Origin of the sequence: Desulfovibrio sp., assembly GCF_034006445.1 — a bacterium.
Taxonomy (GTDB): Bacteria; Desulfobacterota; Desulfovibrionia; order Desulfovibrionales; family Desulfovibrionaceae; genus Desulfovibrio.
In genome coordinates, this window is record NZ_JAVESS010000006.1 from 1 (window position 1) to 115343 (window position 115343).

Here is a 115343-nt window from a genome sequence, read left to right on the forward strand (position 1 = left end):
GCAGCGCCCAGCGCATCCGCGACCTTCAGAGTCTTTTGCATCTTTTACAGCACAACGGCCCCCGTCAGTGCGTCGACTGCGGCGACGACATCCCGCTTGAGCGCCTGATGGCGGCTCCGGGCACCACTCGTTGCCTTTACTGCCAGCAGCAGATGGAAAGTATGGCCTATCCCCTGACGGGGCAGCGTGAAAGCGCGCCAGCGGTCTGGTCCGCGTCGTGGGGGGCGTCGGGGCCAGCATCGGGATCAGCGTCGGGGCCTTTGTCGGGATTTGACGCAGGCGCCACGCCCGAAGCCCGGTTCTGCTGAACACGGCAAACAATCAGGAGATCCATATGCAAGGAACCACAGACCTCCTACCCCTGGCATCGGGGCTGGAACCTTCGGGCAGAGGCGGCCCCGGCCGTTCACCCCTGCGGCGTCTGGCCGACGACCTGAACCGTCAGATGCGGGCCTTTGGTCGCAGCCTGGCGGGTTTGACCCCTCTGGAACGGGCCGCGCTGCGTCTGCCTGTCTGCGATGCCCCGCACAGCTGGGCCGCCGCCAGCCTGACGCAACTGGATATCGATGTGTGCTGCTCCGGGGAGGATCTGGCCCGCATACCTGCCGAAGGGCCGGTCATTTTTTATTCCAACCATCCCACAGGCGCTCTGGACGGGCTTATGATGGCCGCGCTGTGCGGCAGGGCCCGCCCTGATCTGAAAATACTTGCCAGCTCCAAGCTGTTGCAACTGCCCCATTTGACGCCGCTGGCGCCCATGTTGCTGCCTCTGGATCTTTCGGGCGAGGACAGGACAGTCAACGGCGCGTCCCTGCGCGTTGCCGTGAGGCATTTGCGCCGGGGCGGAGCGCTGGGGATTTTTCCCGCTGGCAAGGTGGCCCGCTGGCGCGCCGGAGCGGGACTGGAAGAACAGCCCTGGACGGAGCTTTTGAGCCGTCTTGGCGAATGGCGGCAAAAAGAGGGCAGCGGGGCGGAACCGTCCTGCGTCCAATACGTTCCCCTGCACGTGCAGACCAGCGCCGATCCCTTCTTTCTCTCCGCCGCCTGCCTGCACGAAGGTCTTGCCACGGCCCTGCTGCCGCGCGTTCTCTGGCGGCAGCGCGGAAGCCGCGCAACGCTGCGGGTGGGCGAAGCCCTGAAAGAGCAGAGCCTGACCGGCCTTGATCACGTGCAGCGCACCCATTGCTTGCGCATGTACCGTGAGGCGCTGGTTCCCGCACGCAAAAGCGCCATTGCTCAAAAAATCGCAGGCGAAAAGCGGCAGACGCCGCTGGCCGAAAGCGCGGATCAGCAGGACTTCATGGCGGCTCTGGCGGCTTTGCCCGAAAGCAGCGTTCTGGCCAGGGAAGGCAGGTACAGCGTGTACGCGTTGCACGGCAGTGAGTGCCCCCTCCTGCTGGACGAGGTGACGCGCCGCCGCGAGGAAAGCTTTCGGGCTTTGGGCGAGGGCACGGGCAAGGCCAGGGACACTGACCGCTATGACCCCCAGTATGAGCACCTCTTGCTGGTGGATGAGGAGGCCCAGTGCCTGGCCGGTTCGTACAGGGCGCGCCTCGTGCGGCCCGACGATGCCGCCAGCTGCGGACGCAACGGCCTCTACACGGCCTCGCTCTTCCGATACGACCCGGAATTTTTCCGCCAGTGCGGCAAGGCGCTTGAACTTGGCAGGGCCTTTGTCTGCCTTGAATATCAGAAGGAATACGCGCCGCTGATGCTGCTCTGGAAGGGCATTGCCCAACTGGCTTTGCAAAGGGGAGCGCGCACGCTTTTTGGCCCGGCCAGCATAGGGCTGAATTACCGCCCCCAGTCCGTAGACCTTTTGTGGCGGCACTTGCGGCTGCGCCACTGGCATGCGCCCCTGGCGGGCCTGGTGCGGGGGCGCAAACCCCGCCATCTGCGCAGTGAACTGCCCTTTGCCCGCCAGATGGAGTATAATGGCGTCAACACCATGGTACGCCAGATGGAAGGCGGACGCGGCCTGCCCATTCTCTTCAAGCACTATTTGCAGTTGGGAGGGCGCATAGCGGCCTTTCACGAGGACAGGGCCTTCGGAACCCTGGACGCGCTTCTGGTTGTGGACCTGCTTAACGCGCCGGAAAAACAGTTGCGCCGCTTTCTTGGCGAAGACGGAATGGCCGCCTTGCGCGGCGGCGCGTGTTGCATATAGGTGGCGGTTCAAGAGGCGCTGCATTCCCGCGCCCTCGCCGCCGGGCAAGGCTTGTTACGGAGTTTCAGGCCGCAGGTCGCCGTAAACGTTTTTGCGAGGGCTATGGCGCGCCCGGTGCGGTGCGCGATCGCGCAAAAACACGGCACATGCGCCGCAGACGGGAGCAGATGAATTTTTTTAAAGTGAATTTGCTCTAAGGACACACTGATTAAAGAGCTTCTCGGAAACGCGCAGTTATTTCGTTTGGCAAGGCGCGATCTTTTTTCAAGCAGGAGTGGACTCTTCCGTCCTCGACTGTTTTAAAAAAGTAAAGCAAGTCCGCCAAACGGAATAAATCAGCGTTTCCCTAAAAATTTCAGATCTCCAGACCCTCCTCTCATCCCCAGGTAAAGCCACAGGCCGCCCCGACATTGTGTCAGGACGGCCTGTGGTGATTTGAGTTTCTGCGCAACGCCGGGCGTCTGCTTGCGCAACGCCGGCATGTTCTCAGGGTGAAAGCGCGCTAGAGCAGATAACGAATGAAATGAGTTAACTGTTCTGCAAGGATTTTCTCGAAAATCATTGCCACGAAATGCGAGAAGGCAGGCTTTTGCCTGCCGTAAACGAGCATTTCAAGTGTTAAATGCTCTAGTGGGTATGTTCGTGCTCCAGGTCCTGCGTTTTGAGATAGGGCACATAGGTGGGGTCAGTGCCCATGATATGCTGCACAAGCCAGTCTTTGAGGAAGGTGAGCAGGTCCATGCTCACGGTGGCTGTGCCGGATTTGAGTTGATCCTCAACTTCGTCCAGCTTGGCCACGAATTTTCTGTGGATTTTTATATGTTCGGCTGCGCCCAGATAGGCAGTGGGCGTGAACAGTTTTTCTTCGTCCGCAAAGTGCGTGGCCGTATAGTCGCGCAGCTTGCGCAGGATTACCTGCATCTCTTCTGCCGTGCGGTTATGGGCCATGGCCGTGTACAGTTCGTTGATATAGTCCACCAGCAGCCTGTGCTGTTTGTCGATCATGGGCACGTGCAGGTCAAGCTTGGGCGTCCACTGTACGAACTTGTCGGAGGTCGCCTGCTCGTAGTCGCCGGAAACCAGAGCATTGACAATCATGTCCAGCTCTTCCATGCCGCTCTGAACGCCGAGCAGGGCGGCTGTGAAGGTTTCCATATTTTGGGCGGTCTGTTCGGCCACGTGGTGGATTTCACCCAGCGCGCTGGTGGTGTCGGCGCTGTGCTGCGACTGCTCTTGCGCGCTCCTGGCCACGATCAGAAGATGCTCGGCCGTATCGTTGATGGACTGGAGGATGTCGCGCATGACATTGCCCGCGCGCGAAGCCTGTTCGGCCCCGTCCACGCTGAGCTGGGCGGCCTTGTCCACGGTAAGCACGTTGCGCCGCGTCTCTTCCTGGATGGCGTGCACGGCATCTTCCACTTCCTTGGTGGCTCCCATGGTTTTTTCGGCCAGTTTGCGCACTTCATCGGCCACCACGGCAAACCCGCGCCCGGCGTCGCCCGCGCGGGCGGCCTCAATGGCGGCGTTGAGGGCCAGCAGGTTGGTCTGGTCGGCGACTTCGTTGATGACCGACATGACCTGCCCGATGTTGCTGGCCTTTGTGCCAAGGTCGGCCATGGCCTGCTTGAGATGCACAATGGTGTCCTTGAGCTTTTCAATGGAGGACAATGCGCCCTCCACTTCACGTTCGCCTGTGGCGGCGCTGGCGCTGGAGCTTTGCGCGTTTTCTGAAAGTTCGTGTACCCTGAGTGAGGATTCCTGGGCGGTTTGCGCAACCTTTGACATGGAGCCGCTGGTCTCGGTGAGGTGGTCGCGCTGCACCTGAACGCCCTTGCTGACATCGTTCACAAGGCTTGCCAGTTCGCGCACTTCCGAAGACAGGTTGTTGCATACTGTGTGCGCCTTGTGCAGCACCATGGCGCCACGGTCAGACTTGCTGCGCAGGTCCTTTTTTTCTTCTTCCACATCATTGAGCTTTGCGTGCAGCCTTTCCACTTCGGCCCGCAGTTCGCCGATGACAGCGGCGTCTTCAGCCAGGCTGTTTTCAGCGTCGCGCAAATGGGTCAAACAGTATTCGGCCCGCTGCACATCGTCACCTTGACGTGCGGGATTATCTTCAGCAAAAAGAGCATCACCACGTTGACGCAGTTTTTGAGATCTGGCCCTGTGGGCCAGCCAAAGGGCTGCATCAGCCAGCGCACAGAGAGCCGCCACGGCCAGAAGAGCCCATTGCGCGACCTTGTTGCCACTGACAATGGCCGTGCCGATGAGGGAGCACAGGATGATGATTTGCAGCAAGAGTCCCATTGTTACCTGCCTTGGTTTACTTGCTTATCGGAACCTTTATAATTACGCTTAACGCAGGAAAAGTAAATAAAACCAATTATTACAAAAGGGGTTGATATCATGCAGTTTCTTGATTGTCTGGGGCTTGCTTGTCCGCAGCCTGTCATCCTTTGCCGTGCAGCTGTGGATAAAGGGGTGGAACACCTGGAAGTGCTGGTTGACAATGAGCCCGCACTGGAAAACGTGCAGCGTTTTCTTCAGGGCAGAGGGTATACGGTGAGCGCATCCCAGGAAGGGCCGCAGCAGTGGCGCGTCGCCGCTGCCGTGGATGCCGGGGCTGCCGCCAATGCCGTGGCCAGCGTGTCGGCCGCGCCTGAAGCGCGGGACGGGCAAGAGCAGGATTTGCGCACGCTTGTGCTCATCACCACTGAAACCCTGGGCCGCGGCGACGAAACCCTGGGCACAAAGCTTATGGAGAACTTTCTGGCCACGCTGCCGGAGCTGGGTTCACGGCTGTGGCGGCTGGTGCTTGTCAACGGCGGCGTCAAGCTGACGGCCCGTCCTGGCCCGGCGCTGGATTCGCTGCAAAAGCTCGCGCAGCAGGGAGTATCCGTCCTTGTGTGCGGGGCCTGCCTTGGGCACTACGGCCTTCTGGAAGCCAAGGCCGTGGGCGAGACGTCCAACATGCTGGACATTGTGACAAGCATGGATCTGGCGGACAAGATCATCCGTCCCTGAGGCACGCGCGGCACGGGCGTGAACCGTGTTGACAAAGAAAAACGGCATGAAGAAACTTCATGCCGTTTTTCTTTGGGCGACAGTGCGCCTGCGGTTATGCTTTCATGTCGCTGACAAGGCTGGTCAGGCCGTGGGCCTGGGCGGCCAGGTCGGACACGGCTTTGGAGGCTTCTTCCATTGCCTGCGCCGTCTGGAGCGACATGGTGTTGATCTGGATGATGGTATGGTTGATCTCTTCGCTGGCTGCGGACTGCTGTTCGCTGGCCGCGGCAATGGCGTTGACCTGGTCGGCGGTGGCGTCCACCGTGGATACGATGACCTCAAGGGCCGTGCCCGACTGGTTGGCGAACTCGGCGGCGCGGTCAACTTCCTGCACGGCCCTGTCCACAGACTCCATGCTGGTGGCGGTGCTGTGCTGGATGGCGCTTATGACCGCCCCCACGTCCTGCGTCGAGGCCATGGTTTTTTCAGCCAGTTTACGCACTTCGTCAGCCACCACGGCGAATCCCCGTCCGGCTTCGCCCGCCCTGGCGGCCTCGATGGCGGCATTGAGGGCCAGCAGGTTTGTCTGATCCGCAATGTCTGAAATGACGCCCATGATGCGGCTTATGTCCTGCGCGTGCGAGCCCAGCTGGGCCATGTCTTCCTTGAGGCGCAGGGAGGACTGGTGCACATGGTTGATGCTGTCCAGCGAGCGGCTCACAATGGCCGCGCCATCCTGGGCCTTTTGCCGTGTTTCGGCCGAGGCGGTGGACGCCTGCGCGGCGTTGCGGGCCACTTCCTGCACCGTGGCGTTCATCTCGTTCATGGCAGTGGCAGCTTCCGTCAACCGTTGCGAGGTTTCGGCGGTTCCACGGTCAGACTGCTCGATCTGCGCTGAAAGCTGGGTTGAAGCCGTGCTCACCACCTGGGCGACCTCTTCAAGCCTTTCGGCGGCCTGAAGCATGGCCTGGGTTTTCTGCCTGGCCTCTGCGCTGGCGGCTTCGGCCTTTTCCATAGCCTCCATGGCCTTTCTGGACTGTTCCTGGGCATTGGCGGATTCAAGTCTGGCGTTTTCAATATGCTGCTTCAAGGCGTCGACCATGACCACGAGCGAGGCGAACACGCCTGTCTTGGCCTTGCCGTCGTCCACATTGTAGTCGCCGTCAGCAACGCGCCTGGCGAGGATATTCAGTTCGCCGGGGTCCTTGCCCAACTGCCTGTTGACAGAGCGCGTGAGGAAAAAGATCAGTAAAACACTGATAACAATGCCGGCCAGGGCCAGAAGAATTGTCGTAGTCCGCGAAGTTTCGACAATGTTGAAGGCATTGTGGCTTGCGTCGCTGCTGCCCTTGACGTTCAGGATCACGATTTCGTCAAACAGGCCCATGAGCTTTCTGAAAAGGGGGCGGTACTCGTTGTCGTAAATGGCAAGGGCCTGTCCATGGTCGCTCTTGTCCACCATATCGACGATTCTGCCGCGAATACCGGATATGGTATTCAGGGAAGTAATGATCTCTTCAAAAAGTTGCCTGTCTCTGGCGTCGGCAGCGGTGCCGTGAGTGGCAAGCAGGGCTTTGTATTTGTCGCCATTTTCTCGCAGACCCTTCAGGGTCAGGGTAATGCGATCCTTGTAATACGCAATTTCGTCGGGCTGCTCGTGCAGCATCATGGTCAAAAGATCGGCGCGCACGGCGTAGAGTTGCTGGTTCATGCCCTGAATGGCGATGACAGAAGGCAACCATGATTTATCCACTTCTTCAATAGTATTATTGATGTCAGACAGGTTTTTCATGGAGACCCCGGAAAGGGCGAGCATGATGAGAATGACCCCACAGAAGGACAGGATCATTTTACTGCTGAGTTTCATTGATGTATCCACCTTTACATATTTTCATATATTTTGTGATAGTCCGGCTTTGCTGCAAAAATGTTGGTATCTGTAGGCAGCAATGAATAGAAGCTCAGAATAATATTACATGAAACTTGCTTTGCACAAACAACAATTGCATAGCATTATTCTATATAATATAGAATAATGATGACTGCGCTATGCGGTTTTTGCAGTTGTGCAAGCAAAAGTTTCAAGTATTCAGTGCTGTTAGTTATCAATACCAACTAAGGGCAAAAAAAGGCCAGACGATATATCGCTCCGCCAGATAATTCGAAAGGGCCAGCGTTTGCTGTCCACTCCTGAAGGCGGATACGTGTGACGCCCCTTATGGGTGTGCTGTACCCTTTGCGGCTTCCTGTTTACTCAATTAATCACCTTTTGCATAGTGTAAAGATATGTTTATATATGACACTTGAATTATTGATAAAAATTAAATGTGAAAAAAATAACTTGGAATTGTCAGCCAGGGCAGGTAGATTGAATACGCAACCAACTGAAATTCCGTGGCTCACGCCAAAGGAGTGTATAATGAAAGGTTTAGCGATGCTTCGGCTGAACGCCGTTGGCTGGATTGAGAAAGACGCCCCCAGGTGCGGCCCCCTGGACGCGCTGGTTCAGCCCCTGGCGGTGGCACCCTGTACGTCTGACGTGCATACTGTATGGGAGGGGGCCCTGGGCGACAGGCGGGATCTCATCCTTGGGCATGAAGCCGTGGGCGAGGTCGTGGAAGTGGGCTCTCTGGTCCGCGATTTCAAGCCCGGCGACAGGGTCATTGTGCCCGCCATCACGCCTGACTGGAACTCGCTGGAAGCCCAGGGCGGCTACTCCATGCACTCCGGCGGCATGCTGGCAGGGTGGAAGTTTTCCAATTTCAAGGACGGCGTGTTTGCAGAGATTTTTCACGTCAATGATGCGGATGGCAACCTCGCCCTTTTGCCTTCAGACATGGATCCCGCCGAGGCAGTCATGTTGAGCGACATGGTGCCCACGGGTCTGCACGGCGCTGAACTGGCGGACGTGCAGTACGGGGATTCCGTGCTGGTCGTGGGCGTAGGCCCCGTGGGGCTCATGGCTGTGGCGGGGGCGGCCCTGCGCGGTGCGGGCAGGATATACGCGGTGGGTTCGCGGGCCGTCTGCGTTGCGGCCGCCAGAAAATACGGGGCCACAGAAATCATTGATTACCGGCAGGGAGATTTGGGGGCGCAAGTGGCAAGTCTCACGCGCGGCCAGGGCGTGGACAAGGCCATTATAGCGGGCGGCGATGTGGATACCTTTGCCGACGTGATCAAGGCGCTCAAGCCTGGCGGCCGTATCGGCAACGTCAACTATCTGGGTTCGGGGGATTCGGTGAGGATTCCGCGCGCGGCGTGGGGCTGCGGCATGGGGCACAAGACCATTGCCGGGGGGCTCATGCCCGGCGGGCGTTTGCGCATGCAAAAGCTGGCCAGCATGCTCGCGGTGGGTCGTCTTGACGTCGCGCCGCTGATTACGCACCGCTTCCACGGTTTTGACAAGATGGAAGAGGCCCTGATGCTCATGAAGGACAAGCCGCGCGACCTTATCAAGCCTGTGGTCACCCTGTAGGCAATTTCATGCTGCGGCTGCCCTGAGGACTATGCGGTTGCTTTGCCATTCGTGGCGGGCGTCTGTTCACGCATCGCCAGAGCAATTTCAAGCAACAGCCGTAAGGCTTCTTCGTCGCCTGACGGCTGCCGACAGGATCGCTAGTGAAACCGCTCTAAAACTATAAAAGTTTTAGGGGGAGGGGGTGTGGGGGAGGGACCCTTTTACAAAAGGGTCCCTCCCCCACAAAGTATCTCAACATTCACCAATCCCTGCCGCCAGCCTCTGGCCGACATTCCTGGCCCCTGCTCACGCGGGGTTCTGGTGCAGCCAGCAGGCCGTGTTATGCTGCTGGCGCACGGTAATGGTCGGAGGCATTTTTTCACGGCAAAGGGGCATGGCCTGGTCGCAGCGGGGGTGAAAGGGGCAGCCCCCCGGCATTGAGCGCAGTGAAGGCACACTGCCCGGAATGGTCGGCAGGCGGTGGAGTTCTCTGGAGCGGGCATTGGGCGCGGCGCGGAGCAGGCCCTGCGTGTAGGGATGCAGCGGATGCGCGAAAAGATTGCGGGCCGGGGCGTATTCCACCAGTCGCCCGGCGTACATGACGCCAATGGTGTCGGCCATTTGCTCGGCAACGCCCAGATCATGGGTGATCAGCAGCACGGCCATGCCGCGCTCCTGGCTGCGGGCGCGCATGAGGCGCAGAATCTGCCCCTGGATGGTCGCGTCCAGCGCCGTGGTGGGTTCGTCGGCAAGCAGCAGGTCGGGTCGGCAGGCCAGGGCCATGGCAATCATGACCCTTTGCCGCATGCCGCCCGAAAGCTGGTGCGGGTAGTCGTCATAGCGGCTTTCCGGCGAGGGAATGCCCACCTCGGCCAGCAGGGATATGGCCTCCTCGCGTGCCTGGGCGCGGTGCATCCCCATGTGCAGGCGCAGGGGTTCCGCCACCTGTTCGCCAACCTTGAGCACGGGGTTCAGCGAGGTCATGGGCTCCTGAAAGACCATACCGGCCCGCCGCCCACGGATGTTTCGCAGATCGCGGGGGGGCAGGCGCAAGACGTCCTGCCCGTCCAGCACGATGCTGCCGTCCAGACGGGCGTTGTCAGGCGTGAGGCGCAAGATGGCCCTGGCGGTGAGGCTTTTGCCGCAGCCGGATTCGCCCACAAGGCAGGTGGTGTGCCCGTGGGGCAGGCTGAAGCTCACATTTCTCACGGCGGGCAGGGGGCCGTCGTCCGTCTGAAAGGTGATGGAAAGGTCGTCCAGGCGGAGCAGGGGCGCGCCTGCCTCTGCGTGGGGCTGGCCCTGCTGCAGGTTTGGCTGCTGACCCTGCTGCGGGTTTGGCGGCTGGGCTTGTGGCGTATGAAATGGCATGGCTTCTGTACTCACGGTGTTACATCAAAAGGGTGGCAAACTGCCGGGCCCGCTACGCGCCCATGAAGTCCTGCCATTTTGCCAGCAGGGCGCGCAGGGCGTTGCCGCGATGGCTGCGGGCGTTTTTTTCATCCCTGGTGAGTTCGGCAGCGGTTTTGCCGACCACGGCGTCAAAAAAAACAGGGTCATAGCCAAAGCCGTTCTCGCCGCGCGGCGCGGTAAGCAGGCGGCCGTCCCAAACGCCGCGCACCACCATTTCCGCGCCGTCGGGGCGCACGCAGGCCATGCTGCTCACAAAGCGGCACCCCCTTTTTTCTTCCGGCACATTTGCCAGTTCGTGCAGCAGCTTGCGGATGTTGCGCACGTCGCGGCTTTCGCCGGGCAGGCTTTCCCAATCGTCCGAGTAGCGGGCCGAATAGACGCCCGGCCTGCCGTCAAGGGCGTCCACTTCCAGCCCCGAATCGTCGGCAATGCTGATAAGCCCCGTCAGGCGCGCCACTTCGCGGGCCTTGATGCAGGAGTTTTCTTCAAAGGTGGTGCCTGTTTCGTCAATCTCGCCAATGGTGGGAAAGAACTCCAGGCCAAGAACGTCAACGCCGAACTGCGCCAGGGGATCGGCCAGTTCGCGCACCTTGCCCGCATTATGGGTGGCCAGCACGATTTGTACGGGTTTATTGCTCATGGGTACGTTCCTTGGCGGTCAGGGCCGCTGTTGCAGGGTGTCTGTCTTGTGGCGCTGGGGCATGACCACCGTGGCCACAATGATGCCGGTAATGACCAGCGCGCCGCCCACCATCTGCGCGGGTGTCACTGTTTCGTCGAGAATGAGCTTGGCGGCTATGCCCGCAAAAACGGGCAGGCTGTAATAGACCATGCCCGCGCGCACCGGGCCGATGTGGTCAATGGCCATAGTCCACAGCCAGAACGACAGGGCCGAGCAGCCGATGCCCGTATACAGCATGCTGATGACCAGCGGCGTGGACAGGTGGGGCGTGGGCAGCATGACCGCCTCGATGGCCGTGAACGGCAGTGAATACAGCAGCCCCAGGGCAAAGGTGGCAAGACTGAAGCCGATGGGCGAAATGTCGGTGCTGCGCTGCCGGATGAACAGGGAGTAGAGGCCAAAGCACAGCACGCCGCCGAGGGACCAGAGGTCGCCCTCGTTAAAGCGCAGGTGGGCCAGCCTGCCCCAGTCGCCACGGCTGACCAGAATGCCCACGCCCACCAGCACCACCAGCACGCCCGCCATGCGGCGCGGCGAGATGGGTTCGGCGTAAAGAATGCGCGAGAGCAGGAGAATGACTATGGGAGCCGTGGGAACCAGCAAAGCCATATTGATGCTTTCCGTGGTCTGCCCGGCCTTGTAGATGAGGGTGTTGAGCAGCGTCACGCCAAGAATGCCCAGCAGGGAAAGACCGCGCCAGTTTTTCTTGATGGCGGGCCAGTCCGTGTGCCAGTGCCTTTTGGCAAAAGGCAGCAAAACGAGCAGGGCGATGAACCAGCGCCAGAAATTGCATTGCCAGGGGGGGATGAGTCCGGCAACGGCTCTGGCCACCACAAAATTGCCAGACCAGATGACAACAGCGAGAAGTGCGCAGGAATAGCCCGTTACTGTTTTTTGCATGAATCTGTCCATGGCCGGGCCAGAAGCCCCGGTAGAGATGGCGGAGGCAGTGATGCACCACAGCAGGTCAGTATAGTGCATGTGCGGGGCAAAGGCAAAGGGCCGCGGGCTTTGCCCATCAGCAGACGGCCCTTTGTCATGCGGTGTGGAGATAAAAAAATTTATAATTATTACCGGTTGTTATAGAGCTTGTCCTTTACGGCACTTTCCTTTTACGCAACAAGGGAGTATCATTAAAACTTAAACTTCATTAGTGAGGAAATGAGCATGAAACTCATAGACATATTTGATGTTCCTGCCCCTGAAACGCGCATTCCCGTGCCCTATGTCATCGCCGAAGCCGGGGTGAACCACGAGGGCAGCATGGAAATCGCCCGCAGGCTGATTGACGAGGCCGCAGAGGGCGGCGCGCAGGCCATCAAGTTTCAGACGTACAAGGCGGGCACCCTGGCCTCCAAGGATTCCCCGGCCTATTGGGACACCAACAAGGAACCCACCAGCAGTCAGTACGAGCTCTTCAAAAAGCACGATTCCTTCTGGAAGAACGAGTTTGAAGCCCTGAAGAAGCACTGCGACGCGGTGGGCATAGCCTTCATGTCCACGCCCTTTGACGTTGAATCTGCCCATTTTCTCAATGATCTTATGGATGTGTTCAAAATTTCCTCTTCAGACATCACCAACAAGCCCTTTATCCGCACCCTGTGCGACTTTGGCAAGCCCATCCTGCTTTCCACCGGCGCGGCGCACCTGCATGAAATTGCGGAGGCAGTGGAGTGGATTGAAGAAAAGGGCAACAAGCTGGCCCTGCTGCACTGCGTGCTCAACTACCCCACGGCGGACGAAAACGCGGCCCTGGGCATGATTCCGGCGCTCAAGCGGCATTTCCCGCAGCACGCCATAGGGTATTCCGACCACACGCTGCCCAAGGACATGCATATTCTTGAAACCGCCACCCTGCTTGGCGCGCGCGTGCTGGAGAAGCATTTTACCCATGACAAGACCCTGCCCGGCAACGACCACTATCATGCCATGGACAAGCACGACCTGCGGCACTTTTTTGAGCGCCTTGCGGGAACGCTCACCAGCGTGGGTGAAATGAGCCTGCGCGCCCTGCCGGAAGAAGAACCCGCCCGTCGCCACGCCCGTCGCTCGCTGGTCACGGCCCGCGTCGTGCCTGCCGGCACGGTCATCAGCGCCGCCGACCTTACCTGGAAGCGTCCTGCCCACGGCATTTCGCCGCGCAACTATGACGAAGTCATCGGCATGCGCGCGCGTCGTGATCTGGATGAAGACACTGTGTTGCACTGGTCTGATCTGGACAATGGCGACAGGGCCTGATCATGAGTCAGGAAAGCCGCATACTTGTTCTCGGGCGCATGCCCCGTGGAGTGGAACCGGAGACGCACCGGCCCGCCGGGGTGTGGTGTTTTGTGGAGCAGGAGGAGTTTTTTCCCGCCTGGGACAAGCGTTTCACTTTTCCGCCGGAGCCGCTGACGGACGTGCATGCCGTTGAGCATGCCTGCAAGTGCGCTCAGGCCCTGTGCGCGGACAGCATCGTTCCGCTGGCTGCGGAGCTCTGCTCCCACAGTGAAGACCTGCCCGCCGCCTACTGGGAAACCCTGCTGGCTCCCTGGGCCATTAACATGGCCTCGCAGATCGTCGAGCGCTGGGGCCGCGTCAAGGCCATGGCCGAGGCCTGGGGCGGGGAAGCCATGCACGTTCCCCTGCTGCCACCGGACAGCCATTTCGTCTTCTGGACGGAGCCGGATTTCACGCTGCACGGCGCCCTTGGTCATTCCTTCAACCACTGGCTGTTTTCGCGTCTTTTTGAAGCGTATTTTCACGACGGCTGGCCCGAAAAATGGACATACGAATACCTGCCGCCCGTGCGGCGTGAGTACGGAGCGGAGGAGCGCCCCAGCGGCAAGGCCCGCTTGCTCCATATGGCCCGCAAGGCCATGCTGCGCCTGCCTTTCCCCAGGCTCAAGGGACTAAGCTGGAAGCAGAGCCTGCGCTTTTCGCTGTCGCTGCTGCACAGGAGCCGGGGGCAGGATCAGTCCCAGCCTTTGTCTTCTTACGGCAAGGCTGCCACTGGCATGGACGCGGGTCTGCCGGAATGCCTCGATCTTATGGCCCTGTATCGTGCGGGTATGCCCGAATCGCTGCGTGCGCTGCGTCATCCAGGAAGCCTGAGCGCCAGTCTGCTTGGGCCCCGGTTGCGCGTGCCCAGCGTGCTGGCGTATGAAGATGCCGAGTACCGGCAAAAGCTGGCCGTCTGGCGCGGGCGCGGGCACAGGCTCATGTATGTGCAGCACGGCGGCAATTACGGTCAGGTGCGCTGCGCCTGCGACACGGCCATGGTGGAATATGCGCAGCATGCCTTTGCCACCTGGGGCTGGAGCGAACACGGCAGCAGCCGGGGAAATTTCATTCCCGAGCCTTATCCGCAGCTGGCGCGCCTCAAAAAGCGCTGGCACGGGCAGGACGGGTATACGCTCTTGCTGGTGGGCACGGAAATGCCGGGCTACGGTTACAGGCTGGATGCCCATCCGACCCCCCTGCAACTGGTGGAATACCGGCGCGACAAGCTGCGCTTCTTTGAGGCTTTGGGGCGGACATTGCAAAGCTGCTCGCAGTACCGGCCCTATTTCACGCTGCCGGGCTCCCTGCGCGACGCGGACTGGCTGCTGGAGCGCATCCCCCAGGTGCGGTTGTCCACCGGGCCTTTGCAGCCCCAACTGCTTTCCTGCCGTCTGCTGGTTGTTGACCACAACTGTACAACAACCCTTGAGGCCCTGGTGGCCAATGTGCCCACCATTCTGTACTGGAGGCGAGATGTCTGGCCCGTGACTCCGCAAAGTGACGCCCTGCTGGACGTGCTGACCCGTGCGGGCATACTGTTTGCCACGCCGGAAGAAGCCGCCGCCAAGGCTGCGGAAGTTTGGGAAGACCCGCGCGCATGGTGGAGCCGCACAGCCGTGCAGGACGCCCGCCGCGCTTTTTGCGCCCTTCAGGCCTTGACGGTCAAGGGCAACGAGAACCATTACTGGATCCAAACGCTGAAGAGTCTGTAACACATGCAAATTCGTGTATCTGCCCTGGTTTTACTGGTGGCCCTGAGTTTTTCGTTTCTGTTGTTGCCGCAGGGCGCGGCCCGCGCCGATGACGGTGAAAGCCTGCGCCTGGTGCAGGCCGCATTGAATAAGAGCGATTTTGACGAGGCCGTAAAGCTGCTCAAACCCCTTGTGGACAGCGGCAATGCCGAAGCCCTCTACGTCATGGGCCGTCTTATTCTGGACGGCAAAGGCGTGAAGAAAAACCGCACCCGCGCGGCGGAATTCTTTCGTCTGGCGGCGGAAAAGGGCGACCTGAGCGCCATGAACTCATGGGCCACGGCCCTTGTTTCCGGCGATGGCGTGCCGCGCAATTATCGCGAGGCTGCCCGCTGGTTCCGCAAGGCGGCCGACCAGGGCCTTGCCATGGCCCAGTACAATCTCGGTTATCTCTACGCCTACGGGCGTGGCGTCAACAAGGACGAAAGCGCCGCCATCGACTGGTACAGCCGCGCCGCCAACCAGGGCCTGGCTTCTGCCCAGTACTCCCTTGGCTGGACGTACCTGAACGGCAGTGGTGAAAACCAGAGCGACACCAAGGCCGCGCACTGGTTTGAAAAAGCCGCCGAGCAGGATCACGCCAAGGCCCAGAACAACCTTGCCTTTATGTACGCCGAGGGGCGGGGCTATGCGCAGGATCCGGCAAAGGCCCTGCAATGGTATACCCGTTCGGCTGAACAGGGGTACGCTGAAGCGCAGTATAATCTTGGCTTTATGTACGAGCAGGGCCGTGGCGTGCCGCAGGACTATACCAAGGCCGTGGACTGGTACCGCAAGGCTGCCGAACAGAACGAACCCGCTGCCCAGTACAGCCTTGGCCTCATGTATGATCAGGGCACGGGCGTGCCGCGCAATCTGAGCGAGGCGAACCGCTGGTATAATCTGGCAGCCAAGAATGGCGATCCTGATGCCAAGGCTGTTTTGCGTGCGCAGAATAATAAGCCCCAGCCTGTTCGTAAGGCTCCCGTGCCGAGCAAACCAGTGAAAAAAGAAAAAAAGCCGCAATAAACACGCAGCAATACAGTTTTAGGTTGTCTGTTTGCATGAGGGAAGCCCGCATTGGGAAATGCGGGCTTCCTTGCGTGTGTGTGGGGAGCCTGCGCGGCGGGCGGGAATTCTTCGCAGGCGGCGTTCCAAGGCTAAAAAGCAGGGCTTGTCCTTCGAGAGATAGTTTGTATGCCCTGCGGGCATGGCGGCTTTACTTTTCTGTTGTTTGGGCCGCCTCTGGCGGGCGACGTGGTAATGAGGTTTGCGGCGCTGGCGCTACGGGGAGAAAAAGGCAGGGGCTGTCCTTTGAGAGGCGGTTGTTGTGCCCTGCGGGCACGGTGGCTTTTTATTCGTTTAGCTTGGGCCGCCTCCGGCGGGGGCAGATGGGGGCCTGTTAGGGGCTGCCGCCCCTCCGAGGCCCCCTCTGCACTCCCCCCGGACGACCCCGCTGGGCTTGTCGTATATCCCCACTCCCACGGGTTAGCCCCTAAGGGTTTTCCATCTTTCACCATTCTGCGAGGGCTGCGCGGCTTCTGCTGCGGGAGCTTCCTCGCTGCGCTCGGCGATCTCCCTCCGCGCCGCGCAATGCCAGCGTCGGCTCTCGCCCTGAATGAAAGAGGGAGGGCGTCCGGCTGACTGTGTGGGAGCTGCGGAAGCTGCATATCACTGCTGGAACAAGGTGCGTAATGGCAGCGGCACTTGCGTAGCGAGATCATCAAAAAGAAGAAAGCAGGGTTTCTCCTTCGAGAAGTAGACTCTGTGCCCTGCGGGCACGGGGGCTTATCTTTTATGCTGTTTTGGCCGCCTCCGGCGGGCGACGTGGTAATGAGGTTTGCGGCGCTGGCGCTACGGGGAGAAAAAGGCAGGGGCTGTCCTTTGAGAAGCGGTTGTTGTGCTCTGCGGGCACGGGGGCTTATCTTTTATGTTGTTTGGGCCGCCTCCGGCGGGCGACGTGGTAATGAGGTTTGCGGCGCTGGCGCTACGGGGAGAAAAAGGCAGGGGCTGTCCTTTGAGAGGCGGTTTTTGTGGCCTGCGGACACGGTGGCTTTTTATTCGTTTAGCTTGGGCCGCCTCCGGCGGGGGCAGATGGGGGCCTGTTAGGGGCTGCCGCCCCTCCGAGGCCCCTCTGCACTCCCCCCGGACGACCCCGCTGGGCTTGTCGTATACCTCCACTCCCACGGGTTAGCCCCTAAGGGCTTTCCATCTTTCACCATTCCACGAGGGCTGCGCGGCTTTTGCTTCGGGAGCTTCCTCGCTGCGCTCGGCGATCTCCCTCCGCGCCGCGCAATGCCATCCGCTCCTTCGCGCTGAATCAGACGTCGACTATACACAAACCTCGCTTACGTGTCGGCTTCGGTTCTTTATGACGCTGCCCCCGGCAACAGCCACTCCCTGCCTGAGAAACAGCGCTGCCTTGATACGTTGCCTACACGACAAAATTGGGGGGAGATGCGCGCCCTGTCGACTTCTTTGGACACAACAGAAATACCACATCGAAGACCAAAGTCCTTCGCCGCAACGTGCCTTTTTCCAGCAGACTGCCGCCATCCCAGAGACTCCCACACAGCCAAAGAGACGCCTCACCGATCTCTCGCCCAGGGCAAAACCGTACGTTGGCATTGCGCGGCGCGGAGGGAGATCGCCGAGCGAAGCGAGGAAGCTCCCGCAGCAGAAGCCGCGCAGCCCTCGTGGAATGGCGGAAACGGGAAAACCCCAGGGGGGTGCTTCGGGGGGGATGCAAGGGGGGCCGAGAAGGGGGCGCAGCCCCATAACCGGCCCCGCCTTGCCCCCGCCGGAGGCGGCCCAAACAACATAAAAAGAAAAGCCGCTGTGCCCGCAGGGCACAGAAGCCAACTCTCGAAGGACAAGCCCTGCTTTTATTCTCCCCGGAGCGCCAGCCACGAAAACCTCAACTCCGGGCCGCGCGCCGCGCAGGCGGCCCAAATGGAAGAAAGTGAAAGCCGCCTTGCCCGCAGGGCACAGAGCATTCCAACTTGCCATTTGGCGTGAAGAACACGAAAAAAACAGGCCCGCCCATACTTACGTACGGACGGGCCTGATCAATAATTATGTAACCGACGACTTATTTTTTGCCGCCCTTTTTGCCTGCTTTTTTGCCAGCCTTGGGAGCGGATTTTTTGGCCGCAGGAGCCGCAGGCTTTTTGTCAGCAGGAACCACAGGCTTTTGGGCCGCAGGGGCTTCGGCCTTGGGCGCGCTTTCGGCAGGGGCTGATTCCTGGGTTTCACCCTTTGAAACTTCCTTGGCATCGGCCTTGGCTTCAGAAGCAACAGGCTGTTCGGCCGGAGCTTCAGGAGCGGCTTCCACAACGGGTTCCGCAGCTTCGGCTGCAGTTTCAACCTTGGGCGCTTCAGGCGCAGCCGCTTCAACCACAGGGGCCGCTTCCGTCATAGCAACGTCAGCCTTGGGCGTTTCAGGCGCAACCGCAGGGGCCGCTTCAACCTTTGGAGTTTCAGGGGCGACCACAGCCACAGCAGCATCAGCCTTGGTATTTTCAGGAGCAACCGCCGGGGCCACTTCAACCTTGGGTGCTTCAGGCGCAGCCGTTCCAGCCGCAGGCGCATCAGCGCCAGCCTCGCTGCCGGAGGCAGACTCCACTGCCTTCTTTTCCGGCTTGGGCACTTCCACTACAGTGCCGTCGGCCAGCACCAGCGAAAGGGCGTGGGCAGGGCAGGCTTCCATGCAGGCGGTGATGCGCTTGCCGTTTTCCATACGCCAGGCGCGGCACATATCGCAACGCACGGCCACTTCGCGGCGGGCCCGCTGGGCCAGGGTTTCGCCGTCCTCACCGTCCACCGACGGCATGCCGATGGTTTCCATCGTTATGGTGCCGTAGGGGCAGGCGGCCATACACATCTTGCAGGCCACGCAGTACTGGACGCGCATGATGATGCGCCCTTTTTCGTCCTGCTGGAGCGCCCCTGTAGGGCACACGTTCACGCAGGGCGCGTGGGGGCACTGGTGGCAGCGCACCGTTGTCTTGAAGCCGTCTGCCTTTACCACCTGCACGCGCGACACCAGTTCGTCGCGGTGCTTCATGGCTTCCTTGAAGCTCATGCCGTGGTGAGCAGCGATACATGCCACTTCACAGCGGCGACAGGCGCGGCATTTGTCGGGTACGACCTGGATATGTTCAGTCATGGTCCGTTTCCTCGGGTGCAACGTGCAGGGCCATCAGGGTAAGTCCGTGGCCCCCGTTGAAGTGGATGTTTTCGCCGCCGCAACTGGGGCAGACGAAATGCCGTTGCGTCAGGCTGAATTCATGGCTGCACTCGGTACAGCGACAGGGCAGGGGCGCTGTCTGCAACAGCAGTTGTGCGCCCTCGGCCGGGGTGCCTTCCGCAAAGAGTTCAAAGCAGGCCTCAAGGGTTTGCGCTTCCACACAGGCGATGAGCCCAAGCTGGCATTCCACCTTGCTGATGCGCTCCACCCGGTTTTCCGGGTGGGCCGCATTGTGCTCGTCCAGGGCTTTCAGACAGATGTCCAGCAGCCCCTGAACCAGACTCGCCTCATGCATGTGCTACACCCTTTGCCACTTCAGCCCTGACGCGCAACAACCGCCCAGAGCACATCATTTTGGCAATGCTCTAGCGTTCCGTGCAGGATACGCAGGGGTCAATGCTGTTGGTGATCAGGGCAACGTCGGACACGTTGCAGTCACGCATCATCACGCCCAGGGCCTCCCAGTTCATGTAGGAAGGCACGCGCCACTTGAGCCGTGCGGGCATATCCGTTCCATTGGTGCGGATGTAGTAGAACACCTCGCCGCGCGGCGCTTCGGAGCGGGCGCAGGCCTCGGCCGTGCGGATTTGCCGCATGGGGGCCGTCACCTCGCCATCGGGCACGCGCGCGATGCACTGACGGATAATGCCGAAGGATTCGAATATCTCGTGCAGGCGCACCATGGTACGGGCGTGAATGCAGCATCCCTGTTCCACAACGGTTTTGAAGTCCACATCAGGATAGGCCGCATAGGGCGAATCCTTGCGCACATCAAGATGCAGACCCGAACCGCGCGCCACCGGGCCAACCACGCCGAGGCGGATGGCGTCTTCATTCGGCAGCAGGCCAAGGCCACGGGTACGGGCCAGAACCATGCTGTTGGAGTCATAAATCTCGCGGATTTCGTCCACCTGGGGTTCGACCTTGTCCAGCATGTTGCGCATGTAGTCCAGGAGCTCGGCATTCACATTGTACTTGACGCCGCCAATGCAGTTGGCGGCCAGGTTCATGCGGTTGCCGTAGACTGTTTCCTTCAGGTCCTGCATCATTTCTCGCACTTCCATGACGTGCATGAACAGCGACTTGAAGCCGATGATGTGGGCCTGGATGGCGGTGTTGAACAGATGCGAGGAAATACGCTTGATTTCCTCCGCCAGCACGCGCAGGTAACGCGCGCGGGCGGGAATGGTGATGCCCAGCACGTTTTCCACAGCCATGCTGTAGGTGAAGGAATGGCTGTTGGAGCACAGCGAACATACGCGCTCGGTGAGCGTGACGTTCTTGATCAGGTTGCGCTGGGTGGCCATGGCCTCCATGCCACGGTGCACATGGCCCGAGGTCAGTTCCACATGGCGTACTATTTCGCCGTCCACAGTCAGATTGAAGTATACCGGTTCCTCAAGGGCCACATGCACAGGGCCGAGGGGCATGGTAAAGGTTTTGGTCATGACCGCTTCTCCTTGTCCCCGAGGATGCGTTCCCACAGGTCGGTGGTGCAGGCCCCGTTCATCATGATGGAAAGAGGCACGGCTTCGTTGAGAATGCCTGCGTCCAGCTCCTCATCAAGGAAGAGGCGGCGCGGGTTGGGGTGCCCCATGACCTGGATGCCGTAAAGCTCCATCATTTCTCTTTCATGCCAGTCCGCGTTGGCGAACAGCGGCGTGATGGAGGGCACTGTGGGCCATTCTCCATTGAGGGTGACAGTCATGTTGTAAATAACACCCTGAATCTCAAAGTGATAACAGACTTCCTGCATGGGTTCGCTGAGCTGGCGACGGTTGTAGGCCGTGACCATGGCCAGGCGGGCGTCGGCCTGGCGGAGGATTTCCGCGCCCTGTGTGAGCATGCGCGGCGTTCCCAGGCGGAACCAGTGATAGGCGTTGCCGAAGCTGTCGGTGCTGTGATGTATGGCATCGTCCTCAGCGGCACAAAGAGCGGTAAGGCCCTCAATGACGGCGGCGTTGCCGGGAATGGTCTCTTGCATATGTTCTCCGCGGCAAGGCCGCTAGTCTTTTGTGGGCACTGCCGAAGTGACGGTTGCCGCCGGGGTGTCGTCAGTGGCCGTAGGCAGCACGCAGGCGTTGCGCTTGGCGTCTTCAATCTGCCGACACTTGGGGCACAGCTTGCGGGTCAGCTCGGGATCAATTTCGGTGTTCCAGGCATAGAGCTTGTCAGCCAGAACCTTGGGTATGGGCCGCATAAGCGCGCCGCAGGCAACGCAGGGTTCATACTTGATGGTGTGCTGCTCAAGCCTGTTGTATTTTTCGGCCTGTGTATGGGCCGTATGCCAGTCGGTGCTGATGCTCATGGCCCCGGTGGGGCAGTAGTGGCGGCATGAGGCGCACAGACAGCACGAATTTTGCCAGATGGTGATGGTAAAGCCCGACCCGTCGGGCTGCTGCCCGATGTGGATGGCCCCCGCCGCGCAGGAGTGGCGGCAGATGCCGCAGCCCATGCACAGTTCCGGGTCCACCACGGCCCTGCCGCGCAGGCGATCGGGCGTAAAGGTTTCACCCAGGGGGAAGGGGTCGGTGCTGGGGCCTTCAAGCAGGTTGCGGAATAAGACTTTAAGAAAGCCCGCCATACTATTCCTCCACGCCCAGTTTTTTCAGCCAGATGGACCGGGCCAGCACCACGCCTTCAAGAATGGCCTGGGGCCGGGGCGGGCAGCCGGGCACGTTCACGTCCACGGGCAAATAGCGGTCGATGGGGCCTTCAATGGAATATCCCTCGCGAAAGACCCCGCCTGATATGGGGCAGATGCCCACGGCCACCGTCACCTTGGGTTCGGGAATCTCGTCCCACACCCGCAGCACGCGGTCGCGCACCCTGGTGGTAAGCGGGCCGGTGATCAGCACGATATCGGCGTGCCGGGGGCTGCCGCAGTAGCGACACCCCAGGCGTTCAACGTCGTAACGCGGAATACAGGCCGTGGTGGCCAGTTCCACGTCGCAGCCATTGCAGGAACCGGCGTTGATGCGGAACAGCCACGGCGAACGCACGGAAAGTTTTTTGAGCATATTATCCAGCGACACGGCGGCCTCCTTACATCACCCAGACCAGTATCAGACTGCACAGCGCAAGCGCGGCGGGCACAGTCACATAAAAGCGAAACGCCTGGTCAATACGGAAACGCCCTGTGGCCGACTTGACCAGGGTAAGCGAAACCAGCATGAGCGCGAGGCACTTGCACAAGAACCACACCAGATTGACCGGCCACCATTCAGATATGGTGCCGGGGAAGAAAAGCGCAACCCCCAGCCCCAGAACCACGAAGGTCTTGAGGGCCGACGTGATCTGAAAAAGGGCCAGCAGCGGGCCGCCGTATTCAAGTAGCGGGCCTTCGACGATTTCGGTTTCCGCCTCGGGAATATCAAAGGGCACAACGCCCATGGTGCCGGGCAGAAAGATGAGGTAGGCCAGAAAGGCCGGGATCATCGACGGGTTGAAGCCAAAGGAGCCTGTCTGCTGCTGCAGGGCCACGATCTTGAAGAGCGAGAATTCCGCTCCCCATGCGCCGCCAGCCAGGGTTTTGCCCGTGAGTATGGCCACGGCCAGCAAAATCATGAGCAGGGGCATTTCGTAGGCGAACATGAGCACCATTTCGCGCGAAAAACCCACAGCGCCGTAGGGCGAACTGGAGGCCGACCCGCCCAGCATGATGGCCATGGCCGGGATGGGCAGAAGGTAAAAGATCACCAGCAGGTCGCCCATATTGAACAGGCCGTTGTACACACCGGCGATGGGTATGAAGGCCGCGCACACGGCCATGCCCGTAAAGCCGAAGACAGGAGCCAGCAGAAAGGCCGGGCGGCAGGCCGTCCTTGGGATCAGGGTCTCCTTGGTCAGGAGCTTGGCAATGTCCAGCCAGGGCTGCACCAGCGGCGGCCCCACGCGGCGTTGCAGGCGGGCTTCCACACGGCGGTCAAGTCCTTTGAAGAACATGGCCACCATCAGGGCAAAGGCCCCGCCGGGGAAGACGCACATGTGCAGTATGGCAAGCAGGGTATCGCTCATGAGCGGTTCTCCTTGGGCGTGTCGTCGCCGCCGAGCAGGCGCGAGAGACCACCGTAAATGCTGGAAGGCGTCATGCGGCTGGTGGCCGTTTCAGGCGGCAGGCCGCAGGTATGCACATCGATTTCACGCAGGTGGGTAAAGCGCTTCACAAACCAGTAGCCGCCGGTGAAGGCCAGGGCCATCATCACGAACATGCCCGTGGCGTTCCAGGCTCCAGTGCCCGAAAGCACGCCCGAAAGACCCACATTCAGCGGCATGAGTCCGTATTCCAGCAGCACCGAATTGATGGGGCCCAGCGCAAGACCGGGGAAGATGCCCGTCAGCACGCAGCCTGCGGCCAGAATGCCCATGGGGACGCGCATGATGCGGGGCACTTCCTTGATATCGTCAAGGTCCTGTGCGGGCTGGCCCAAAAAGGCCGCGTGCAGGAATTTGGCGATATAGGCCATGGTCAGCACGCTGCCGATGAGCGAGAGCAGGGCCAGGAAGGGCTGCCCGGCTTCCATGAGGGCATGGTAGATGAGCCACTTGGACGAGAAGCCGCTGGTGGGCGGCACGCCTATGACCGAAAGCCCGGCAATGGCGAACATGGCCAGGGTAAAGGGCATTTTGCGTCCGATGCCGCCAAGGTCGTTGAGGCTTTCCCTGTGGCTGGCGAACATGATGGCGCCGCACACGAGGAAGAGCAGATCCTTGAAGAAGACGTGGTTGATGACGTGCAGCATGCCGCCCGCGTATCCGAGCGCGCCGCCCGCCGCCACGGCCAGCACCATGTAGCCGAGTTGGCTCACCGTCGAGTAGATGAAGATAAGCTTGAGGCCGTTGCTGCGCAGGGCCTGAATGGCGGCCATGATGATGGTGACGCCGCCTATCCACATGACGGTCACGCTGATGGAGCTCTGTTCAAATCCGCCCAGTATGCCCGCCACGGCGAATCCGCCGCCCAGCAGCATAAAGAGCTTGATAAGGCCGAGAATGGCGCTCTTCAGCAGCACGGAGGAGATGTAGCCGGACACGGGCGTGGGGGCCAGGGCCGGGTGCATCTGCCAGTCAATGCGGAAGGGCAGTTGCGCGGCCTTCATCACAAAGCCCGCTGCCAGCAGGGCCATGCCGAACCAGGCGGCCCCGGCGGACAGGTTGGGCACCATGCCGGCCAGCAGCAGCGAGGTAAAGGGCGTGAAGGGGCCGATGACGCACAGGCCCACAAAGATGAAGCCCGCGCCAAAGACGTTGAAGATAAAGTACTTGAAGGCTTCTCGCAGCGATGCCTTGTCGCCTTCGTGCGCGATGGCCAGGTAGAGCGTCCACGAGCTCATGATTTCCCAGAACAGGAAGAAGCTCAGCAGATACTGGCTGGACGCCATGCCCACAAGACCGCCGCACATGGCGGTAAAGGCGCAGTAGAAACGCCACTGCGTGTGGCTGTGTTCCATATAGCCCAGAGCGTAGCTCATGTTCACCGCGCCCAGCAGGGGGACGATGAGGGCAAAGCAGAAAGAAAGCGTGTCGAGGCCGCGTCCGAACAGGACAACCAGCAGGGCCGTTGCGAGCAGCACGCCCACGCTGACCTTGCCCGCCATGACGCGGTTCTTGTGGAAGAGGGCGGGCAGCAGAGCGCCGAACACGGGCACGACCACGTAGATGGGCCAGTTCACGTGCATGGCCAGCATAACGCCTGCGTCCTGCGGGTTGGGCGCAAAGGCCAGCGAAGCCACAGGGGCCACAAGCTGCATGGCGAGCTGCGGCGCAAGGCCGAGCAGAACGCAGAGGGCAGCCAGCACGCCCATGCCCACGCGCATGGTGACAGGAGCTTCCGTGACCGTGGGCAGATAGTCGGGGCGCTCTTCAAAGATCAGGGTTTTGAGTATGCGGGTGTAGTAGACAAGACCCACCAGGGAGCCAGCGAGAATGAGCGCGGCCAGCCAGATTTGTCCGGCTTCGGTGGCGGCCTGTATCATCAGGAATTTGCTGTAAAAAGCGCCAAAGGGCGGCAGACCCATAATGCTCACAAGCCCCACGCCCATGCAGGCCACGGTAAAGGGCATCTGGCGGCCGAGGCCGCGCAGATCGCTGAGCTTGCGGCTGCCGCTGCGCATGATGAGCGCGCCCGCGCCAAGGAAGAGCAGGTCCTTCATGATGGCGTGGTTGAACATGTGCCACAGCGCGCCCGTGGTGGAAAGCCACGTGCCGATGCCGAGCACAAGCGTAATTTCGCCGATCTGCCCCAGGGTGGAGTAGGCCAGCATGCGTTTGATGTCGTCCTGGCGCAGGGCCATGACTTCACCAAGAACCAGGGTGGCCGCGCCCGTGAAGACCAGCCCGGTGCCGAGCCACGAAAGGCCGAACAGGCCGGGCATGGTGCTGACCATGGGCCGCATGAGCAGCACGACCACAATGCCGAAAATGCCCATCTTGGTGATGATGCCCGAAAGGGGGGCCGACACGGAGGACGGCGCGGCCGGGTGGGCGTCAGGCAGCCAGGAGTGCAGGGGCACAAGACCGGCCTTGACGCCGAAGCCCATGAGGCAAAGTACAAAGGCCGCCTGAAGCACGGGGGTGGGCACAAAGCCCTCGCCCAGCATAAGCAGGCCGGGCAGCATGAAAAGCGCGCCGCCCGCGCACATGACGTAGTATTTGAGGCCAGCGTCAAAAGCGCTGCGCCGCCCTTCATGCACCACCAGAAAGTAGGAGGCGAAGGTCATGAGTTCCCAGTAGCCGTAAAGGCCGGACGCGTCCGTGCTGGAAACTATGCCCGCCAGGGAGCCGAAGGTGAGCAGCAGAAAGAACCAGTAGCGCCCCTGATGCCGCCCGTGAATGTAGCCCTGCGAGTAAACGCAGACCACCAGTGCCACAAGGCTGATCATGGTCAGGAACAGCCTGGCCGTGGCCGGGGCGTCCGCCACAAGCACCGTGACGAGCGCCAGGGCCGCAAAGGACGTTCCCACAAGGGGGGCGACACGCATGCGGAGCAGAAAAGCGCCGCCCACGGCAAAAGCGCCAAGGTAATAGCACCAGTAGGCCGGATGCACGGGGGAGTGGGGGGCCACAAAACCGTACTGACCGCCGATGAGGTCGGTCAGCGGGCCACGCAGAACGCCCATCACGCCCACGGCCACAGCCAGGGCGATCATCAGACCGGCTTTGCCGCGCATGGGGCCGAAGGCCGTGGGGGAATCTTCCGGCGCGTCTTCCAGCACCACCTGGCGCACAGTGGTGACGTACAGCCAGATGAAGACCGTGGTGGCCAGGGCCATGACCAGCAGGCCGGTGAGCCCGCCCGGTATGGCCTCAAGGACGGCGGCATTGATAAAGAGGCGGGCTTCGGGCAGCAGGAAGGGCGATCCGCCCACCGAGGCCAGAAGACCCAGAGCGAACAGGGCAGCCGTCCAGGGATGCCGCTGGCCGGAACCGCTCAGGCGCGATGCCTGGACGGGCCCCTGACTACACGCGGCTCCCGTGCGGCATGTCGAGGTGAGACGGCCCAGGGCCGTCCACGCCAGGCCGCGTGTTGCAACCTGAAAAAGTATGAAGAGCCACAGGCCGGTGGCGCCGATGGCGGTAGCCGCGCCGAGCCCCAGGCAGACAATGCCCGCGTCGTGCAGGGCGCCCCAGAGGATCAGGCGGCGAGGGTCCTTACGCTGGCGCACGGCTTGAGCCGCAGCATACAGCATGAGGGCCATACCCACCAGAAGCGGCACAAGCCGTCCGCCAGCCGAGAACAAGGATTCCGTCATAATTCGCCCCGTAGTTTGCGGGTCTTTCAGGCCAGCACTGTGCTTGGCCCCGTTTACGCCTCTTCTCTATGTGGTATCACATCCATACCAGATCGTGAAAAAAATAGTAAAAGGAGTGTTAACAGCCTTATCTCACTTCGCCACTCTGTGCAAGTGGCGATTATTTCACAAAAAGTTGGAGGGTTATGCCAATTTGCGCAGATTTGGCGCTGGTTTTGCGCGTCTACTTGCAATATGTGTAATAATTCACAGCAGTCTGGCAATAGTTTGAAGTACTGCAATTTGTGTGTTGGGTGTTCAATCAATCCGCTGTATGCTGTAATTAACTGTTTGCTCAAACAAAATTAGGTTAATCCATATACTGCAGTAAAATCCGGTCGTGCAAAAAAAATTGGTCGCTATCCTACAAAATTTCGCGCAGTAAAGAGCCCACGCCTGATCAAGAAATTCGTGCTACTAAAAATTTTTTTGGCCAATTGCACGTTTTTGTACCAAAAGAGCATGTGATTTATTTAATCACTGGAAAAACAGAGGACTATCGGTGCCCGGGGACACGGTGTTGTACCGCGTCGCATGGAGGGGGCGGAGGCGGAAAGGAGGCAGAAAGGCGCTCATGGCGCGAGCAGGAAAAAAGCGAATCCCCTGGTGCCTTGTGGAAAAACTGGGGCCGGGCTGAGAGCCGGGACTGGCGTTGTACTTGGGATCCGCGGGTTTGAGCGTTGAACCGTGGCCGGGCTAGTCCGGGTACCGGACTCTGAGCTAGTCCGGGTACCGGACTCCGGGAAAGCCCGGTTATCAGGCTGCGGGCTAGTCCGGGTACCGGACTCTGAGCTAATCCGGGTACCGGACTCTGAGCTAATCCGGGTACCGGACTCTGAGCTAGTCCGGGTACCGGGCTCTGGGCTAGTCCGGGTACCGGACTCCGGGCTAGTCCGGGTATCGGACTCCGGGAAAGCGGGCAGGGGCAGTCAGGTTCGAGACGCCTGCCACACTGTCTCACGGGCCAACAGCGAGGGGGCAGTGCTGGCCCGGTATAGCCCCCCGGCAGGTCAGCCAGGCAACGCCCATTCAAGTATGGTCTGGAGCGTGCGTCAGCAGGCAAATGCCAGCGTTGGAGGCAGCGCCCGCTGGCCTATTCTTCGCGCAGTGTTCTGGCCATAAGGTCGCGCAACGCGGCCTGCGGACTTTGCCCTTCATACAAGATACTGTGTACCGCGTTTGTCAGGGGCGCGTCTACGCCAAGTTTTTTCGCCATGTCATAAATGGCGGCCGTGGTTTTGACGCCTTCTGCCACCATGCCGAGGCTTTGCGTAATATGGTCGAGCTTTTCTCCACGGCCAAGGCGCAGCCCCACCTGCCGGTTGCGGGAAAGATCGTCTGTGCAGGTAAGGGTGAGGTCGCCCAGACCCGAGAGGCCCATAAAGGTGTGCGCCTGCGCCCCACGGGCCACGCCAAGGCGGCTCATTTCAGCCAGCCCTCTGGTGATGAGGGCCGCGCGGCTGTTGGCCCCCAGCCCCAGCCCGTCGCAGGTGCCAGCGGCAATGGCCATGACGTTTTTGAGCGCGCCGCCCATTTCCACGCCCATGACGTCCGTGCTGGAGTAGCAACGAAAGGCGGGGCCGGAAAAAATGTCGCGCAGATAACAGCCAAGGGCTTCATCGTAGGCGGCCATGACCACGGCCGTGGGCAGGTCGCGCAATACGTCCGCCGCAAAGGAGGGGCCGGACAGCACCGCATAACGGGGGTTCAGGCGGCCGAGAGCCTGCGAGGTCATTTCCGAGCAGGTGGCCAGCGAACCGGTTTCAATGCCCTTGGCCGCATTGACCAAAATGGCCCTGGGTTGAAAGTGGCGGGCCTGTTCCGTGAGCCAGCCGCGCAACTGCTGGCAGGGCACGGCCAGCACGACCAGAGGGCGGTCCAGGGCAGCCGGGTCTGTGGTGGCCACAAGCCGCTCGTCAAGGGGCAGGCCCGGCAGGTAACGGGGATTTTCGTGCCTTTCGTTGATGGCCGTGGCCACGGACGCGTTCCGCATCCAGAGGCAGACATGGTGCCCGCCACGGGCCAGAAGATGCCCCAGGGCCGTGCCCCAGCTGCCGCCGCCAGCCACACATATGGAAATTTTTTCAGACATTCTCGTTCTCAGAAGCCCAGGGACGATTCCGGGCCGGGCCGGTCGGGCAGGGCGTCAGCGTTACGGGCCATACGTGGCCTGTTGGGGCTGTTTTGCCTGCCATTATCAAAATATACCAGAAACATGCCGCTAAAAAGTTGCTTGCGGTAAACCTCGACCCGGAACAGCTTGCCCTGCTTGTCTACTGAAAAGCGCGGCATGAAGTCCTTGAGGCGCAGTTCCACGCCAGCCTCGTCGGGCTGACCGTTGTCAAAGCCAATGGCATTGACCCTGTAGCCGTCCAGAGGGCGAACCTGGAAGGAGTCGTCAACATACAGCACCTGCCCGAAGGAAACCGTCTTGTCCTGGCCGTCCACTTTTACGGGCACGGCGTCAAGGCTGCTGTCCACCTCGCGCCATTCGGGCCGGATGAGCGTCAGCATGCGGTTGCCGTAATGTACGCAAAACTGACCTTCGCCGCCTTGGGCGCAGGGCAGAACCGCCATGATTGGCTTGGTGGGCACGGCCTGGGCCGGGCCGCTTCTGGGCAGGGGCAGAAAGTTGATGGCCGGGCGGGCGTCTTCAAGCGGGAGAAAGACGCGGTTGTCGGCAAAGGAAACGGCAAGATTGTCCTGCAGCGCTCCGCGCACGCCTTCGGGCGTGAGGGCAAAGGCGCGGCTGAAGTCCACGCCCGCCTGCTGCAGAAAGGACTCAATCATCAATAAATGATAATAGGCGCGCAGCTCGACGGGAAATTCCTTGCTGGCCTCAAGGCCGAAGGCGGCTTTGCCCCGAAGCACGGCATAATAGGAAAGGCTCCTTTCCATCTCGTGGTCGCCGGCGGCGGTATTGGTGTTATGGACGTGCAGACGGTGCCCCGCCTGCATGAGCGCCTTGTTGGCGGCATTTGCGGCTTTGTCGGCCTCGGCCTCCAGCGCGCCCATGAAAGCTCCCGGCAGTTCCGTCTGGTCAATGATGACCGACTGTCCCCAGCGGGCGGGATTGCGCAGTTTGTCTTCGTAGGTGTGACGGTAGTAGCCGCTGCCGTCATGCAGGTTGAGCACAAGGCCCACCTGCGGATGGTCAATGAGATCCTGAATACGGCGCACTGTGGCAAATTCGGGGTCTGTTGCGTCCAGGCGGGCGAACTTGCGGTTCATATCCCCATACAGGCCGCGCGACCGCTTGATAATACTGGGAAAATTCAGATTGGGCACTACCCACACGCTGCCGTTTTCCATGCGGTAATGGGTGGTCAGCAGCGTGGCGGCGGAAAAGCCCCCCGGCTCATCGCCCTGAATGCCCCCCACCACCAGCACGGTGCGTGGGCCTTCGCCCAGGCGGATGACGGTAAAGTCCAGAGGAAAGCTCTCCTGCGCCAGAGCCGTGCCCGCAAAGCAGAAAAGGGCGCAGCTCAGGAACAGGCCCGCAAGGCCCGTGCCTGTCAGGAGTCTGCCCTCGCGGCGGAGGCGGTTCAGAAAAAGCTTTGTATATGCCTGCATAGTGCTGTGGGGTTGTCTGCGGGCCAGATGGAACATTGGCCTATATAACTACGGCATTCGGCCGCAAACGGCAAGATACCGGGGCGTTGCGGGCGAAATAAAGAAAGGGCCAGCGCCGGTTTCTCCCTCTGGAGCGTCAGGCGTTGGCCCTGATGACCTGGCCCTGATGTTTAGGGCCCAGATGACCTGGCCCAGATGGTATGGGCCGGGACGTTCTCGGCCTGTCTATTCGGGATCAAAGCCGATGTTGCTTATGGCCGTGCGCAGGGCGTCCATATCCACCGGGCCGTCTTCTTCATAGCGCAGAACTTTTTCGTCCAGATCCACCAGCGGATTCTTCACGCCGGGGATCTTGCCAGCGGCTTCTTCCACCGCGCTCTTGCAGTGGCCGCAACGCATGCCATTGACTTTCAGGCTTTTCATCGTATCCTCCTTGGGAATCCATTTTCAATTTCGTAGTGCCGCGAGTTTACGCGCCACCCTGGTAAATGACAAGCCGGAGGAAGAAATGAGCGAGGCCAATGCGCAAAACGACGCCGCCAACGAGGCATGCCCCCTGAAATTCGACATAGGGGGAATGCACTGCGCGGCCTGCTCGTCCCGCATCGAACGTGTGGTCGGTCGTATGGAAGGTGTGGAGAAAATCAGCGTCAACCTTGCCACCGCCAAGGCCGAGGTGTGGGCCAGCCCCGGCCAGGAAGAAGCGGTGCAGCACGAGATCATGGATCGCGTGGCCACGCTGGGCTTCAGCGCCACCCCTGCCGCTGATGACGACGCCTCCGCCGAGTTTGCCGAAAACAAGGCCAAAGCGCTCAAGGATGCACGCCAGCGCCTGGGTCGTCTTGTGCCCATGGTCTGCTTTGCGGTGCCCCTGCTTGTGGTGTCCATGGGGCACATGATGGGGCTCAGTCTGCCGCACTGGATGGATCCCCATGCCGCGCCGCGCACCTTCATGCTCATACAGCTTTTTCTGAGCCTGCCCATTGTCTGGCTTGGACGGCATTTCTATGTGGACGGCATCCGCGCGCTGCTGCGCAAGGCTCCTGCCATGGACAGCCTGGTGGCCGTGGGCACGGGCGCTGCCTTCATCTACAGCCTGGTCAACACTGTTCTTGGTCTCATGGGCGTTGACCCTGTGACGCGGGCCATGAACCTGTATTATGAGTCGGCGGCAGTGCTGCTGACCATGATAGAACTGGGGCAGTTTCTTGAAGCCACGGCCAAGCGCAAGGCTGGCGACGCCATGGGCGCGCTCATGAGCCTCACGCCGGAAACGGCCCTGCGGCTCGATCCTGACAACGAGGCCCTGCCGCCCCGGGAAGTCGCGGTGTCGGCCCTGAAGGCTGGCGATCACCTGCTGCTCAGGCCCGGTGGACGTGTGCCTGTGGACGGCGAAGTGCTCACGGGCAAAAGCGCCGTGGACCTTTCCCTGCTCACAGGCGAATCCATCCCTGTTGCCGTCGTCCCCGGCGACAAGCTGGTGGCGGGCAGCGTCAATGGCGAAGGTTCGCTTACCCTGCGGGCCGACGCCGTGGGCCGCAACACGCGGCTTGCACGCATCATCCGTCTGGTGCGCGAAGCCCAGGGCAGCAAGGCCCCCATCGCCCGCCTGGCAGACCGCGTCAGCTACTACTTCGTGCCCGCCGTCATGCTCTACGCCGTGCTGGCCGCCCTGGCCTGGCTGGTGTTCAGTTCCGAGCCAATCACAACGCCGCTCACCGTCTTTGTGGCCGTGCTGGTCATGGCCTGCCCCTGCGCCATGGGGCTGGCGACGCCCATGTCCATCATGGTGGGCACGGGGCGCGGGGCGCAGCTTGGCGTGCTTATCAAGAACGGCGCTGCTCTGGAGCAGGCCGGGCACATCAACGTCCTTGCCGTGGACAAAACCGGCACCCTCACAACGGGCAAGCCCGTGCTCACGGGCGTAACCCTGCTGGAAGGCGCGCAGGGGCTGGACGAAAACGGCCTGCTGTCCCTTGCGGCAGCTCTTGAGGCCCGTTCCGAGCATCCTCTGGCCCAGGCCCTGATCAAGGCCGGGCACGACCGCAATCTGCCCGCCTGCCGCGTTGAGGAAGTGGTGGTCGCACCCGGCATGGGCATAGCGGGCGACGTCTTTTGCGCTGACGTGCCCCGTCACGTGGCCGTGGGCAACCGCGCCTTTATGAAGGAATACGGTCTTGCGGTTTCCGACGACATCTCCGGCAAGCTGGCCGTGCTGGCCGAGGCTGGCCAGACGCCCCTGCTGCTGGCCCTTGGCCGTGGCGAGGAGGCCCGCCTGGCGGGCATTCTGGCCCTGGCCGACGCCATCCGCCCCGAATCGCCCTCTGTGGTGGCCCGTCTGCAACAGATGGGCGTGCGCGTGGTCATGCTCACGGGCGACAATGAACGCACCGCCAGAGCCGTGGCGGCCAAGGTCGGCGTGGACGAAGTGGCCGCCGGACTTCTGCCCGCAGAAAAGGCCGACTATGTACGCCGCCTGCAGGAGCAGGGGCATGTGGTAGGCATGGTGGGAGACGGCATCAACGACGCGCCCGCCCTGGCCCTGGCCAATGTGGGCATGGCTGTGGGCACGGGAGTGGACGTCAGCGCCGAAGCCGGGGATATCGTGCTCATGCGCGGCGGCATGGAAGCCGTTTTGACGGCCCTGGCGCTTTCACGCGCCACCATGCGCAATATCCGGCAAAACCTGTTCTGGGCTTTTGGCTACAACGTCCTTGGGCTGCCAGTGGCGGCGGGCCTGCTGCACGTTTTTGGCGGCCCCATGCTTTCGCCCATGATAGCGGGTACGGCCATGGCCCTCTCTTCCGTCTCTGTCGTCACCAACGCCCTGCGCTTGCGCTTTTTCAGGATAGAAAAGTAGGCGCGCCTTGCTGTGAAATCAGCGAACTATGAGGTTGGAAGAACTTTGTGGGGGAGGGACCCTTTTGTAAAAGGGTCTCCTCCCCCACACCCCCTCCCCCTAAAACTTTTGTCGGGTTGTGCGGTATTATAAGGATTTTCTGGTCTGAAAAGGGGGGAGAGACAGCCGTACTGACATCACGCCATCGTAGACGGTGTTTGCCCAATGCGCCTGCATAGCAAAAGCCCGCTCCTGCCGAAAACGGCGGAGCGGGCTTTGCTTCGTGTCGGGATGTCTACGCCGGAACTACTGGGTCATGAAGGCGTGCATGGTCACGAGGGTTTCCATAACGGTGGTGCTGAAATGGCTGAGGGCGCGGCTTGTATCCGCCCCGGCCTTGATGGCCATCTCCAGCTCCAGCGCAGCGGAGGCCAACGCCTTGGCCCCAAGGTTGGCGGCAACTCCCTTGGTGTTGTGCACCAGTTGCCGGGCCTCTTCTGCATTGCCGTTTTTCAGGGCCACGCCCACCTTGTCAGGGGTGTCGCGTTCCGTCTCGATGAACTTGCCCAACAGTTTGACATAAAGATCGCGTTTGTCGAGCACACGGGTCATGGCTTCTTTCCAGTCCAGTAATTCCTCGCTCATTTTTTCCTTCTTGGCGCAGGTTGATGACAGGCGGTAGACACCGCCGGGGCCACTGCACAGCAATGACCCCAGTAGTTGTAACCGTACAAATCTGGGATGCGCGAATACTGCCAGCAAGATTTTATGATGACAATAACTTTATTGACCCGAGAAGTGGGAATTCTCAAAACAGCACTGTCCTCCCGCCCCTCAATGGCGGTGAAAACGTCTGTGGGCGCGCAAAAACGGGAATGCAGAAAAGTTGCGACAAAAAACGCGGTAAAACCTGTTTGTTCCCACAGTCATTGGATTTGGAGTCGTTCAGCAAATATAGGGCAGGGTATGTGACGGGGCAAAAATTCGTGATGCTCGCATGGGCAAGGTGTCCGGCCCGGACTCGCGCGGCCTCAGTAGGTGAGGGCGTCAGGCAGGACGCAGAAGTCTGCGGGACTGCCCGGCTCCAGACGGCCCGCGCCGCTCTGGAGCATGTTGAGGGCCTCCGCCCCGTTAATGGTCATGAGGCGCACCAGGGCCTCGGGGGGAACATCAAGATGTTCTCGCAGCCATACGGCCTCCTGCCGCACGTCAAGGTCGCGGTTGCTGGTCAGACCGTCGGTGCCGAGGCAGAGCAGGCAGCCGCTTTCAAGCAGGTCGCGCACCGGCGGTACCCCAAGCCCAAGGTTGCGGTTCGAGCGCGGGCACAGGCACAGGGCCGCTCCGCTGGCGGCCAGCACTTCCACTTCCTGCGCGTCCAGTTGCGTGCCGTGTACGGCCAGGGTTCCCGCATCCAGAAGCCCCAGCTTGAAGGCATAGGCCAGGGGGCGCAGGCCGGGGGCCTGCCAGTCCGCAGGCAGCACCACAGAGTCGTAGCACTGGCGCAGGGGGCCGTCGCCCGTGGTGAGCAGCTGTGTTTCCTCCGGCGATTCGGCCAGATGAAAGCTGAAAATGCGACCCATGCGGACGCAGTCCTGTTTGGCGGCGCGCAGAATGTCCGGCCCGGTGGAGTAGAGCGCGTGCCCTCCGGGGGCGCAGCGGGCAGCCAGAAAAGGATCGTCTTCCAGCGCCTGGCGGCAGCGGGGCGGCCAGGGACGCACGCCGTCGGCAAAGGGCGCGCCAAAGCCGAACCATTCGCAAAAGTGGTTCACGGCAAGCCCGGCTTCACGGCAGGCGGCGTCAGCCAGCAGCATGCCGCCGGGCAGTGAGCCGGTGATATTGCCCGCGTACAGGGTTCCCGTGCCCGCCATATGGGCGCAGGCATTTTCAGCCGCCTCCGGGTCCGGGGCTTCGCGCAGCAGGGGAATGAGGCTTTGCAGCCAGGCCGTGAACCCCTTGCCCCAGCGGGTGCGTTCCGCCAGGTGGGAAAGCTCCAGATGGGTGTGGGCGTTGACGCAGGCGGGGGCCAGACACACTGGGCCGAGATCGCGCACCAGAGCGCCAGCAGGCGCAGCCCCTGCCGACCAGGGGCGTACCTCGTCCACCATGCCGTCACGCACAATGAGCACGGCATTGTCGATTTTTTTCAGGGGGGCGAACAGGCGCGCGCCTCTGGCCGGATCCTCGCCCGCCAGGGTGACGATGCTTCTGGCCCTGATGGCCAGCACCTGATGTGCCCTGCCTTCAGGGTTGGAATCGGGAGCGTATGCGGCGGGCGACATGCGTTGCTCCTACCTGCTCCTGCGTGCGAACTGCCCGCCGGAAACGTAAAAGGTGTTTTCGACAATGAAAAGGGCGTTGCGGTCAATGCTGAAGACCAGATTTTCCAGACGCTTGAGGGCAATGTTGTTGGTGACTGTGAGCAGGATTTCGCGGTCAGAGCCGGAGTAGGCCCCCTTGCCCCGCAACATGGTTGCGCCAAAGCGTTCCGTCACCAGTATGGCCTCGCTGATCTCTTCGCCGTGATCGGAAATGATGAAGACCAGTTTGCGCCGGTTGAACATGCCCAGCACGTATTCAAGCGCGTTGGACGAAATAAACATCATGATCATGGATGCAATAATAAGATCAAAGGGCAGGCGGTAGGCCCCCAGCAGAAAAAGCAGGCCGTTGAAAATGACGTTGAACTGTCCGATGGAAAAATTCCAGCGGTCCTTGAGCACAACGGCGATAACGTCCGTGCCGCCGCCGCTGCCAAGAGTCCGCAGCATCAGCCCCCCGGCGGTGCCGTGCAGCACGCCGCCCACCACCGCTGCATACAGTTCGCTTTGCAGAGGGATGGTGAAATTGATGAAAAAGCCAAAGATCGTCGTACACAGGGTGCCGTAGGCCGTGTAGAGGAGAAAGCGTTTTCCGACAAAAAACCAGCCGAAAAGATAAATGGGCACGCAAAACATGGCGTACCACAAAAGGGGCGTGAGCGTTCCTGTCCAGTAATTGGTGAGCAGGGCCACGCCCATGATGCCCCCGGCGAGAAAATCGTGGGGGGCTGCAACGCTCTGGATGCAGGTGGCGGTAAGCAGCCCGCCCAAGGTCAGCAGGACGAGGTTCCACCAGACTGATTCAGCCAGTTTGTGGTTGTAGGAATAGAGTTTCATGTTCCTATCTTGTCAGCAATTAAGGTTTACAGCAATCCCCAGGCCATTTTGGCGGCCACGATAACCAGAAAGCAGGCAAAGCCGCGTTTGAGCTTGTCGGCAGGCAGGGCGTGCGACAGCTTGACGCCGAGGGGCGCGGTGAGAAAACTGGCTGAGGCTATGCCCAGCAAGGCCCACAGGTTTACAAAGCCCAGAGTCATAGAGGGAAGATCCGGCCGACCCCATCCGCCCACAATGAAGCCCAGCGTTCCCGCTACCGCGATGGGAAAGCCAATGGCGGCCGAGGTTCCCACGGCGTGGTGCAGCGGTACGTTGCAGGAAGACATGAAGGGTACCGAAAGCGTGCCGCCGCCAATACCCACAAAGCTTGAAATAAGGCCGATGCCCATGCCCACGCCAGACGTGCCGACAAAGCCGGGCATGTTGCGGGTAGCCGGAGGCCGGTAGCCGGAGAGCATCTGAAGAGATACCACCAGCAGAAAGCAGATAAAGATGATCTTGAGGGCAAGCGTGGGCATGTGCGTGGCGATAAGGCCGCCCACAAAAGTGCCAAGGAGGATGCCCGGCGTAATGTTGCGGAAGATGTCCCAGTGTACGGCCCCGCGCTTGTTGTGGGCACGGGCGCTGGAAATGGAGGTGATCATGATGCTGGCAAGGGACGTGCCCAGCGCCATTTGCTGCACGTATTCGGCAGGCACGCCCACCGTGGGAAATATGGCCACCATCATGGGTACCAGCACAATGCCCCCGCCCACGCCCAGCAGTCCGGCCAGCACCCCGGCCACAGCGCCACATGCAAGATAGATCACAAGAGTCAAAAGCATTGGACACATCCTCCACAAAAAAGCCTGATGGAAACAATGGCAAAAAGCGCCCGGCATCGGCCTGAACGTCGTTCGGGCTGGCAGTCGCATGATGTTGCCGCCCGGCGGCCACATGGACTGCGCCGTCCTGAAGGCGGCATTGCCTTCCTCTAACTAGACAATGGCCCTGCAGGCGTCAACAGACTTTTTACTTTACAAAGGTCTTTTGCGAGTCTACAAATCAGGCATGATGTTTGCCGCTCTTGTACTCCGCATATTCGGGAGGGCGCCTTTACCGGTGCCCGGTGTGCGCGATTTTTCAGAATTTACGTCGCTCCGTGCCAGGGCCGCAGCCACTCCCGCCGTTCCCCGTTGAAAAATCAGCGGGGTTTTTTTTTACCCTTTTACACAGTACTGCCATGAATACCGACAACCGCTACCACTGGTCACACAAGGATCTGCTGGATGTAACCCAGTTGAGCAGGGCCGACACCCTGCATCTGCTGGATCTGGCCGCCAGCTTTCAAGAAATAAACACCCGACCCGTCAAGAAGGTGCCCACGCTCAAAGGCAAGACTGTGGTGCTTTTTTTTGTGGAAGACAGCACCCGTACCAAAACGTCCTTTGATGTGGCGGGCAAGCGCCTGTCGGCGGACACGTTTTCTCTGGGCAAGAGCGGCTCAAGCCTCAACAAGGGCGAAAGCCTCAAGGACACGGCCCTGACGCTCCAGGCCATGTCGCCCGACGTCATTGTCATCCGCCACTCCAGCAGCGGCGCGGCCCGCTATATCGCGGAACTGCTGCCCTGCGGCGTGGTCAACGGCGGCGACGGCTGGCATGCCCACCCGACGCAGGCCCTGCTGGACTGCTTCAGCCTGCGCCAGGCATGGGACAACACCTTTGAAGGACGCACCCTGCTCATCCTTGGCGATATCGCCCACAGTCGGGTGGCGCGGTCCAATATCCACCTGCTGACCAGCCTTGGCGTACGCGTGCGGGTCTGCGCTCCGCGCACCCTGCTGCCTGCCGGTGTGGACCACTGGCCTGTGGAAGTGTATACAAATCTTGATGAGGCCGTGCGCGATGTGGACGCCACCATGTGTCTGCGCCTGCAACTGGAACGCCAGCAGGCCGGGCTTCTGCCCGATCTGGCCGAATACTCGCGGCGCTTCTGCCTGGGCCTCAGACATATGGAAATGGCCCGGCCAGGGGCCAAGGTGCTGCATCCCGGCCCTATGAACCGGGGACTGGAAATTTCTGATGATATGGCCGACGCCCCCGTCAGTCTGGTGCTGAACCAGGTGGCTGCGGGCGTGGCGACGCGTATGGCCGTGCTCTATCTTCTGGCCACGCGCAACGATGGAGGACGCGCATGAGGCTTTGCATTAAAAACGCCCGTCACCTGGAGGCTCCCGTAGACCTTCTGGTGGACGGCGACACAATCATGACCATGACCCCGGCGGGCCATCATGCGGCCCCCGAGGGTTGCGAAATTTTTGACGCTTGCGGCCTTGTGCTCATGCCAAGCCTTATTGACGCGCATGTTCACCTGCGCGAGCCCGGCTATGAATATAAGGAAGACGTGGCTTCAGGGCTTGAAGCAGCGATGCGGGGCGGCTTTGGCGCGGTCATGTGCATGGCCAACACCAAACCGGTCAATGATACGGCCAGCGTTACCCGCCACATGCTGGACAGGGCAAGGCAAAGCCACCCCTACGGCCCCCGGCTTTTCCCCATTGCGGCGGCCACCATCGGCCTGAAGGGAGAAATGATGGCTCCCCTGGCCGAACTCAAGGAGGCGGGCTGCGTGGCTGTGTCCAATGACGGCCGCCCCCTGGAAAACGCCGAGCTTGTGCGCCGCATTATGGAATATGCCGCAGATCTCGGCCTGATCCTTATCGACCATTGCGAAGACCCGCACCTTGCGCGCGGATGGCTCATGCATGAAGGGAATGTGAGCGGTCTTCTGGGGCTCAAGGGGCAGCCGTCCTCCGGGGAGGCCGTGCAGGCCGCCCGCGACATTATGCTTGCAGAATATCTTGATATTCCTGTACATATCGCCCATGTTTCTGCGGCCTTGACCGTAGACCTCATACGCTGGGCCAAGCAGCGCGGCGTGAAGGTCAGCGCAGAAACCTGCCCGCACTATCTGTTGCTGGACGAAACAGCCCTCGAGAACTATAGTGTTCAGGCCAAGGTCAGCCCTCCGCTGCGCACTGCGCATGACCGCGAAGTGCTGCGTGAAGCCGTGAAAACGGGTATTGTGGACATCCTTGTAACCGACCATGCGCCGCATGCGGCCCATGAAAAAGACGGCACTCTGGACGCGGCCCCCTGCGGCTTCACAGGGCTTGATCTGGCTCTTGCCCTTACCTGGAAGCTGGTGGATGAGGGCATTTTGGCCGAATCTGACGTGCACCGCCTGTGGTGCCGCCGCCCGGCTGAAATTTTTGGCCTGCCCTGCAACGGCTTCGCCCCCGGCGACCCGGCGGATTTCTTTTTGTTTGACCCTGATGAAGCATGGACGGCCTCACGGCAAACCATGTATTCAAAAAGCCTGAATTCGCCCTTTTTGGGGCAGACTTTGCGCGGGCGCGTCAAGCACCACTGGATGGGAGGCAGACAACTGTTCTGACCCCCTGTCCGCGCACTACAGGGGTTCCTATGCATCAGATATTGCAGGATAAAAGTCTGTTTCGTCCTCACTGCCTCATTAACGGGCAGTGGCGTGACGCGGCAGACAAGAGCGTTCTGGATGTCGTCAATCCGGCCAACGGCAAGCTGCTTGGCACTGTGCCCAACTGCGGCGCAGACGAGGCCCGGCTTGCCGTTGAAGCCGCGCACAGCGCCTTTGCCCTCTGGAAAGACAAAACCCCGCAGGAGCGCGGAGCCTACCTTCATGCGTGGGAGCAGGCCATACGCGCCAACCTTGAAGATCTGGCCCGTCTGCTCACCCTTGAAGAAGGCAAGCCTCTGGCTGAAGCCAGGGCGGAAATCCTTCAGGGCGCTTCCTACTTTCCCTGGTATGCCGAAGAGGCCCGCCGCGTGAGCGGCGAGGTGGTGCCCGCGTTCCGGCAGGGCGTGCAGGCGCTTACCCGGCATGCCCCCCTGGGCGTTGCCGTGGCCATTACCCCGTGGAACTTCCCCATGTCCATGATTCCCCGCAAGGTGGCTCCGGCCCTGGCGGCAGGATGCACGGCCATTGTCAAACCCGCCAGCGCCACGCCGTACAGCGCCCTGGCCATGGGCGAACTGGCCATGCGGGTGGGCATTCCCGCCGGGGTTTTCAACGTGATCACGGGCAGCGCCAGAGCCATCGGCTCCGTGGTTACAGAAAGTCCTCTGGTACGCAAACTCAGCTTTACCGGGTCCACGCCCGTGGGCAGAACCCTCGCCGCCCAATGCGCCCCCACCTTGAAGAAGGTGTCGTTGGAACTGGGCGGCAACGCGCCATTCCTTGTTTTTGACGACGCGGATCTGGATTTGGCGGCGCGTGTGGGCATGGGCAGCAAGTTCCGCAATGCGGGGCAAACCTGCATCTGCGCCAACCGTTTTCTGGTGCACAGCGACGTGGCCGATGCCTTTGTGCGCCGCCTGCTGCAAGGTATCCGGGATCTCCAGGTCGGTGACGGGCTCAAGCCGGACACCACCATGGGCCCGCTTATCAACGCCGAAGCCGTGGCCCACGTGGACGCCCTTGTGCGCGACGCCCTTGAAAAGGGAGCCCGCCGTATAGCAGGATGCCAGCCCCATAGTCTGGGCGGCAACTTTTACGAACCCTCGCTGCTGACGGGCATAACGCCCGAAATGCGCATTTTTCGTGAAGAAATATTCGGGCCTGTGGCTGCCGTCATGTCCTTTGAGGACGAGGAAGAGGCCGTGGCCCTGGCCAATGATACGGAATACGGACTCGCGTCCTATGTCTGCACGCGCGACATGGCCCGTACCTGGCGACTGTGGGCGAGCCTGCAGTATGGTATGGTGGGCGTCAACGACGCAGGGCTGGCCTCGGCGGAAACGCCTTTTGGCGGCGTCAAGGGCAGCGGCGTGGGGCGTGAAGGCGGCCGTGAAGGGCTGCTTGAATATATGGAAACCCACTACGCGCTATTGGGTGGTCTCGACTAGAGCATTTAACCTTTGAAAAAGTTAAATGCTCTAACGCTGCGCGAGAGTGCAGCGCGCCACAACGTGGCGTGGATTCTGCCGCAAATCGCATTTTCGGCAGAATGACCCCTTTGAAATGTGTAACATTTCAAAGGTAATCTGGTCTAGAGCAGATTAACTTTGAGAATGTACATTCTCAAAGTTTAAAGCACGCTCACTTCGGCGTTTAACCGCGCAGATAAACTGCGCTTACGCTTTTGTAGCGGACGTCTGCTCACGCAGCCGTCAGAGCAATTTAAAAGTTAACTTGCTCTAACCAATAACAAAAGGACGAAACAGGCGGGAACCCTGCATGATGCGTTTTGTATGTGTCCTGAATATCCGAAGGATTTGACGGATACGCATTCTGCAATGAAGGCGGGATGCCGCGAGAAAACCGCCGGGAAAGGTAGGCGGCTCTCAAAAGCGGTCAGGCCCGTTGCGCGGGGTTCGCAGTGTTATTTCAGAGCATTTTAACTTTGAAAAAGTGTAAATGCTCCAAGGCTGTACGAAAGTGCAGCGCGCCACAACGTGGCGTGGATTCAGCCGAAAATTGCACGTTTCGGCTGAATGAAAACTTTGAAATGTGTTGCATTTCAAAGTTAATCTGCTCGAGACATGCCATATTCCGGGGGCGGCCATGAGTATACGACATCCCATTGCGGCGGGGCGTTTTTATCCTGCCGAGGCTGATCAGTTAAAAAAAGAAGTTCAGGCATGGCTTATGGCGTCGGCTGTTCCTGCTGGTTTCTTGTCGGACGAGCACTCGAACGATGCCGGTTCACACCTGCTGGGCCTTGTGCTGCCTCACGCCGGCTATGTTTACTGCGGCCGTATCATAGGCGCTACCCTGGCAGCCCCATGGGGCGACTCCACAACGGGAGCAAGCCTGCCGCAGCGGCTGTTTGTCCTGTCTCCCAACCATACGGGCCAGGGGAAGCCTCTGGGCGTATGGGCCGAAGGCCAGTGGCTGACGCCGCTGGGCCCCATACCGGTTGACGAAGAGCTGACCCAGGCCCTTATTCAGGCTCCGGGCGGCTTTTTGCCGGACGAGCTTAGCCACCTTGTGGAACATTCCACTGAAGTTATACTGCCTTTTCTGCAAAGTCTGCCCGGCAGCCATACCGGAGAGGACGGATCGCCCGTGCCGCGCACCATTGCGCCCGTATGCGTGGGAACCCGCAGGCCCGATGCGCTGCGCGCCGCCGGGCTGGCCCTGGCGCAGGTGATACAGGACTTCAGCTTCAGAGGGCAGGATGTGGGCATCATCGTCAGCTCGGACTTGAACCACTACCAGGATCAGGAGCAGACACTGCACAAGGATGCGCTGGCTCTGACGCAGGTCTTGTCCTGCGATCCCGATGGTCTGCTTGCCGTTGTGGAGCGCGAGGGCATTACCATGTGCGGGGTCGGCCCGATGGCTTTGGCTCTGTTTGCCGCGCGCGCCCTGGGCAACCCCTGGGCCGAGCTTTGCCTCTACGACACTTCGGCTGCCGCATCCGGCGATACCAGCCGGGTTGTGGGGTACGCCGGATTACGCTTTGGCCTCTAGGGAAACGCTGATTTATTCCGTTTGGCGGCGTTGCTTCACTTTTTTTGAAACAGTCGAGGACGGAAGAGTCCACTCCTGTTTCAAAAAAAGATCGCGCCTTGCCAAACGAAATAACTGCGCGTTTCCAGGAGGCTCTGTAACCAGTGCTTCCCTGGATGCTGGTGAACTTTGAAATGCTTTGTGGGGGAGGGACCCTTTTGCAAAAGGGTCTCCTCCCCCACGCCCCCACCCCCTAAAACTTTTATTAGTACTTTATCAGAGCCGGTTTCGCGTACACGCGAAACCGGCTCTTTTTTTGCGCAAAAACTTGTGCCTTTGTCTTGACATTGGGCGGCTGAAGATTATGCTCATTTGAGCAAAACTGATGAGCAAAATAAAAGGTGCGGCCTCGGCTGCGCAAAGGAGTGAAGTTATGAAAATCGCCGTCTCAAGCGAAGGGCCGGGTCTGGATTCCCAGGTTGATCCGCGTTTCGGCCGTGCCGCAGGGTTCGTGGTGGTGGATACGGAAAGTATGGCCACGGAATATGTCGATAACGGGGCCTCGCAGGTCATGGCGCAAGGCGCGGGCATACAGACGGCCGAGCGCCTGTCGTCCCTGGGCGTTGGCGCCGTGCTCAGCGGTTATGTTGGCCCCAAGGCTTTCACTGCTTTGCAGGCGGCGGGCATGCAGGTGTATCAGGAACTGGATGGCCGCAGCGTGGGCGAAGCCGTGCGCTGCTATACCGAAGGTTCCGTCAGTCCGGCTGCGGCGCCCAACAAGTAGGTTGCCATGCGAATCGCATTTGCCAGCGGCAAGGGAGGCGCGGGAAAGACCACGGTGGCGGCTTCACTGGCCGTGGTCTGGCCACGGCCCTGCCTGATAGTTGACGCCGACGTGGAGGCTCCCAACCTGCATCTTTTTTTACAGCCTGATCTGGATGCGGCCCAGGCCGTGTACCTGACCGTGCCCGAACTTGATGCTGAAAAATGCACGGCCTGTGGGGCATGCGCTGACATGTGCGCCTACAAGGCCATTGCCATGCTGGGGGGAAAGCCCACCATTTTCGCGGACATGTGCCATGGCTGCGGCGGCTGTTTCGAGGTTTGCGCGCCCGCTGCCCTGAACAGGGGCCAGCGCGAACTGGGCAGCCTGCAGTGGGGGCGGTGGAACCTGAACCCCGACCGTGAGCAGGCCCTGCTTATGGGAAAAAGCCGTGTGGGAGAGGCCATGTCGCCCCCCCTGCTGCGCGCCCTGGAACGGGCTTTTGCCTCCCCAGCCTGCAAGGATGCGGTTGACGGCCCGGATATCCTCATTGATTCGCCCCCCGGCGTGAGCTGTCCGGCCATGACCACGGCCCGCATGGCGGACGCACTTGTGCTGGTGGCGGAGTCCACGCCCTTCGGCATGTATGATTTCAAGCTGGCCCATGCGGCCTTCAAAAAGCTTGGCCTGTCCCTGACCGTAGTTATGAACCGGGCAGGCATGCCCGGCAATCAGGCTGGCGATGCGGCCCTTGAGCGGTATTGCGCTGCGGAAGGCCTGCCCCTGCTTGCCCGGTTGCCCTTTGATATGCAGGCCGCCGAAGGTTACGCGCGCGGGAATCTGCCGCCGCTGGGGCCTGGCGACAACGGCAGGGCGTGGCGCGGGCGTTTTGAAAGCCTGCAGCAGGCGCTGTGCCGGTGGATTGGCGGTCAGCCCTGGCCAGATCTGGCAGACACCGCGCAACAGCCGGAAACAGCGGCGCAGACCCGCGCGGAGCGGCTTTGTGACGGGCAGGGCGCAGCGGAGGCACGGCATGCGTGAGATAGTTGTTATCAGCGGCAAAGGCGGCACGGGCAAGACGACGCTGTGCGCCTCCCTGGCTGCCCTGGCCCACCGCGAGGGTCTGAATCCCGTCCTCTGTGATCTGGATGTTGACGTGCCCGACCTGCACATCATCTTTGATCCCCGCATCGAGCAGGAGCAGCCTTTTATTTCGGGCCACACGGCGGTCATTGACGAGGCCACCTGTACGCAGTGCGGGCGCTGCATGGAGCTTTGCCAGTTCGGAGCCGTGCATTTGAAGGACGGCGTGTTCGGCATAGACGCGCTGGACTGCGAGGGCTGCGGCGTGTGCCACAAGCTGTGCCCTGCGGCGGCCATTGAATTTCCTGAGCGGCATTGTGGAGCCTGGTATCTGAGCCGCACGCGCTTCGGCACTTTTGTGCACGCGCAGCTTGAACCCGGTCAGGAAAATTCTGGCCGTCTGGTGGGCCTGCTCAAGCAGAAGGCGCGCGAGATCGCCGCAGCCGAAGAGGGCGGCCTCATCCTTTGCGACGGCTCGCCGGGCATAGGGTGCCCTGTGATCAGCTCGCTCTCCGGGGCCACCCTGGCCGTGGCGGTGGTGGAACCCTCGCCATCGGGGCGGCACGATTTCGAGCGTGTGGCGGATCTGTGCGGGCATTTTCGCATCCCTGTGGCGGTGATCATCAACAAGGCAGACCTCAACGACGACGAAGCCCGCGCCATAGAGGAACAGGCCGTCCGACGCGGGCACGCGCTGGCGGGGAGGCTGCCCTTCAGCCCCCTTGTGACAGAGGCCATGGTCAGGGGCGAGGCCCTGACCGAAAGGGATTCTCCTCTGGCAAGCGAGCTGGAGCAGATATGGCGGCGCATCCGCGCCATGGCTGACAAGCCCGCCCGGCGGGCCAACATCAACACGTTATAGGACACAATATCATGAGCAAGACAATTCTGGCCATTCCTTCCGAACTTCCTGGCGGCATGGACGCGGGCATGGGTATGCATTTTGGCCATTGTGACATCTACACCATAGTGGAAATAGAAAACGGCGCTATCAAGGCCCAGAGCACGCTGCCGTCCATACCGCATCAGCAGGGCGGCTGCATGGCCCCCGTGCAGTACCTGGCCGAGCATGGCGTAACGGCCATGCTGGCGGGCGGCATGGGCATGCGTCCTCTCATGGGCTTTAACCAGATGCATATCGACGTCTTTTTCGCTGGCAACTATCCCACAGTGGGGCAGGCGGTCGAGGCTTTTTGCGCGGGCAAGCTCAACCGCTTCTCCACGGATCAGACCTGCGGCGGCGGCGCGCACTAGGGGCGGCCATGAAGAACAGGCGTATCCTGCTGCAAACATCCCGGCCCGAAGCCTGGGAGGATTTTGTGGAGCAGCTGCAACATGACGGCTGCACTGTATGTATGACGGCAACTATTGACCAGTGCAAGGAGGCAGCGCGGCGCGATATCCCTGTTCTGGCGCTTCTTGACCCGCCTTCCGGCGATCACGCGCGGGCCTGGGTGCTGGAGCTTATGATGATTGATGCCGGAATGCACACCGCCGTTGTGACTGAAATGGACGAAGAAGTCTTTCATGACGTCATGGAAGGTCTGGGAATACTGACGCCGCTTCCGCCTGAGCCGATGGCGTCCGATGCCCGCAAGATGCTCGGGCTTTTGGAGCAGGTGGAGAGCCTTGGCGGATAACGGAGTTTTGCCAGACGCCCCTGTCTGATGCATTCACGTATCCGATGCATATGCGGAACCGGTTTTCCTTCGCCGGTTCCGCATATATTCTTTTATCCTTCACGTCGGCAGGTGTTGTTGGCATGTAATATCAGGTAGTTGGCACGTGCATGCAGTGCAGCCAATGCCAGATGCCAATGCCCTTGACGTGCGTCATTCAGTGCCGTAGGTTATAATAAAATCGTATCAGCGTGAGATTATGCCAAGACCCAGCCATTGCAGGCGCGTGAGCGCTCTCCCCAAAGCCAGCTATTTCAAGCCCAAGGGCGTTCCACTATCAGATATTGACGAAAGAGTTCTGACGCTGGATGGCCTTGAGGCTTTGCGCCTGGCCGATTATGAAGGCCGGAACATGGATGAGGCCGCTGCCCGCATGGGGGTGTCACGACACACCTTCGGCAGGCTGCTGCGCCGGGCGCGTCATTGTGTGGCCGAAGCCCTTGTGGACGGATTGGCCCTGCGTATCGAGGGCGGCGTGTGCACCATGGATGCCCAGGAAGGCGAAGTGCCGCCTTCTGGCTCCGAAGGCGTGTTGGTGGCCGTACCCTCTCAGGAACCCGGAGGCATTGACGCCGCGCCACATGTCCATTTTGGCCGATGTTCCATCTACACGCTGGCCTGGATCAAGGAAGGCCAGGTGAAAAACGTCACTGTTCGGGCCAATGCCGCGCACCTGCCCGGCGACTGTGGCAGCCCTGTGCAGAGCCTGGCCAACATGGGCGTAACGGTGCTGCTGGCCGGGGGCATGGGCGTGCGCCCCTTGCGGGCCCTGCAGGCCGCAGGCATAGCCGTCTATCATAACGCGGGATTACCCAGCGTGGGGGCCTGCCTTGAAGCTTTTGCCCAAAACAGGCTGGCGGCTTTTGGTACCGAACATCTCTGCCGTGGCGGCTGCGCACCGGAAAAATAATTTTTTTCAGATCCGGATGTCTTGCAGAAGCGCGCCCGCGGTTTGTTGGGGGCGCTTTTACGTATATGTACCGGAGGCAAAACAGGCACGGCTGTGACCATATGTGTCCCTTGCGGCCGTCTTGGCAACATACGGGAATGCCATGAGCAATGCAGTCAAAAATGACGGCGGTTCCCCTGCCTCTGCCCGTGTTGCGGATGAGACGCATCCAGCGACAGGGCAGGGCCAGCGGGGCCGCAACGCGGAGCAGACGCGGCAGCGCATCTTGCTGGCCGCACGCAGTCTTTTTGCCAAAGGCCATTATGAAAGCGTGGGCACACGAGAAATTGCGGCCAAGGCAGGGGTGAACGTCACGCTTATTAACAGGTATTTCGGTTCCAAAAAAAAACTGTTCGCGGCAGTGGTGGACTCGCTGGACGAACTCGCCAAAATGTCGGGAACAAGCGCGCGGGGCGCTCTGGACAAGGCACTGGACAGCATAGTGCTTGGAGGAAAGCACGGCAGCAGCACCTGGGTGGACGAGTTCCATATCATTCTTTTTTCGGCGCTGAATCCCGAAGTTACGGATATTATTTCTGCATTTTTCGACAGAAAACGTAAGGAACTGCAAGAAAGGCTGCGTGGAGCGGATGTGACTGCCCGGGCCGACATTGCCTACGTGCTGCTCGCGGGTTCGGCCCTGCTTGTAAGTCTGTCGCGCGACGCAAAACACGGTAAAAAAGAGCGGGAAATTTTTCGGAAAAGCCTGGGGCATGTGCTGGATCAACTGCTTGGGCCAGACTGGAAGGCGACCTCGCGCTAACGTCCCTTCCCCCATGAGGCAGTGCAAAGCCTTGTGGGGGAGGGACCCTTTTGCAAAAGGGTCTCCTCCCCCACGCCCCCACCCCCTAAAACCTTTATTAGCTCGGTCAGTGTGGGCACGGCGGGCAGGTAGGGGAATGGGGGCTGACTGGTATGGGAGTGGGCAGCCCGGCGTGGAGAGAGGTTGTTCGGTGCGGGCACGGCGGGCAGGTATGGGAATGGGGGCTGACCAGTATTTACATGGGCGGGTTGGTATGGGGAGAGGTTGTCCGGTGTGGGAATGGACGGGGAGGCATGGGCACGGCGTTGTCCGGTGCGGGCACGGCGGGCAGGTATGGGAATGGGCTGACCAGTATTTACATGGGCGGGTTGGTATGGGGAGGGCTGGTCAGTGTGGGAATGGGGCTGACTGGTATGGGAGTGGGCAGCCCGGCGTGGGGAGAGGTTGTCCGGTGCGGGCACGGGCGGGCTGGCAGGGGCGCAGGGCTGGCCCAGGCGGCTGCCGCCAAAGGAGCCCCAGCATTTTAGCCGCAAAATTACCACACTAAATTAATTATTTTAGACTAACTTTATTTGACATTGACAATTCAGTGCGGCACTATGCCGCATGCCCGAAACCAAGGCCGTTTCCGTCCGCGAAGTAGCGCTTCTCACCATCCCGCAGATGGGTCTGATGTTCTGCTACATGGCCATGTCCATGATCGACCTGTGGGTGGCGGGCCAGCTCAACGAGGGCGTTTTGGCCGCCCTGGGCTTTACCTCGCAGATTCTCACCTTTCTGATGCTGCTGACGGCTGTGGTGGGCAGCGGCTGCATGGCCATGGTCAGCCAGTCCCTTGGCGCGGGCAAACCCCTGCGCGCCCGTCGGTATTCCGGCCTGATCGTCGGTCTTTCCTTTACAGCTGGCTCCGTCATTGCGCTGCTGGGGCTTGCCGTGCTTCTGGCACTGCCCATGACGGATATGGTGCCGCAGGCCATAGCGCCCATGGTGCGCACCTTTGCCTTTGCCTACGCGGCGCAACTGCCCTTTTATTACAGCCTTGTCATGCTGAATTCCGTCTTTCGCGCGCACAAGATGGTCTGGCTGCCCACGGCCACCCTGTGCCTTGTGACGGCCATCAAGTTTGTCAGCAGCGTGGGGCTGGGGCTTGGCTGGTGGGGCTTCCCGCAGCTTGGTTACGCCGCCGTGGCCTGGACGACGTTCATATCGTCACTGGCGGGCTTTGCCTGCAATATCATCCTGGCCATGCGCGTGGGCATCCTGCGGGCGTCGTCATTTGCGGCCTGGCGCTGGAACAGGCTGGCCATGCCCCGGCTGTGGCGCGTGGGCGCTCCGGCGGCTCTTGGTAATCTGGCCGGGCATGCGGGCAGCATCGCCATCCTTGGCTGCGTTTCCAGCCTGCCCCTGCACGCTGTGGACTCCATTGCCGCCATGACCCTTGGCATGCGCGTTCTGGGCTTTCTGCTGTTCCCCCTGGCAGGGCTTGGCATGACCCTGACCATCCTTGGCGGACATCTGCTGGGCGCGGGCATGGGGCGTGAGGGATACGCCCTTGGCATGCGCTATGGCCAGTGGGTGGCTTTGGCCCTGGCTGCGGCTGGTCTGGGGCTGTGCTTCTTCTGTCAACCCGTTGTCATGCTTTTTACCCAGGACCCTGGCACGGTTGAGCTAGCCAAAATATTTTTGTGGATATCCTGCCTGGTGTTGCCCCTGCAGGGCCTGAGCCAGATGCTGAGCGCTGTGCTGGCAGGCGCGGGCGCCACACGCTTTACCTGCCGTGTAAGCTGCTACACTACCTGGGCCGTGTCCGTGCCGCTGGCGTACGGTCTTGCCCACTGGCTGGAATTTGGAGCCATTGGGGCGTATGTTGGCATGGCGTGCGGCGGCCTGGTTTCTTCCCTCTGGACGCTGCAAATCTATATGCAGAAAAAATGGTTTGGTGGCATACGTGTTCTCTGATATTTATGGCGCACGCCATCCGACCACATATGGAGCTGAAAATGCAAGGAGCTGGTTCAATGGTTCAGGATGAAAAAGACCTTTCTCCTGCCCTGGAAAACTATCTGGCCATCATCTTCAAACAGGAATTCGCCACAGGCGCGTGTCGACCCAGTGATATCGCCGAGGCAGCCAAGGTCGCCCGTCCTTCGGTGACAAACGCCCTGCGATCCTTGGCCAAACGTGGCTATATCAGCTATGAGCCCTACAGCCTGGTAAATCTGACAAAAAAGGGCCTGCAGGCGGGGCAACGCCTGGCCCATCGCAATATGGTTTTGCGGGAATTTTTTTCCACGGTGCTGCAACTGCCGGAAGAAACGGCGGCGGACATGGCCTGTAAGCTCGAGCATGACATGCCCGACGATGTCATGATGCGCTGGCGGCTTTTTGTGCTGTACATGCGCCACACCATGCCGCAGTGGGAGGGCTGGCAGGAAAAAAGCATTGTCCTGCGTGATGCGCACACGGCCAAAAAACACCGGGTGCCCAAGGGCGATGAAACGCCCCCGGCCATTGTAAACCGCCGTGATTTTGTGGATGAAGGCTGAGGCGCGGCCTCATGCTGCCAGCCGCCTTGCGCGGCCCCCTGCTGCCAGGCCGCCTTGCGCGGCCTCATGCTGCCAGCCGCCTTGCGCGGCCTTGTGCGGCACCCTGCGGAAAACCCGCCGTTGCGCCACATGCCCGCAAGCTGCCTTGTGAATGGGATTGCCCCGCGAGCAAATGGCGCTGCGGGCTAACGGCCTTGCGAACAAAAACAGTTTCGTCAGGCCGTGGATGGAGATTGTCCCGCTGACAAGCTGCCTTGCAGTTCTGATGCCTGATTTGCCAACCTGGTAAATACCATGCGCCCATCCATGCGGCTGTCCATGCGGCCGCCCATGTGGCTGTCCAGGCGGGCGTGCCTGTGGCGGATGAGTCCGGCTGCCGCCTGCGGCACCCGGAGTGGCGCGGGCGGCGTGAGCACGCCTGCCATATGAAACCGCCCTATTTCAGCTTGTATTCCACCGGCACGCGCACGCTGAACGACGCGCCCTGAACGCCGGTGTTCAACCCCATCAGCTTTTCCCCCAGTTCCTTGGTGGCCGTGTCCAATGCCGCCTGACCGCAGTGCTTGTCCAGCGTGCTGGCCGTGATGCGTCCCTGGTCGTTCACGCTGACCAGCAGGATGACCAGCCCCTCCGCGCCGCTGCGGCGCGCGTGCTTGGGGTAGTTTTTGTGCTTTTCCACAGCGCTGAGTATCCTGCTCAAGGCCATATTCCTGGTGGAGGCGGGCACGCCGCCCGCAACGCCCCCATCCATGCCTCCGGCTCTGCCGCCGGGTACGCCCCCCGGTACGCCGCCTGCAATGCCGCCATCCGGGCTGCCCTGTGGGTGCCCCTCCTGATTGCGCGGGCCGGGAACCGCGTCTTTAAGTCCGGGCGGTTGCACCTTTTGCGGTGTGGCCTTGTCCGTCGCGGGTTTGGGCTTGGGGGCCGGAGGCTGAACCTTGGGTTTTTGCTCCGCGACCCTGAGTGTTTCTTCCGGCTTGGGCGTTTCCTTGGGCTGTTCCGGTTCGTCCTGCGGCGGCAGGGCGACGCTGAAGGGGGAGTCGTCGGCCATGAGGCGTCGATCGATCGGCTTTTGTTCCGGCTCTGCCACTGGCGGCACATACTCTATCCGCATGGCCAGGGGCACAGGCCCCGCCGCTGCGGCGGGAAGCAGCAGATACTGGGGCTGCTTTGAAAAAGACATGAGCAGCACCGCCAGCACAACGATGCCGGATGTTATGCACAGGGCATAATTGCGGCTGCGCGTCTGTGCAGCCGCGTCATAATGGCTTGGACGCCAATGTCGCTTGAGTGCTGATGACAAAGCGACCTCCTCTCTTGGTCTTGGCCATATCCACCACTCCCACAAAGGCGTTGAACGGCGCCTTTTCATCCACATGCAGGTTCAGCAGGGCTTCGGGCATTGTTTCCAGCAGGGCGGGCAGGGCCTCCTTGCTGACCTGCTGGCCCGCGTGGTGAATGGTGCCGTCCTGCTTGATGGAAATGACCAGCTCCGGGGTCCGGCTTGAGCCCGGATCCGGATTTTCGGCCTTGGGCAGCACAATCTCCAGTATGGGCTTGCTGAACGAGGCCGTGAGAATAAAGAAAAAAAGCAGTACGATGATAACGTCCACAAGCGGCGTAAGATCAATGCTGACTTCTTCGTCCAGATCGAACATGGGATCTCCTTATGCGGATTCCGGTTCCGGACTGACTGGGCATGACGCGGGGGTGTTCGCCACAACGCGCTTCACAGCGGGCACGGCCAGCGCGGCAGGCGCACCTGGCACGATGGCGTGGGCCTGCCGGGCCGACCCCTGGCAAAGCTCAAGGGCGCGGTAGCTGTGTTCCACGGCTTCAATGTGAAAACCCTTGAACTTGAGCAGCAGAAAGTAATAGGCGATGAGCATGGGAATGGCCACGCTCAGGCCCATGGCCGTTGTGATGAGCACTTCCCAGATGCCTGCCGCCAGTTGGGCCGGGTCGGGGGTGGCGGTGTCGGCAATGGCCTGAAACACGCGCACCATGCCAAGCACCGTGCCCAGCAGGCCCATCAGGGGGGAGATCATGGCCACAAGGCGCAGCCAGCACAGGCTCTTGGTGGTCTGCTCGAAATTGCGGTGAAACAGATAGGCCACCTCGGCCCTGATATCCTGTGAGTGCCCGCTGTGGGTCTTGACCACATCGCGCACAATGGCGATCAGTGGGTTGTCGCTGTTGTTGTTGCGCAGGCAGCGGCTTTCGCCAGTGTTTTCCAGGTCAAGAAAGCCGTGCTGGAAGTTGCGCCAGACCAGAGCGAGATAAAAATAGGTGCGAAAGGCGATGTACACGCCAGCGCAGCCCACAACCACAAGGGCGCAGCCCGCAGGGCCAATGGTATTGTAAATGGCGGCCAAATTCATGGCTGGTATCCTTATGCGTTATTCAGGGCAAGTTCAGCTTCAGGCTTTGAACCCAGCGCGCGGGCAAAATCCGCGAAGGCTTCACGCGCTTTGCGGCAGTCTTCCGCGTCGGGGTGTTTGGCCGCTTCTTCAAGGCGGGCGCGCCGTTCTTCAGTCATGGGGTGGGCGTTGTTGGCCATTTTCTGCATCATGGCCACCACGGCGGGGTCTACGCGGCCCTGGCAAAGAAACGTCCCAAGCACGGTATTGCCCTGTGCGGGTTCGGTCAGCAATGCCTCGCCCTGCACCTTGCACTGGGCGGCGTGTTCCGAGTCCGGCCACGCGCCCAGCGTGCCGAACAGGGCCACAGTGCTGTTTTTGATGCGCTGCATATACTTTTTGGCCGCGTCGTCGGGCATGCCCTTGTCCACCCAGTAGCCCACGGCCACAAGGTCGTAGCCTTCGGGCTGCGGGGCTTCTTCCACCGGGTGCAGATGGCAGCCGGGCAGGGCTTCGGCCACGGCCTCGGCTATTTTACGGGTATTGCCGGTGCGCGAAGAATAGACCACAAGACTTTTCATTATATGTCCTCCTTGCCGAAAGCGTTGCGCAGGGCGAAAAAGCCGTCGCGGGCTTCGGGAATAAGCGCCTTCTTCTCACGGCCCACATAGATGGCGAACAGGACGGCCCCGGCCGCATCAATGAACTGCACACTGTGGCTTTCGAGCCCCATGAAGGGCAGCGACAGAAAACAGATGTGGGCCGCCTCGTCGCTGCAGATATGCCCGCCCAGGGGAAGGCCGTGTTCAAGGTTGAAGTAGCCGCCGGCGTGCTTGCCGCCGGGGATGCGCCCCTTGATTTCCACAACGCTGCGGGCGTGCCGCATGATGAAGGTCGCGCCGGGCCACTGGGTCAGCCCCTGCCACACGTCGTCAAAGGCCGCAGCGGGGGCAAAGGCCCTCATGTCGGCGGGCAGGGCGCGGGCGGCGGTCAGTTCGCTGACGCCGCAGTGGCGGGCAATGGTGTCAAGCATGACCATTTTCTGTTCGGTCAGCAGTGTTTCCACCTGCTGGCGCAGGCTTTCGGCCCCGGCAGCGTCTGTAGTGCAGGTACTCATCTGAAATTCTCCTTTAGAGCATTTAACACTTGAAATGCTCGCGTACGGCAGGCAAAAGCCCACCTACTCGCATTTTGTGGCAAGGATTTTCAGAAAAATCCTTGCAGAGCATTTAACTCATTTCATTCGTAAACGGCTCTATGCGGCCGTGGTGACGGCTTCCTGTGTGTCGGTGCGTCCCCCTTGTCCACCGGTTGCGCGTAAACTCGGCGGCAGGGGCAGCCGCAGGGCATGGCGGCCCATGCGGGCCAGTAATTCAAGGTCATGCGTTATGAGCAGGATGCAGCGTCCGTCCTGCGTCTGGGCTTCCAGCGCCTGCGCCAGCCGTGACATGTTTTGCCCGTCCAGACCGCTTGTGGGTTCGTCCAGAATGAGCAGGCGCGGTTTTTTGGCCAGAGCGCAGGCAATGACGAGGCGCTGTTTTTCACCGCCGGAAAGGGACTGGGGGTGGCGGCTGGCAAGGGACTCCAGACCAAAGGCCGCCAGCAGTTCCATGGCGGCGTTGCCGCCCTTTTGTCCCGCGAGGTCAAGGCAGGTCTGCACCTCGGCCAGGGCCGTGCGCATATGCAGCTGGTGGTCGGCGTTCTGCAGCACAATGCCTGTGCCCGCAAGGCGTTGGCGCGGGTTCAGGGGCAGCCCGTCCATGGTGATTTCTCCGGCCTGGGGCTGGTTCAGCCCGGCCAGCACGCGGGCCAGCGTTGTCTTGCCCGTGCCGTTGGGGCCGATGAGCGCAGTGATGCCCGAAGGCAGCGCAAAGCGGGCCTTGCAATACAGCGGCTCCTGCCCGGTGTGGGCATAGGTCAAATCGTGCGCCTCTACCGGGTGCTGCCCGGTGTTGGAACAGGAGGGCAGGGTGTGGCGCACATCGGGCACGTTGGCTTCACGCAGGCCGTAGCGTGCGCGCAGTTCCGCATCGTGCAGCAGGGAAAATTCCCCCTGTTCCCGGATGTGCCCGTCCTGCATGACAATGACCCTGTCGGCCACGTCGGCCAGCCAGTACAGGCGGTGGTCCACCACAAGTATGGCCATGCCCTGCGCCTTGAGCTGGCCGAGTTGCAGGGCCAGTTCCACTGTGGATTCCGGGTCCAGATTGGCGGTGGGTTCGTCCAGGATCAGCGCCTGCGGCGTTTGCGTCCACAGGGTGGCGAGCCCCACCTTCTGCTTTTGCCCTTCCGACAGTTCATGAATGGACGCGCCCAGCAGCGGATGCAGGCCGAATTCACGCACCGAGCGCTTCACGGTTTCGTGCATCTGTTCTTCGGGCATGCCCTGCCACTCCAGGGCAAAGGCCAGTTCGTCCTCCACGTTGAGGGCAAAGAACTGCTGTTCCGGGTCCTGAAAAAGCGTGCCCGCCTGCCGCGCGAGGTGGGGCAGATCCTGCTCCAGGGTGGAGACGCCGTTGACCAGCACCCGGCCTTCAAGTGTGCCCGCAAAATGCAGGGGGCACAGGCCGTTGGCCAGCCGAATGAGCGTTGATTTGCCGCAACCGCTGGCCCCGGTGCAGAGCACCACTTCGCCGGGTTTGACGTGCAGCGAGATATGGCTCACCGCCGGACGTTCCTGAAAAGGATAGGTATAGCTGACATCTTCAAAGCGCAGCATCAGCGCATACCTCCCAGGGTGGTTCCGCCCAGCGTGTACTGGCAGGCAATGGCGCCGGTCACCACAAGCAGGGCGGCGGCCAGCAGCAGGCTGTCGCGGCTGGTCCAGGCCCTTTTGCGGTAGGGGGTGAGTTTTTCGCCCATGCCAAGCCCCTTGAGTTCCGCAGCGACGCCCAGGTCTTCAGACGTGCGCAGCGAGCGGAAAAGCAGCGGCGTGAGCAACAGGCGCATGCTGAGCGCGGGATGGCGCGTCATTGTCCACGGGTTCAGCCGGTAACCGCGCATCTTGAGGGATTCCGTCACCTGCTTCACGTCATTGATAAAGGTGGGGATGAACCGGAGGATGACGGCGGCCGGCAGATAGATGCAGAAAGGCAGTTTGAGCCCGCGCAGGGCGTCCAGCAGGTTTTGCACCCGGCTGGAAAGCGCCAGGGGCAGCACCACATGCATCATGGTCAGCATCCGCAGAAAGGGAATGGTCAGGGATATGAAGTTCATGTTGCCCATGAGCCGGGGAGAGAATTTGCCCATAATCCATACACAGCCCATAGCCAGAAAGATCATGACAGTCATAACGGCATAGGCGGCGAGCAGGGCCAGGGGTCTGCGCATGCACAGGGCATAGCACAGCGAGGCTCCTGCCAGCAGCAGTTGTCCTTCAAGGTTGGAGGTGGCCAGGGTTCCCAACGAGGCGAGCACGCTCACCCCGATTTTCGCGCGCACGTCGGCCTCATACAGCCAGCCTTGCGGCAAGGGACGGTTACTGGCGTACGATGCCTGCATGGCGCAGCTCCCTGACGGCTTTTACGCCGGTAAAAAGGCCGATAAGAGCGCCCACGTAGCCCAGCCCCACAATGGGTACGGCTGCCACGAGCATGGCGGGGTTTTCACGCATGACCAGCCATGAAACGCCCAGGGAACAGATGCGGAACAGCAGGTCAAACACGGCCACAGCCACCAGAGGCCCCCAGGGCCGCGATAGCCCGCCCGTCAGGGCCGCCGCCGTTTCTGCAATCAGGGCCGCCAGCAGCATGGCCGGAAGCAGCGTGAGGCTTGCGCCAAGCAGAAGGGCGCTCACCAGCATGTTGATAAGCACGAAAAGCAGCAGGGTGCCGGGTTTGCGCACCTTGTAGAGCATGACTATCAAGAGGGTGGTGAAGACGAGGTTTTTCAGCAGAAGAGACACGGGGTTCATGCCTCCTCCGGCCAGAGCCACCAAGAGGGTGGAAATTTTGGCGGCTGCCGAAAATACCCCGATGACCACCAGCTCATGGGCATTCCAGTAGCGGTTGACCGTGGACTTCATGATGTAGCTCCTGGCCCGTCTCTTATACTAATTGAATATGAAATTCAATGTCAAAAGAGACGGGCCTGATAATTAAAACTCTACGCTGACCTTGATGTTGGCATGCACCCCGGGTTCGTAGATGGCGTTGCCCGTATCAATGGCATATTTTTCATTAAAAATGTTGAGCACTTCGCCGACAACGGAGTACTGTTTTTCAGAGCCGAACTTTACGCCGAGCATGGCGTTGGCCGTGGTCCATGCTTCATTGGAATATACGGTGCGAGTAACCGTGCCGCTTTCCTGTTCGGTTTTGCTGGCAAAGCGGATGTAGGCATCGCCAATGATGTCGAGGCTGTCATTGACGGGGTAGAGCGCGCGCACACCGGTACGTCCTGTCCATTCGGGCGTGCCGGTTTTCCAGGTCTTGTACTTGTCGTTGTTGAACTCGCGCTTCATCCAGGTAACATCGATGTAGGGAGTAAAACCGAAAGGCAGGTCGTAGCCCGCGCTGAACTCCACGCCGTGGGTCTTGGCCTTGCTGACGTTCTGGTAATGGTACAGGTTGGTTCCGATCTGCATTGAGGAAATGTAATCGTCAGCCACAGTATAGAAGCCTGTGACGTCAAGGTTGAGGCCGTGCGCATAGTAGCGCGCGCCCAGTTCCCATGTGTTGGACCTTTCAGGCTTGAGGTCCTGGTTAGGATACACCGTGCCGCCGCCCATGCTGGAGAGGACGTATTTTTCCTGCAGGTTGGGCACGCGGAATCCCTGCGAAAAGCCCGCGCGCAGGGTCAGGTCCTGAATGCCCTGCCACATGAGTGAGACGTTGAACACCGGCTGCGACTCCCATGTGTCGCCGGGGGAACCAGCATTGATAGAGCTGATGGTGGCATTGGGGGACATGGAGGTCTTTTTGCGTTGCCAGCCCTCGGCCGTGCCCATGTGAGAACTCACCCAGGTCTGACGCACGCCGTAGGACAGCGTGAAGTCCCAGGGCAGTTTGCTTTCCATCAGCGCGTACAGGGCGTGGGTGTCCATATAGCCCTTGTACTTGTAGTGGCTGTTGGTCAGGGTTTTCATCATGGGGCTCATGTTCATGGTCATGTCTGTGTCGGTTTTGGCGTCCAGACCGTCCTTGTTGAACTCATAGCCCGTGATAAGGTAGTTGTTCGCGCCAATGGCCCAGTCGGACTGGAGGCTTGCGCCCCACTGTTCGTTCTTGTTGTTGGCGTAGTTGTCCATAAGAACGGATACGGCTCCGCTTGCCGACTCAACATGGTTGAGCATTTTTTTCCGGTTGTGCTGCCAGAAGGCATCCATGCGCAGGCGCGGCAGAAAGGATGCTATGTCCTTGATTTCGGCGAATACGGCGGCCTTTTTGCGCTCCCAGGGAGACATGTCCACGAAAAAGTTGGGCGTGCTTGTGTCGCCGGCGAGAATTTCGCTGTAAAACTGCTCGTACAGGCCGCCCACTGTGAGGTGGGGGGTGAAGTCATAGCTCAGAAATGCCGACCCGGACTGCTGCTTGAACTTGGAGTGCTGGGCCTCGCCGTCGGGGGTGGACAGGTTGTGCTGATAGGTGTTGGTTCCTGTGGCCCTGTACTTCAGGCCTTCATAGCCGCCAAAGAGCGAGAGGCTTTCATCGAAGCCGCGCGTGGAACCGTTGTAGCTTGTGGTGATCTGCCCCTGAATGGGTTTGGTGCCGCCCTTCTTGGTGATGATGTTGATGACGCCGCCCATGGCTTCGGAGCCGTACAGCACCGAGGCGGGTCCCTTGATGACTTCAATTCTTTCAATCATGGCGGGGTCCACAAGCAGAGCCGAACCGTCCATGGACTTGTTTTCAGCGATCTTCTGGCCGTCGATGAGGATGAGCACGCGGTTGGGGCTCTCGCCGCGTATGGAGATGCGCTTCAAGCCCTGCGCCCCGGAATTGAGAACCTGCACGCCGGGAACATCCTGCAAAATGCCGCCCACCGTGGCTGCGGGGGAAAGCTTGATTTGCTCTTCAGTCACCACGCTTACGGCCATGGGCACGTCCAGCAGCTCTTTTTCAACGCGCGATGCGGATACCTTGACGGTATCGGTCTGAAGAGGTTCGGCATGGGCAGGGACGCTCCAGAACAGTACCCCTGCCAGACCCAGGGGTAGAGCATGCCTGCGCAGATTACGCAGCAAGATCATCGTTTTCCTCCAATACGAGTTTGAGATAATTGAGCAACAGCTGAGAAAGGTTCACCTGCCAGAACTGCCCGGCCAGAGTCAGCGTGACGCGCCCCTGATCCTGCATGACCAGACCCGCGCGCTGCCACTGGGCCAGCAGGGGATACCAGATCGCATCCAGGGGCAGGCCAAAGCGGCCTTCAAGGGCGGACAGGTTCAGACAGCCCTGCTCCATATCTTCGGCGACGGCTCTGAAGAGGAAGTAGTGGGTTGGCGGCGTTTGCAGCATGCTCAAGGGTTTGCGGCCTTCGGCCACCTGCTGCAACCAGGATGCGTAGTCCGGGGTGTTGATGTAGAAGTTGCCGGCAAAGTTGCCGCCGCCGCCAGGGCCAAAGGCCAGGCAGTTGGCGGAGCCTTTGACATAGAGATTATACAGGTTGCGTTCTCTGGAGGTGCGCGCCCAGTGGCTGATGGAAAGGCGGCGGTAACGGGCCGTTGTCATGGCTTCAACCGAGGCGGCAAACATGGCCGACTGTTCAGGGATGGCCGCAGCGGGAGGAATGCTGCCATCCTTGATGGCCTTGCCCAGGGGGGTCTGGCCGTACACATTGAGCTGGTAGCAGTCGGCCCCGTCAAGATTGAGCGACTGGGCCATGGCTATGTCTTCAAGCCAGTGCTGCATGGTCTGCCGGGGGAAACCGTAAATAAGGTCAACAATAACGGCAGACTGGTCGTAGCTCATGAGCTGTTCAAGCCCACGGGCCATGTCTTCTCCTGTGCCAATGCGGCCCATGGAGCGCCGGATGCTGGTGTTGAAACTCTGCACGCCCAGCGAAAAACGGTTGGCCCCGCCAGCAAAGCAGGCCTCCATCTTGCGGGCGTCAAAGTTGGTCAACCGGCCCTCAACGGTCACTTCGCAGTCGTTGGCCAGGGGCAGGGTCTCACGCGCGGCCTTGAGTATCCGTTCCAGGTCGTCGGCCTCCAGGGCCGTGGGCGTGCCGCCGCCAAGGTAGAGGGCGTGCACCGGGGTGCTCTGCACAGCCGGGCTGTCGCGCCACAAGGACAGTTCGGCCAGCAGGGCGTCGGCATAGTACCGGCTTTCGTCAGTTCTGTAGGGTTTGTTGTAAAAACCGCAGTAAAGGCAGTGGGTCTGGCAAAAGGGCACATGAATGTAGGCCACGGTTTTTCCGGCCAGGGGTTTTTGCAACAGGCCGTCAAGCGCCGACTGCATTGCTTCGTCAGACATGTTGTTGCCGCCCAGGCCAGGATGAATGGCGATTTTGCCCTCAAAAGCGTGGGAGAGCGAAGATACCCCCTCTTTGGCGAAGTATTTTTCAGGGTCCGGACGCGTGATCGAATTCAGAGCAGAGGACTTGGTAATGTCGGTTTGCGTGGCATTGGATGAGCCGTGCGTATGGAGGTGCATGATTTTTCCTTTGCGGGTTCGGCTGCCCACTAAGTTAGTCTTGTCTAATTTGTTTAGGTGAGTCTACAAAAATGAAATCGAATGTCAATTGCTTTTTGATGAAAAAGCGTGCAAAAATTTTTTGTGATTGTATTCAGATAGATAGGACTAATAGCGTTCAATGAAAATGTATTTGCTGTGACAGGTCATTTTTGTCTGACGATCTGATGCCTTAAACCATGGCGCGTCTGACGGGATCGGGCAAAGCCTGAATCCTCCGGGCATTGGGCCGATGGCCGCAACGCAAAAGACCTCCTGTTGCCAGGAGGTCTTTTGCGTTGCAAGCGGGATGTCGTGTTACAGTAAGCAGCGCCCGGAGCTTGCCGCAGGTTGAGGGCAGGGACACGTTGCGATGGTGTGTTGCCGGGAAGTTTCGCTCTCTGGAACCCCGGCTTCAGAGCAGGAAAATATCTTATAACATACTATAATAAGAGTTTTAGGGGGTGGGGGCGTGGGGGAGGAGACCCTTTTGCAAAAGGGTCCCTCCCCCACAAAGCATTCCCCCACAAAGCATTCCAAGTCGCCATCGCCTTACAAGGCGGTGTCACTTCGGGCAGACGTGAATCAACGCAAATAGAAGAACCAGCACAGCGCCAGCGTCGCCAGCAGGGAGAGGCCAAGCAGGGGGGTGCCGACCTTGGCGTAGTCCTTGGCCACGTATCCGCCGGGGTCACGCACAAGCAGATGCACAGCCGACCCCAGCGGGGACACAAAGACGGCGGAACTGGCAATGGCCACGGTCATGGCGCAGGCCTGCGGGCTGATGCCAAGTTTCAGGCCGATATCAACGGCCATGGGGGCCACAAGCACGGCGACCGCAGTGCCGGAAAGAAAGAAACCCAGTATGGCCGTGAGAAGAAACAGGCTGGCCAGAACCATAAAAGGCCCGCTGTCGGAAAGAATGCCGATAAAACCGTCCGAAGCCAGCGACAGCAGCCCTGTTTTCTGCAAGGCCAGGACAAGGGGCAGAATGCCCGCAAGCATCACTACGGTCTGCCAGTCCACCACTTCATAGATGGAGTTCATGGGTGCGCAGTGCGCGAGCACCAGGGCGGCCGTGGCGGCAAGGATGGCGGTTACGGGCGGCAGCAGGCCGGAGGCCATGACAGCCACCATAAGGCCCAGAATGGCCAGGGTGATTTTTTCCTTTTGCGGCGCGGGAACAACCTCTTTGTAGTCCTGCGGCAGGGTGAGCAAGAGGTACTGACTCTTGTTGCGCTCCATGCGCAGGATGTCCGCCCATGCACCGCAGACCAGCAGCACGTCGCCAAATTTCAGCGGAATGTCCGCCAGTTCTTCCGTCTGGGTTTTACCCTTGCGGCGGATGCCCAGCACCATGCTTTGAAAGGTCGTCTGAAAAAGGGTTTCTTTGAGCGACTTGCCGATAAGTGAAGATTCGGGGTTGAGCATCACTTCCGCAAGGCCCACCACCTGAAAGAAGCTTTTTCGCCGGGAGGCGGAGGCGGAAACCCGTTCCAGCGAAAACTCCTCGATAAACGCCTGTGACTGCGCGTCGGTGCCGATGAGCATGAGCAGGTCGCCCGCCTGCAATACCATTTCGGGCTTTGCGGCGGTGATGATCCGTTTGCGTCCGTGCCCGGCGCTTTCCACCGCCAGCAGGGTTATGCCGAAGCGCGCGCTGAGCTGCATGCGCGCGACGCTGCGGTCAACAAGGTCGGAACCTTCGGGAATGAGCAAGAAAGACAGGCTTTTGTTGATTTCATGGTGGCGCAGCAAGTCGTCAATGGAAAGGCCCTTTTTTTGCTCCGCCGGCGCGACCTTGGGGGCCAGCATGTTCTGGCCGAACAGCATCATGAAGCCAGTGGCCAGTGCCAGAATCACTACGCCAAAAGGCGTGAAGCTGAAGAATCCCAGCGTCTCCGCGCCGCGCTCGCGCAGAATGCCGTTGACGATGATGTTGGGGGTGGTGGCTACCAGGGTCATCATGCCGCTGATAAGGGAGGCGAAAGCCAGGGGCATGAGCAGGCGTTTGGGATTGATGCGGGTTTTTTCCGCCACGGCAAGGGTAATGGGAATAAAGATGGCGGCCGTGGCCGTGGAACTCATGAATGCGCCCACCGAGGCCGACGCGCCCATAATCATGGCCAGCAGGCGTTTTTCGTTTCTGCCGCCGCGCCGGATGATGAAATCGCCCACGCGTTGCGCTACGCCGGTGTGCAGTATGGCTTTGCCAACGATAAACATGCAGCTGATGATGAGAACCGTGGGGTTGGAAAATCCTGAAAGCGATTCCTGCACCGTGAGTATGCCGCTGAATGTCAGCGCAAGAACTATTAGGATGCCGATCACGTCATTGCGTATAACTTCCGTGACAAGCAGAATGACGGCCCCCGCAAGGATTGCGAGGGTGGCGGCCATGTCAAAGGTAAGCATGAAAAACTCCGGAGCCTATAAAAGTATGCAGGGACTGCCAGGCTGTGCCCGGCGTGCCTGAAGTGGTTGCGATATGCCGTTCTGGCGTAAGGGGATGGTTTGTCTTTCCGGGTGCCGTGACGCCGTGATGCCTGATGCCGGACGCCGGACTTCAGCTACTGTGATGCCGGACGCCGTGACGCCGGAATCAGTCTTGTAACCTTTCCCCAAAAAGCCGCCAAACACAAGCCGGGGGGCTGGTTGGCGCAATAGCCCGGATGTTTTGCCGGTATTTGGGCATCGGGCGTGGTCGGCCAAATGCTCAGGCGCGGAGTCAGACAGGCTTTGCGGGGGGTGCGATGCCGGGTGCGCTGTATCTGGAATTCCCGCTTCAGATCAGGAAACCCGCTGTACTATTATGCAGACGTAAAACAAGAGTTTTAGGGGGTGGGGGTGTGGGGGAGGAGACCCTTTTGCAAAAGGGTCCCTCCCCCACAAAACATTCCCCACAAAGCCCCCGCCCACAAAACATTCCCCACAAAGCCCCCGCCCACAAAGCATGCGCCACAACGGGCCTCATTTACTCAAGATTTTTGATTTTTCTGGCGCTGAAGGCGGCGGAGATGACGATGGAGAGATATTTTTCTTCCATTGATGAAGAGCGTGACGTGAGCACGATGGGCACGGAAGCGCCCACAACCACGCCAGCCATTCTGCCTCCGGCCATTTCGAGCAGTATTTTGGCGATGCAGTTGCCGCAACACAGGTCGGGCACAAGCAGAATATCCGCTTCGCCCGCCACTTCGCTGACAAAATCCTTTTGGCGGGCCTTTTCTTTGGAAAGGGCGATGTCAACGGCAATGGGGCCTTCCACCACGCAACCCCTGATCTCGCCGTTGCGGTTCATTTCTTTGAGGGCCGCCGCGTCCACGGTTTCCTTCATCTTGGGATTAACCTTTTCAATACCCGCGAGAACGGCCACCTTGGGCTTGTTATAGCCCATGGTCAGCAGCATATTGACCGCGTGATCCATGATGGTTTTTTTCTGCTCCAGGGTGGGGTAGACGACCATGCCGCCGTCCGTGATGGCGATCATTTTGTGGTAGCTGGGCACCTCGATGTAACTGATGTGGCTGATCAGCCTGCCGCGCGTGAGGCCGTGATCCTTGCTGACAACAGCCTTGAGCAGGGCGCTGCTTTCAATATGCCCCTTCATGAGGTAGTCGGCCTTGCCCTCGCGTATGAGCGAAACGGCCAGTGCGGCGGCTTTGTCGTTGTCAGGTTCGTGGTGCACGGGAACCTGGGTCAGATCCATGCCCGCGGCTTCGGCCAGGGGTTCGATTTTTGCTCTGTCGCCCACAAGAATGGGGGCCACTGTCGCGTGCGCGGCGGCTTTCTGGGCGGCTTCAAGGGCGCGGGCGTCGTCCGCGCAGGCAATGACCAGCCGTTCCGGGTGCGGAAACTCGGAAACGTTCGCTATGACTTCATCCCAGTTTTTATAATACTCCATACCATATACTCCTGCGATGGCTTGTATTGCCGTGAAAATGGAGCGTCAGCACCCTGGCGGTGTGTTGCAAACTGCAAACAGCGGGCGCGGAATGACAAATTGAAATGTGAAGCACTTCGAGGGGGTTCTGATCTATGTCGCGGCTGCCTCTTGAGGAAAGAGTTTTGCATTTTCCGTCCTGTGCAGAACGCGCAGCGCACCTGCGGCCAGGGCCGCCATTTCATTTTCGCCAGGCATGCAGACCACGGGGGCTATATGTCTGACGCGCTTTGTCACCTGCTCCACAATCATTTGGGAGTGGGCCAGGCCGCCCGTCAGAATGATGGCCTCGGCAGCGCCGCACACCACTGTGGAAAGGCCAGCCAGCGCCTTGGCGATGTTGAGGATCATCGCCTCATAGACCAGGGTCGTCTGGGCGTCGCCCTCCGCCATGCGCTGTTCGATTTCTCTGGCATTGGTGGTGCCGCAATGGGCGAACAGGCCCGATTGCCCCCGGAACTGACGCATGAACGCCTTGGCGTCCCGCCCGGATTCAAGAACGTAGGTCATGAGCGCAAAGGCAGGCACACCGCCGATGCGCTCCGGTGAAAACGGCCCTTCGTCATCGGAGACGATATCGACGATCCTGCCGTGGTCGTGCAGGGTGAAGGAAAACCCGCCGCCCAGATGCCCCACGATCAGGGTCAGGTCGGCATAGTTTTTACCCCGCTCTTCGGCGTACTTGATGGCGCAGGCGCGCATGTTGAGGTTGTGCGCCATGCAGCGCCGCTGTATGGCCGGAAGCCCGGTGACGCGCGCCACGGGAATCATTTCGTCCACGGTCACGGGATCATAGATATACGCCTTTATGCCCACCATGTCCGCTATGCCCTTGGCCAGAAAGGCCCCAAGGTTCGAGGCGTGTTCCCCTCTGGGGGCGCGGCGCAGATAGTCCAGCATGTTATCGTCAACCAGGTAGGCCCCGGCTTCGAGGGGCGGCAAAAGCCCACCCCGGCCCACCACCACATCCAGGCTGGCGAGGGGCGTATGGCGCTTTTCAAGCGCGGCCAGTATGGGCCCCAGCCGGAACAGATACTGGTCGGTGATGGCGTGGTAGCGGGCCTGATCTTCACGGGAATGCGCGATGTTTTCCGTAAATACTGGCGAAGCGTCATCGTATACCGCGATCTTGGTGCTTGTGGAGCCGGGGTTGATGGCGAGTATCAGCGGCATAAAATCCCCCGATGTCTTATAGGGCATATCCGTGAGGCCGGGCCTGCGCCAGGTAGGTCTGCCCAAACCCGCAGCGCAGACTTACGGGTTCGTTATGGGGCTCTGACTGAGACACGTTGCTTGATACGGGCGCTATAGTCAACAGCCAGCACTTTGCGTACTGCGCTGGCATGCCCGGCAAGGGGACGGCCGCGCGGGCCTGGCTGTGTGGAGCGCCAGGGCAGATTTGTCGGCGGCATGCCCACAGGCAGCGGCGCGCCCGCAGACCACGGCATAATCGTGACAGGGGAAAAATCGCAGGCAGGGGCATAATCGCAGGCAGTGGCGCGTCAGCAGGCAGCAGCATGATGCAGGCAGGCTGATGGAAAAAGGCGGGCCGCGTGAATGGCCCCGTGCCGTGGCGGAATCGGAAGATTCCCGGCATGCGGCTCAGACCTGCGGCCCGCCCTGTCATACAAATAGCGCTATTTAGAGCATTTTAACTTTGAAAAAGTGTAAATGCTCTAACGCTGCACAACAGTGCAGCGCGCCACAACGTGGCGTGGATTCAGCCGAGCTTTGGCCGTTGCGACGAAGGAAGCTACGGACAAAGACAGCAATTGGTTAATAGAACGCGCAGCCTGCTGAGGGCCGTCGCAAATCGCATTTTTCGGCTGAATGAAAACTTTGAAATGCTTCACATTTCAAAGTTAATCTGCTCTAGACGAATTCCCTTCTGCAGAGAATTTGCCTGTGGCTTTCAGCACTTCCACCACCAGGCCCAGAGCCTGCCTGCCTTCGGGGCTGCGCAGCGCGCCCAGCAGGGACAGTACGCCAGCGGGCTTCGCGTTTGACGTGTCGATGGCGCTCATCAGGTCGAGCATGGCCGTGATCTTGCTTTGCAGTTCTGGCTCGGCAAGGCGCTGCATCAGGCTGGTCACAAAGGCGAGGCCTTCGCCCGTTTTGGCGATGTCCTCGGGGGTCATGCCGTCCAGCAGATTGCCGCCGGCATCCTTGAGGGCTGCGGCCTTTTTGAACACGCCCTTCTGTTCCCACTGGCCCATCTTTTCAACGATGTGCGGGAAGGTCTGCCCCACAGCGGGATGCAGCACGTGCCACAGGTCAGTGGCGTTTTCAATCTGGTCGAGAAGCCAGGTAAGCCTGGGGACAGTCAGCAGGCCCTTTCTGGCCAGGTCAAGGATGTCGTCAAGCGTAACCCGGCCATTGAGAACTTCCATCTCTTCAACCATGAGGCGGAAGGCGTGGTTGCCGATGGGCGTCAACTGCTCCATCAGCAGGCTGCTGTTTTCCTTGCCCGCCTGAAGGTCGGCAAGCCGATCTTCAATGGCGTTCAGCCGTTCGAGAATTTTATCTTCAGGTGTCATATACCCTCCAACCTACTTGTTGCGCAGCAAGGAGGTGTCTTTCCCTGCAAGGTACATGTTGGGCTCAAACGGCAGTTCGTGGCCTTTCAGCATGAGATTGTAATACACCCACTTGAACATGAGCTTGCCCCAGTAGTTGATGTGGCTTTCGCCCAGCAGTTCAAAGGGGCCGACGCCGGGCAGGGGGAACATGCCGGGCAGGGGTTCCACGGCGTAACTGAAGTCGATGAGCGAGGCCTTTTCAAAACCCGTGACGATAAAGCAGTTGGTGTGGCCGTCAAAGCGGTAGTAGTTGTCGGTTCCCTCAATGTCGGACATCAGGTTCTGGGCGATGACGTCCACTTCAAAGTGGGCCACAGAACCGGCCTTGGAGGCGGGCACGTTGGTGGCGTCGCCGACTATGTACATATTGTCGAACTTTTTGGCGCGCAGCAGTTCCTTGTCGGTATCGACATAGCCGGTCACGTCGGCCACTTCGGAATCAATGAGGAATTCCTGGCCCAGGTTCGGGGGAATGCTCACCAGCAGGTCGTAGGGGATTTCATCGCCGGTCACGGACGCGATGACAGAGCGGTCGGCCTCAACGCTGTCCACGGTCCAGTTGGTCGTGACCTTGATGCCCTTCTGTTCGCACAGCGCGCCAAGGATGTTGTTGGCCACGGGCTTGGTGAACGCGCCGGTCAGCGGGGTGACAAGCTCGATCTCCACATTCTGGCGCACGCCCATTTTTTGCAGGTACCAGTCTGCCATGTACACGAATTCCAGAGGCGCCACAGGGCACTTGATGGGCGTTTCGCAGATGTGCAGGACGAGCCTGCCCTTCTTGAAGCGCTTCAGCTTTTCGTACAGGGCGGCCGCGCCGTCGGGAGTGTAGAAGTTGTGGATTTTGCCGCCCCAGTCGTCCAGCAGGCCGGGCACTTCATCGGGAGCGATTCTTGCGCCAGTGCCAATGATTATCCAGTCATAGGTGTAGGTGCCGTTCTGACATTCTACCTTGCGGGATATAGGATCAACTGCGTTAATAGTGTCAATGACAAAATTAACGCCGCGACTGATAAAGTCTTTCTTGGGGCGCACACAACCCTGCGGCGTGTCGACTCCAAAAGGAACCAGCAGCCAGCCGGGCTGATAGTGGTGGATGGGATCGCGGTCGATGAGGGTTATTTCCCATTCTCTTTCGCTCAATAACTTTCTCATCTTTGTGGCAATCATGGTTCCACCAGCGCCAGCACCAAGAATAAGCAATTTTTTCATACAATTAACCCCAAATTGAAAGTAAAGTATTTCGCCCTGAAACGGTTCGCTTACTACGTGCAACCTCGGCAGTTGCAGGCCCATATCATAGTAAGAAGGTATTTTTTAACTCCTAGCATAAATATTTTGGGGCTGCATCATATTCGTCAATAAAACTGGTTATGTATTGTTTAATTGATACTGAATAAGTATGTTTTAAGGCGCGAGGGCAAGAACAGCACAGCTTTTGTGACAGCAATAAAAACTGAGGGTTACTGAAATTAAGGGTGGGCAGTGGAGGATTGGAGACGTGGCCCGTGGGAGCGTGGGGCCGTGATGGAGTGGGCCGTGATGGAGTGAGGGGCGTGAAGGATTGGGAGCGTGGGGCCGTGAGGAGTGGCGACGTGTGCGAGGCGCCGCTTTTGTAAAAGGCCCCCCGCAAAGTGTTTCAAAATGACATTGCCCCCTATGCGAAGGCCCCGTTATGGCGCGAAGGGCCGCATGGGGGGCAGGCCGCGCGCATCTGCAGGCAACCTTTATGGCAACCTGTGCAGCACGGGCCTACTTGCGCATCTGGGCAGCCTGCTTTTTGGCCTGGCAAACCTCACGTTGGTGGCAGGGGGTGCATGGTGAGACGCACAAGGGAGAGAGGGCCTCATTGTGCGGCGCTTCCATATTGTGCTGGTACTGACACACCCTGTTTTTCCCCTGGCGTTTTGCCTCGTACATGGCAATGTCGCCGCACCGCACCAGTTCGTCCCGGCCAATGGTGTCAGTGTCAGTCACAATGACGCCAATACTGGCGGACAGCCCCTGCCAGGGCGTATCTTTTGTAAAAAAGGACTTCATGGCCTTTTGCAGGCGGCATGCCCGGCTGATCACCTGCTCCACGCTGTGGACTTTGGCCAGATACAGAACAAATTCGTCACCGCCGATGCGGGAGGTGAGGGCTTCGTTAAAGTGTTTTTTCAAAAGCTGGGCCGTCAGTCGCAAGGCGTCGTCTCCGGCACGATGCCCAAACGTGTCATTGACTTTTTTGAAGTCATCCAGGTCTACAAAAAGCAACGCCGCCCCCGCAGGGACTGTTTCCGGCAACTGGCTGTAAAAATATCTTCTGTTGTATAGCCCGGTAAGTTCATCGGTATTGGCGCTGCGTTCAAGCATCTGCTTTGCTCTGCGTTCCGAAGTCACATCTCTGTAAATGACCAGCTTGCCGATGCGGTTCTGGAACGTGTCCAGGATCTCTTTTTCGTAGGATTCAAGGATGATTTCTTCGCCCTTTTTCCATGAGTGTATTTCAAGGTGGTCGCCCACCTGCCTCAACTGATGGTCTTTAATGGCAATGGCACGCACCTTTGAGCGGTAACTGCCCAAAACTTCCTTCACGCTCTTGAAGCGGAAAAAATCGAGAAATTTCTGGTTCGCGTTGGCAACCTTGTTTTCTTCGTCCAAAATCATGGCTGCAAAGGGCAGATTTTGCAGGATTATTTCAACCTCGGCGCTCGATTTTGTAATGTCGGTCATGTCATAGGCAATGCCCACGGTGCCGATGATAGCCCCGTGCTCATCGAATATGGGAGACTTGCGCGTCTTGAATTGCCGCATGCCCAGCTTGGTTTTCACCGATTCATCAAAGATACAGGTCGCGCCACGGGCAATGACTTCTTTTTCGGTCTCAAGGCAAACGTATTCACTCTTCACATATTCGTCCGGTTCAATATCCCATATATAGTAGTGGCCCCGTCCGATGATATCCTCTTTGCATTTTCCCACAAAATGGCAAAACGCCTGATTGACCTTGAGGTGCTTACCCTGGATGTCTTTGAACCAGATCAGGTCGGGGGTGGTATCGATGGTGGTTTCTAGGCAGTGCTGCAACAGCGCGTACTCTTTGCACAGCAAGGCGTCGCGCAGCAAGCCATTGATCCGCCGGGCGACAACGTCCGGGTTTGCCGACAAGGGCCAGATGTCGTCCAGCAGGGAAACCAGAGATTCTTGCAGGGCGGCCTCTTGCCCTGCCGTGTCTATCAGGACTATGCGCGCCGCGGGTTTGGCTGTTTTTCTAAGGTCGGGCAGCACTGCAATGTGCGTGGAATCCATGAAAAAGATATCTTCTCTGGCTCGATCCGTCGCAGAAAGGGATTGCGCTTCAGCACTGAAGGTTATCTTGTGTCTGAAGTCAGCATCAGCCTGCAAAGCCTTGAATGTAGCTTCAAGCAATGGCTCCGGAGAGCAGAGGCTGATGCGTAACACACAGTGGAACATAAACATACTCCAGTGCAAAGCTATGTTTTATTTGGTAAAAGGGATTGTCTTGTCTCTATAATACTAAAACTGTTTGTATTATGTCCAGCAGCATACATATCTGGCTCTATAGAACACTGCCGGAAAAATACGCTGGCGTCTGCCAGTGTTTGAAGGCTGACTCGAAAACACCCGCCATGTTGCGGAAGAAATCTGGCGCTGGGGCCGTGCAGAAAGGCCATACTGGTCGCAGGGAAATACTAAGTAAAAAGCATAATTGTAAATATTCGAAGAAAAAGTACCTGCTCTGTGTCGTGAAAGTGCAGCCTGTCCGCGCAAGGGCTTTGTCAGGCTGGGACTGGGGCAGCATAAAACGAGGCTCGAAGGAGGAGGGTCTGAATTCTTGGGCGGAGCAAAGAATATTTTGCCCGATTGGTCGCAAAATGGTCGCAAAATGGGGAAAAATGAGCGCAAAAAAGAAAAGCGATCATCTGCAAAATGCAGATGATCGCTTGCTTGTATCTGGTCATGACGAAAGGATTTGGACTTTCGCCCCCACTGCAAAAACAATTTTGGCAGGGCTATTTGGCAGAAAACTGGTCGAAGGCTTCAAGAATTTTAGAGGAATACACCAGTGCGGCCCCGGCGTTCAGGTTAATGGCCACAGCCAGGGTTTCCAGCAACTCATCGCGGCTTGCGCCTGCTTTTACGGCGGCATCAGCGTGCACGGAAATGCAGCCCTCGCAACGGGTTGTTGCGGCAACAGCAAGAGAAATAAGCTCGCGTGTTTTTTCGTCCAAAGCGCCCTTGCTTGATGTCGCCTTACCCAGAACCCCCAGCGCTTCTATGATGCCGGAGTTGCCATTAGCCAGCGTTCCGATGGTGCCCATACTTGCATCAAGAGTCTCTTTCCAGTTTGCCATGTTTGCCTCCTTTGTGGGTGTCAATGATCGCTAATAGTTCTTAGCCCATGATTGGCTGTTTTTAAAGTAAAAGATGTTCTGTAGAAACTGCATTGCCAAGATTGCCATGCGGAAATTACAGACGCTTTATGGAAATAACATAAGGGAGCGGTAGTATACACGGATGAAGCGTTATTAGTTTTGGACTGTTATTTCTTAACCTGCTCAAGTTTTTTTGTTGCAAGATGAAAATCATGAGCAGAGTTGAGTAGGGCGATAGTCGTACTCAATTCTGCTGTAAAGCGATCTAATGAGCGTTCCAACAGTGATAGCGCGAAACTGGTCCTGGATAGTGAATTGCGGATTTTGCAAAAGTCGCGCTCAGAATTTAAGGTATATTCGAAATTACTATCCACATCTTTTGTGTTAATTCTGTATACATCGGCACAAGAAGTGGCTGAAAAAAGTTCTTTATTGGCAGAAATAGTGTTTTCCAGTATGCGCTTTCGTGACTGGTATTTGTTCAGTAAGAAATCATACGCTTCTTTTCTGTAAGCCAGCCCTGTTTTTATCGCGATATTGTTTTCAACTATGAAATTGATTTGATCGTCATCTATATGAGTCCAACAAATGGCAAGAAATTCACCCAAAGAAAATTGTTTAATATTTTTGGATCCTATTTGCTCAATATAGTAATATTCAAAAGTAGAAGGTGTTGTTATCTGGGATGGATAAGGTAATTTAATTGGTAGTTTTTCATCAGGGGAGAATCCAAACTCTAAAGCTTGTTTGTATACTGTTTTGTAATTGTGTGTTTGATTAACGCACGCATTATAGATAGGATTTATTTTCGTATTTGCAATTACTATATTCGGTGCAATTCCCCCTTCATAAAAAAGTTTTAATATTTGTATGTCCCCTTGTTCAACCATACTGTTATATTCACGAATGTTCCAAGAAATTCCAAAATTAGCCAATTCTTTTCTTGGATCATTACTCTTTTCTTGCTTTAGCTGCCCTAGCTTTCCATGGATTTTTGCTGTGTTTTCTGCTGTTTTTTCTGTGTTTGCCGCTATTTTTTGAGACGATTCAGATATTTCAAAGAGTAAACTTTGAAATTTTTCTATTGATGAACTGTGAGAAGCTATAAACCCTTTTTGCGGATTTGAAGTTTTTGCCAAATAGGACATGACTCCAAAAACCAGAAGCGCAGTGAAAATGCTGCACCAAAGAGGAAAAAACCAGTATTTTGTTATGGAGCGCATCCGCCTGTCGACACGAGGAATGACAACCATCACGATTGTGCTGGCACATGTGATAAATAAAAGTATAGTAATATATTTACAATATGGGCCAAGCGGGGAAAGAAAATCTGTAATGGCAGCCACGAGAGAACTTGCAAAAATTCCTGTCTGTAAAACAAATCTTATAGCTTTAACTGTTTTAGGTAAAACCATAATTCACTCTCTAACTGCTATAAATATTGAGTATGATATTGAGTGTGCGTTGATATTGCTTACGGTATGCATCCGCTCTTGCATAAAATTTAGCATGATCAGCATCAGGTAAAAGGAAGCTGCGTAAGCCCCATGGAAAATTATTTCTCGTACAGGCGGCTTTCTTTTTTGAACTATTCTACAGAGTTTAACATATAGTTAAGGGAATGTCAGTATGCCTGACTGATGGCTATTGTATTTTGTATTAAATATTTTTTAAAAAGTGACTTGAAACTTACTTGCGCGTTGAGTGATCCCACAGTGCACTATAGGGATGCTATAGTTGCTTGTTACATATTATTGCTTAATATTGTAATTTGCGAACAATTGTTGGAGCGATTTAGTAATAAAGATCCGCATATAAGGAATTTTATCTGAAATTACTGATAAAATATATGTCCATATTGTTGTTGATTCATTTAAACTTCATTATACGCTGCTAGATGTCAACGCATCCTTGGCTTGCGGGTAGCCCAAGGCATGGGGATGCTCTCTTTTTGAGTGTCTCTAGGCTGGACCTCTTTGGTTCCTCGCCCCGCGCGCTCTCGCCATGCCTTTCTTCACGTGCACCCTTTCTTCACACGCAAGAAAGGGGTAGTTAAGCTTTCACTTAACTACCCCTAGCTATTTTTAATTGGTCGGAGCGAAAGGATTCGAACCTTCGACCCCCTGCTCCCAAAGCAGGTGCGCTACCAGGCTGCGCCACGCTCCGTAAAAAAACCCGCGCCGTGGCGTGTGCTGGCGCGGGAAATTTGTGGGGCGAAAGATGGGACTTGAACCCACGGCCACCTGGGCCACAACCAGGTGCTCTACCTACTGAGCTACTTCCGCCACGGGAAAGCTCTTATAAGCAGGATAATTTCTTTTGGCAAGACTTTTTTAGGAGGATGCGATCTGGATTTTATCTAGAAAAAAAATTACACTCCGCCAACCGCCGCAAGAGGCAGCCTGCGGGCCCGTACCGGCCCTGGACGGCAAGCCGTCAGTGCCCGCTCCCACTCGTCCGCGCACGTTCCGCGTATGCCCGACGGGATTAAACACCACATGATAAACATTGGCCGCAAAGCGGCATAACCGTTCGGGGATAGTTATGGACAAACTGGTCATTGAGGGCGGTCTGCCGCTTACAGGCACTATTGAAGTCAGCGGTTCCAAAAATGCGGCACTGCCCATTCTTTTTGCGGCCATTCTTGCCGAGGAACCCGTCACCATCACCAATGTGCCTGACCTGCGCGACATTCACACGACCCTCAACCTGCTTGGCGTGCTTGGCTGCGACTGCAGCTATGAAAAGGGGCAGGTGAAAATCGCCCCCGGGACGCTACTGCCCGAAGCGCCGTATGACCTTGTACGCACCATGCGGGCTTCGGTGCTGTGCCTTGGGCCATTGCTGGCGCGCATCGGTCAGGCCCGCGTGGCCCTGCCGGGTGGCTGCGCCATTGGCGCGCGCCCCGTGGATCAGCACCTTAAAGGGCTGGAGCAGATGGGCGCGAGCTTCCAACTGGAAGAAGGGTATATCATCGGGCGCTGCCGCAAGCTCACGGGCGCGCACATCACTTTTGACATGCCCACTGTTGGCGGTACAGAAAATCTGCTCATGGCCGCGACCCTGGCAGAAGGTGAAACCATTCTTGAAAACGTGGCCCGCGAGCCTGAAGTGGTGGACCTTGCCAACTTTCTGTGCGCCTGCGGCGCGCATGTCACAGGGCAGGGCACGTCCACCATCCGCATCAAGGGCGTCAGTTCGTTGCACAGCGCTGTTTACCCTGTCATGTCCGACCGCATTGAGGCTGGTACGTTTCTGGTGGCCGCGGGCATCACGGGCGGCGAGCTTTTGCTGCACAATTGCCCGTATGAGGAGCTTGAGGCCGTCATTCTCAAGCTGCGCGGCATGGGGATGGAAATCACCCCGCAGGACAAGGGCGTTCTGGCCCGCTGCTGCTCAGCGCCCCTGCGCGGCGCGGACGTGAAAACCCAACCCTTCCCCGGTTTTCCCACAGACATGCAGGCCCAGCTCATGGCGCTCATGTGCCTGGCGCAAGGGGCCAGCGTGGTGGAAGAGAGCATTTTTGAAAACCGCTTCATGCATGTTCAGGAATTGATGCGTATGGGTGCGCAGATCAAGGTTTCAGGCCATACGGCCATGGTGCGCGGCGTGCAGAAGCTCACGGGAGCCCCTGTCATGGCCTCGGATCTTCGGGCCAGCGCGTCGCTGGTGCTGGCTGGCCTCGCGGCTCAGGGCACTACGGAAGTGCGCCGCATCTACCATCTGGACAGAGGGTATGAACATATCGAGCACAAGCTCAATGCCGTGGGCGCGCGCATCCGGCGCGAAAAGCAATAAACGCCCAAAGGAGAATGTCATGCAACGCCTGACGCTTATTCTGCTGCTGTTACTGCTGGCGGGCCTGAGCGGCTGCGCTTACGGCGGCTACGGTATCATCGACGACCAACGCCTTGTTGACACCATTTCGGACGACAAGGCCATGGCCACCAAGATCAAGACGGGCCTCATGGATGAAAGCTTCACCGGGGGCTGGTCTGTTGCTGTGTACAGTTTTTACCGCCATGTGTTTCTTGTGGGCGAGATCCCGGCGGACATGCAGGGCAAGGCCATAACCATTGCCCAGAAGTACAAGCCCCTTTCCGTCACGCCGCACTGGTTTACCCCTGCCACCAGCGACAGCAACAACATGATGCTGGCCGCGCGGTTGCGTAAGGATCTCATAGGCACCAAGGGGCTTTCGTCCTCGCGGATTGATACGGAGGTGAACTCGGGCCGTGTGGTGCTGCTGGGCGTGGTCAAGGACGACGCCGAAAAGCAGCTGGCCATACAGGCCGCGCGCGGCGTGCCCGGCGTAACTTCCGTAACGAGCTACCTGATGTTGCCGCAAAAGGTCGGCCAGCTTGGCACAAGCACGCCTGAGCAGCACGATGGCGCGGGCCTCGCTGGCGATGGCATGGGCGCAGGAAGCGGATCGGGCGGCATGAACACGACCCCCGCGTCTTCACCGGCCCGTTCCGGCGGCTCTTCTTCAGGCAGTTCTTCCGGTGGCAGTTCTTCCGGCGGCGGTCTGGAAAGCAACGATCTGCCCTGACGCAGACGCTGACGAACAACAGAATCAGCAGGATGGCCCGGTTTTGGCGCAAGCGCCGTTGCAAACCGGGCCATCTCTTTTGCGCCTCCGTCTGCCAGGCGCAGCCGTGCAGCAAAAAGAGGAAAAATCATGCATGACGCCGCCATACACATACGACTCGCCACAGAGGCGGATGTGGAGGCCGTTTTTCACATCCGCACCAGCGTGAGAGAAAACCATCTTTCTCTGGAACAGATGGCGGCTATGGGCATCACGCCCGACGCCATACGGGAGGCCATTGCGGCTGAACCCTGCGCCTGGCTGGCCGAAGCGGATGGCAAAGCCGTGGGTTTTGCCATGGTTGATGCGGAGGAAGGCTGCGTTTTTGCCGCCTTTGTTCTGCCGGAGTGGGAGGGGCGCGGGCTTGGCCGAAGGCTTATGGCCGAGGCAGAGGCCAGCCTTTTTCGTAGGCACGAAACCATATGGCTTGAGACAGATGGCAGGAGCCGGGCCAGCGGGTTTTACGCGCATCTGGGCTGGCAGCCCACCGCAAGTTATGAAAACGGTGACGTGCGTTTTGAAAAAAAGCGACCCCGGCCAGCGATTAGCCTTGGGGCCAGGCGAATAGCCTTTTCGAGGCCAGGCGAAGAGCCTTTTTGAGGCCAGGCTAAGAGCCTGCCCGAGGGCACGCGAAGAATTTTTCCGAGACAGCCTTGTTCAGGCCCTGCCATTGCGCAATGCCTGGCCCAAGCGCCGCAGCCCTTCACAAGATTCGTCGCTTAGGTTTTTCCAATCCTCTTCCTTGTGGCGCAACAGGGTGGCCGTGGCTTCAAGGGCCTCCTCGATGCTGTCTGTCCAGTAGCTGACGGCACCGTGCAGCATAAGGCCGGGGCCTTCAAGGGGGCCGCGTATGCCCAGCACCGGAACCCCGGCCCCGGCGGCCAGGCCCACTTCCACCCCGGCGTCCTGCCCGGACGCGCCGTAATAGATGACCATATCCGCCTTGATGCAGGCGTCCCGGCAAAAGCTGTAGACCTGCCCGCCGTCCCTGTCCGTATCCATCCAGATGCGGCGTTCGGCGGGGGTGAGGCCGGGCGGCGGCACGGCCTTCTCCGTCCAGTCAAGAAGGCGGCAGCCCATGCCGCGCAGTTCACGTCCCAGAAGCCGCACACCGTGTTTGTGTTTGAATGAGCCAGCCACGTAGATGGTCAGTGCCGCCATGAACAATCCTTATTACCGTATGTTGTGGTGCGCTGCTTTTGTGCAGCGTTCGAGCATGTACACTTTTTTAAAGTTACAATGCCGTAAAATACACTAAGAGTTTTAGGGGGAGGGGGCGTGGGGGAGGAGACCCTTTTGCAAAAGGGTCCCTCCCCCACAAAGCATTTCTCCTTTCTTCCACAAAATATTGCAACGTGACCTTTGCCCTAGTATTCGATTCCGGGGCTGGCCTTGACGCCGGAGCGCCACGGGTGCTTGATTTCCGTCATGGACGTCACAAGGTCGGCGGCTTCCACCAGCCAGTCCGGGGCATTGCGGCCCGAGAGCACCAGGTGTTTATCCAGCTGCCGGGCAAGGGCGAGCAGGTCTTCCACTTCTTCCTGCGTCAGAATGCCCGCGCTCAGGGCGTACAGGGTTTCGTCCAGCACCAGCATGTCCACATGGGCCAGTTGCTCCCGTGCCCAGTCGAGCATGCGCAGGGCGGCCTGCCTGTGCGCGGGGCGGTCTTCATCCTTGCGCAAAAAACCGAGTCCCCCGGCCACAAAGCGCGGCCCAAGCCACTGCGACAGCATGGCCTGTTCTCCGGCCTGTCCGTCGCGTTTCATGAACTGGCCAAAAGCCACCTTCATGCCCTGACCCAGGGCTCGCACGGCCTGCCCTGTGCAGGCGCTGGTTTTTCCTTTGCCGTCGCCAGTATATACAAGAATCATCAGGTCCAGACTCCGGGCAGTGTTGTATGGCAGGAAGGGCAAACGCCCGGTGTGCCCGCCTGCATATGCATGGTTATGCTGTAGCCCTGGCGCTCAATGACCAGTACGCCGCATTCGGGGCAAAAGGTATTGCTGCCCATGGCGCTCAACGCGTTGCCGATGTACACGAAGTGCAGACCTTCCTGGCGGCCGATGCTCCATGCCTCTTCCAGTTTGGAAAGAGGAGTGGAGGGATGGTCGGCCATCTGATGCGCCCCGTGAAAGGCCGACAGATGCCAGGGCGTGTGGGCTCCCAGTTCCTGATGGATGAAGGCTGCCGCCTCCTTGAGTTCGGCGGCGCTGTCATTGACGCCGGGAATGACCAGGGTGGTCACTTCCAGCCACCAGCCAAGTTTACGCATGGCTTTGAGATTATCAAGCACAGGTTGCAGGCGTGCGCCGCAATACTGCCGATAAAAGCTGTCGCGAAACGATTTGAGATCCACGTTGACGGCGCAGACGCGGCGGCTGAGGGCCCGCAGGCATTCTTCCGACATGTAGCCGTTGGTCACGAGCAGGCAGCGGATATCGCGGGCGATGGCCAGCCCGGCGGTTTCGTACACCAGTTCAAAAAATACCGTGGGCTCATTATAGGTAAAGGCCATGCTGCGTGCATGATTTTCCTGCGCGAGCACGATCAGGTCTTCGGGCGTGGCCCTTTTGCCGGGCACGAGGCCGCTGGGGGGGATGTGGGCGATGCTGCTGTTCTGGCAGTATTTGCAGAAAAAATTGCAGCCTGCGCTGCCAATGGAGAAGGTTCTTGAGCCGGGCAAGAAATGGTAGAGCGGCTTTTTTTCCACCGGGTCCATATTGACGGCCGTAACAACGTTGCCCACAAGCGTGACCAGTTCCCCGTTACTGTTGGCGCGTACGCCGCACAGGCCCTTGTCCCCTTTTTTCAGGCGGCAGCCGTGGGCGCACAAATCGCACTGAACGGAACCCTTGTGCGCGCCGTCCAGCGCGTGCCAGAGCAGTGCCTGCATATCAGCGCCCCCCTGCGGAAGTGTTGGGGTTTATGGTGCTGTACGGCACGGCGGGTGCTGCTCCGCCCTGAGGGGGTGGGGGCTGCTGCCGCCCGGGCTGGGCTTGCTGCTGGCCCTGCTGCTGGCTTTGGGGCGCGCCCTGTTGCTGGCCCTGACCGACGTACCCAGGCTGGCCGTATCCGTGCTGGTCATAACCCTGATTATAGCCCTGTGGCGGCATGCCCATGGGCGGCCCCCAGGACTGCGGCATGTCTTCCTGCATGTTCTGTGGATCGCCCTGTTGGTGCCATTGCTGTTCATCCGCAAGGATGTCGGCCTCTTCATTGGCTCTCTGGTTGAGGGTGGGCGGGGCATAGGTCTGGCCATAGGGCTGGCCATAGGTCTGGCCGTATGGCTGGCCATACGGTTGCCCATACGTTTGGCCGTACCCCTGATTGTATCCCTGATTATATCCGGAGCCGTAGCCCTGATTGCCGTAAGTATTGTAATTGTTGCCCGGTGCGGGCTGCCGCTGGACATTGCCCTGACCCTGTGAAGGATTGGGGCCGGGGCGCGGCCCGTCCGTGGGCCAGGAGGGGCCGCCGGGATGCGGATTGCTGTTGAAATAGGGGTCTTGCTGCCAGTTGTCGCTTCCACCGCCAGATTGCGGGCCGCCAGATTGAGAGCCGCCGGATTGAGAGCCGCCGGGCCGCTGGCCTGGGTAGGGGGTATTGTGCCCGCCGGAGTGTTGTTGGCCGGGGCGCGGGCCGCCGTGATACTGGCCGTCGCCAGGGTTGCCGCCGGGGTACTGTCCTCCGGGATATTGGCCCCCCGGATGGGGATTGCCGGGGTACTGGCCTCCCGGATACTGGCCTCCCGGATACTGGCCGCCGGGATAGGGCACTCCGGGGAGCGGCCCGCCCGGATAAGCTCCGCCCGGATAAGCCCCGCCAGGGTAAACGCCGCCCTGTCCGCCGACATTATAGCTGCCGTCTGGCGACACCCAGGGGGTGACATAGATGGGCCCGTTCCATTGTTGCGGCTGCGCAGGCGGCGGGGGAGGCACAACTGAAGTGACAATGTCCCCATTGCTGTCGCGCCGTGTACTTGTATGTGCCCGGCGGTTGGGGCCGCCTTCAAGGTCTTGCGTGCCCCATACCTGTGCGCCGCCCTGTTGTCCGGGTGGCGGAACGTACTCTTCGTCTCGCCCGGCCGCCGGGGCGGGGCAAACGCCCCACAGGACGCAGATCGCGCACAGCAGACATATGGACGTAAGTTTTTTCATGGCTACCTTCTTGATGGTAGTATGCGCATGTTCTTTCCCGGCTTTACTCTAGCAGTGGCGGCGAAACTAATCTACGAAAAATGGCAGGATCGGCACGCCGGTAAAAAAACGGGACAGCCCCCCCACGGCGGATGAAGGAAAAAAAGCAGCCAGAAAAAATCGGCGGCGCGCAATGGCAAAAAAGTCGCTTGGGCTTTGCGGCAAAATCTGCTAAAGAACGCCAATCCAAAGGAGGCTACGGATGTCCAGCGATCGCGCAAAAGCCTATACGCAGGCAGGCGTTGACATTGAAGCGGGAAATACCCTTGTTTCGCGCATCAAATCTATGGTGCAGAGCACCCAGACCAGGGGTGTCATCTCAGATATAGGCGGCTTTGGCGGCCTGTTCCGACCTGACCTCAGCGGCATGAGCGAGCCTTTGCTGGTTTCCTCCACGGATGGCGTGGGCACCAAGCTCAAGCTGGCCTTTGCTTTTGACAAGCACGATACCGTGGGCATCGACCTGGTGGCCATGAGTGTCAACGACATTTTGGTGCAGGGGGCCAATCCTCTGTTCTTCCTGGATTATTTTGCCACGGGCAAGCTTGATGTGGATACGGCGCAGACCGTCATCGGCGGCGTGGCCGAAGGCTGTCGTCAGGCCGACTGTGCCCTGCTTGGCGGTGAAACCGCTGAAATGCCCGACATGTATGCCCCCGGCGAATACGATCTCGCGGGCTTTTGCGTGGGCATTGTGGACAATGCCAAACTCATCGACGGTTCGGCCATCCAGGTTGGCGACCACATCGTGGGCATTGCCTCCTCCGGTCTGCACTCCAACGGCTATTCCCTGGCCCGCAAGGTACTGGAAAAGAGCGGTCTCAAACCTGAAGACGCTTTTCCCGGAGCCGATGGGGCCACCGTGCGCGAAGTCATGCTGGCGCCCACCATCATTTATGTTGAAGCCGTGCGCTCCCTTCTGCGCGACCTCAAGGTCAAGGGCATGGCCCATATTACCGGCGGCGGCTTTTACGACAATATCCCCCGCGTGTTGCCCGCCCAGGTCGAGGCCCGCATCAATTTCGGCAGTTGGCAGATGCCCCCGGTCTTCCGCTGGCTCAAGGAAACGGGCGACCTTTCCTGGCCGGAAATCCTGCAGATTTTCAACGGCGGCATAGGCTATGTGATGGTGTTGCCCCCTGATCAGAGTGAAGAGGCCATCAGCCGCATTCAGGCCTTCAACCTGCGCGCCTGGCACATCGGTGATGTGGCCCGCCGCAGCAAGGGCGACGGCGGCGAGACCGAGCAGGTTGTGGTGAACTTCTAGATCATTTAACACTTGAAATGCTCGCGTACGGCAGGCAAAAGCCCGCCTGCTCGCATTTCGTGACAAGGATTTTTCAGAAAAATCCTTGCAGAGCAGTTAACTCATTTCATTCGTGAACTGCTCTAATACAGAGCAACGGGAGAGCAAGCGCAAACTGAGCTTGCTCGGTACCGTCGTGTACCCTGATGTGGGAGAACATATATGAACAGTACCCTGGGCTGCCTTGGCAACGCGCTGTGGTTTTTGCTGGGTGGGGTTTTTATGGGCCTCATGTGGTGGCTGTTCGGCGTGCTCTGCTTTATCTCCATTGTGGGCATCCCCTGGGGGCGCGCGTGCTTTGTCATGGGCAACTTCGCCTTTTTCCCCTTTGGCAAGATGCCCGTTTCGCGCGATGTGCTGACAGGCTCCCCCGATGTGGGCACGAGCGTGTTCGGCACAGTGGGCAACATTATCTGGCTGCTGTTCGCGGGCATCTGGATTGCCATGGGGCACCTTGTGTCCGCCGCCGCATGCGCGGTGACCATTATCGGCATTCCTTTCGCATGGCAGCATGTGAAGCTGGCTGCCCTGGCCCTGTGCCCCATTGGCAAGACCATTGTGCCCGCTCCTGTGGCGCAGGCGGCCGAAGAAGCCGCGACACTGCGCGACTACCACGGCAGACGCTGAGCAAGCGCCTGAAAAGTCTTTTCCGGCCCCATGTTCCTTTGAATATGGGGCCGTTTTGCGCTTCTGGAGCATAAAAAACTTTTTGGCAGAATCCCCGCGCCCTGCGGCGCACGGCATCTTCGTGCAGCGTGAGAGCTTCTCACCTTTGAAAAAGATCAAAGGCCCTGGGGCCTGTGCGGATTTTTTTGCAATTGGCCAGGCTTTGCGGCATGATGGGCGACGCATATCTGTGGTTTCCAGCGGCTTCAGGACACAAAGAAGCGGGTTCGGCGCAGGCGGCACTCCGCTCAAGAACGGTCAGGAGAAAGCATATGGTGGAAGGTAAGGTTTTGCGGCGGGCAGTATTTCTTGACCGTGACGGTACCCTGAACAAGGATGTCGGCTACGTACACCGCAAGGAAGACTGGCAATGGCTGCCCGGCGTGGCCGAAGCGCTCAAGCGCCTGCGGGCCGTGGGCTATGTGCTTGTGGTGGTGAGCAACCAGTCCGGCATCGCGCGCGGCATGTATGACCGCGAAGCGTTGCGCCTGCTGGAAGAATGGGTCAATGAGGAACTGGCCGCCAAGAACGCGGCCATAGATGCGTGGTACTACTGCCCGCATCTGCCGGAAATCACCGGCCCCTGCGAGTGCCGCAAGCCCGAGCCGGGGCTCCTGCTGCAAGCCGCTCGCGATTTGGAGCTTGATCTGGCCAATTCCTGGATGATCGGCGATCGCGTGCGCGATGTGAAGGCTGGTCTTGCGGCGGGCTGCCAGAGCATCTTGCTGCACCCCGAAGGCAGCGACAACAGCGATGACGATGACGTGCCGGACGGCGTGGCCGTGGTGCCGCATTTGCCAGCGGCGACAGTGCGCATCCTGGCTCCGCGTATGCGTCAGTTACGCGCAGCGCGCATGCTGGAAAAAATGAAGGAATGAGCAAAACAAAAATATGCCCGCTGTCGGCAACGCGCCCTCGCCTTGAGGGTGCGCGCCACAGGGGGCCTTTGTGGTAAATTGAAAGGCCCGGCTGGTTACGCTGTAACACCGGGCCTTTGCGTATGGGAAAAATGTGATCTTTCGTCTGCGGCTGGCGTCGGGCGGCGTCGGGCGGCGTCAGGCGACGTCAGGCGACATCGGGCGCGCAGATATGTCGGGACAGGCGGGCGGCTGCAATCCGCAATCAGGTGTATTGCGGCTCGTTTTCCTTGATAATCTGAAAGGATTTCATGGCTTTCACGGTGCCGGCTATTCCCTGATATTTGCAGACTCCGGCCACGGTGCAGTTCAGCAGGTCTTCCTGATCCTTGTCCAGCACAAGAACGTCGCCAACCTGCATGCGCAGCAGCTGGTTGCCGGTGATGGTGGTGCCGCCGAAGTGTACCTTGAGTTCAATGGGCGTTTCCAGCAGGCGCTCCTTGAGGCGCGCCACCCAGGCGTGGTCCACTTCAAGGCGTTCCGTCTGAAAGCTGGCGTGCAGCTTGGAGCGGATGGGCTCGATGGTGGCGTAGGGCAGGCAGATGATCATGGAGCCCAGAGCCGTATCCAGCTCAACCTCAAAGGTGATGACGACAACGACGTCGCTGGGCGGCACTATGGCGGCGAACTGCGGATTGATTTCGCTGCGCACCAGTTCCAGCTTCACGTCGTGTACGGGCCGCCAGGATTCTTCCATATTTTCCAGGGCGATCTTGACGATCTTGTCCACCACGGCCTGCTCGATGCGGGTAAATTCACGGCCCTCCACCTTGGGCTGTGAGCCAGCGCCGCCAAAGACGCTCTCCACCAGGGCAAAGACCAGGCGGGAGTCCACAACCATGATGGCATTGCCGCGCAGGGGATCCATCTTGAAGATGTTGATGGACGTGGGCACGGGCAGGGAGCGCATGAACTCGCCGAACTTGGTCATATCAATGGATATGGGATTCAGTTCAACGCGCTTGCGCACGGAGTTGGAAAGGGCGTTGGTGCAAAGCCGGGCGAAACGGTCATTGACGATTTCAAGCACGGGCATGCGCCCGCGTATGATGCGGTCCTGATTGGCAAGGTCAAAGGCCACAATGCCGGAATCGTCTTCCGGGGTCTCAACTTCGCTCTCAATTTCGCCGCCGGAAAGCCCGCGAAGCAGGGCATCCACTTCATCTTGCGCCAAAACTTTGTTCATGCCAGCCCCAAAAATGTCTGGTGAGGGTTTGCTTTTTTCTTGGTCACCTATTGCTGAAAAACATTGCAAGAAAAAGGCCATTTTGACAAGGGCAGACAAAAGAGGACAGGGGCGCGCAGCGTGACCGCGTGGCCGCGCCTTTTCCTTGCCAACCATGGCCCCTTGAGGCAGGCTACATCCGGAGCGATATCCATGCTGTTACAAATTTTTTTTGCCGCCGGAACCACCGCATCCTCTGGGGAAAACGCGGACGCAAAACCCCTTGAAATAGAGGCTGCGCCGGGCCAAAGCCTTTCGCAGGCCATCTGGCTTTCCGGGCAAATGCCTCCCCAGCCCCTGTGCGGCGGACTTGGCCGCTGCGGCCGGTGCCGGGTGCGCTTTGTGGCAAACGCTCCCGCGTCCCTGCCCGCCGAAGCGGACGTTTTTTCCGCCAGTGAACTGGCTGCGGGCTGGCGTCTGGCGTGCCGCCGTCAAGTGCCTGACGGAGAAAGGCTCGCGCTGGAGCTTCCACAGGAAAGCATGGCCTCGCCGTCTGGCCCGGAAGATGTTGCCGCCACGGAAGTGGGGCGCCATATGCCGCACACGACGGGCAGCAGCAGTCCGGCTGAAATTTCGGCAGGCAGCCCGGCAGGCGTCGTGACGGGCAGCCTGGCCGACAGTCAGGCCGACATGTCTGCAGAAAAGCCCGTTCCGCTGGCTCTGGCTGTGGACTTGGGCACAACGTCCGTGTACTGGCGCGCCATTGTCCTTTCCGGCGATGGAGAAAAAGAAAACGCGGCGGACGTTGTGGGGCAGGGCAGTTTTCTGAACCCGCAGGCCGGGGCCGGGGCGGACATCATGTCGCGTCTGGCCGTGGCGCGGCAGCCGCAAGGCCGCAGCGTGCTGTCCCGACTGGTGCGGCGCAGCCTGCGAAATGTGGTGGATTTTCTTGAGCAAAAAGGGGCGGGGCGGGTAGAGGGTCTGTGCATGGCCGCCAATACGGCCATGACGGACATTTTTTTGGATCTGCCTGTGGACGGTCTGTGCGCCGCGCCCTACAGGCTTGCGCATGGCGGGCATGAAACGGTACAAGTGCCCGGCCTGCCGCCAGTGTATATCCCGCCCTTGCCCGCTCCCTTTGTGGGTGGCGACGTGAGCGCGGGGCTGGCCGCGCTGCTGGCCGGGGGCACGCCGCGTCCCTTTGTGCTGGCAGACCTTGGCACCAATGGCGAACTGGCGCTTGTGGACGCGCAGGGCAGGCTTTTGCTGGCCAGCGTGCCGCTGGGCCCGGCCCTTGAGGGCATTGGCCCGCAGTGCGGGCAACTGGCCGGGCCGGGGGTAATCACGGATTTCAGCCTTGCGCCCACGGGCCTTGAGGCGCATTTTTTCGCCCGACGGCCAGAAGATGACCTGCGTGAGCACGGCGGGCACTGCCCTTGCCCGTCCTGTCAGGCTGTCAGCCGTAAAGCCTCCGCCAGCGGACTTCCGGGCCCGGCGGCGGAAGACGGCAGGGCGCGGGGCATCAGCGCCACCGGTTATGTGTCCCTGCTGGCCGTGCTGCTGCGGACAAAACTTGTGCGCGAGGACGGCGGCTTTGAATCCGCCCCGGCCATGCCCCTGGCCCGCAGGCTGGCCGCATGCCTTGAGCCGGGCAAGGACAGCGGGGGCATGCGCCTGCGTCTGCCCCACGGCATGTGGCTGTGCGCCGCTGACGTGGAGGAACTGCTCAAGGTCAAGGCGGCCTTTGCCCTGGCGCTGGAAAGCCTGTTGACGGCGGCGGGGCTTGCCCCCGGCGATGTGGCCGCCCTGTGTCTGGCGGGCGCTCTGGGCGAACACGTGCGGGCGCAGGATCTTGAAACGCTGGGCTTTTTGCCGTCGGCTCTGGCTCCGCGCCTGCGGGCCGTTGGCAATGCCTCTTTGGATGGCGCGGCCCTTTTGGTTCGCAACGCGCAGATGCGCGAAAACCTGGCCGCCCTGTGCGCCACAGCCCGATTACTGCCCCTTGTGGAAGAAAAGAATTTTCATCAGAACTATTTGCGCCATATGCGCTTTGGAGCATAAATGTCAGATCAGCAGAAAAAGAAACCGCGTCCGGACCGTTCCCGCAACGGCGAAGCCTCCCACAAGCCCGCAGACAAGCCCGCAGACAGACCTGCAAAAAGGCCTGCGGACAGGGACAGGACAGCAGACAGGCCCGGTCAGGGCAAGGGTGGCGAAGGCCATTCCCGGCCCGACAGGGCGGGCGCGGGCAAACCCGGCGGTTCGCGCAACGGCAGACCTGGTCAGGACAAGGGTGGCGAAGGCCATTCCCGGCCCGACAGGGCGGGTGCGGGCAAACCCGGCGGTTCGCGCAACGGCAGACCCGGTCAGGACAAGGGCGGCGAAGGCCATTCCCGGCCCGACAGGGCAGGAGCGGGCAAACCCGGCGGTTCGCGCAGCGGCAGACCCGGTCAGGACAAGGGCGGCGAAGGCCATTCCCGGCCCGACAGGGCGCGCCCGGACAAATCCTATGAGGACAAAGGTAGGCCCGAAAAAGCCTGGCCCGAAAAATCCGGGCATGAAAAATCCGGGGCCAAAAAATATGAGCCCAAAAAATATGAGCAGGACAAGGGCAGATCCGGCAAAGCCGGGTCTGACAAAAACTGGCCTGGCGAGGGTCGTGACAAGAGCCGTGGCCAGAGCCGTGGTCAGGACAGAGACCGGAGTTGGGGTCAGGACAAAGACCAGAGCCGGGGCCAGAGTCGCGGACAGGACAGAGATCGGAGTTGGGGCCAGGACAGAGACAAGAACCGGGATCAGAGTCGTGGGCAGGAAAGAGACCGGAACTGGGGCCAGGATGCAGGCCGGGGCAGGGACAACGGGCCTCGTCCGCCGCATTCTGGAAGACCGCGCTCAGACGCGCCGCGCTCCGGCAGGGGTGGGGCGTCAGCCGAAGGCAGGCCCGACACTAGAAATACTTTTGACCGCGCAGATGGTCAGAACAGAAACAGGGCTGGATTTACCAGAGACGGACGCGACCGGGACGGACGCGACAGGGACGGTTTCAACAGGGATGACTTCAACCGGGACAGGCGTGAATCCGTAGCCGCCCGTGCTCCGCGTCCTGCCATGGCCCAGAGTTACGCCTGGAAGGGAGCAACGCCGCTGTTTCCGCCTTTGACCGCAGAAGCGCGCGCCATTCTTGACCAACTGCCGGAAGTGCTGGCCCGCGTATGGCCCCTCAGCGCGGCCCACCGCCGTTCGCTGCCCGATGACATAGCCCGGCTGTCACGCCTGCTCACCACCGAGCGGGCGGCCCTTGACCGTCCCTACTGGAGTACCCCGGCCTTTGTCAGCGCGTATATGTACTATTTTCTGCCCTGGAATCTGGTGCGGCTCATCCGCCTGCTGGCGGCAATGCCCCTGCCGGACCCGCAGGCCGTCGTGGCTCAGGGCGGCAAGGCTCTGCTGATTGATACCGGCTCCGGCCCGCTGACCCTGCCCCTGGCCCTGTGGCTGGCCCGCCCCGAGTGGCGGCAAGTGCCCATTCAGGTGCTGGCTCTGGACAGTTCGTCGCAGCCGCTGGAACTGGGGCGCAGCCTCCTGCACGAAGTGGCAGCCCTGACCTTCCATCAGCCCTGGCAGGTGCAGATCGTGCGGGCTCCGCTGGAGCAGGCCGCACGACAGGCAGCGCCGCTGCTGGCCGGAGGCCAGGCCAGGCCCTGGCTGGTCAGCGCCGCCAACGTGCTCAATGAACTGCGTTTCGGCAAAAGAAGCGGCCGTGCCAGCACGCTTGATTCCTACGACGAAGACGACGCACCCCTGATGGGGAGAATGGACGATCCCGATGCGGAAGGACGCGCCGATTACGGCCAGTCGGCGGATCCGGACGAACGGCCCGACGATTGCCGTGAGGAGCGGCTTGCGCGTTTTCTGGACGCGCTTGCGCCGCTGTTCCGCAGCCATGGCCGCTCCGCCACGGACAGCGCGGAAGGCCAGTCTTCTGGCCCGGCCCTGCTTTTTGTGGAACCCGGTACGCGCCTTGGCGGTTCCACCATTATGGATCTGCGCCATCTGGCTGTGGAGGGCGGGCTTACGGCCCTGGCCCCGTGCCCGCATCAGGCGGCCTGTCCGCTGCTGGGCGGTCAGGGAGGCCGCACCTGGTGTCACTTTACCTTTGGCAGCGAAGACGCGCCCAGATGGCTTGAAGACCTTTCCGCCGATGCCGGACTTGGCAAAAGCGGTCTGAGCCTCGCGCCGCTCCTGCTTTCGCCCGTGGCCGCGCCGGAAGTTGCGGCAGGTCAGGAACAGGGGCGCAAAACTTCGGGCAGCATGAAGGCCCGCGTGCTCACAGCGCCTTTTGCCGTTCCCGGCCTTGCGGGCCGTGGGCGCTATGCCTGTGCCGCCTGCGGCCTGCTGTTGCTGGAAGATGCCGAAGGGCTGCCGTCCGGCAGCCTGCTTGAGGTGCAGGTGCCCCCGGACGCACGACGCGACGCCAAGAGCGGCGCGCGCATTGTGCGGCGGCCGGGTTCAGGCGCGTTGCCCGCCGGACATGGTTCTGCCTACGCAAGTCCTGCGGCCCCTGCAGAAGGCACGCCGCGACCGGCCAGGCCAGCCAGGCCGGCCCGTCCGACCATGCCGACCAGGCCGGGCCGCCCGGCTCACACGGACCGTCGGGATGCTCCGGCCCGTCCGGCCTCACGTCGGCCATCTTCCGATCGCAATTCCGGCAGGCCGCAAAGGAGCGGTGGAAAGGGCGGGAAAAAAGCGTAAATCTATTTTTTCACGCAGTGCCAACCCCCACAGGGCGCGCCTCCCCGCGCGTTTTGTGGGGGTTTTTGTACGGAAAATCCCTCTTAATAAAAATATCTATCAATATGTAAAGTCATTTAATTCAGGCTGTTAATTTCGGACGTTTTGGTATGGGGCTTTTATTTACCCTTCAAGCGTGTATACTCGCCCATGGTCCCGCAGGACCGTTTTTGCCCTGCACAACTTCAAGACAAGGTTAGCATTCCCATGCTCGCACAGCCCAAAGATCTCCCTGAGCCACAGTTGAAGCCCAATACCGAAGTCGTTTTGCAAAAGCGTTATCTGCGCAAAAACCTGGACGGACAGACTATCGAAACGCCACGCGATCTTTTTTGGCGCGTGGCAGCCGCCATTGCCGTTGAAGAAGAAAAATACGAGGGCTCCAGCCAGAAGAGCGGGCAGTTGGCCCGCGATTTTTATGACCTCATGACCAGCTGGAAGTTTCTGCCCAACTCGCCGACCCTCATGAACGCGGGTACTGACCTGGGGCAGCTTTCCGCCTGTTTCGTGCTGCCAGTGGGCGACTCCATTGAAGAGATTTTTGACGCCGTCAAATACGCGGCCATGATCCACAAGTCCGGCGGAGGCACCGGCTTTTCCTTTTCGCGCCTGCGCCCCAAGGACAGCCGGGTAGGCTCAACCGGGGGCGTGGCCTCCGGGCCTGTGTCCTTTTTGCGCATCTTCAATACCGCCACGGAGCAGATTAAGCAGGGGGGCACTCGGCGCGGAGCCAACATGGGCATCCTGCGGGTGGATCACCCGGATATTCTCGAGTTTATAGGCGCCAAGGAAAAAGAGGGTGAATTCAATAATTTCAATCTTTCCGTCGGATTGACTGAAGCCTTCATGCAGGCCGTGGAACGGGACGAACAATATGACCTCGTGGCCCCCAACAACGGCGAAGTCATGAAGCGTCTGCCCGCGCGCGAGGTTTTTGACCTGCTGGTGCGCAAGGCATGGCTGTCGGGCGATCCCGGCATTGTCTTTCTTGATCGCATCAACCGCGACAATCCCACGCCGGATCAGGGCGACATTGAATCGACCAACCCTTGCGGCGAGCAGCCCCTGCTGCCCTTTGAAGCCTGCAACCTCGGGTCCATCAATCTTTCCTGCTTTTATGTTCCTGGGCACGAAAACGATGCCGACCCGACCGGCAAGGGCATAGACTGGGACGACCTGCGCCATGCCGTGCATCTGGGTGTGCGCTTTCTCGACAATGTCATTGACGCCTCGCGCTTTCCCCTTGACCGCATCAGCGAAACCGTGCGCAAAAACCGCAAGATCGGTCTGGGCGTTATGGGCTTTGCCGACCTGCTCTTTCAGCTTGGCGTGGCCTATGACTCGCAAGAGGGCATTGACCTTGGCGAGCGGATCATGGCCTTTGTGCAGGAGGAAGGGCACAAGGCATCGGCCCTGCTGGCCCAGGAGCGCGGGCCTTTCCCGGCCTACGAAACCTCGGTGTACGGCCGCCGCAAGCTTGGGCCGTACCGTAACGCTACGGTAACCACCATCGCGCCCACGGGCACGCTCTCCATCATCGCTGGCTGCTCGTCCGGCGTGGAACCGCTTTTCGCCCTGTGCTTTACACGCAATATTCTGGATGGCGAGCGCCTCGTGGAAGTGAATCCGCATTTTGCGGAGGCGCTTGAAGACGGCGGGCTGTTCAGCCATGAGCTGATGGACGCCGTGGTGGCCAGAGGCTCCATTCAGGGCATGGACTATCTGCCCGCACCCCTGCGCAAGGTCTTTGTGACCGCCATGGACATCGCGCCAGTGTGGCATCTGCGCATGCAGGCGGCCTTTCAGCGGCACACGGACAATGCCGTGTCCAAAACCGTCAACCTGTCCAACAGCGCCACAGAGCAGGACATCCGCGAAATTTACTGGCTGGCGTATCAGGAAGGCTGCAAGGGCGTCACCGTCTACCGCGACGGCTGCAAGAGCATTCAGGTGCTCGCCACGGGCGAGGGACAGAAGAAAATGGACGGCGATTCCGCGCCCGAATCGGGCACGGCCGGGCAGCAGGGCAGCGCGCCTGCCGCAGCTTCACCCATCGCCGCGCCCACGTCCCTGGTGCGCAAACGCCCCGACGAGGTGCAGGGCTTTACCCGCAAGGTGCAGACGGGCCTTGGGGCCATGTACCTTACGGTCAATGAGGTGGACGGCAAGCCCTTTGAGGTTTTTGCCACCATTGGCAAGTCCGGCCGCTCCATTACCGCCAAGGCCGAGGCCATAGGCCGCCTTGTTTCTCTGGCCCTGCGCTCCGGCGTCCACGTGCGCGACGTTGTGGCGCAGATCAAGGGCATTGGCGGCGAACACCCCGTCTTTCGCGGCAAGGGCCTGCTGCTTTCCATCCCCGACGCCATTGCCTGGGTGCTGGAGCAGCGCTACCTCAAGGATGAGGTTGTGGATACGGTCAGCGACCTTGCCGTCAATCGCTGCCCCGACTGCGGCGAAAAACTCGTTTTTCAGGAAGGTTGCCTGATTTGCCCGGCTTGCGGGTTTTCCCGCTGCGGATAGACTGTGTCGTCACGAGCGCCTTTCCTGGTATCTCAGCGTCGAACGTCGCCTTTTATTCCGGTCGAGTACCATCAGAGTACACTCCCTGCATAAAAGGCTTGTTCTCCATGATATGACAGGAAATTTATCTCGTGGTGAAGCTGTCTGAGACGGGTTCTTTTTTAGGATATATGCCCGAGGTTAAGGGAACACTGATTAAAGAGCATCCTGGAAACGCGCAGTTATTTCGTTTGGCAAGGCGCGATCTTTTTTTGAAGCAGGAGTGGACTCTTCCGTCCTCGACTGTTTCAAAAAAAGTGAAGCAACACTGCCAAACGGAATAAATCAGCGTTTCTCAACATTCTCTCTCAGGATTATTCATGAAGTGGATAACCCATCAGGCCACGGCCGTTGCTGCGGCCCTGGCCCTGCACCTGCCCGCCGCCGGAGTGGCGGCGGCCTGCGTCGGGGCTGTCATGCCCGACGTGCTGGACCAGCGCATGGCGGGCCTTGCCCCCACCAGGCGCGGGCGGCAAAAAATATTCAATGCCGTACACAGGGGGACTACCCACTGGTTCGGCTGGTGGCTGATCTTGTGCGCAGTGGCTTTTGCCGCGCCTGGCGCACAAATGGGCCCCATGGGGCGTGATGTGTTGCTGGGCCTTGGCTTCGGCGGACTCAGTCACGTGGTTCTGGACATGCTGACGCCATCGGGCGTGCCCCTTACGCCCTTTTCACGCAGCAACAAGTTTTCGCTCAAACTGTGCTCCACAGGCAGCCTGGGGGAATACTGCTTTTTGCTTTGCGTTGTGGGCCTTGCATGGTGGTTCTATGGCGCTGACCTTTTGAAGCTGACGCGTCATCTGGCCCATACGAAAATACTGTAGGCTGCTCCAGCCTTTCTCTGCCTGTCGTTTCCCGGCGCGGCGGACGCAAGCGGCCTTGCCGCGCCGTCCCCGCGCCGGTGTTTTTTTGCTTTAAAATACTTTGTGGGGGAGGGACCCTTTTGCAAAAGGGGCCCTCCCCCCACGCCCCCTGGACAGCGTCGTCACGAGCGCCTTTCCACTTATTTCAGCGTCGAACTTCGCCTTTTATTCCGGTCGAGTACCGTTAGAGTACACTCCCTGCATAAAAGGCTCGTTCTCCTTGATATAATTGGAAATTCATCACGTGACGACGCTGTCTGGAGTCTTTTCGCGCTGAGAATATCCACTCTAACTGCTTCCAAACCGTCCGCTTCGGCACGTAACAGCGCAAATAAATAGCGGTGCTGTCTTTGCGGCGGGCGTCTGCTCCCGCATCCGCCAGAGCAATTTCACAGTGAGATTGTTCTAAAATTCTTACCGTAATATGCCCTGCTGCAAGGCTTTTTTCGGATTGACGCCGAAACGGCAAGGACTGAGCCTGTCGAGCATGACACCAGCGCAAAGTTTTTTGCTCATGCCTGTGATTGGTATAGGTTTCGCGAAGTTATTGTGAACTTTTAAAGGCATGCCGTGCATGAAAGCCTGGCGGAATATTTAACAGAAATGAAATATACGTACTATTGTCTTTGAAAAAAAATGGCAGTAGTCTTTATTTGTGTTCATATCGTGCGCTGAATTCAAGTAGCGTAACGCACGGAAATATTTTCTTTATGCGCAGGTTTATCGTGCCTGCTGCCATCAGAGTCAATATGGAGTGGCAGTTATGTATGAATCAGACATTAAAAAAATGCTGGCTTCGGTTGATGTCGCCATTGACGGGCCCCGTCCCTGGGATATTCAGGTTCACAACAACAAATTGTATGGACGCGTTCTGCGTTTTGCCAACCTTGGGCTGGGTGAGGCCTATATGGAAGGCTGGTGGGACTGCAAGGCCCTGGATCAGTTCTTCTGTAAGGTTTTGCGCGGGGGGCTTGAAAGGCGCTTCCGTTTTACCCTGCCTGTCCTGCTTGAGTTTGTCTCCTACCTTTTCCGCAATCTTCAAAGTCCTGAACGCGCGCACATGGTGGCGGTGCATCACTATGATTTCGGTAATGAAGTGTTTGAGGCCATGCTCGACACATCAATGCAGTACAGTTGCGCTTTCTGGCAGGGTGTGGACACGCTTGAGGCGGCGCAACGGCAGAAGATGGACATGATTTGCCGCAAGCTGATGCTACGGCCGGGCATGCGCGTTCTCGACATCGGCTGCGGCTGGGGCGGGCTTGGAAGGTATATGGCCCGCGAGTATGGCGTAAGCGTTACCGGAGTGACGGTTTCCGGGGCACAGGCTCAATACGCGCGCGACCACAGCAAGGGTCTGGACGTGCGCTGGCTGTTGCAGGATTACCGCTCGCTGGCAGGCACGTATGACCGTATTGTTTCCGTCGGGATGTTCGAGCATGTGGGGCACAAGAATTATGACGTCTTTATGGACAAGGCGCGCAGCCTGCTGGCTGAGGACGGTCTGTTTTTGCTGCACACCATCGGGAGCAACGAACCCCATCACAGCGTGGACCCCTGGATTGAAAAGTATATTTTCAAAAACGGCATCCTGCCCAGTATTTCTCTTTTGGGAAAATGCGCGGAAGGCCGCTTTGTGATGGAAGACTGGCACAACTTTGGCGCGGATTATGACAAAACGCTCGTATGTTGGGCCAACAACTTCATCAGGGGGAGAAAAGAAGGCAGGTTTCAGTGCAGTGAACTTCAAAGCCGCATGTTTTTGTACTATCTGTTGAGTTGCGCCGGAGCCTTTCGCGCGCGCGATCTGCAACTGTGGCAGCTTGTGCTGAGTCCGGGAGGCGTTGCGGGCGGGTATGCCCGACCCTGAGTTTATGACTTTGCTCCGTCATTCCTCTTGCCATGCATTGGGGGCGGCGTTATGGCTTCTGCTTGTGCCATGACGCCGCCTTTATTGGTTGGGGGCTATTTCTGCGACGGAGCGTGTTGTGAACGGGATTCTTGCATTCAAGCTGATCATAACGCCCCTGCTGGTGTTGATCTGCATGCTCATCACCCGTCGGTGGGGAGCTTTTGTCGGAGGCGTGGCGGCCGGCTTGCCCGTGGTCTCCGGCCCCTTGTCCTTTTTTCTGACTCTTGAGCAGGGGACGGCCTTTTCGGCGCACGCCTCATACAACACCCTGCTCGGCATCGACGCCAACGGGCTGGCCGCCGTGGCCTACCCCTGGCTGGCGGTGCTGGGCGTCCCCTGGTATCTGGCCATAGCGCTTTCTCTGGGCATATATTTTTTGGGCGGCTGGCTTGTGCAGTTTTTTCCGTACTGGCCACTGGCAGCCTTTGCGCTTTCACTGCTGTCGCCCCTGCTGGTGCTGGTCTGCCTGCCCCGGCAAGACTCCACGGAGGCCACACAGCCGCAGCACTCGCACTGGTGGCTTATTGCCGCCCAAATGGGCTTTGGTTCATTGCTCGTCTATGTTGTCACCGAGGTCGCCCATTGGCTCGGGGCGGGCTGGAGCGGCGTGCTGATGTTCTTTCCTGTCATGATCTGCGCCATGGTGCCCTTTATACATGCCACGCAAGGGGCAGGGGCTGTGGTGCGCATTTACAGGGGGCTTATGGCCGGATGGTTTGGCTGCATAGCCTTTGCGGCCATCGTCATGGCCTTTGTGGAGCGCACGCCCCTATGGCTGTGCTATGTACTGGCCACTGCGGCGGCTCTTGGTGCCAGCGCTGTTGTCACCCTCGTGCAAAAACGCATGAAGGCCGCCTGATCTGTACTGGCGGCCTTTGGCGTGATGTATGGCGGGATGCCTAGTGCTGCTCGGCTGCAGCGGCGTGTCATACCCTTTGAGAATACACGTTCTCAAAGGGTATGTGCGTTGCGGCAATAAAACGTCCGTAACGGCAAATGCTGGTGCGATGGCATGATGCAAAAGTCGCTGTCTGCGGATGCCCGCTTCAGACCACAAAACCCCTTGCGCCATTGTAACGTACAATAAGAGTTTTAGGGGGAGGGGGTGTGGGGGAGGGACCCTTTTGCAAAAGGGTCCCTCCCCCACAAAGCACTTCAATTCCAATAAATCCGCGTTTCCTCAGTTTTTGGGCCTGTCGCCGATAGCTGCGGTAATCTGCGCTTCTGCCGCCAGTTTGCCGTCCACAAAGGCGCGGGCTTCCATTTTGCAGAGTCTGAGCTTGAGGCGCAGATTGGAGCATTCGAGGTCAAGGCGGTCGCCGGGCACCACCTGGCGGCGGAATTTCACAGCGTCGAGGCCGGTGAAAAGAAAAAGCTTGTCGTCCAGGTCGCCCATGCCCGCAGCTGCCAGCAGGCCGCCCGTCTGGGCCAGAGCCTCAAGGATGAGAACGCCGGGCATAATGGGCGCGTCGGGAAAGTGTCCCTGAAAAAAAGGTTCGTTAAAGGTCACGTTTTTGTATGCCTTTATGTGTGAACCGGGCACACACTCCACCACCCTGTCCACCAGCAGGAAGGGGTAGCGGTGGGGGAGCAGGCGCAAAATACGTTGTATGTCCATGCGTTGGGACTGAGGGGCTGATTCCTGCATGTGGCCTCCTGGGTATTTCGGGTATGATACGGGGGCGGCCCATGGGGGACGGCCCATAATTGCTCGCTGGAATGTTGAAGCTCTCGAGCATGTAACACTAGAGCATTTAACACTTGAAATGCTCACGCGCGGCAGGCAAAAGCCTGCCTGTTCGCATTTCGTGGCAATGATTTTCAGAAAAATCCTTGCAGAGCAGTTAACTCATTTCATTCGTTAACTGCTCTAGAAATGCTCGCTTGCGGCAGCAAACGTCTGCCTGCGCGCTTTTCGCGGCAAGGAGTCGCTGGAAAATCACTGCACGCGGTCAGCTCTTTTCATTCGCAACATGCTCTAAACACTGATTTGCCGAAGTGTGGCGCTTTTGCCTGAGCCGACGGCAGACGCCGCTGATAAAAAAAGCCTCCCGCCCCGTCAGGGTCGAGAGGCTGTATCACAGTCATGAAGAGACGGAGCTATTTTTTGCCGCCCTTGTCGTTCTTCTTTTCTTTATAAAGCTTGTTCACTTCGGTGAGCACGTCCTGGGTCAGATCCATAGACTGGTCGGCATACAGAACGCCGCCGGCGGTCACGTCCACCACGAAGTTGAAACCCTTGGTGCGGGCCACTTCATAGGTGGCGCTGAAAACCAGGGTAACCATATCCTGGCGCAGTTTGACTTCTTCCTGCTCAACCTTGCGCAGGAAGTTGCGGGTCTTCTGATCCAGATCCTGCTTGGCGCGAATGAATTCAAGCTTTTTTTCTTCGCTGACCTTGGGATTCTTGAGAGCTTCGGCCTTATTTTTCAGAGCTTCGCCCTGCTTTTCAAGAGCAGAACGTTCTTTGCCGAACTTGTCTTCCATCTGCTTCTTGGCTGCTTCGGCGGGATCGCTCTGAGTGGCCACTGTTTGCATGTCCACAACGCCAATTTTGGCAGCCGGCACGGCATTGCTGTCAGCCGCAAGCGCCGTTCCAGCCATGAGCATGCAGACCACTAAGGTCATCATCAAAACCTTGCGCATTTAAAGTACTCCTTCCCCATTGCTGTTTTTTATCTCGTCCTTGCGGAATTGGGATGACCCTCGCGCCGTAAGAAACTTGTATAATGGTAGGTTAATGCGGCCTGCGCTCACGTTGCACAAGCAGGAGGCATGGTTGCCGCGCCGGTATATTTGGGCTTTACTGTTGCTGATACAACAGCCCGGCGCGTATTTGAAATCCCTGCATCACATAGCACCAGCGCTTTCTGGCGTCAAGGAATTCTGGGCTGTCCGCTTTTTTAACAGTCGATCTTTATATGCAAGTATACCCTCGGCCAGTCCTTCGGCCAATGTCAGCCGGTATTTGGCGTTGGCGAGGTTACGGGCTTCTTCGGCATGGGTGCAATAGCCAAGTTCAACCAGCACCGCTGGCATCTGCGCGCCAAGCAGCACATGGAAAGGCGCGGATTTGACGCCGTTGTTACGTACAGTATACTCGCGTTTTTTCAGCCTGAAAAGGGCAATACGCTGAATATCCTGAGCAAGTTTTTTTGATTCATCTACTCTTGCAGTGAGCATCACATCAGCCAGCATCTTTTGCATATCACCAAGACGATGATCGCTGCCAGCGTTTTCCAGTGCCGCAACACGCGCGGCTTCGGCATTTTGGGCCAGATCAAGATAGTAGGTTTCAAAGCCGTTGACCGACTTGTCATCATTGGCATTGATGTGGATGGAGACAAAAAGGTCTGCCCCCACCTCATTGGCGCGTGTTGTGCGTTCGCGCAGGGAAAGCCCGGTGTCGTTGGTGCGGCTGTAAACCACGTCAACCCCGTTGGCTTGCAGCAAGCGGCCGAGAGTCGTGGCCACGTCCAGGGTGACGACACGTTCAAGAATGCCATTGTGGTGGGTGCCAGGGTCACGGCCACCGTGCCCGGCGTCAATGAAGACCGTGCGCACCGTAAGGCCCAGCTGGCGGGCCATGTCATTGACATGCCGTGGCGCGTCGGAGGCGTTTGCCTGGTCACGCGGCTGGTCCTGCCCGGCAAAGCCCGCTCCGGCGCCCTGACGGGTGGGCAGAGGGGCATTGCCCGCCGCCACGTGCAACACTATGCGGCAGGGATTGCTTTCAGCCTGTGTGTCAAAGCGCCGTACATCCCTGAAGCTGAACTGCATCACCGCGCCGCCGCCCTTGCGGTCGCGCACGCGGACGGATTGCAAAAGGCTGCCCTTGACCGTAACGCCCTGGCGCACGTCCTTGACGACGGAGGCATCGTCAAATTCCAGATACAGGCTGGAGCCTGCGCCTTTTTTGCCTTCTTCCAGCCGGGCGCGATAGCGGGCCGGAGAAGAAAGATCCAGCACGATTTCCACGGAGTTCTTGCTCAGTGAATTCCAGGAAAGCGTGTGGACTTCAGGGGGTGTGGCCGGGGCGGGAGCTGTGCCAGCTTTGCCCACAGGCGCGGCGGCAACGTCAGTCCCGCCGGAAAGGCGCTGGCGTAGGGTTTTGGCCTGCGGCAGCATGTCGCCCTGCGGATACAGGGTGGCGATGGCGTCAAGCAGCTCAAGGGCTTCCTGCGGCTGGTTCAGCCTGTCTGCCTCAATGGCTGCGGCCTGAAGGAGGGCGTCGTCCGCCAGAGCGCTTTTGGGAAATTCCTGCGCGAGGTTCAGATACAGGTCACGTGCCTGGCGGTATTCCGCTGCGAGGTGTGAGCAGTTGGCAAGGGACTCCTGGCTTGAAGCCGCACGAAAGAGCGCGCCTGGCGATATGGCCCAGTTTTTACGGCTTTGATAAATAAGCAGAAATTCCGCCGCCAGATCTTCCCAGGGTTGTCTCCAGCAGGAGCGTACCTTGTCGGCGCTCAGGCTTTCCATATCGGCCTTGGCCTTGCGGTAGCGCGGCAAGATCTGATCCTGGGGCAGGAGGGTGGCCGGGGCAGCCGCCAGAGCGGTGGAGCCTGGCACCGATTGGGTTGGCGCAGCTTGGGTTGGCGCAGATTGGGCGGGCGCAGATTGGGAGGGCGTGGCAGACGCGCCTGCATCAGCGCGCTTTTTATCCTTGTCCTGGGCAGAGGGGCTCGACGCCTGGTCTTCAATGGAAGGCCTGGCTTCAGCAGTGGCGACCTGTTTGGCTTCGGGGGCCGTGCGTCCCTGCGCGGAAGCCAGAAGGGTTTTTTCCAGGGCCAGGGCTTCGGGCAGCATGTCGCCCTTGGGATACTGGGTCTTGATGCGGTTGAGAAGTTCCAGCGCGCCCTTGTCATCCTTGAGCCAGGCCGCGCGGAGTCTGGCGGCGTGAAAAAGGGCGTCGTCGGCAAGGCGGCTGTCGGCGTGGCGCATGGCCACAGCCTCGTAGCACTCTATGGCCTTGCGGGCATCGGCCTTGGCAAAGGAGCGGCGGGCGAGTTCCTCAAGGCTTTCCGCAGCGCGAAAAAGCGCAGCGGGGCGGTTGGGCCAGCCGGGATCGGCATCATAGATGGCGCGAAATTCCGCAGCCAGCTTTTCCCAGGGTTCACGCAGGTTGGCACGTTTTGCATCCAGGCGCAGCGTTTCAACGCCGGCCTTGGCGGTATCGTAGCGTTTGCCCGTGGGCGGCAAGGACGTGTAGCCTGTGTCATAAAAGAAAACTACCAGCAGGCAGAGGGCCAGCAAGAAAAACACAGGCGGGGCGAGGCGTCTGACGCCGTACCTGGCCTGACCTGAGTCCGCACCTTGCCCTTGCGACCTGCCCTCAGGCGCATCCTTGGAAGGCCGCGGCGAGGGGCTCCGGGATTGCGTCCGAGGCTGTGCAGGGGCCTGAGCCGGGGTTGGGTTTTCTTTGCGGGCCACTGTTGTTCCTTGCTTGTGCTGGTGTTCGACTGTCATTTTGGTGACAGAGTGCTGCCGCTTTCCTTGTGCCTGGGCCGGGTCGCCCGGAGCAATGCAATTTTTATGGTGCTCTTGTCGCGTTCTGGCGGCTGCGTGAGCCGCTGTTCGCTACTGAGGCGAAAGCACTGTAAGTCTGCGCGGTTAATCGCCGCAGTGAGCGCGTCTTAAATTTTGGGAATGTATGCGCTCAAAGTTCATCTGCTCTGGAGGCATGCGGGCTGCGGCCCTGGTTTTTTGTCGCCGCGCATACGCATTGCAAGCATATTTGCACAATATATGCCAAAAAAGATTGACATGCAAAAAGAGCGTGGCGCGGGTTTATCCCCGCGCCACGCTTACAGTTACGTCTGGTCAGCCTTGCGGCTGCTGGCGAAAGCCTTCGCGCCCTGTGAAGGTCTTTATCCTAGAAGAACTGGCCCATGCTGAATTCGATTCTGCCGCTGGGCATGTCTTTGTCGTAATCCTGCACCATGGGGATGCCGTAGGCTATACGAAGGTCGCCCATGGGTGAACGCCAGCGAAGTTCCAGACCAGAGGAGGCGACGATGTACTTGTCCACGTCCTGGCCCATGGTCTTGGAGTCGATGTTGAAGCCGGAGTCCACGAAGGGCACGATAGCCAGGCCCAGTTCCTTCTGGAAGGTCCAGATGTATTCGAGGTTGGCCACGCCCATGCGGTCGCCGCCGATCTGTTCGCCGCCGTGCTTGTAGTCACGCGGCGAAAGGTCGGAATAGGCGTAACCACGGATGGTATCCATGCCGCCGACCCAGAAGCGTTCGAAAACGGGGACCCTGCTGTCGGTGTTCTGGAACACGCCACCAACACGCCCACGCAGGTGGATTGTGTTTTGCGGGTTAAACGACCAGAAGCCCTGCCAGTCGGCAACGGATTTGACGAAGTTGTCCGTACCGCCGAGGCCGCCGCCGCCGTATTCTGCCCACAGGCGGGAGATGGTGCCCTTGGTGGGACGTTCCTTGCTGTCGGTTGTGTCGCGCAGGATGCGTCCCGAAATGGCGCTGGTCCAGTTGATGCCCTTGTAGTCCCGGATGTAGGGAGAGCTGGTGTTGGACACGTCATAGAGGTGATAGCGTTCCAGACGGTAGCCGGCGCCCACGGAGGTGTATTCACCGATAGGATACCCGAAGCGCACGGTGTCGCCTATGGTGTCCTTGGTGAAGTTGTCCCAGTAGTCGTGGGTGTAGTAAATGTCGTTGCCGAAGGAAAGGTCGGTGTCATAGACGCGCGGGTTGGTGAAGGACAGGGTGCCCGACGTGCGCCGCCAGGAGAAGAAGCCCTGCAACTGCAGCCAGTAGCCGCGACCGAAGAGGTTGCGCTCCATGATGGAGGCGCTCACGCCCACGTCATAGTAACTGGAGTAGCCGATACCGCCCATGATGGCGCCGGTATTGGCTTCCTTGACCTTGACCTTGAGGTCGACTTCGTCTTCCTGCCCGGTGGGGATGATCTCCATATCCACAGCGCCGAAGAAACGCAGGCGGTTCAGGCGCTCGTTGGAGCGGCGCAGCTTGGCGCCTTCATACATGTCGCCGTCGCCGAGGCGCATTTCGCGCAGGATGACGTTGTCGCGCGTTTTTGTGTTGCCTTCGACCACCAGGCGGCGGATGAAAACTTTCTGCTTTTTGTTGACAACGTAGCCCACATCCACCTGATCGGTGCCGTCGTCAGCCTTCATCAGTTTTGTGTCCACTTCGGCGAAGGCGTAGCCGTAGTCGGAGTAGTAGTCGGTCAAACGCTTGGAGTCTTCCTGCATGACAGTGAGGGAGAAGTACTTGTTGGACTTCTGCCAGTCGTCCATCTGCACAACTTCAAGCATCTTGTCTTCGCTGTCGATGATGTCGCCCGCGAAAACCACGTTGCGTACAGTATAGCGGGGGCCTTCGTTGACCACATAGGTGACGTAGATGCCGTCATCCTTGTAATCGACCTGGGGTGCGCTCACCTGAATGTCAACATAGCCCTCGTTAAGGCCGAAAGCGGCGATGGCGTTGGTGTCGCGCTCAAGATATTCTTCCTTGAGCACACCGGTTCCTGTCAGCCACGAGAACATGCCGCGCGGCTTGAGGGCCATGTATTTTTCAATGTCGCCCTTGTTCAGGGTCTTGAGGCCTTCGATATTTACTTCTTTGACGTAGAGCTTGTTGCCTTCGTCCACATTGATGACGAGTACCGCCCCGCGGCCGCTATGGCGGTCTTCAAGGCGGTAGTTGGCCTTGGCGAGATAGTAGCCTTCCTTGCGGTACAGCTCTGTAATTTTCTGCAGGTCGTCGGAAAGCACCTGCTCGTTGAGCACGTTGCCGGTTCTGGTGCCCATGGCCGCAAGGACGTCATCCTTGCTGATGCCCTTGGAGCCTTCCACCACGATGCTGTCGATGCGGGGCTTTTCCACCACGGTAAAGACGAGCACATTGCCCTCAAGAGTGGCCTGAACGTCGCTGAAATAGCCCATTTCCCAGATGCGCTTCACCTCTTCGTTGATGGCGTTGGCATCGGGAGTGTCGCCCTTGCGGATGGTCAGGCGCATGAGCACGGTGTCCGGGTCCATAACATTCATGCCGCGCACCTGCACGTCGGCAAGGCCGCCCTTGGCGGCAGCGGGCGCGCCCATGGGCACGAAGCCGGGGCCGTTGTCTGCCAGTTGCGGCGCGGGAGCGGCGTTGGCCTTGGTCATTTCGGCCGCGCGGCTCGCCAGGGTGCTGGCACAGTCGCTGAGGGCGACCAGGGAGTTGCGCTCAAAACCCGCAGGCACGGCTTCGCCCTGCTGCACGGGAACAAGGCGCGTATCCATGCTGAAGCCGTCGCCAAGCTGGTTGAAGCTGCCGTATATGACAAGCTGCGCGCCAGCCTGACGGCCCAAAGTGCGCGCCGTGGCAAGATCAATGTTCTCGCCGTGGCGTTGCTGCAACTGACGCGCCGTATTCATCGGCACGACATTCATGCCGTTCTGCTTGAGCTGGTCGGCAATGATCTGGGGCACATCTCGGGCGGCATTGGGCATATCGGGCCCGGCATTGACCTGAAAGGGCAGCACAAGAACCAGAGGCCCCTGGGCTGCTTTCGCTTCGCCGGGCGCAAGCTGCACAGCGCAAACCAGAGCTGTAATGCAGAGGATGTTAGAGAGAAGATTATGCAACATTTTTTTCATACAGTGTCCCCGCTTTCAGTTCCAGAGTGCGGCCCATGCCTGCGGCCAGCTCCCGATTGTGCGTCACGACCACGAGTGTCATGCCCAGTTCGCGGTTAAGTTCGTTCATGAGTGTGCCCACCTGCGTTCCGGTGCCTTCGTCCAGATTGCCGGTGGGCTCGTCGGCCAGCAGAACTCGCGGGCGCATCAGCACCGCGCGGGCAATGGCCACCCTTTGCCTTTCGCCGCCTGAAAGCGTGGAAATCTTGCTTTCCATACGAGCCGAAAGGCCCACGCGTTCGAGCATTTCGCGGGCCTTGGACATGATGACGGCCTGGCGTTCACCGCCGATTATGGCCGGCATGGCCACGTTCTCCACTGCCGAAAACTCCGGCAAGAGATGATGAAACTGAAAAACGAAGCCCAGCGTTCTGTTGCGGAAGGCCGCCTTCTGGTCAGGCGTCATGCGCGCCATGTCCTGACCGTCAAAAAAGACAGCGCCCGTACTTGGAGTATCAAGAGCACCCATAAGATGCAAGAGGGTGCTCTTGCCGGAGCCGGAAGTTCCCACGATGGCAAGGGCCTCGCCTTCTTCCACGACAAGATTGATATTCTTGAGAATTTCAAGATTTTCACCTGGCGCAGAAAAGATTTTGCTCACGTTGGAAAATTTGTAGAGTGCGGACATGGCTATTCGTAGCGCAGGGCTTCCGCCGGTTCAAGGCGGGCGGCCTGGCGTGCCGGGTAAAGGGTGGCCAGAAAACACAGCAGCATGGCGCTGACCCCGACGATGATCACGTCGGTGGGGGTGATGCTGATGGGCAGATGGTCAAGCGTGTATACGTTTTCAGGCAGTTTGATGAACTGGTAGCGCTTGAGCAGCCACCCCAGCGAGAGGCCCAGGGCGTAGCCCAGCAACGTGCCGATGACGCCGATGATGCTGCCCTGGAGCATGAATATGCGCCGTATCATGCCGCGCGTCGCCCCCATGGACATCATGATGGCAATGTCGCGCGTTTTTTCCATCACCAGCATGACAAGGGTCGTCACGATGGAGAAGGAACCGATAAGCACGACCATGGTCAGCAGGATGAACATGCCGATCTTTTCCAGCTTGAGGGCCGCAAAGAGGTTGGCGTTCATTTCCATCCAGGAGCGCACGTAGAAGGGCGAGCCAAGCTCGGTGGCCACGCGCGCCGAGGTCTGATCCGCCTTGAAAAGGTCGTCAACGGTGAGTTCCACGCCGGAGAGGTATTTGTCCGGCAGGCCAAGCACATCGCGCGCGGCAGCCAGGCTCACAAAGGCCAGCGAGGAGTCGTATTCAAACATGCCTGTCTTGAATATGCCCACCACTTCAAAGGGGCGGATGCGCGGCGCATAGCCTGAAGCCGTCTTTTGACCGGATGGCGAAAGCAGGTTCACGCGGCTGCCTTCCACAAGGCCCAGCCTTTTGGCCAGTTCTTCACCAATGATGAGCCCTGGCGTGCCTTCCCTTTGCAGGGCGGCTGCCGAGCCTGTACGCATCTGGCGTAGCATGGAGAGCACGTGCGGGCCCGATTCCGGGTCAATGCCGCGCAAGACCACGCCTTTTACGCCGTTTCCGGCGGAGAGCATCACTTCTGTGTAAATAAAGGGGGTCGCCCCTGTGACGCCCTTGACCGAGCGGATGCGATCCAGCAGGCCGTCGTCATTTTCAAAGGCCGACGGCAGATAGGACATGACAATGGCGTGCGCGTTGGCGCCAAGGATCTTGTCGCGCATGTCGGTGGTCAGGCCGTTGTATACGCCCAGCACGACCACCAGCGCGCCCACGCCGAGCGCAACGCCCATAATGGACATGAGTGAGATTATATAGATGAAGGTCTGTTTGCGCCTTGAAAAGAGGTAGCGCAAGGCTACGAAGAGTTCAAATGACATTTGCGGCATAGTGGCCCAGCTTGGCGGGATATTCAAGAGATTTTTTAGAGGGAAAGGGGCAGTGGCACGTTTTCTGCGGCATCAGTCGGCAGCATCCTGCTGGGCGTCACCCGTACCGGCGGCGGTTCCGGCGCCCGTACCGGCGGCGATTCCGGCAGGGCAAAGGCGCTGTCAGACGAACGCAGATTACCATCGGGATACCTTCTCAAAATTCAAGGCACGCGCACTACAGCGCGTAACAGCGCAAATAAACTGGCTTGCGCCTCCGTAGCGAACGTCTGCTCACGCAGCCGCCAGAGCGCGATGCGAGCAATGTAAGCGATAAACTGCTCTGCGCGCGCGGGGGCAACAGCGGATAACAGGTTGTTTTTTCTCATGGGGCTTTGCCCGTAAAACCGGGGCTTGTCAATGTCCGCAGGGCAGTGGCGGCCCTGTTTTTTTTGCGCAAGGCTGCCCGTACGCACGGCTTTGGCATGCCCATTTTTTGTGCGTGCGATCATGACGCAAGGGTGTGGTTGTCATTTTTTTATGACAATTGTCATTTTACCATGAATGTCTGTTTTGGGCGTGTGATGTTTTTCTCAAAATGTGTCTGTAATCACAGTTAAAATGAAAACAGTGATCTGGCACAGGAATTGCTGTAGCGGCTTCAATACGAAAAATCTGTTGGCATATGGTGTTATTGCGGTGCTGTGCTTCATGACTTGCAAGGCGTTTATTACAACTCTTCTTCTTTTCTTTTGATGGAGGTTCAAACCCATGCCCTATCCACGAAAGCGCGTCTGGATCATAGGCTGCGTAATTTTTGTGGCATGTGTGGCTCTGGCTGGCGGCGGAGTGGCGTACACCTCCAGTACGGACTTTTGCCTCTCCTGTCATGAAATGCGCGTTTATCAGGAAGAGATGCGTTTTTCATCACATGCCAAGGACGCGCAGGGCCAGGCCATTGGCTGCAAGCAGTGCCACATCCCCTCGGGCAACATCGCCCGCATGCTCGGCGCCAAGGCGTGGCTGGGCATCAAGGATGTGTGGGTGCACTCCGTTGATGGCGGTGATGACCTGAACAGGGCGGCCATGCAGCCCGTGGCCCGACGCTTCACCGATGACGCCAATTGCAGGGCCTGTCATCAAAACCTGACCAAGAACGCCAAAAACGACGGGCCTGTCTCCGAAGAGGGCAGACTGGCGCACGAAAACTATGAGGGCAAGAACGGCCAGTCCCGCAGCGGCTGCGTGGGGTGCCACCGCAATCTTGCCCACCTGCCCGTGTTTGACGAACGCATACCCGCCAACCACACGTTCGCTCAGAAAATCAAGGAGATGCGGCCATGAAGTCCTGTAAGATCCTGATCGGTTCCCTGCTGGCCCTGCTGGTGCTCGCGGGCGGCTATTTCGGCTATATGGCCTGGGCCTTTCCGGCCGAGCGCTGCGAGGCGGCCAAACACCTTGCTGCGCCCAAGATGGAGGGCGACTGCTACAGCTGCCATGCCAAGAGCACGCCGCGTCTGGCCCAGGAGTGGTACGAGAGCAAGCACGGCGTCACCCTGGTGCGTTGCCAGACCTGCCACGGCATGCCCGACGGCAAGGGGGCCATGCCCTTTGCTCGTAAACCCGGCGTCGAGGTGTGCGCGCGCTGCCACTCGCTTTCCATACAGCGCATGGAAGCCAAGTTCGGCAAGCGTGACGACTGCGTGAGCTGCCACCCCTATCATCAGAGCCCCCTGCATGGCCGGGCTTATGAATATCGCATGCCTTCCAACAAGACGGACCTGTGATGCGAGCCGGCAGGGCTGACTGCGGCGGATGCGGGGCTGTTTGCCCCGGTTTTCAGCGCACAGCCTTAACGGCAGCCATGGCCCGGTCTTCGTGAAGAGGGCAGGGCGCTTTGGGACGCAACGGACCCTTACGCCAGCATAATAGCGAGGTTGAACACATGAGTACTTCACGTCGTGATTTTCTGAAATATTTTGCCATGTCGGCCGCCATGGCTGCGGCTTCGGGCACGGGACTGACCTCATTGGCCCATGCGGCCGACAACAAGCCCGAAAAATGGGTCAAGGGCGTGTGCCGCTATTGCGGCACGGGCTGCGGGGTTCTTGTGGGCGTCAGAGACGGCAAGGCCGTGGCCATTCAGGGCGACCCCAACAACCATAATGCGGGCCTTTTGTGCCTCAAGGGCTCGCTGCTCATCCCCGTGCTCAATTCCAAGGAAAGGGTCACGCAGCCCATGCTGCGCCGCCAGAAGGGCGGCAAGCTCGAACCCGTGAGCTGGGACGAGGCCCTCAACCTCATGGCCACAAAGTTCCGGCACAGCATAGACACTTACGGGCCCAACTCCGTGGCCTGGTACGGCTCCGGGCAGTGCCTCACAGAAGAAAGCTATGTGGCCAACAAGATTTTCAAGGGCGGGTTCGGCACCAACAATGTGGACGGCAACCCCCGCCTGTGCATGGCCTCGGCCGTTGGCGGCTATCTGACCAGCTTCGGCAAGGATGAGCCCATGGGCACCTACGCCGACATGGATCAGGCCACCTGTTTTTTCATCATCGGTTCCAACACGTCCGAGGCGCACCCGGTGCTTTTCCGCCGTTTGGCCCGCCGCAAGCAGGTGGAGCCGGGCGTGAAGATCATTGTGGCTGATCCGCGCCGTACCAATACCTCCCGCATAGCGGACATGCACATCGCTTTTCGTCCGGGCACAGACCTGGCCTTCATGCACAGCATGGCCTGGGTCATCATCAATGAAGAGCTGGACAGCCCGCGCTTCTGGCAGCGCTACGTCACCTTTATGGATGCCGAGGGCAAGCCTTCTGATTTTGAAGGCTACAAGGCTTTTCTTGAAAACTACCGGCCGGAGAAGGTGGCGGAAATATGCCGTGTGCCCGTCGAGCAGATTTACGGGGCCGCCCGTGCTTTTGCCGAATCCTCCGCCACCATGAGCCTTTGGTGCATGGGCATCAACCAGCGTGTGCAGGGCGTTTTTGCCAACAATCTCATCCATAACCTGCACCTGCTCACCGGGCAGATATGCCGCCCCGGGGCCACGTCGTTTTCGCTCACAGGGCAGCCCAACGCTTGCGGCGGCGTCCGCGACGGCGGCGCGCTTTCGCATCTGCTGCCCGCCGGGCGGGCCATCCCCAATCCCAAGCACCGGGCTGAAATGGAAAAACTGTGGGGCCTGCCCGAAGGACGCATCGCGCCCGAACCGGGCTATCACACGGTGGCCCTGTTCGAGGCCCTCGGCAAGGGCGACGTGAAATGCATGATCATCTGCGAGACAAACCCGGCCCACACCTTGCCCAACCTGAACAAGGTGCACAAGGCCATGTCCAACCCCGAATCCTTCATCGTCTGCATTGAGGCCTTTCCCGATGCGGTCACGCTGGAATATGCCGACCTCGTGCTTGCCCCGGCTTTCTGGTGCGAGCGCGACGGCGTGTACGGCTGCGGCGAGCGCCGCTATTCGCTTATTGAAAAGGCCGTGGAGCCTCCGGCCCAGTGCCGCCCCACGGTCAATACCCTGGTGGAGTTCGCCAAGCGCGCGGGCGTGGACCCCAAGCTTGTGAACTTCAACAACGCCGAGGACGTCTGGAACGAATGGCGCATGGTCTCCAAGGGCACCACCTATGATTTCTCCGGCATGACACGGGATCGCCTGCGCAAGGAGTCCGGCCTGATCTGGCCCTGCCCCAGCGAGGATCATCCCGGAACGTTTTTGCGCTATGTGCGCGGGCAGGACCCCTGCGTTCCGGCGGACCATCCGGACAGATTCTTCTTTTACGGCAAGCCAGACGGCAAGGCCGTGATCTGGATGCGCCCGGCCAAGGGCGCGGCCGAGGAGCCGGATGCCGACTATCCTTTGTACCTTACGTCCATGCGCGTCATCGACCACTGGCATACCGCTACCATGACGGGAAAGGTGCCGGAACTGCAAAAGGCCAATCCGTCTGCCTTTGTGGAAATAAATGAAGAAGATGCGGCAAATTCTGGCATCAAGCACGGCGATAACGTCATCCTGGAGACGCGGCGTGACGCCATGGAGCTGCCCGCACGGGTCAGCGACGTCTGTCGGCCCGGCCTTGTGGCAGTGCCGTTTTTTGACCCCAAAAAACTGGTGAACAAGCTTTTTCTGGATGCCACCGACCCGGCGTCGCGTGAGCCGGAATACAAGATATGCGCCGCGCGCATTCGCAAGGCATAGGGGGGCGTATGGCTATAGCGGGTGTTGTGGTCAGTTGCCTGCGTGAACATTTGCTGCCGCTGTGCAGCGAACTGCGGGCAACCAGGGGCGTGCTGGAAGTGCAGGAAGTGCCGGATGCGGACAAGCTGGCCGTTGTGCTGGAAAGCTCGTCACGGACGCTGCAGGGATATCTGGAATACGTGAACGGCCTCCCCCATGTGTTGGCCCTCGACGTAGCTTTTATCAACTATGAGGATGATATGGATAGCACCGGGCACATGCCTTGCCCGCCGCATCGGCCCAAAGGGCATGGGCCGTCGCCGGTGGTGGAAGGCGCGGGTGAGGGAGGGCTCCAATGAGCCTGCTTCTTCCGCCGCTGCGACCGCCTGGCGCGGCGGCGGAAGAAGATTTTTTGCGCCAGTGTGTGCGTTGCGGGCAATGTGTGACCGTATGCCCGCACAAGAGTCTGGAACTTATGGGCGGCATCGGGTCATCCCGCCGGACGCCGCGTGTCGTGCCGCGCGAAACGCCCTGTTACCTCTGCATGAAGTGTCCGCCTGTCTGCCCGTCCGGCGCGCTCAACGCCGCCGTCACGGACATGGCGCACGCCGGAATGGGGCGGGCCTACATACTGAAAGATCGGTGCCATAACTACACCAATGGCGTCATGTGCATGACCTGCTATGACCGCTGCCCCCTGCGCGGTTCGGCGGTGGTTCTTTCAGACGGGGTGACGCCGGCCATAACCAGGGCCTGCGTCGGTTGCGGCATCTGCGAGTACGTGTGTCCTGTGAAGGCGGTGGAGGTGTGGCCCGCATCTTCCCGTCGCAGGCCCCTTAACGCTGTGCCTACGCTGGACGTTCCAGGGGGCGGCGTATGAAGTGGTACACTCTGGCGCGTCGGTGCGCCCAGTTGTCTGTTCTTGTGGTGTTCTGCATGTTGCCCTGGATCAATGGGGCGGGCTTTGGGCAGATCAGGGGCAGTCTGTTTTCCCTGCATTTTTTCGGACTTCCCTTTGCCGATCCCGTGGCCGCACTGCAGGTGGCGGCTGAGGGAATGATGACCGCCGGAGCTCTGCTGTGGGGGGCGGTCTGTTCCCTGATTCTGGCTCTGCTTTTGGGGCGGGTATTCTGCTCCTGGGTGTGTCCCTACGGTTTTTTGTCCGAACTGCTCTACAGCCTGGCCGGGCGGAGGATACGGCCCAAGGCCGTGGCAAAGCGTGAAACTGCCGCCACGCAGCATGCCGTGGCCTTTGCCGCCAAGGGGTGTTTATTTTTGGCGGGCCTATCTCTGGCCATCTTTCTGGAATACCCTGTTCTTAACGTGCTGGGCATGCCCGGCGAACTTTCCCTGATTCCCGTACTGGTATGGCAGGGCGCGGGAGCGTTGTTTCTGCTGTGGGCGCTGGCTTTACCCGCTGCGGCGCTGGTGCTGGAAGCCATAAGCGGCAAGCGGCTGTGGTGTCGGTACGTGTGCCCACAGTCCGTGCTGCTTGGAGCAGCGGCCCGCTGCCTGCCCGCAAAAGCGCCGGGCCTGCGCATTGGCTGGACTGCCACGCAGTGCAGCTGCCGGGGGGAAGTGCCGTGCAGGGCCGCCTGCCCGCTGCAACTCAATCCCAGGCGGCCGGACGGGCCGGAACGGCGGGACTGCACCGTTTGCGGCGAATGCCTGCGGGCCTGTGAAAGCCGGGGCGGGGCGCTGGGATGGAGGGTGTTCCATCGGCAAGCCGAGCGGCCCGAAGAGTGAGAGTGTTTTTACTGCACGTGCCTCCAATGCGTGCCCACCACGGAAAGAGGGCCGTTCCCAATGGAACGGCCCTCTTGAATTGGAAAAGTCTTGGAGGTGGACCTGGAAATTAAATCTCGGGCCGCAGCAGGGGGAAGAGGATAACCTCGCGGATGGAGGCCGAATCCGTCAGCAGCATGACCAGCCGGTCAATGCCCACACCCTGTCCGGCAGCCGGGGGCATGCCGTATTCAAGGGCGCGCAGGTAGTCTTCGTCCATGCTGTGGGCCTCGTCGTCTCCGGCTTCCTTTTCACGCACCTGATCTTCGAAGCGCAGGCGCTGGTCAACGGGGTCGTTGAGCTCGGAAAAGGCGTTGGAAAGCTCGCGTCCGGTGATGAAAAGCTCAAAACGGTCGGTGATGCCGGGGTCCTTGTCGTTACGGCGCGACAGGGGCGAGATTTCCGTGGGATAATGGTAGATGAAGTGCGGCTGGATAAGCTTGCCTTCAACGTCAAGGTCAAAAAGCTTGGCGTGCAGTTTCTGCAGGCTTTCGCTGTCGGCGGCCTTTTCGCCCTTCTGGCGGATGTAATTTTGCACCTGAGTGTAATCGTTGTAGAACTCAGGCTGGTGTCCGCCAATGACGGTGAGCGAATCGTAGAAGCTCATACGCGTCCATTTGCCGGGCGTGAGATCTATCATATCGCCCTGATAGGGCACCACGGTTGTGCCGCACGCGCATTGGGCCAGATGGGCAAAAAGCTCTTCGGTAAGATTCATGAGGTCTTCAAACGTGGCATAGGCCCAGTAAAATTCACACATGGTGAATTCGGGGTTGTGCCGCGTGTCGATGCCCTCATTGCGGAAGCTGCGGTTGAGCTCAAAAACCTTTTCAAAGCCGCCCACCAGCAAACGCTTGAGATACAGCTCCGGCGCGATGCGCATGAAGAGGCCGATATCCAGCGCGTTGTGGTGCGTCTTGAAGGGGCGGGCGGTCGCGCCGCCTGCCAGGGGCTGCATCATGGGCGTTTCCACTTCCATAAAGCCCCTGTCTTCCATAAAGCGGCGGAACTCGCGCACGATAAGGCTGCGCTTGAAGAATATCTCGCGGGCGCGCGGCGTGACGATGAGGTCTACATAGCGCTGGCGGTAGCGCGTTTCCATATCCTTGAGCCCGTGGTATTTCTCGGGCAGGGGACGCAGGGAGCGCGTGATGAGCTTTATTTTGCGACAGGCGATGGTCAGTTCGCCCGTCTTGGTGCGGAACAAATGCCCTGAAACACCGACGATATCGCCAATATCCAGCTTTTTCACCAGATTGTGTGTAGCTTCGTCAAGGTGTTCGCGCGTTGCGTAACACTGCACGCGGCCCGTCTGGTCCATGATATGGAAGAAGGCCACCTTGCCGAAGGAGCGCAACGAAACAATGCGCCCGGCAATGGCAACGACGTCTTCCTGGCTTTCGAGGGCTTCGCCCTCCAGGTCGCCAAATTTGTCCAGTACCCAGGAGATGGAGTGCTCTTTTCGAAAATCATTGGGAAAGAGGGGCACGCCCGCATCCAGCAAATCGCAGGATTTAACCACGCGGTTTTTTACGACTTCATTAAGTCCTTCGCGGCTGGCGAAGCTTTCCAGCATGGGCATGAAATAGCCCGCGTGCTGCGACTTGGTGCCTAATTTGATGGTAGGCTTTTTATTCTTCTTTTCCCGATTTTCCACTGAGAAACTCCTGAGATGCCTAGTCTTAAAGGATTGTAAGGGTATGCCATTCACAGAAAGGCGTCAAGGACGGCGTAGGCAATGCTTTTCGAGCGCCCGTGGGGCCTGTTGCCCCTTGAAGTTCGCGTTGGTTGCGTATATAGCAATGCTTTCCAAGACAACATCCGCAACGGCCCTGCCAGCGGTACATTTCCGCAAGGATTACCACATGCACAAGTATACTGCCTCATTTCTGGGGCGCGACTGCCCCGGCGTTGTGGCCGCGGTCAGTCGTATTCTTGAAGAAAACGGCTGCAATATCGAAGAAGTGACCCAGACCATACTTTCTGGGGAGTTTGCCGCCATATTTGTGGTGGCGGCTCCTGACGGAACAGATGCCGAGAGTCTGCGCCAGAATCTCAGCGCCAGCCTGGCCGAGGCCAAGGTTGACCTGTCGGTGCTGGTGCGCCCCGCCATCAAGGGCCAGTGGGGGCAGAACCTGCACTGCGAGCCTTTTGTGGTCACTGCCGACGGCCCGGACAAACCCGGCCTCATCGCGGCCATGAGCCGCGTGTTCGCCCGTCATGACGTGAACATTGAAAGCCTCAAGGCCATTCTGGGCGAAGGCGGAACCAACCGCGCCCTGTTTGTTTTTGAGGTCATGGTGCCCGACTCCGTGGACCTCGGCCGCCTGCGCCGCGAACTCACCTGTGAGGGTCAGAGCCGCGATTTGCGCGTGAGCGTGCAGCACCGGGATATTTTCGAGGCCGTCAACCGCGTCAATTCTTTTTAGCCAAGGCGGAACTGCGGGCTGGCCGGGTTTCGTCGCCAGATCTTCGTCGCCAGATATTCGTCGCCAGGTCTGCGGCGTCAGGTCTTCGGGACAGCGCCCGGCCCAGGGCCCGGCATCAGAACTCGGCATCAGGACTCGGCGTGAGGGCCAGCGAGAGGGCCAGCGAGAGGGCCAGCGTGAGGGCCAGCGTGAGGGAATGTCCCTGCGGGCTGTAGGCCCAATGCGCGCCCACGCAAGAACCACTGTTCAAGAATTATTGTCAGACACGTCTGCAACCATACAGGATTACAGCCATGCTTTCCGAACGCGAAGTCACAAGCACTCTGAACATGCTCCGCAACGAGCATCTTGACGTGCGCACCGTCACCCTGGGCGTGAGCCTGTTTGATTGCGTGAGCCACGATCTTGACCTCTTCACCGCCAACGTGCGGGCCAAACTGCGCCGCTACGCCTCACAGCTTGTGGCCGTCTGCGACGAGGTGGGCGACAAGTACGGCATCCCCGTGGTGAACAAGCGCATCAGCGTCAGCCCCATCGCCGTGGTGGCTGCGCCCTTTGGCCCTGACGGCATGGTGCGCGTGTGCAAGGCTCTGGACGAAGCCGCCAAGGAAGCGGGCGTGGATTTTCTGGGCGGGTTCACCGCTCTGGTGGAAAAAGGCTTTGCCAAGGGCGACCGTGCCCTCATTGAAGCCCTGCCCGAAGCCCTTTCGCAGACGGACCGCATCTGTTCGTCCATCAACGTGGCCTCCTCGCGCAGCGGCATCAATATGGACGCCGTGGCCCTTATGGGGCGGCAGATCCTCAAGGTGGCCGAAGCCACGGCGGATCGCGGCGGCATTGGCTGCGCCAAGCTTGTGGTCTTTGCCAACATTCCGCAGGACGTGCCCTTTATGGCTGGCGCGTATCTTGGCGTTGGCGAGCCCGATGTGGTCATCAACGTGGGCGTTTCCGGCCCCGGCGTGGTGAAAAAGGCTCTGGATCGCGCCCGCGAGGCGGGCCATAACGGCAAGGGCGGCCCCCTCACCCTGCTGGACATGGCCGAAGTCATCAAGCGCACTGCCTACAAGGTGACGCGCGTGGGCGAAATGATCGGTACTGAAGTGGCCACCCGCCTGGGCATCCCCTTTGGCGTGGCCGACCTTTCCCTCGCGCCCACACCGGCCGTGGGCGATTCTGTGGGCGAGATTTTTCAGAGCCTCGGGCTTTCCAGCATAGGCGCGCCCGGCACCACTGCCGTGCTCGCCATGCTCAACGATGCGGTGAAAAAGGGCGGGGCTTTTGCCTCATCCTCGGTGGGCGGGCTTTCCGGCGCGTTTATCCCCGTGTCCGAGGACTCAAGCATTGAGGCGGCGGCCACCGCAGGCATACTCAGCCTTGAAAAGCTTGAGGCCATGACCAGCGTGTGTTCCGTGGGTCTGGACATGATCGCCATCCCCGGCGATACCCCGGCGGCCACCATTTCCGGCATCATTGCCGATGAAATGGCCATCGGCATGATCAACCACAAGACCACGGCCGTGCGCCTTATCCCCGTGCCCGGCAAGGGCGTCGGCGACGAGGTCTCTTTTGGCGGGCTGCTTGGCAAGGCCGCCATCATGCCCGTGCCCGGCGGCAATGCCGAAGATTTCATCGCTCTGGGCGGCCGTATTCCTGCCCCCATCCACAGCCTGAAAAACTGATTTTCCGGCCGTGCACGTCACGGCCGCCGCATAATCACTGATTGCAGAACATCCCGCGCACGCGGGATGTTCTGTTTTTGCGTGGCAACAAGGGTGTCACGCCACGAAATGCGAGCAGGCAAAATGCACGCACTATGAGATCGCGCTGCACCCGCGTGCAGCGCAGAACATGCAACCTTTTTTAAAGTCTGACTGCTCTAAAATGAAGATTTTTTGGACGATTGCTGCAGGGCCGCCGCTCCCGCCTTGGCCACTGTGGTGTCGTCCACAACACTGCCGCCGCTGACGCCGATGGCCCCAACGACAACTCCGCCGCGCA

General features: G+C 59.6%; 94 protein-coding genes and 2 tRNA genes (1 of these 96 running past the window's edge). 41 read left to right on the top strand and 55 right to left on the bottom strand.

Features of this window, described 5'->3' with window-relative positions; translation table 11 throughout:
* Together RBR41_RS07625 and RBR41_RS07630 are read left to right on the top strand one after the other, a co-directional pair.
* Positions 1-308 (top strand): TraR/DksA family transcriptional regulator (locus tag RBR41_RS07625; RefSeq protein ID WP_320351990.1); only part of this gene is annotated, 308 nt, incomplete at its 5' end.
* Positions 309-334: 26 nt separating this feature from the next.
* Complete coding sequence (locus RBR41_RS07630; RefSeq protein WP_320351991.1) at positions 335-2167, top strand: lysophospholipid acyltransferase family protein; 1833 nt, start codon at positions 335-337, stop codon at positions 2165-2167.
* Between the two features lie 627 nt (positions 2168-2794).
* Here the strand turns inward: RBR41_RS07630 and RBR41_RS07635 are convergent.
* Positions 2795-4474: a bacteriohemerythrin gene (locus RBR41_RS07635; RefSeq protein ID WP_320351992.1), complete on the bottom strand. Its 1680-nt coding sequence runs from the start codon at positions 4472-4474 to the stop codon at positions 2795-2797.
* A 99-nt stretch (positions 4475-4573) separates the two neighbouring features.
* Between RBR41_RS07635 and yedF the strand changes: the two genes are divergently transcribed.
* Complete coding sequence (gene yedF / locus RBR41_RS07640; RefSeq protein WP_320351993.1) at positions 4574-5191, top strand: sulfurtransferase-like selenium metabolism protein YedF; 618 nt, start codon at positions 4574-4576, stop codon at positions 5189-5191.
* 94 nt (positions 5192-5285) lie between these two features.
* Here yedF and RBR41_RS07645 read toward each other — a convergent pair whose 3' ends face one another.
* Positions 5286-7040, bottom strand: coding sequence for a methyl-accepting chemotaxis protein (locus RBR41_RS07645; protein ID WP_320351994.1), 1755 nt, complete (start codon positions 7038-7040; stop codon positions 5286-5288).
* Positions 7041-7592: 552 nt separating this feature from the next.
* On the opposite strand from RBR41_RS07645, the gene RBR41_RS07650 reads away from it, so the two are divergent.
* Positions 7593-8648, top strand: a complete 1056-nt coding sequence (locus RBR41_RS07650) for an NAD(P)-dependent alcohol dehydrogenase (RefSeq protein ID WP_320351995.1) — start codon at positions 7593-7595, stop codon at positions 8646-8648.
* A 288-nt stretch (positions 8649-8936) separates the two neighbouring features.
* Here RBR41_RS07650 and RBR41_RS07655 read toward each other — a convergent pair whose 3' ends face one another.
* Genes RBR41_RS07655 through RBR41_RS07665 form a run of 3 tightly spaced genes read right to left on the bottom strand, consistent with a single transcriptional unit; the run spans position 8937 to position 11622 of the window.
* Entirely contained in the window at positions 8937-9998 is a 1062-nt protein-coding gene (locus RBR41_RS07655; RefSeq protein WP_320351996.1) for an ABC transporter ATP-binding protein, read from the bottom strand.
* A gap of 52 nt (positions 9999-10050) precedes the next feature.
* Entirely contained in the window at positions 10051-10680 is a 630-nt protein-coding gene (gene rdgB / locus RBR41_RS07660) for an RdgB/HAM1 family non-canonical purine NTP pyrophosphatase (protein ID WP_320351997.1), read from the bottom strand.
* An 18-nt stretch (positions 10681-10698) separates the two neighbouring features.
* Entirely contained in the window at positions 10699-11622 is a 924-nt protein-coding gene (locus RBR41_RS07665) for a DMT family transporter (RefSeq protein ID WP_320352086.1), read from the bottom strand.
* Between the two features lie 267 nt (positions 11623-11889).
* On the opposite strand from RBR41_RS07665, the gene RBR41_RS07670 reads away from it, so the two are divergent.
* From RBR41_RS07670 to RBR41_RS07680, 3 genes are read left to right on the top strand one after another with little or no spacing between them, the layout of a single operon-like run.
* Positions 11890-12960 (top strand): N-acetylneuraminate synthase family protein, encoded by a 1071-nt coding sequence (locus RBR41_RS07670; protein ID WP_320351998.1) that lies wholly within the window; start codon positions 11890-11892, stop codon positions 12958-12960.
* 2 nt (positions 12961-12962) lie between these two features.
* Entirely contained in the window at positions 12963-14696 is a 1734-nt protein-coding gene (locus tag RBR41_RS07675) for an LIC12162 family transferase (protein WP_320351999.1), read from the top strand.
* A 3-nt stretch (positions 14697-14699) separates the two neighbouring features.
* Positions 14700-15743: an SEL1-like repeat protein gene (locus RBR41_RS07680; RefSeq protein WP_320352000.1), complete on the top strand. Its 1044-nt coding sequence runs from the start codon at positions 14700-14702 to the stop codon at positions 15741-15743.
* A 2062-nt stretch (positions 15744-17805) separates the two neighbouring features.
* On the opposite strand, the gene RBR41_RS07685 is transcribed toward RBR41_RS07680, so the two are convergent.
* The 11 genes from RBR41_RS07685 to RBR41_RS07735 form a co-directional block, all read right to left on the bottom strand.
* Positions 17806-18882, bottom strand: a complete 1077-nt coding sequence (locus RBR41_RS07685; RefSeq protein WP_320352001.1) for a 4Fe-4S dicluster domain-containing protein — start codon at positions 18880-18882, stop codon at positions 17806-17808.
* On the bottom strand, positions 18875-19258 hold the full coding sequence (locus RBR41_RS07690) for a hydrogenase maturation nickel metallochaperone HypA (RefSeq protein WP_320352002.1): 384 nt from the start codon (positions 19256-19258) through the stop codon (positions 18875-18877). Before RBR41_RS07690 ends, RBR41_RS07685 begins: the two co-directional genes overlap by 8 nt.
* A 70-nt stretch (positions 19259-19328) precedes the next feature.
* Positions 19329-20411: a nickel-dependent hydrogenase large subunit gene (locus RBR41_RS07695; protein ID WP_320352003.1), complete on the bottom strand. Its 1083-nt coding sequence runs from the start codon at positions 20409-20411 to the stop codon at positions 19329-19331.
* Positions 20408-20947 carry an NADH-quinone oxidoreductase subunit C gene (locus tag RBR41_RS07700; RefSeq protein WP_320352004.1) on the bottom strand — a complete coding sequence of 180 codons (540 nt, stop codon included), beginning with the start codon at positions 20945-20947 and terminating at the stop codon, positions 20408-20410. The genes RBR41_RS07695 and RBR41_RS07700 overlap by 4 nt, the downstream gene beginning before the upstream one ends.
* A gap of 21 nt (positions 20948-20968) precedes the next feature.
* The gene (locus RBR41_RS07705) at positions 20969-21547 is read right to left on the bottom strand and encodes a 4Fe-4S binding protein (RefSeq protein ID WP_320352005.1); all 579 of its coding nucleotides are present in this window, start codon (positions 21545-21547) and stop codon (positions 20969-20971) included.
* Between the two features lies 1 nt (position 21548).
* A complete protein-coding gene (locus tag RBR41_RS07710) occupies positions 21549-21983 on the bottom strand; it encodes an NADH-quinone oxidoreductase subunit B family protein (protein WP_041724975.1) in 435 nt (144 codons plus the stop codon).
* 25 nt (positions 21984-22008) lie between these two features.
* A complete protein-coding gene (locus tag RBR41_RS07715; protein WP_320352006.1) occupies positions 22009-22980 on the bottom strand; it encodes a complex I subunit 1 family protein in 972 nt (323 codons plus the stop codon).
* A complete protein-coding gene (locus RBR41_RS07720) occupies positions 22977-26714 on the bottom strand; it encodes a complex I subunit 5 family protein (protein ID WP_320352007.1) in 3738 nt (1245 codons plus the stop codon). Before RBR41_RS07720 ends, RBR41_RS07715 begins: the two co-directional genes overlap by 4 nt.
* 1132 nt (positions 26715-27846) lie before the next feature.
* Positions 27847-28833: an NAD(P)H-dependent glycerol-3-phosphate dehydrogenase gene (locus RBR41_RS07725; RefSeq protein ID WP_320352087.1), complete on the bottom strand. Its 987-nt coding sequence runs from the start codon at positions 28831-28833 to the stop codon at positions 27847-27849.
* A 20-nt stretch (positions 28834-28853) separates the two neighbouring features.
* Complete coding sequence (locus tag RBR41_RS07730) at positions 28854-30326, bottom strand: M14 family metallopeptidase (protein WP_320352008.1); 1473 nt, start codon at positions 30324-30326, stop codon at positions 28854-28856.
* A gap of 225 nt (positions 30327-30551) precedes the next feature.
* Positions 30552-30749 (bottom strand): heavy-metal-associated domain-containing protein, encoded by a 198-nt coding sequence (locus tag RBR41_RS07735; protein WP_179979872.1) that lies wholly within the window; start codon positions 30747-30749, stop codon positions 30552-30554.
* Between the two features lie 85 nt (positions 30750-30834).
* Here RBR41_RS07735 and RBR41_RS07740 point away from each other — a divergent pair, with 85 nt between their 5' ends.
* Complete coding sequence (locus tag RBR41_RS07740; RefSeq protein WP_320352009.1) at positions 30835-33186, top strand: heavy metal translocating P-type ATPase; 2352 nt, start codon at positions 30835-30837, stop codon at positions 33184-33186.
* Between the two features lie 285 nt (positions 33187-33471).
* Here the strand turns inward: RBR41_RS07740 and RBR41_RS07745 are convergent, their stop codons facing one another.
* From RBR41_RS07745 to RBR41_RS07760, 4 genes are all read right to left on the bottom strand, one after another.
* Positions 33472-33810, bottom strand: a complete 339-nt coding sequence (locus RBR41_RS07745) for an Hpt domain-containing protein (RefSeq protein ID WP_179979870.1) — start codon at positions 33808-33810, stop codon at positions 33472-33474.
* Between the two features lie 386 nt (positions 33811-34196).
* Complete coding sequence (locus RBR41_RS07750; RefSeq protein WP_320352010.1) at positions 34197-35444, bottom strand: amidohydrolase family protein; 1248 nt, start codon at positions 35442-35444, stop codon at positions 34197-34199.
* A gap of 9 nt (positions 35445-35453) precedes the next feature.
* On the bottom strand, positions 35454-36320 hold the full coding sequence (locus RBR41_RS07755) for a YitT family protein (protein WP_320352011.1): 867 nt from the start codon (positions 36318-36320) through the stop codon (positions 35454-35456).
* Between the two features lie 26 nt (positions 36321-36346).
* Complete coding sequence (locus RBR41_RS07760) at positions 36347-37144, bottom strand: sulfite exporter TauE/SafE family protein (RefSeq protein ID WP_320352012.1); 798 nt, start codon at positions 37142-37144, stop codon at positions 36347-36349.
* Positions 37145-37542: 398 nt separating this feature from the next.
* Between RBR41_RS07760 and RBR41_RS07765 the strand changes: the two genes are divergently transcribed.
* The 13 genes from RBR41_RS07765 (at position 37543) to RBR41_RS07825 (ending at position 50580) form a co-directional block, all read left to right on the top strand.
* Positions 37543-38499 (top strand): aspartate carbamoyltransferase catalytic subunit, encoded by a 957-nt coding sequence (locus tag RBR41_RS07765; protein ID WP_320352013.1) that lies wholly within the window; start codon positions 37543-37545, stop codon positions 38497-38499.
* Positions 38496-39758 (top strand): dihydroorotase, encoded by a 1263-nt coding sequence (locus RBR41_RS07770; RefSeq protein ID WP_320352014.1) that lies wholly within the window; start codon positions 38496-38498, stop codon positions 39756-39758. Before RBR41_RS07765 ends, RBR41_RS07770 begins: the two co-directional genes overlap by 4 nt.
* Positions 39759-39787: 29 nt before the next feature.
* The gene (locus RBR41_RS07775) at positions 39788-41248 is read left to right on the top strand and encodes an NAD-dependent succinate-semialdehyde dehydrogenase (protein WP_320352015.1); all 1461 of its coding nucleotides are present in this window, start codon (positions 39788-39790) and stop codon (positions 41246-41248) included.
* A gap of 658 nt (positions 41249-41906) precedes the next feature.
* Positions 41907-42818 carry an AmmeMemoRadiSam system protein B gene (gene amrB / locus RBR41_RS07780; protein ID WP_320352016.1) on the top strand — a complete coding sequence of 304 codons (912 nt, stop codon included), beginning with the start codon at positions 41907-41909 and terminating at the stop codon, positions 42816-42818.
* A gap of 412 nt (positions 42819-43230) precedes the next feature.
* Entirely contained in the window at positions 43231-43581 is a 351-nt protein-coding gene (locus tag RBR41_RS07785; protein WP_320352017.1) for a NifB/NifX family molybdenum-iron cluster-binding protein, read from the top strand.
* 6 nt (positions 43582-43587) lie between these two features.
* Positions 43588-44601, top strand: a complete 1014-nt coding sequence (locus RBR41_RS07790) for an ATP-binding protein (protein ID WP_320352018.1) — start codon at positions 43588-43590, stop codon at positions 44599-44601.
* A complete protein-coding gene (locus RBR41_RS07795) occupies positions 44594-45505 on the top strand; it encodes an ATP-binding protein (protein WP_320352019.1) in 912 nt (303 codons plus the stop codon). Before RBR41_RS07790 ends, RBR41_RS07795 begins: the two co-directional genes overlap by 8 nt.
* 11 nt (positions 45506-45516) lie before the next feature.
* A complete protein-coding gene (locus RBR41_RS07800; protein WP_320352020.1) occupies positions 45517-45897 on the top strand; it encodes a NifB/NifX family molybdenum-iron cluster-binding protein in 381 nt (126 codons plus the stop codon).
* Between the two features lie 8 nt (positions 45898-45905).
* Entirely contained in the window at positions 45906-46283 is a 378-nt protein-coding gene (locus RBR41_RS07805; RefSeq protein WP_320352021.1) for a response regulator receiver protein, read from the top strand.
* 238 nt (positions 46284-46521) lie between these two features.
* Entirely contained in the window at positions 46522-47232 is a 711-nt protein-coding gene (locus RBR41_RS07810; RefSeq protein ID WP_320352022.1) for a DUF134 domain-containing protein, read from the top strand.
* Positions 47233-47374: 142 nt separating this feature from the next.
* Positions 47375-48034 carry a TetR/AcrR family transcriptional regulator gene (locus tag RBR41_RS07815; protein ID WP_320352023.1) on the top strand — a complete coding sequence of 220 codons (660 nt, stop codon included), beginning with the start codon at positions 47375-47377 and terminating at the stop codon, positions 48032-48034.
* A 606-nt stretch (positions 48035-48640) separates the two neighbouring features.
* Positions 48641-49993, top strand: coding sequence for an MATE family efflux transporter (locus tag RBR41_RS07820; RefSeq protein ID WP_320352024.1), 1353 nt, complete (start codon positions 48641-48643; stop codon positions 49991-49993).
* A 59-nt stretch (positions 49994-50052) separates the two neighbouring features.
* Positions 50053-50580: a metal-dependent transcriptional regulator gene (locus RBR41_RS07825; protein WP_320352025.1), complete on the top strand. Its 528-nt coding sequence runs from the start codon at positions 50053-50055 to the stop codon at positions 50578-50580.
* A 215-nt stretch (positions 50581-50795) separates the two neighbouring features.
* On the opposite strand, the gene RBR41_RS07830 is transcribed toward RBR41_RS07825, so the two are convergent.
* The 21 genes from RBR41_RS07830 to RBR41_RS07930 all read right to left on the bottom strand — a co-directional run bounded on the left by RBR41_RS07830 (position 50796) and on the right by RBR41_RS07930 (position 73739).
* Entirely contained in the window at positions 50796-51005 is a 210-nt protein-coding gene (locus RBR41_RS07830; protein ID WP_320352026.1) for a hypothetical protein, read from the bottom strand.
* Between the two features lie 11 nt (positions 51006-51016).
* Positions 51017-51883: a TonB family protein gene (locus RBR41_RS07835; protein ID WP_320352027.1), complete on the bottom strand. Its 867-nt coding sequence runs from the start codon at positions 51881-51883 to the stop codon at positions 51017-51019.
* On the bottom strand, positions 51840-52238 hold the full coding sequence (locus RBR41_RS07840) for a biopolymer transporter ExbD (protein ID WP_320352028.1): 399 nt from the start codon (positions 52236-52238) through the stop codon (positions 51840-51842). Before RBR41_RS07840 ends, RBR41_RS07835 begins: the two co-directional genes overlap by 44 nt.
* Before the next feature lie 9 nt (positions 52239-52247).
* Positions 52248-52961: a MotA/TolQ/ExbB proton channel family protein gene (locus RBR41_RS07845; protein ID WP_320352029.1), complete on the bottom strand. Its 714-nt coding sequence runs from the start codon at positions 52959-52961 to the stop codon at positions 52248-52250.
* An 11-nt stretch (positions 52962-52972) separates the two neighbouring features.
* A complete protein-coding gene (locus RBR41_RS07850; protein ID WP_320352030.1) occupies positions 52973-53521 on the bottom strand; it encodes a flavodoxin family protein in 549 nt (182 codons plus the stop codon).
* Positions 53521-54057: a heme utilization cystosolic carrier protein HutX gene (gene hutX / locus RBR41_RS07855; RefSeq protein WP_320352031.1), complete on the bottom strand. Its 537-nt coding sequence runs from the start codon at positions 54055-54057 to the stop codon at positions 53521-53523. The genes RBR41_RS07850 and hutX overlap by 1 nt, the downstream gene beginning before the upstream one ends.
* Positions 54058-54195: 138 nt before the next feature.
* The gene (locus RBR41_RS07860) at positions 54196-55659 is read right to left on the bottom strand and encodes an ABC transporter ATP-binding protein (RefSeq protein ID WP_320352032.1); all 1464 of its coding nucleotides are present in this window, start codon (positions 55657-55659) and stop codon (positions 54196-54198) included.
* Complete coding sequence (locus RBR41_RS07865; protein ID WP_320352033.1) at positions 55659-56441, bottom strand: energy-coupling factor transporter transmembrane component T; 783 nt, start codon at positions 56439-56441, stop codon at positions 55659-55661. Before RBR41_RS07865 ends, RBR41_RS07860 begins: the two co-directional genes overlap by 1 nt.
* Positions 56419-56964, bottom strand: coding sequence for an MptD family putative ECF transporter S component (locus RBR41_RS07870; RefSeq protein WP_291301506.1), 546 nt, complete (start codon positions 56962-56964; stop codon positions 56419-56421). The genes RBR41_RS07865 and RBR41_RS07870 overlap by 23 nt, the downstream gene beginning before the upstream one ends.
* Before the next feature lie 72 nt (positions 56965-57036).
* Complete coding sequence (locus RBR41_RS07875) at positions 57037-59130, bottom strand: TonB-dependent receptor (RefSeq protein ID WP_320352034.1); 2094 nt, start codon at positions 59128-59130, stop codon at positions 57037-57039.
* A complete protein-coding gene (hutW, locus tag RBR41_RS07880; protein WP_320352035.1) occupies positions 59114-60535 on the bottom strand; it encodes a heme anaerobic degradation radical SAM methyltransferase ChuW/HutW in 1422 nt (473 codons plus the stop codon). The genes RBR41_RS07875 and hutW overlap by 17 nt, the downstream gene beginning before the upstream one ends.
* Before the next feature lie 603 nt (positions 60536-61138).
* The gene (locus tag RBR41_RS07885) at positions 61139-62968 is read right to left on the bottom strand and encodes an SLC13 family permease (RefSeq protein ID WP_320352036.1); all 1830 of its coding nucleotides are present in this window, start codon (positions 62966-62968) and stop codon (positions 61139-61141) included.
* 559 nt (positions 62969-63527) lie between these two features.
* The gene (locus RBR41_RS07890; RefSeq protein WP_320352037.1) at positions 63528-64457 is read right to left on the bottom strand and encodes a bifunctional enoyl-CoA hydratase/phosphate acetyltransferase; all 930 of its coding nucleotides are present in this window, start codon (positions 64455-64457) and stop codon (positions 63528-63530) included.
* Positions 64458-64589: 132 nt separating this feature from the next.
* A complete protein-coding gene (buk, locus tag RBR41_RS07895) occupies positions 64590-65669 on the bottom strand; it encodes a butyrate kinase (protein WP_320352038.1) in 1080 nt (359 codons plus the stop codon).
* Between the two features lie 689 nt (positions 65670-66358).
* Positions 66359-67033 (bottom strand): DUF1641 domain-containing protein, encoded by a 675-nt coding sequence (locus tag RBR41_RS07900; protein ID WP_320352039.1) that lies wholly within the window; start codon positions 67031-67033, stop codon positions 66359-66361.
* Between the two features lie 12 nt (positions 67034-67045).
* Entirely contained in the window at positions 67046-68287 is a 1242-nt protein-coding gene (locus RBR41_RS07905) for an FAD/NAD(P)-binding oxidoreductase (RefSeq protein WP_320352040.1), read from the bottom strand.
* 540 nt (positions 68288-68827) lie between these two features.
* Positions 68828-70531 carry a GGDEF domain-containing protein gene (locus RBR41_RS07910; protein ID WP_320352041.1) on the bottom strand — a complete coding sequence of 568 codons (1704 nt, stop codon included), beginning with the start codon at positions 70529-70531 and terminating at the stop codon, positions 68828-68830.
* Positions 70532-71091: 560 nt separating this feature from the next.
* The gene (locus RBR41_RS07915) at positions 71092-71433 is read right to left on the bottom strand and encodes a carboxymuconolactone decarboxylase family protein (protein ID WP_320352042.1); all 342 of its coding nucleotides are present in this window, start codon (positions 71431-71433) and stop codon (positions 71092-71094) included.
* Between the two features lie 188 nt (positions 71434-71621).
* Positions 71622-72869, bottom strand: a complete 1248-nt coding sequence (locus RBR41_RS07920) for a hypothetical protein (protein ID WP_320352043.1) — start codon at positions 72867-72869, stop codon at positions 71622-71624.
* A 674-nt stretch (positions 72870-73543) separates the two neighbouring features.
* Positions 73544-73620: transfer RNA gene (locus RBR41_RS07925), tRNA-Pro, on the bottom strand.
* A 43-nt stretch (positions 73621-73663) separates the two neighbouring features.
* Positions 73664-73739: transfer RNA gene (locus RBR41_RS07930), tRNA-His, on the bottom strand.
* 259 nt (positions 73740-73998) lie between these two features.
* On the opposite strand from RBR41_RS07930, the gene murA reads away from it, so the two are divergent.
* The 3 genes from murA (at position 73999) to RBR41_RS07945 (ending at position 76645) form a co-directional block, all read left to right on the top strand.
* Positions 73999-75252, top strand: coding sequence for a UDP-N-acetylglucosamine 1-carboxyvinyltransferase (gene murA, locus RBR41_RS07935; RefSeq protein WP_320352044.1), 1254 nt, complete (start codon positions 73999-74001; stop codon positions 75250-75252).
* A 19-nt stretch (positions 75253-75271) separates the two neighbouring features.
* A complete protein-coding gene (locus RBR41_RS07940; protein ID WP_320352045.1) occupies positions 75272-76006 on the top strand; it encodes a BON domain-containing protein in 735 nt (244 codons plus the stop codon).
* A gap of 129 nt (positions 76007-76135) precedes the next feature.
* Entirely contained in the window at positions 76136-76645 is a 510-nt protein-coding gene (locus RBR41_RS07945; RefSeq protein ID WP_320352046.1) for a GNAT family N-acetyltransferase, read from the top strand.
* A 57-nt stretch (positions 76646-76702) separates the two neighbouring features.
* On the opposite strand, the gene RBR41_RS07950 is transcribed toward RBR41_RS07945, so the two are convergent.
* The 4 genes from RBR41_RS07950 to RBR41_RS07965 all read right to left on the bottom strand — a co-directional run bounded on the left by RBR41_RS07950 (position 76703) and on the right by RBR41_RS07965 (position 80202).
* On the bottom strand, positions 76703-77206 hold the full coding sequence (locus RBR41_RS07950; RefSeq protein WP_320352047.1) for a translation initiation factor 2: 504 nt from the start codon (positions 77204-77206) through the stop codon (positions 76703-76705).
* Positions 77207-77412: 206 nt separating this feature from the next.
* Positions 77413-77916 carry a cob(I)yrinic acid a,c-diamide adenosyltransferase gene (locus RBR41_RS07955; protein WP_320352048.1) on the bottom strand — a complete coding sequence of 168 codons (504 nt, stop codon included), beginning with the start codon at positions 77914-77916 and terminating at the stop codon, positions 77413-77415.
* Positions 77916-78938 (bottom strand): AmmeMemoRadiSam system radical SAM enzyme, encoded by a 1023-nt coding sequence (gene amrS, locus RBR41_RS07960; protein WP_320352049.1) that lies wholly within the window; start codon positions 78936-78938, stop codon positions 77916-77918. Before amrS ends, RBR41_RS07955 begins: the two co-directional genes overlap by 1 nt.
* Before the next feature lies 1 nt (position 78939).
* Entirely contained in the window at positions 78940-80202 is a 1263-nt protein-coding gene (locus RBR41_RS07965) for a hypothetical protein (protein ID WP_320352050.1), read from the bottom strand.
* Positions 80203-80443: 241 nt separating this feature from the next.
* Between RBR41_RS07965 and purM the strand changes: the two genes are divergently transcribed.
* From purM to gmhB, 3 genes are all read left to right on the top strand, one after another.
* Positions 80444-81508 (top strand): phosphoribosylformylglycinamidine cyclo-ligase, encoded by a 1065-nt coding sequence (gene purM, locus RBR41_RS07970; RefSeq protein ID WP_320352051.1) that lies wholly within the window; start codon positions 80444-80446, stop codon positions 81506-81508.
* Between the two features lie 201 nt (positions 81509-81709).
* Positions 81710-82174 (top strand): YccF domain-containing protein, encoded by a 465-nt coding sequence (locus RBR41_RS07975; protein WP_320352052.1) that lies wholly within the window; start codon positions 81710-81712, stop codon positions 82172-82174.
* Positions 82175-82485: 311 nt separating this feature from the next.
* The gene (gene gmhB / locus RBR41_RS07980) at positions 82486-83091 is read left to right on the top strand and encodes a D-glycero-beta-D-manno-heptose 1,7-bisphosphate 7-phosphatase (protein ID WP_320352053.1); all 606 of its coding nucleotides are present in this window, start codon (positions 82486-82488) and stop codon (positions 83089-83091) included.
* 244 nt (positions 83092-83335) lie between these two features.
* On the opposite strand, the gene fliM is transcribed toward gmhB, so the two are convergent.
* Positions 83336-84316, bottom strand: coding sequence for a flagellar motor switch protein FliM (gene fliM / locus RBR41_RS07985; protein WP_320352054.1), 981 nt, complete (start codon positions 84314-84316; stop codon positions 83336-83338).
* Between the two features lie 192 nt (positions 84317-84508).
* Here fliM and RBR41_RS07990 point away from each other — a divergent pair, with 192 nt between their 5' ends.
* The 6 genes from RBR41_RS07990 to RBR41_RS08015 all read left to right on the top strand — a co-directional run bounded on the left by RBR41_RS07990 (position 84509) and on the right by RBR41_RS08015 (position 95282).
* Positions 84509-86356, top strand: coding sequence for an ASKHA domain-containing protein (locus RBR41_RS07990; protein WP_320352055.1), 1848 nt, complete (start codon positions 84509-84511; stop codon positions 86354-86356).
* Positions 86357-89047, top strand: a complete 2691-nt coding sequence (locus RBR41_RS07995) for a small ribosomal subunit Rsm22 family protein (protein ID WP_320352056.1) — start codon at positions 86357-86359, stop codon at positions 89045-89047.
* A gap of 246 nt (positions 89048-89293) precedes the next feature.
* Complete coding sequence (locus RBR41_RS08000; protein ID WP_320352057.1) at positions 89294-91606, top strand: vitamin B12-dependent ribonucleotide reductase; 2313 nt, start codon at positions 89294-89296, stop codon at positions 91604-91606.
* A 359-nt stretch (positions 91607-91965) separates the two neighbouring features.
* Positions 91966-92472, top strand: a complete 507-nt coding sequence (locus RBR41_RS08005) for a metal-dependent hydrolase (RefSeq protein WP_320352058.1) — start codon at positions 91966-91968, stop codon at positions 92470-92472.
* An 802-nt stretch (positions 92473-93274) separates the two neighbouring features.
* Positions 93275-94381, top strand: coding sequence for a cyclopropane fatty acyl phospholipid synthase (gene cfa, locus RBR41_RS08010; RefSeq protein WP_320352059.1), 1107 nt, complete (start codon positions 93275-93277; stop codon positions 94379-94381).
* Between the two features lie 118 nt (positions 94382-94499).
* The gene (locus RBR41_RS08015) at positions 94500-95282 is read left to right on the top strand and encodes a hypothetical protein (protein ID WP_320352060.1); all 783 of its coding nucleotides are present in this window, start codon (positions 94500-94502) and stop codon (positions 95280-95282) included.
* A 321-nt stretch (positions 95283-95603) separates the two neighbouring features.
* Here the strand turns inward: RBR41_RS08015 and fabZ are convergent, their stop codons facing one another.
* The 6 genes from fabZ to RBR41_RS08045 form a co-directional block, all read right to left on the bottom strand.
* Positions 95604-96071, bottom strand: a complete 468-nt coding sequence (fabZ, locus tag RBR41_RS08020; protein WP_320352061.1) for a 3-hydroxyacyl-ACP dehydratase FabZ — start codon at positions 96069-96071, stop codon at positions 95604-95606.
* A 452-nt stretch (positions 96072-96523) separates the two neighbouring features.
* Positions 96524-97069, bottom strand: a complete 546-nt coding sequence (locus RBR41_RS08025) for an OmpH family outer membrane protein (RefSeq protein ID WP_320352062.1) — start codon at positions 97067-97069, stop codon at positions 96524-96526.
* A gap of 204 nt (positions 97070-97273) precedes the next feature.
* Entirely contained in the window at positions 97274-99685 is a 2412-nt protein-coding gene (locus tag RBR41_RS08030) for an N-acetylmuramoyl-L-alanine amidase (protein WP_320352063.1), read from the bottom strand.
* A gap of 610 nt (positions 99686-100295) precedes the next feature.
* Positions 100296-103055, bottom strand: a complete 2760-nt coding sequence (gene bamA / locus RBR41_RS08035) for an outer membrane protein assembly factor BamA (RefSeq protein WP_320352064.1) — start codon at positions 103053-103055, stop codon at positions 100296-100298.
* Positions 103036-103722, bottom strand: a complete 687-nt coding sequence (locus RBR41_RS08040) for an ABC transporter ATP-binding protein (RefSeq protein ID WP_320352065.1) — start codon at positions 103720-103722, stop codon at positions 103036-103038. Before RBR41_RS08040 ends, bamA begins: the two co-directional genes overlap by 20 nt.
* Positions 103723-103724: 2 nt before the next feature.
* Positions 103725-104951, bottom strand: coding sequence for a lipoprotein-releasing ABC transporter permease subunit (locus RBR41_RS08045; RefSeq protein ID WP_320352088.1), 1227 nt, complete (start codon positions 104949-104951; stop codon positions 103725-103727).
* A 759-nt stretch (positions 104952-105710) separates the two neighbouring features.
* Between RBR41_RS08045 and RBR41_RS08050 the strand changes: the two genes are divergently transcribed.
* The 6 genes from RBR41_RS08050 (at position 105711) to RBR41_RS08075 (ending at position 110877) form a co-directional block, all read left to right on the top strand.
* Entirely contained in the window at positions 105711-106283 is a 573-nt protein-coding gene (locus tag RBR41_RS08050) for a cytochrome c3 family protein (protein ID WP_320352066.1), read from the top strand.
* Complete coding sequence (locus tag RBR41_RS08055) at positions 106280-106726, top strand: hypothetical protein (RefSeq protein WP_320352067.1); 447 nt, start codon at positions 106280-106282, stop codon at positions 106724-106726. The genes RBR41_RS08050 and RBR41_RS08055 overlap by 4 nt, the downstream gene beginning before the upstream one ends.
* Before the next feature lie 158 nt (positions 106727-106884).
* Complete coding sequence (locus RBR41_RS08060; protein WP_320352068.1) at positions 106885-109152, top strand: nitrate reductase; 2268 nt, start codon at positions 106885-106887, stop codon at positions 109150-109152.
* A gap of 8 nt (positions 109153-109160) precedes the next feature.
* Complete coding sequence (locus tag RBR41_RS08065; protein ID WP_320352069.1) at positions 109161-109490, top strand: chaperone NapD; 330 nt, start codon at positions 109161-109163, stop codon at positions 109488-109490.
* Positions 109487-110011, top strand: coding sequence for a 4Fe-4S dicluster domain-containing protein (locus RBR41_RS08070; RefSeq protein ID WP_320352070.1), 525 nt, complete (start codon positions 109487-109489; stop codon positions 110009-110011). Before RBR41_RS08065 ends, RBR41_RS08070 begins: the two co-directional genes overlap by 4 nt.
* Positions 110008-110877: a 4Fe-4S binding protein gene (locus tag RBR41_RS08075; RefSeq protein WP_320352071.1), complete on the top strand. Its 870-nt coding sequence runs from the start codon at positions 110008-110010 to the stop codon at positions 110875-110877. Before RBR41_RS08070 ends, RBR41_RS08075 begins: the two co-directional genes overlap by 4 nt.
* 109 nt (positions 110878-110986) lie before the next feature.
* Here RBR41_RS08075 and lysS read toward each other — a convergent pair whose 3' ends face one another.
* The gene (gene lysS, locus RBR41_RS08080; protein WP_413785139.1) at positions 110987-112573 is read right to left on the bottom strand and encodes a lysine--tRNA ligase; all 1587 of its coding nucleotides are present in this window, start codon (positions 112571-112573) and stop codon (positions 110987-110989) included.
* Positions 112574-112781: 208 nt separating this feature from the next.
* Between lysS and RBR41_RS08085 the strand changes: the two genes are divergently transcribed.
* Complete coding sequence (locus RBR41_RS08085) at positions 112782-113345, top strand: glycine cleavage system protein R (protein WP_320352072.1); 564 nt, start codon at positions 112782-112784, stop codon at positions 113343-113345.
* A gap of 115 nt (positions 113346-113460) precedes the next feature.
* Here the strand turns inward: RBR41_RS08085 and RBR41_RS08090 are convergent, their stop codons facing one another.
* On the bottom strand, positions 113461-113595 hold the full coding sequence (locus tag RBR41_RS08090; RefSeq protein WP_320352073.1) for a hypothetical protein: 135 nt from the start codon (positions 113593-113595) through the stop codon (positions 113461-113463).
* Positions 113596-113638: 43 nt separating this feature from the next.
* Here RBR41_RS08090 and RBR41_RS08095 point away from each other — a divergent pair, with 43 nt between their 5' ends.
* Positions 113639-115024 carry a PFL family protein gene (locus RBR41_RS08095; RefSeq protein ID WP_320352074.1) on the top strand — a complete coding sequence of 462 codons (1386 nt, stop codon included), beginning with the start codon at positions 113639-113641 and terminating at the stop codon, positions 115022-115024.
* A gap of 197 nt (positions 115025-115221) precedes the next feature.
* Here RBR41_RS08095 and RBR41_RS08100 read toward each other — a convergent pair whose 3' ends face one another.
* On the bottom strand, positions 115222-115343 hold the final stretch of the coding sequence (locus tag RBR41_RS08100) for a GlcG/HbpS family heme-binding protein (protein ID WP_413785140.1). It continues 298 nt past the right edge of the window; only the last 122 of its 420 coding nucleotides appear in the window; its start codon lies off the right edge, out of view; it ends in the stop codon at positions 115222-115224.

Excerpts from the sequence above, each read along its gene's own strand:
- RBR41_RS07630 (WP_320351991.1), top strand. The coding sequence starts at position 335 with ATGCAAGGAACCACAGACCTCCTACCCCTGGCATCGGGGCTGGAACCT.
- RBR41_RS07635 (WP_320351992.1), bottom strand. The coding sequence starts at position 4,474 with ATGGGACTCTTGCTGCAAATCATCATCCTGTGCTCCCTCATCGGCACG.
- yedF (WP_320351993.1), top strand. The coding sequence starts at position 4,574 with ATGCAGTTTCTTGATTGTCTGGGGCTTGCTTGTCCGCAGCCTGTCATC.
- RBR41_RS07645 (WP_320351994.1), bottom strand. The coding sequence starts at position 7,040 with ATGAAACTCAGCAGTAAAATGATCCTGTCCTTCTGTGGGGTCATTCTC.
- RBR41_RS07650 (WP_320351995.1), top strand. The coding sequence starts at position 7,593 with ATGAAAGGTTTAGCGATGCTTCGGCTGAACGCCGTTGGCTGGATTGAG.
- RBR41_RS07655 (WP_320351996.1), bottom strand. The coding sequence starts at position 9,998 with ATGCCATTTCATACGCCACAAGCCCAGCCGCCAAACCCGCAGCAGGGT.
- rdgB (WP_320351997.1), bottom strand. The coding sequence starts at position 10,680 with ATGAGCAATAAACCCGTACAAATCGTGCTGGCCACCCATAATGCGGGC.
- RBR41_RS07665 (WP_320352086.1), bottom strand. The coding sequence starts at position 11,622 with ATGCAAAAAACAGTAACGGGCTATTCCTGCGCACTTCTCGCTGTTGTC.
- RBR41_RS07670 (WP_320351998.1), top strand. The coding sequence starts at position 11,890 with ATGAAACTCATAGACATATTTGATGTTCCTGCCCCTGAAACGCGCATT.
- RBR41_RS07675 (WP_320351999.1), top strand. The coding sequence starts at position 12,963 with ATGAGTCAGGAAAGCCGCATACTTGTTCTCGGGCGCATGCCCCGTGGA.
- RBR41_RS07680 (WP_320352000.1), top strand. The coding sequence starts at position 14,700 with ATGCAAATTCGTGTATCTGCCCTGGTTTTACTGGTGGCCCTGAGTTTT.
- RBR41_RS07685 (WP_320352001.1), bottom strand. The coding sequence starts at position 18,882 with ATGACTGAACATATCCAGGTCGTACCCGACAAATGCCGCGCCTGTCGC.
- RBR41_RS07690 (WP_320352002.1), bottom strand. The coding sequence starts at position 19,258 with ATGCATGAGGCGAGTCTGGTTCAGGGGCTGCTGGACATCTGTCTGAAA.
- RBR41_RS07695 (WP_320352003.1), bottom strand. The coding sequence starts at position 20,411 with ATGACCAAAACCTTTACCATGCCCCTCGGCCCTGTGCATGTGGCCCTT.
- RBR41_RS07700 (WP_320352004.1), bottom strand. The coding sequence starts at position 20,947 with ATGCAAGAGACCATTCCCGGCAACGCCGCCGTCATTGAGGGCCTTACC.
- RBR41_RS07705 (WP_320352005.1), bottom strand. The coding sequence starts at position 21,547 with ATGGCGGGCTTTCTTAAAGTCTTATTCCGCAACCTGCTTGAAGGCCCC.
- RBR41_RS07710 (WP_041724975.1), bottom strand. The coding sequence starts at position 21,983 with ATGCTCAAAAAACTTTCCGTGCGTTCGCCGTGGCTGTTCCGCATCAAC.
- RBR41_RS07715 (WP_320352006.1), bottom strand. The coding sequence starts at position 22,980 with ATGAGCGATACCCTGCTTGCCATACTGCACATGTGCGTCTTCCCCGGC.
- RBR41_RS07720 (WP_320352007.1), bottom strand. The coding sequence starts at position 26,714 with ATGACGGAATCCTTGTTCTCGGCTGGCGGACGGCTTGTGCCGCTTCTG.
- RBR41_RS07730 (WP_320352008.1), bottom strand. The coding sequence starts at position 30,326 with ATGCAGGCATATACAAAGCTTTTTCTGAACCGCCTCCGCCGCGAGGGC.
- RBR41_RS07735 (WP_179979872.1), bottom strand. The coding sequence starts at position 30,749 with ATGAAAAGCCTGAAAGTCAATGGCATGCGTTGCGGCCACTGCAAGAGC.
- RBR41_RS07740 (WP_320352009.1), top strand. The coding sequence starts at position 30,835 with ATGAGCGAGGCCAATGCGCAAAACGACGCCGCCAACGAGGCATGCCCC.
- RBR41_RS07745 (WP_179979870.1), bottom strand. The coding sequence starts at position 33,810 with ATGAGCGAGGAATTACTGGACTGGAAAGAAGCCATGACCCGTGTGCTC.
- RBR41_RS07750 (WP_320352010.1), bottom strand. The coding sequence starts at position 35,444 with ATGTCGCCCGCCGCATACGCTCCCGATTCCAACCCTGAAGGCAGGGCA.
- RBR41_RS07755 (WP_320352011.1), bottom strand. The coding sequence starts at position 36,320 with ATGAAACTCTATTCCTACAACCACAAACTGGCTGAATCAGTCTGGTGG.
- RBR41_RS07760 (WP_320352012.1), bottom strand. The coding sequence starts at position 37,144 with ATGCTTTTGACTCTTGTGATCTATCTTGCATGTGGCGCTGTGGCCGGG.
- RBR41_RS07765 (WP_320352013.1), top strand. The coding sequence starts at position 37,543 with ATGAATACCGACAACCGCTACCACTGGTCACACAAGGATCTGCTGGAT.
- RBR41_RS07770 (WP_320352014.1), top strand. The coding sequence starts at position 38,496 with ATGAGGCTTTGCATTAAAAACGCCCGTCACCTGGAGGCTCCCGTAGAC.
- RBR41_RS07775 (WP_320352015.1), top strand. The coding sequence starts at position 39,788 with ATGCATCAGATATTGCAGGATAAAAGTCTGTTTCGTCCTCACTGCCTC.
- amrB (WP_320352016.1), top strand. The coding sequence starts at position 41,907 with ATGAGTATACGACATCCCATTGCGGCGGGGCGTTTTTATCCTGCCGAG.
- RBR41_RS07785 (WP_320352017.1), top strand. The coding sequence starts at position 43,231 with ATGAAAATCGCCGTCTCAAGCGAAGGGCCGGGTCTGGATTCCCAGGTT.
- RBR41_RS07790 (WP_320352018.1), top strand. The coding sequence starts at position 43,588 with ATGCGAATCGCATTTGCCAGCGGCAAGGGAGGCGCGGGAAAGACCACG.
- RBR41_RS07795 (WP_320352019.1), top strand. The coding sequence starts at position 44,594 with ATGCGTGAGATAGTTGTTATCAGCGGCAAAGGCGGCACGGGCAAGACG.
- RBR41_RS07800 (WP_320352020.1), top strand. The coding sequence starts at position 45,517 with ATGAGCAAGACAATTCTGGCCATTCCTTCCGAACTTCCTGGCGGCATG.
- RBR41_RS07805 (WP_320352021.1), top strand. The coding sequence starts at position 45,906 with ATGAAGAACAGGCGTATCCTGCTGCAAACATCCCGGCCCGAAGCCTGG.
- RBR41_RS07810 (WP_320352022.1), top strand. The coding sequence starts at position 46,522 with ATGCCAAGACCCAGCCATTGCAGGCGCGTGAGCGCTCTCCCCAAAGCC.
- RBR41_RS07815 (WP_320352023.1), top strand. The coding sequence starts at position 47,375 with ATGAGCAATGCAGTCAAAAATGACGGCGGTTCCCCTGCCTCTGCCCGT.
- RBR41_RS07820 (WP_320352024.1), top strand. The coding sequence starts at position 48,641 with ATGCCCGAAACCAAGGCCGTTTCCGTCCGCGAAGTAGCGCTTCTCACC.
- RBR41_RS07825 (WP_320352025.1), top strand. The coding sequence starts at position 50,053 with ATGGTTCAGGATGAAAAAGACCTTTCTCCTGCCCTGGAAAACTATCTG.
- RBR41_RS07830 (WP_320352026.1), bottom strand. The coding sequence starts at position 51,005 with ATGGCAGGCGTGCTCACGCCGCCCGCGCCACTCCGGGTGCCGCAGGCG.
- RBR41_RS07840 (WP_320352028.1), bottom strand. The coding sequence starts at position 52,238 with ATGTTCGATCTGGACGAAGAAGTCAGCATTGATCTTACGCCGCTTGTG.
- RBR41_RS07845 (WP_320352029.1), bottom strand. The coding sequence starts at position 52,961 with ATGAATTTGGCCGCCATTTACAATACCATTGGCCCTGCGGGCTGCGCC.
- RBR41_RS07850 (WP_320352030.1), bottom strand. The coding sequence starts at position 53,521 with ATGAAAAGTCTTGTGGTCTATTCTTCGCGCACCGGCAATACCCGTAAA.
- hutX (WP_320352031.1), bottom strand. The coding sequence starts at position 54,057 with ATGAGTACCTGCACTACAGACGCTGCCGGGGCCGAAAGCCTGCGCCAG.
- RBR41_RS07860 (WP_320352032.1), bottom strand. The coding sequence starts at position 55,659 with ATGCTGCGCTTTGAAGATGTCAGCTATACCTATCCTTTTCAGGAACGT.
- RBR41_RS07865 (WP_320352033.1), bottom strand. The coding sequence starts at position 56,441 with ATGCAGGCATCGTACGCCAGTAACCGTCCCTTGCCGCAAGGCTGGCTG.
- RBR41_RS07870 (WP_291301506.1), bottom strand. The coding sequence starts at position 56,964 with ATGAAGTCCACGGTCAACCGCTACTGGAATGCCCATGAGCTGGTGGTC.
- RBR41_RS07875 (WP_320352034.1), bottom strand. The coding sequence starts at position 59,130 with ATGATCTTGCTGCGTAATCTGCGCAGGCATGCTCTACCCCTGGGTCTG.
- hutW (WP_320352035.1), bottom strand. The coding sequence starts at position 60,535 with ATGCACCTCCATACGCACGGCTCATCCAATGCCACGCAAACCGACATT.
- RBR41_RS07885 (WP_320352036.1), bottom strand. The coding sequence starts at position 62,968 with ATGCTTACCTTTGACATGGCCGCCACCCTCGCAATCCTTGCGGGGGCC.
- RBR41_RS07890 (WP_320352037.1), bottom strand. The coding sequence starts at position 64,457 with ATGGAGTATTATAAAAACTGGGATGAAGTCATAGCGAACGTTTCCGAG.
- buk (WP_320352038.1), bottom strand. The coding sequence starts at position 65,669 with ATGCCGCTGATACTCGCCATCAACCCCGGCTCCACAAGCACCAAGATC.
- RBR41_RS07900 (WP_320352039.1), bottom strand. The coding sequence starts at position 67,033 with ATGACACCTGAAGATAAAATTCTCGAACGGCTGAACGCCATTGAAGAT.
- RBR41_RS07905 (WP_320352040.1), bottom strand. The coding sequence starts at position 68,287 with ATGAAAAAATTGCTTATTCTTGGTGCTGGCGCTGGTGGAACCATGATT.
- RBR41_RS07910 (WP_320352041.1), bottom strand. The coding sequence starts at position 70,531 with ATGTTCCACTGTGTGTTACGCATCAGCCTCTGCTCTCCGGAGCCATTG.
- RBR41_RS07915 (WP_320352042.1), bottom strand. The coding sequence starts at position 71,433 with ATGGCAAACTGGAAAGAGACTCTTGATGCAAGTATGGGCACCATCGGA.
- RBR41_RS07920 (WP_320352043.1), bottom strand. The coding sequence starts at position 72,869 with ATGGTTTTACCTAAAACAGTTAAAGCTATAAGATTTGTTTTACAGACA.
- murA (WP_320352044.1), top strand. The coding sequence starts at position 73,999 with ATGGACAAACTGGTCATTGAGGGCGGTCTGCCGCTTACAGGCACTATT.
- RBR41_RS07940 (WP_320352045.1), top strand. The coding sequence starts at position 75,272 with ATGCAACGCCTGACGCTTATTCTGCTGCTGTTACTGCTGGCGGGCCTG.
- RBR41_RS07945 (WP_320352046.1), top strand. The coding sequence starts at position 76,136 with ATGCATGACGCCGCCATACACATACGACTCGCCACAGAGGCGGATGTG.
- RBR41_RS07950 (WP_320352047.1), bottom strand. The coding sequence starts at position 77,206 with ATGGCGGCACTGACCATCTACGTGGCTGGCTCATTCAAACACAAACAC.
- RBR41_RS07955 (WP_320352048.1), bottom strand. The coding sequence starts at position 77,916 with ATGATTCTTGTATATACTGGCGACGGCAAAGGAAAAACCAGCGCCTGC.
- amrS (WP_320352049.1), bottom strand. The coding sequence starts at position 78,938 with ATGCAGGCACTGCTCTGGCACGCGCTGGACGGCGCGCACAAGGGTTCC.
- RBR41_RS07965 (WP_320352050.1), bottom strand. The coding sequence starts at position 80,202 with ATGAAAAAACTTACGTCCATATGTCTGCTGTGCGCGATCTGCGTCCTG.
- purM (WP_320352051.1), top strand. The coding sequence starts at position 80,444 with ATGTCCAGCGATCGCGCAAAAGCCTATACGCAGGCAGGCGTTGACATT.
- RBR41_RS07975 (WP_320352052.1), top strand. The coding sequence starts at position 81,710 with ATGAACAGTACCCTGGGCTGCCTTGGCAACGCGCTGTGGTTTTTGCTG.
- gmhB (WP_320352053.1), top strand. The coding sequence starts at position 82,486 with ATGGTGGAAGGTAAGGTTTTGCGGCGGGCAGTATTTCTTGACCGTGAC.
- fliM (WP_320352054.1), bottom strand. The coding sequence starts at position 84,316 with ATGAACAAAGTTTTGGCGCAAGATGAAGTGGATGCCCTGCTTCGCGGG.
- RBR41_RS07990 (WP_320352055.1), top strand. The coding sequence starts at position 84,509 with ATGCTGTTACAAATTTTTTTTGCCGCCGGAACCACCGCATCCTCTGGG.
- RBR41_RS07995 (WP_320352056.1), top strand. The coding sequence starts at position 86,357 with ATGTCAGATCAGCAGAAAAAGAAACCGCGTCCGGACCGTTCCCGCAAC.
- RBR41_RS08000 (WP_320352057.1), top strand. The coding sequence starts at position 89,294 with ATGCTCGCACAGCCCAAAGATCTCCCTGAGCCACAGTTGAAGCCCAAT.
- RBR41_RS08005 (WP_320352058.1), top strand. The coding sequence starts at position 91,966 with ATGAAGTGGATAACCCATCAGGCCACGGCCGTTGCTGCGGCCCTGGCC.
- cfa (WP_320352059.1), top strand. The coding sequence starts at position 93,275 with ATGTATGAATCAGACATTAAAAAAATGCTGGCTTCGGTTGATGTCGCC.
- fabZ (WP_320352061.1), bottom strand. The coding sequence starts at position 96,071 with ATGCAGGAATCAGCCCCTCAGTCCCAACGCATGGACATACAACGTATT.
- RBR41_RS08025 (WP_320352062.1), bottom strand. The coding sequence starts at position 97,069 with ATGCGCAAGGTTTTGATGATGACCTTAGTGGTCTGCATGCTCATGGCT.
- bamA (WP_320352064.1), bottom strand. The coding sequence starts at position 103,055 with ATGAAAAAAATGTTGCATAATCTTCTCTCTAACATCCTCTGCATTACA.
- RBR41_RS08040 (WP_320352065.1), bottom strand. The coding sequence starts at position 103,722 with ATGTCCGCACTCTACAAATTTTCCAACGTGAGCAAAATCTTTTCTGCG.
- RBR41_RS08045 (WP_320352088.1), bottom strand. The coding sequence starts at position 104,951 with ATGTCATTTGAACTCTTCGTAGCCTTGCGCTACCTCTTTTCAAGGCGC.
- RBR41_RS08050 (WP_320352066.1), top strand. The coding sequence starts at position 105,711 with ATGCCCTATCCACGAAAGCGCGTCTGGATCATAGGCTGCGTAATTTTT.
- RBR41_RS08055 (WP_320352067.1), top strand. The coding sequence starts at position 106,280 with ATGAAGTCCTGTAAGATCCTGATCGGTTCCCTGCTGGCCCTGCTGGTG.
- RBR41_RS08060 (WP_320352068.1), top strand. The coding sequence starts at position 106,885 with ATGAGTACTTCACGTCGTGATTTTCTGAAATATTTTGCCATGTCGGCC.
- RBR41_RS08065 (WP_320352069.1), top strand. The coding sequence starts at position 109,161 with ATGGCTATAGCGGGTGTTGTGGTCAGTTGCCTGCGTGAACATTTGCTG.
- RBR41_RS08070 (WP_320352070.1), top strand. The coding sequence starts at position 109,487 with ATGAGCCTGCTTCTTCCGCCGCTGCGACCGCCTGGCGCGGCGGCGGAA.
- RBR41_RS08075 (WP_320352071.1), top strand. The coding sequence starts at position 110,008 with ATGAAGTGGTACACTCTGGCGCGTCGGTGCGCCCAGTTGTCTGTTCTT.
- RBR41_RS08085 (WP_320352072.1), top strand. The coding sequence starts at position 112,782 with ATGCACAAGTATACTGCCTCATTTCTGGGGCGCGACTGCCCCGGCGTT.
- RBR41_RS08095 (WP_320352074.1), top strand. The coding sequence starts at position 113,639 with ATGCTTTCCGAACGCGAAGTCACAAGCACTCTGAACATGCTCCGCAAC.